The sequence below is a fragment of the Pseudonocardia humida genome (assembly GCF_023898865.1).
Classification (GTDB): domain Bacteria; phylum Actinomycetota; class Actinomycetes; order Mycobacteriales; family Pseudonocardiaceae; genus Pseudonocardia; species Pseudonocardia humida.
Map to the genome: position 1 here is coordinate 1 of NZ_JAGSOV010000069.1, position 106385 is coordinate 106385.

Here is a 106385-nt window from a genome sequence, read left to right on the forward strand (position 1 = left end):
GGCTCGCGGCGCTGCGCGCCGCCTCGCCGGGGGAGCGAGCGCGACTTTCGTTGCGCCCGGTGGGACGAGAGCCACTCCCGTTGCGCGCGGTGGTGCGAGCGCGGCTTTCGTCCCACCCGGGCGAGCGAGGGGCGCGGTGGGCCGGCCCTGTTGGGCGAGAGCGCCGTTGGAACCACGGGGGTGTCGAGAAGGCGCGGGCGGCTCCGACCGGAGGGCGAGGCGGGCAGCGGGCCCGCCACCGAGGAGGACACCATGGGCAAGGTCACCTGCGGGATCGCGGTCTCCGTCGACGGCTATGCGGCCGGTCCCAACCAGGGGCCCGAGCTGCCGTTCGGCGAAGGCGTCGGCGAGAGCCTGCACCGCTGGATGTTCGAGCGGGCCGAGGAGAACGCCGCCGAGGTCGCCGCGCTGAGCTCGGCGGGCGCGTTCGTCATGGGGCGCAACATGTTCGGGCCCGGGCGCGGCGAGTGGGACCTGGACTGGACCGGCTGGTGGGGTCCGGAGCCGCCGTACCACGCCCCGGTCTTCGTGCTGACCCACCACCCGCGGGAGTCGGTGGAGATGGCCGGCGGCACCACCTTCCACTTCGTCACCGGCGGCGTCGTCGAGGCGCTCGACCGCGCCCGTGCCGCGGCGGGGGATCAGGACGTCGCCATCGCCGGTGGGGCGGCGACCGTCAACCAGTACCTGGCCGCCGGGCTCCTCGACGAGCTGCGGCTGCACGTCGCGCCGGTGGTGCTCGGCCGGGGGGAGCGGCTGTTCGAGGGCGTCGGGCGCACGGAACTGGTACCGGTCGAGGTGCGGCCGACCGAGTTGGTCACCCACCTCCGCTACTCGGTCGCAAGGGGGTGACCCGGACGGAGGGGCAGCCGGAGGGCCGAAGGGGACATAACGTGCGCGGAGCGTGACCGCCGTTCACCGGGAAGTCGTGTTCTGATCCCCCACGGGTTGACAGCACGTGGCACGATCCCCGGATCGGTTGGTCCCGCCCAGCCACCGGCCCGCTCCCCCACCGGCCGTGTCCGTCGCCTCCCCCACGGCGGGCGCTGCGGCAGAAAGGCACACGTGTGACTTCACGCGCGCCCGGTACGACGACGTCCCGTCCCGCCGCGGAGGTGCGCCCCGGCGCCTCCGCGGCCGACCGCACCCTCTGGGCCGACGCGGCCAAGGGGTTGTGCATCCTGCTCGTCGTCAGCTGGCACGTCATCTGGAAGCACTACCTCTACGTCGACTGGGCGCTGCCGGTGCCGCTGCCCGAGGCGTGGAGCGTGTTCGGCCGGATGCTGCTGCCGATGCGGATGCCGCTGTTCTTCGCGATCTCGGGCATGTTCGCCGCCTCGGCGGTGGCCAGGCCGTGGAGCGTGGTGGCGCGCACGCGCGTCGCGCGGTTCCTCTACCTGTACGCCATCTGGCTGCTGATCCACACCGCGGTCATGGCGCCGATCCCGATGCCGTTCGACACCGAGATCGCGCGCAACGGCTCCCAGTTCCTCGAACAACTCACGGTGACGCCCACCGCGCTGTGGTACCTGATGGCGCTCGCCGTCTACTTCGTGATCGCGAAGCTCGTGCGCACGGTGCCCGCGGCGCCCGTGCTCGCGCTCGCTTTCGCCCTGTCGGCGGCGTCGGCGGCCAACTGGATCGACTCGCCGGGCAACCGCGGCGTGCTCTACCAGAACCTGCTGTTCTTCCTGGCGGGCCTGTACCTGCGCCGCCGGGTCGAGTCGCTGGCCACGGGCACGAGCTGGCTGCGGGTCGGGATCACCGGAGCCGGGTTCGCCGTGGTGCTGGCGGCCATGCTGGCGCTGGACGCCAAGGAGACGCCCGGCGTGTGGCCGGTCGCCGGCGCCGTGGCCGCCGTCTTCGGCATCACGGTGATGGCGAAGGTGGCCCGCTGGCGGTGGCTCGGCGGGCCGATGGCCGCGCTGGGCCGCCAGACGCTGCCCATCTACGTGATCCACATGCCGGCGCTGGTGCTGGCGCACTGGGCCCTGCTCGGGCCGCTGGGCGCCGGACCGCTCCCGGTGCGGTTCGGGCTGGCCCTGCTCGAGCCGGTGCTGCTGACCGCGGCCCTGGTGGGGGTCAGCCTCGGGCTGCACGCGCTGCTGCAGCGCGTGCGGGCCGGCTGGCTGTTCGAGCTGCCGGGCGCCAAGCCGGCCGCCGTGGCGGACCCGTCGCCCGCCGCCCTCCCGGTGGCCGATCCGACCGTCCCGATCCCGGTCGTCCCGATCGGGGTGGTGCGGGCCTCCTGGCCGGACGACGACGTCACCATGCCGGTGTACGCCTCGATCGGCGCGCCGACCGCCGACGCGCTGACGATGCCGATGCCGCGCGTGCGGGCCCGCCCGGCGTACGCGGCGCGCACGCGCTGACCCGCGCCGGGACGCGGTTCGGTGCCGGCGCGATGTGAACGCCCGGTGAGGAAATCGCGTCCCGGTCGCGGTGGGCGCGAGTTGTGCCGCGGCTCTCGGCGGTCGTCCCGGCGCGACCGCCGCGCTTTCCAGCGGTTTCGCGCCGGGTTCTCGATCCGTCCCGATTACGCGCATTGGCCGCCCGCGAGGGCGACGGTCGGCCGCACCCGGTGACGTGCGGGACCGTTCGCACGAGGCCCCGTCGCCGGGATAGCGGGTAACCGCAGCGGTTTGCGCACGCTGCGTGCGCGCGGAACCGCGGACGCGGTTCGACGCGGTCCGGCCGGTGGTCGAAGGCGCGGACCGGAACATCCTCCCGGATGACCGGAGGTGCTGCGGAATGGCGCGACAAAGGTGCTGCCCGCCCACTCGGGCACGGGTTCCACTATGGTGGAAGGAGCGCTGCCGAGTAGCGCATTGCCGCCGGCGGGAGTTGCTCCGCCGGGCGGCGGACGATGATGGATCAGCGAGCGAACGGAAGTGTCCAATGGCACAGCGAATCGAGACCCGACTCGTCGACGACCTGGACGGGTCGACCGCCGTCGAAACGGTCCGCTTCGCCGTCGAGGGCCGCGAGTACGAGATCGACCTGTCCGAGGAGAACGCGGCCCGCCTGCGTGACGGGCTCGCCGAGTTCATCGCCGCGGCGCGCCGCGCGGGCGGTACCCGCAAGGCGGGCGCGCAGCGCCCCGCCAAGCGCGGCTCCTACGACCGGGAGCACGCCGTCGCCGTGCGCGAGTGGGCCCGGGCGAACGGCTTCGAGGTCTCCGAGCGCGGCCGCATCCCGAGTGCGGTGGTGGAGGCGTACGACAAGCGCGAGGGCGCGGAGGAGTCCCCGTCGGGGAACGGGGCGGCCGGCGACGTCGAGGTGACCGCGGTGCCGGCCGAGGAGACGCCGAAGAAGAAGCGGCCGTCGGTCACCGATCCCTTCGCCGTGGGCCAGGCCGCCAGCTGAGGCGGCCCCACCGCCGGTCGGCGGCCGGTCCCGGTCGCCGACCCGACCACCACCGCGACCAGCAGCGTCGCGTTCACCGGCGCCCGGCGCACCGCTGACGGGTGCGCGGAGCGCAAGCAGGAGTCGTCGCGACCCGGCCGTACCGCGGCGGCGGTCAGTCGGGCTGGCAGCGCGGGCACCACCACGTCTCGCGGCCGTGCGGGGTGCGCTCGCCGGGGCGGAACGCCACCGGGGTGCCGCAGCGCAGGCAGGGGCGGCCCTTGCGGCCGTAGACCCAGTGCCGCGGGCGGGGCAGCCCGGTGGTGTTCTGGGTCGGGTCGGCCACGATCGCGCGGCGCATCCGGGTCCGGGCCGTCCCGAGCAGCCGGGGCAGGTCGACCTCCCCGACGGGCCGGCCGGCCGCTCCGGGTCGGCGCGCAGCCGCGCCGCCGCGAGATCGGCGTCGAAGTCGTCGGCGAGCAGGTCCGGGCCGAGGTGGCCGACCACCCGGTCCTCGTCCCGGGTGGGCAGCACGGTGAGCATCGGCCACCCGCCCCTACGCCCCGCCGGTGCCCGCCCCCTCGACCCGCTGCTTGATCGAGGCCAGGGTCTGCTCCAGCCCGGCCCGGATGCCGTCGCCGTCGGCGCGCTCGGTGTGCAGCCGCACCGTCACCTCCGAGCCCTCGCCTGCCGGGTCGACGTGCAGGTCGCCGCGGTAGCCGTTCGGGCCCTCCGACCCCCATGACAGCGTGCGCTTGTCGGCGTCGCGGGTCAGCCAGGCCTCACCCTCCCGGCGCGTGCCCTCCACCTCGGCGACCACGTGCACCTCCGCGCCGCCGTGGGAGCTCTCGCCGGTGGCCTCGGCCTCGCGCATGGCGGCGAAGTAGTCGGGCAGGTTGTGCACGTCGGACAGGTAGCGGTAGAGCTCGTCGGGGTCGGCGGTGACGGTCGTGCTGTGCTCGTAGTCGCCCATGGCGCAGCGGTACCCGCCGGCCGAGGCCCTACTCGGGCCCGGGGGCGCCGGTGATCGCCCCACCGCGGCCGCAGGCCCCCTCGCCGGACGTCCCCGCCATCGGGCAAGCTCGTCCCTCGTCCCGGCAGCGAGCGAAGGAGAACCGGTGGCGACGCACGACGCCGGTGGGCACCCCCGAGCGATGTCCGACGTGCTGTCCAACCTGCGCCTCGACGAGCTGCTGCGGGAGGTCCAGGAGCGGCTCGTCGAGATCATGCGCACGCGCGACCGGATGCAGCGCCTGCTCGACGCGGTGCTCGTCGTCGCCGAGGACCTCGACCTGGACACCACGCTGCACCGGATCGTGCAGGCCGCCGTCGACCTGGTCGACGCCCGGTACGGGGCGCTGGGCGTGCTGGCCCCCGGTGGCGGGCTGAGCCGGTTCCTGCACGTCGGCGTGGACGACGCCACCCGGTCGCGGATGGGGTCGCTGCCCGAGGGCAAGGGGCTGCTCGGCCAGCTCATCCTCGACCCCCGGCCGCTGCGGCTGGCCGACCTCAGCCGGCACGGGGCCTCGGTCGGCTTCCCGCCCAACCACCCGCCGATGCGCACGTTCCTCGGCGTGCCGGTCCGGGTCCGGGACGCCGTGTTCGGCAACCTCTACCTGACCGAGAAGGCCGGCGGCGGCGAGTTCACCGCGGCCGACGAGGCCGTGGTCGAGGCGCTGGCCGCGGCGGCGGGCATCGCGGTGCAGAACGCCGACCTGTTCGAGCAGGCCCGCGGGCGCCAGCGCTGGCTGGAGGCGTCCGCGGAGATCCAGGGCGAGCTGCTGGCCGGGGCCAGCGAGGCCGACGCGCTGGCCCTGATCGCCCGGCGCACGCTGGAGCTGATCGAGGCCGACACCACCGCGATCCTGCTCGTCCCCGACCCCGGCGACCACGCGTTCCACATCCGGGCGCTGGCCGGCCCGGACGGCACCGACCTGCACGGCCTGGCCGTGGACCGCGGCGACGCGCTGCTGCGGGAGGTCGTGGACGGGGGCGCCGCGGTGCTCGCCGGCCGCGAAGGCGACGTCCTGGAAGGGCTCACCGACGGCCCGCCGCACGGCTCGGTGGTGGCGGTGCCGCTGCGGTCCCAGGACTGCGTCACCGGTGTGCTGGTGGCGCTGCGCCGGGCGGGCGCGACGCCGTTCCAGCCGGGGGTCGTGCCGCTGCTGACCTCCTTCGCCGACCAGGCCACGCTGGCGCTGGCCCTCGGCGAGCGCAACCGGACCCAGCGCAAGCTCGACGTCTTCGCCGACCGCGACCGCATCGCCCGCGACCTGCACGACCACGTCATCCAGCGGCTGTTCGCCACCGGGCTGCAGCTGCAGAGCACGCTGCGCCGCATCGAGGACGCCACCGTGCGCCACCGCGTCCAGCAGGCCGTCGGCGAGCTCGACCGGACCGTGCGCGACATCCGCACCGCCATCTTCGACCTGCACACCCTCGACGACGGCCAGTCCACGGGCCTGCGCAGACGGCTGCTGGACACCGCGGCCGAGGCGACCGCCGGGTCGGGGATCTCGCCCGGTGTGCGGATCTCCGGTCCGGTCGACGCGCTGGTCCCCGAGCCGATCGGGCTGCACGCGGTGGCCGTGGTCCGGGAGGCGGTCAGCAACGCCGTGCGCCACGGCCGCCCGGAGGCGATCACCCTCACCGTCGAGGCGGGCGACGGCGTCCTCGTGCTCGACGTCGCCGACGACGGGGCGGGCATCGACCCGACCGCGGCCCGCAGCGGGCTGCGCAACCTGGAGCAACGCGCACAGGCGTGCGGGGGAACGCTGGCCGTCGGGCCGGTCGAGCCGCGCGGCACCCGTCTGACCTGGCGGGTCCCGCTCACCGCCGAGGGGTGAGCGCGGCGGCGCCGGTGGTGCCCGCAAGGGCTTGCGGGCCGGGCACCCGGCACGCAGGATCGGTCCTCGTGGACCTGCGGCTCGTCGCGCGCTTGCACGTGGACCTGTGCCGCCTGCAGTCCGCGGCGTGTCGCCACTGCCGCTGACGCTCCGGCTCGCCGCCCTTCCGCTCGACGCTCCACGCGAACGTCGCCGCGCACCCGCACGCTTCCGCCGCCATCCCCGGGAGAACCATGTCCACCCCGCGTCCGGTCCCGTCCACCCCCGGCGCCGCACTCGACGTGGAGCCGCTCGGGCCCGCGTTCGGCGCGATCGTCCGGCTCGACCTGGGTTCGGCCGACGACGCCCGGATCGCCGCGGTCCGCCAGGCGCTCACCGCGTACAAGGTGCTGTTCTTCCGCGACCAGGCCCTCGACCCCGACGCCCAGATCGCGCTGGGCAACCGGCTCGGCGAGCTCACCACCTCGCACCCGGTCGTGCCGGGCATCGACGAGGCCCACACCGAGATCTACGCCCTCGACAGCGCCGACAACGGCTTCGCCGACGTCTGGCACACCGACGTCACCTTCGTGAAGCGGCCGCCGCTGGGCTCGATCCTGCGCGCGGTCACCCTGCCGCCCACCGGCGGCGACACCCAGTGGGCCGACCTGGAGCCGGCCTACGCCTCGCTGTCCGAGCCGGTCCAGCGGCTGGCCGACGAGCTGACCGCGGTGCACGACGGCACCCGCGAGTTCGGCTACTACCTCGCCCAGCGCCGCGGCGGGCGCGGCTCGCAGTGGGAGGGGGAGACGTTCACCGCGCTGGAGCCGATCGCCCACCCGGTCGTGCGGGTGCACCCCGAGACCGGCCGCCGGTCGCTGTTCGTCAACCCGGGCTTCACCAGCCACGTCCTCGGCGTCTCCGACGCCGAGAGCCGCCACCTGCTCGACCTGTTCTACGCCCACATCACCAAGCCCGAGCACATCGTGCGGCACCGCTGGGCCCAGGGCGACGTGGCGATGTGGGACAACCGGGCCACCGCGCACTACGCCAACCGCGACTACGGCGACGCCCGTCGGGTGATGCACCGCATCACGCTGCGGGGGGAGGCGCCGGTGGGCGTCCAGGTCCTGCGGGGCCTCCCGGTCACCGCAGGGGCGAGCGGGTGACCGTGCTCCGAGTGGCGTCGCGGCGCGGCGCGCGGAAGCATCCGGGCACTCCCGACCCCGACGGAAGGGGCCGTCCGTGACCCTCCCCGTGAGTGCCAGGCGGGCCGGTGCGCTGCTGGCCTGCCTGGTCCTGGCGGTCGTGCTGGGTGGCTGCTCCGCCGGCCCCGGCGGCTCCACCGTGCGCGCCGCCCAGTTCCCCTGGAGCGCGGCCAAGCTGACCAACGCCATCCTGGCCGAGGTCGTGGCCACCCACCCCGAGCTGGGCGTCAGCCGCATCAAGACCATCCAGGTCGGCCCGGCGACCGCCTGGGCCGGCGCCCAGCGCGGCGACGTCGACATGCTCAGCGAGGTCGCCATGCCCAACCAGGAGGCGCTGGCCGGCAAGGCCGCCGAGCGCATCGAGCTGGTGCACGAGACCTACGGCGAGGCCGGGCAGGGCTGGTTCGTGCCGACCTACGCGCTGGAGCCGGGCCAGCCGCTGGACGGGCTGCGCAGCGTCACCCAGCTCAACGACTACGCCGACGCGCTCGGCGGGCGGCTGGTCGACTCCGACCCCAGCTTCATCACCACCGAGCAGAACACCAAGCGGCTCGCCGGCTACGGGCTCGACCTGGAGCAGGTGACCTCGAGCGAGGCCGCCCAGCTCGCCGAGCTGCGCCGCTCCTACGAGCGGCGCGAGCCGATCCTGGTCTACCTCTACCACCCGCACTGGGTGTTCGAGGAGTTCGACCTGACCCAGCTGGAGGAGCCCGACCCCTACCAGCCCGACTGCTTCACGACAGGGAACGGGGCCTGTGCCATGCCCGCATACGCCGCGTGGACGGCGAGCAGCAAGGAGCTGGCCACCACCAGCCCGCGGTTCCACGCGCTGCTCGGCCGCTTCGAGCTGCCGCTGCCCGACATCGAGGTCATGCTCAAGGCCGTCGACGTGGACAACGAGGACATCGAGGAGGTCGCCCGGACCTACGTCGCCGAGCACCCCGAGCTGGTCCGGACGTGGGTCGGATGAGCGCGGTGTCGAGCACGGGGTCCGAGGCGGCGATGATCCGCTGCCAGGGGTTGACCAAGGTCTTCGGCTCCGGGCCGGCGGCCACCGAGGCGCTGGAGCTGTCCGGGCGGGGCGTCGGGCGCACCGAGATCCAGGAGCGGACCGGGGTCACCCTGGCCGTGCACGACGTCTCGTTCGACGTGCGCCCCGGTGAGCTGTTCGTCGTGATGGGGCTGTCGGGGTCGGGGAAGTCGACGCTGGTCCGGCTGCTCAACCGGCTGATCGAGCCGAGCGGGGGCACGATCGAGATCGACGGCCGCGCGCTCGGCGGCCTGGACGACGCCGAGCTGCGCGAGCTGCGCAACCGGCGGATGAGCATGGTCTTCCAGCACTTCGCGCTGCTGCCGCACCGCACCGTCCGGCAGAACGCCGAGTACGGGCTGCAGATCCGCGGCGGCGCGGAGGCCGACCGCCGCGAGAAGGGGGAGTGGGCGCTGGAGCAGGTCGGCCTGGCCGACCGCGCCGAGGCGCTGCCCGGCGAGCTCTCCGGCGGCATGCAGCAGCGGGTCGGGCTGGCCAGGGCGCTGGCCAGCGACACCGACGTACTGCTGATGGACGAGCCCTACTCGGCGCTCGACCCGCTCATCCGCCGCGACATGCAGGCCCTGCTGCTGCGCCTGCAGCGCGAGCTGAACAAGACCGTCGTGTTCATCACCCACGACCTCAACGAGGCCATGCTGCTCGGCGACCGCATCCTGCTGCTCAAGGACGGCCGGCTGGTGCAGGTCGGCACCGGTCCGGAGATCCTGGCTGCGCCGGCCGACGACTACGTGGCCGACTTCGTCGCCGACGTCGACCGCACCCGGGTGCTGACCGCCGCGGACGTGATCCACCAGCCGCGGCTGACCGCCCACCTCGACGACAACCCGGCCGACCTGCTGCGCCGCCTCGGCGAGGCCGAGTCGACCGCCGCCTACGTGCTCGACGACGAGGGCCGCGTCCTCGGCGTGGTGCACGACGACTGGCTGGCGCTGGCCCAGGCCACCCGCACCCGGGAGATCACCCGGGAGAGCCTCACCGACGACTACCTCACCACCGGAGCCGACCGCCCGCTGATCGACATCCTGCAGCAGGTCGGTCGCCATCCCGTGCCGCTGGCCGTGGTCGACGACGAGCGCAAGCTGCTCGGTGTCGTCCCCCGGGCCGCGGTGCTCGCCGCGCTGGCCACCCCGAGCAGGAGCTGACATGCCCCGGATCGAACTCGGCAGCTACGTCGAGGACTTCATCACCTGGCTGCTGCGGGCGATCCCCGGCGTCCTGGACGCGATCAGCGCCGTGGTCACCGCGATCACCGACGCCCTCACCCTGGCGCTCACCGGGCCGCCGTTCTGGATCTGGATCCCGGTGCTGGCGCTGGCGGCGCTGCTGGTGCGCGGGGTCGGGCTGGCGGTCTACACGCTGCTGGCGTTCCTGCTGATCAGCTCGCTGGACCTGTGGGCGGAGACGATGGAGACGCTGGCCGTGGTGCTGGTCGCCGCGGTCATCGCCACCGCGGTCGGCGTCCCGCTGGGCATCTGGGCGGCCCGCAAGCGCGCGGCGAGCGCGGTGCTGCGCCCGATCCTGGACTTCATGCAGACCACCCCGGTGTTCGTCTACCTGATCCCCGCGGTGTTCTTCTTCGGCATCGGCGCGGTGCCCGGCGTCGTGGCCACCACGATCTTCGCGATCCCGCCCGCGGTCCGGCTGACCGAGCTGGGCATCCGCGGCGTCGACCCGGAGGTGGTGGAGGCGGCGCACGCCTTCGGCGCGCACCCGCGCCAGATCCTGCGCGAGGTGCAGCTGCCGATGGCGCTGCCCTCGATCATGGCCGGGATCAACCAGGTGATCATGCTGGCGCTGTCGATGGTGGTGGTCGCCGGACTGGCCGGCGCGGGCGGCCTGGGCACGGTGGTGGTCAGCGCGGTGACCCAGCTCGACATCGCCGCGGGCTTCGAGGGTGGGCTGGCCGTGGTGCTGCTGGCCATCTTCCTCGACCGCATCACCGCCGGGCTGGCGCAGCGGCCCCTCACCGGCTACTGGACGAAGCTGCGCAACCGGCAGTCGGCCCCCGCCACCGCGCGTCCCGCCACCGAACCCACCCCCGCCGCGGCCCCGGCCGCCGGCTGACCCGTCGAGAACGAAGTCGTCGTCGTTTTGGACCGGTCCAAACGACAAACAACGCCGTGTAGAAGGGAGGGGGGGGGGGGGGGGTGTTGGCAGGGCCACCATCGCGGCGCCGCGCGCGGGTAGGTTCGGGTCGTGGGTGAGAACGAGCTCGGCGCCTTCCTGCGCGCCCGGCGCGCGGCGCTCATCCCGGCCGCGGCCGGGCTGCCGGCCGGGCCGCGGCGGCGCACGCCGGGCCTGCGCCGGTCCGAGGTGGCGATGCTGGCCGGGGTCAGCGTCGAGTACCTGATCCGGCTGGAGCAGGGCCGCGACCGCCGCCCGTCCGCGCAGGTGCTCTCGGCCCTGGCCGACGCCCTGCAGCTCACCCCGAACGAGCGCGTGCACCTGCACAAGCTGGCCAGGGGTGCCGAGGGCGGCTTCCTGTGCACCGGCGGCGCGGCCCCGGTGCGCACCGTGCGCCCGACCGTGCGGGCCCTGCTCGACCACCTCGAACCGGCCCCCGCGGTGCTGCTCAACCGGCTGACCGAGGTCCTCGCGCACACCGCGGGCTACCGGCGCCTGCTCGGCCCGATCGGCCTGCTGGACGGCGCGGTGCCGAACCTGGCCCGGTTCGTGCTGACCGACGCCCGCGCCCGCGACGCCTTCCCCGACTGGTCGCGCGTCGCCGACGAGCAGGTCGCGACCCTCAAGCACGGTCCCTTCCTGGCCGACCCGCACATCGCCGCGCTGGTCGACGAGCTCGCCGTGACCGCGGGGGTCGAGTTCACCCGCCGCTCCGCCGCCGTGCACGCGCTCCCGCGCCCCACCGGCGTGCTGCGGCTGCGCCACCCCGAGGCCGGCGAGCTGCGGCTGGCCTACGAGACGCTCGAGCTGCCCGTCGACGACGACCAGCGCCTGCTCGTCCACCTGCCCGCCGACGCCGCCACCGCCGCCGCGCTCGACGCGCTGGCCCGCCGCCGGGCCGACCCCCTGCGCGTGGTCTCCGGCTGATCGCCCACCCCGAGCGCCACCCCGAGAGGAAGCCATGCCCCTGAACGTCCTCGGCGTCGTCGCCGGACCGGAGCCGGGCGGGCGCACCGCGGCCGCCGTCGCCGGTGTGCTCGCCGGCGCCGAGAAGGCGGGCGCCTCGGTGTCGCGGCTGGAGCTGTCCCAGGCGGGCGCGGACGGGGTGATCGCCGCCTTCGCCACCGCCGACGCCGTCGTCTTCGGCAGCCCGGTTTACCGGGCCACCTACAGCGCGCTGCTCAAGGACCTGCTGGAACGCACCGAGCGCGGCAAGTGGGGGGAGAAGTCGGCGCCGCTGCAGGGCACCGCGGCGGCCACCGTGCTCACCGGGGCCAGCGGCCACCACTTCCTGGCCGTCGCCGACCTGCGCTCGGTGCTCGCCGGCTTCTTCGCCGTCCAGGTGCTCTCACCCGGGCTGTACTTCGACCACGGCGCCTACGTCGACCGCTCCACCCTCACCGGGGACAGCGCCGCGCTGGCCGCCGGGCACGGCGCCGCGCTGGCCGACCTCGCCACGGCGATCAGGGCCTCGACGGCGCTCAGCGCGATCACGCCGCAGGTCTGAGCGCAAGGGGGTCGGGCGCGCGAGCGCCCGCCCGGACGTGAACTTCCACTCACGGCCGTCCCGGCGCCCCACGTGCGACGATGGCGGTGATGCACGCGGGAGAACGAGTTCCGGCCGGGTCCACGGGGTTGGGACCGCACCTCGCCGCGCTGACCGCCCCGGACGCGGAGTTCGCGCTGGTCGAGGCCGTCGTCGACGGCGTGCCCATGCGGCTCTACCGGCGGGGTCCGCACACGCTGCGCGAGATGCTGCTGGCCTCCGCCGACTTCGGCGACCGCCCGTTCACCGTCTACCGCGACGAGCGCCGCAGCTACGCCGAGCACCTGCGGCTGGTGCTCGGCCTGGCCGCCGCCTTCCGCGACGAGTACGGCCTGGTCCCCGGTGACCGGGTCGCCATCGCCATGCGCAACTACCCCGAGTGGAGCCCGGTGTTCTGGGCGACCCAGGTCGCCGGGCTGGTCGCGGTGCCGCTCAACGCCTGGTGGAGCGGCCCGGAGCTGCGCTGGGCGGTCGGCGACAGCGGCGCCCGGCTCGTCGTCGCCGACGGCGAGCGCGCCGCCGGGCTGACCGGGCACCTCGACGTCCCGCTGGTCCGCGTGCGCGGCGAGGGTGCCCCGCCCGGGCGGGAGTGGGACGACCTGGTGGCCGCGCTCGACCCGGCCGCGCCCGTCCCCGACGTCGATGTCGGGCCCGGCGACAGCTCGACGATCCTCTACACCTCCGGCACCACCGGCCGGCCCAAGGGCGCGGTGCACAGCCACCGCAACCACGTCACCAACGCGCTGAACGTGCTGCTGCTGAACCGGGCCGTGGCCCGGGCCGCGGGCACCACCCCCTCCACCGCCCAGCCGGGGACGCTGCTGAGCTACCCGCTGTTCCACATCGCCGGGCTCAACTCCCTCTACGGCGCCGTGCTCGTCGGCGGGAAGGTCGCCACCCAGTACCGCTGGGACGTCGAGGAGGCCCGCGCCCTGGTCCGCGACGAGCAGCTCACCGCAGCGGCCGGGGTGCCGACGACCATGCGCGAGCTGGCCGAGGCGGCCATCGCCGACCCCGCCGCGATGCCCTCGCTCACCCGCATCGGGATGGGCGGCGCGCCGATCCCGGCCGAGCTGGTCGGGCGCATCGGCGCCGCGCTGGGGCCGCGCACGTTCGCCGCCAACGGCTACGGCTCCACCGAGACCACCTCGGCGATCTGCGCCAACTCCGGGCGTGACTACGTGGCCCACCCCGACAGCGTCGGGCGGCCCGCTCCCGGCGCCGACCTGCGTATCGTCGACCCGGCCACGCTGGGGGACCTGCCCGACGGCGAGATCGGCGAGCTGTGGTTCCGCGGCCCGAACGTGGTGCGCGGCTACTGGCGCAACCCGGCGGCCACCGCGGAGGCCTTCGTCGACGGCTGGTACCGCACGGGCGACCTCGGCTTCGTCCGCGCCGGCTGGGTGCACGTCGTCGACCGGCTCAAGGACGTGGTGATCCGGGGCGGGGAGAACGTCTACTGCGCGCAGGTCGAGGACGCGCTGCACGGCGTGGAATGGGTGGTCGAGGCCGCGGTGTACGGGGTGGCGCACCCGACGCTGGGCGAGGAGGTGGCCGCGGCCGTCCGCACGGCCCCCGGCGCGCCCCGCGACGCCGACGCGCTGCGGGCCGCCGTCATCGAGCGGGTGGCCGGCTTCGCCGCCCCGACCCGCATCGCCTGGTTCGACGGACCGCTGCCGCGCACGGCGACGGGGAAGGTGCTCAAGCGGGAGCTGCGCGACCGGCAGACCTGAGCGGGGGCGGTCTCGCGTCCCCGGCCCGCTACGACACCGCGGCGATGTCCAGGATGCGGACGGTGCCGTCGTTGAGGTTGGTGACGTAGGCGCGCTTGCCGTTCGGCATGACCGCGATGCTCGTCGGACCGTCGCCGGTGTTGATCCGGGCGGTGATCTGGTTGGTCTCGGCGTTGATCACGTCCACCGTGTCGGCCTCGACGTTGGTCGTGTAGAAGAACCGGCCGTCCGGGGCGTAGGCGATGTCCTGCGGCTTCTTGTCGACCGGGATGGTGGCGACCACCTCGTGGGTCGCGGTGTCGATCACCGAGACCTCGCTGCTGTCGTAGTTGACCACGGACACGCGGCTGCCGTCGGGGGAGACCGTGGTGCTGTGCGGGCTCACGCCCACGTCGATCTCCTTGACGATCGCGTCGTTCGACGCGTCGAGCACCGTCACCACGCCGGACTCGTGGTTGGCCGTGTAGATGGAGCGGCCGTCCTTGCCGAAAGCGACCCAGTGCGGGTTGGGCGCCACCGGGATCTCCTTGACCAGGGTGGCGGTCTCCGTGTCGATCACGTCGAGCCGGCCGTCGTCGTGGCTGGGGACGTAGAGCAGCCGGCCGTCGGGCGTCGTCGCGGAGGCGAACGGCCGCTTGCCCACCGGGACGTCGCCGGTGACCGTGTTCGTGCCGGTGTCGACGAACACGACCAGGTTGAGCGTGTAGTCGGAGTTGAACACGCTGATGTAGGCCCGCTCGCCGCGCGGGGAGAACGCCACGAACTGCGGCGGGCCCTGCGGGATCGGGATGGTCGCGGTGACCTTGTTGATCGTGGTGTCGAGCACGGTGACGATGCCGGCGTCGCGGTTGGCGATGTAGGCGAAGCGGCCGTTGGGGGCCATGTGCATGTACCCGGGCGTCGGGCCGACGGGGATCGCGTCGCCGACGGTCGGCACGGCGATGCTCGCGGCGACCGGGACGGGTGGGGCCGACGTCTCGACGGGCGGCTCGGGTTGGGTGGACTGGCTCGCCGACGTGCGGTCGGGGGCGGTCGCGGTAGTGCCGCCGGTCGCGGGGTCGCCGAAGGGGCGGAACCAGATGACCGCCAGCGCCGCCAGCGCCAGCACCAGCACGGCCGCCGCGGCCAGCAGCGAGCTGCTGCGCCGCTTGGGCGCGGGGGAGGGGGCGGGCGGCAGCGGGGGCGGCGTGGCGCCGTTGCGGTGATCGTCGACGGGCGGCGGGGTGCCGCTGTCGGGGTGGCCGTAGCCTGCGACCAGCGCGCCAGGGCGGACGACCTCGGTGCGGTCGTCGTGGCCGTTGGAGCGGGCGACGACCGCGGTCGGGCCCTCGCCGTCGGGCGAGTGGGCGGCGGGAGTGCCCACGGGGGTCGCGGCGAGGGCGCCGGCGGACGAACCGGTCGCCGCGGCGCGGCTCGCGGTCGCGACGGCCGCGCTGCCGGTGTTCGAGCCCGCGCCCAGCACGGCCTCGCGGGCGGCCGCGGCGAGCTCGCCCGCGGTGGCGAAGCGGTCCTCCGGCTGCTTGGCCATGCCGCGGCTGATCACGTCGTCGAGCGCGGGGGGCAGGCCGGGGACCATCTCGCTGGGCCGGGGCGGCTCGTTGAACAGGTGCGCGTACATCAGCGCGGGCAGGTCGCTGCCCTTGAACGGGCGGGTGGCGGTGAGGCACTCGTGCAGCAGGCAGCTCAGCGAGTAGACGTCGGTGCGGCGGTCGATGCCGCTCATCGTGAACCGCTCGGGCGCCATGTAGTCGAGCGTCCCGACGGCCGCGCCGGTCATCGTGAGCGACGTGCCCGCGGTGCCGATCGAGCGGGCGATGCCGAAGTCGACGACGTAGACGAAGTCGTTGCGGGTGAGCAGGATGTTCGACGGCTTGACGTCGCGGTGGACGAGGCCGTCGTCGTGGGCGGCGTCGAGGGCGTCGGCGACCTGGCCGATCAGGGTGACCGCGCGGGCGGCGTCCATCGGCCCGTCCTGCAGGAGCTTGCCCAGGTCGGTGCCGTCGACCAGGCGCATGTCGATGTAGAGCCGGCCGTCGATCTCGCCGAAGTCGTGGATCGGGATGACGTGCGGCTCGCGCAGCCGGGCCGCGACGCGGGACTCGCGGCGGAACCGGTTGGTGTACTCCGGGTCGTTGGCCAGGATCTCCGGGAGCAGCTTGAGGGCGACGTCGCGCTCATGGCGGGAGTCGTGCGCGAGGTAGACCTCGCCCATGCCGCCGGTGCCCAGCAGCACGTCCAACCGGTAGTGCCCGAATTCACGGGGGAGCATCTACGCCCCCCTTCGCTGGGGCTCGGCTGCCGGTCGGCGGCGTGAGCGGTCGTTCACCAGGAGGAAAGCCCTTCACCACGGTACCCGAGCCCGCACGACCCGCGGGGTGCGATTCGCTGGCCCGGGCAGAATAATGCGCGGCGCCCGGTCGGTAAAGCGACGCCCCGATCCATGGTCCGACCGTTATCCGGCGGCCGTCGCGAACCGGTTCGAGCAGCCGGCGCGGCGGTCGGGGTGACGGTGGTGGCGGTGCTGGCCGCGCACCCGGACCCGGCCGGGTCGCGGGCTGGAACACCGCCGCGCTGGTCACGGCGGCGGTCAGCGCGCTCGGCGCGGTCGTCGTGCTGCTCGTGCGCCCGCGCCCGGCGACCCGCGACGCGAGGAGAGCCGCGTCGGCGCCCGTGGTGGGCGCCGCCGCGGCTCTCCTGGACCAGCGGGGTGGATCAGCCCGACTGGGTCGACTGGCGGACGGTGCCCGCGGAGTCGCGGGCCTGCTCCTGCACCTGCCCCGCGGCGTCCCGGCCCTCCTGGGCGACGGTCTGGCCGGCCTCGGTGGCGGTCGACTTCACCGACTCCACGGCCTGCTGCGCGGGTTCGGTCAGGTTGTCCTTGACCTCGTTGGCCACCTGGGCCAGCGGCTGGCCGAGCTCGGACGCCCGCTGCTTCGCCTGCTCGGCCAGCTCCTGCTCGCGCCGGCTCGCCGGCAGCAGCGAGGAGGCCAGCCAGCCGACGCCGAACGCGATCAGCCCCGCCGCCAGCGGGTTGCCCTGGGTCTGCTGGCGGACCGCCTGCGGGGCGGCCTGCACCGCGCTCGCGGCGTTCGAGGCCACGTCGGAGACGGTCCCCGCCGCCGAGGAGGCCGCGTCGGACACCGTGCCGGCCGCCGAGGACGCCGCCCCGGAGACCGAACCGGCCGCGCCGTGGGCGGTGTCGCGGAACCCGCCGCCGGAGCCGCCGAGGTGGGTGCCGCTGTAGGTGGTGGTCGAGTTGCTGCCCATGACCTTGTCCTTGAGCCGGCCGGCGCTGCTGCGGACGCGGTCCACGCGCCGGTTCACGATGGCGCCGGGGCTGACCTTCTCGCCGAGCACGTCGACGTCGCTGCTCAACCGGGCCTGGGTGCGTTCGATCTCGCGCCGGATCTCGTCCGGGTCGCTGGTGTTCGGGGTGGTCATGCCGAGCCTCCTCGGTTGCCCTTGAGGGCGTCGGGGACGTTGCTGAGGGTGTCGACCGTGCGCTCCGGCTTCGGGTGCACCTGCTGCATCTTCTGGCGGCCGACGACGAACAGTGCGCCGGCGATGACCGCCCAGAGCACGGCGACGATCAGCGCGGCCCAACCGGCGTCCATCACGTTGGACAGGCCGGCGTAGAGGGCCATCGACAGGAACATCAGCACGAAGAACCCGGCCACGCCGGCCCCGGCGAGGGCACCGGCCCCCTTCGCGGTCTTCGAGACCTCCTGCTTGACCTCGGCCTGGGCCAGCGCCAGCTCCTGGCGCATGAGGGTGGACAGGTCGCGGGTGACGTTGCCGATCAGGTCGCCGAGCGAGGTGTCGCCGACGTCGGGCCGGTCGTGGGTGACCAGCCGGTCGGTGGCGGCGGCGTCCGGCGCGTAGGCGCCGCCACCGGTGGGTGGGACGGGGGTGGTCATCGGGGACCGTCCGACTCGTGCCGCGGCGGCACGCCGCCGCGCTCCAGGTCGTCGACGTACTCGCCGACCGTGGTGCCCTCGGGCCGCAGCGCGTGCGCCGGACCGCCCGGGCGGGGCGCCGGGGCCGGGGCCACCGGGGGCGTGTAGGGCCGGGGCTCGGCCGACGGCGGGACCCCGCCGCCCGGCGCGTCCAGCGGTCCCTCCGGCGGCAGCGCGCCACCGGGGCGGTCGTAGGGCATGGGGGCGGGCGGCGGCACGCGGTACCCGGGCGCCGGGGCCTGCTGGGGGCCCGGCGGGTAGCCGGGGGGTGCGGGCGCGTAGTGCGGCCCCGGCGCGGTGGGGTGCGGCACCGGCCCGGTCCCGCCCGCCCGCTGCGGGAGCCCCGACGATCCGCTGGTGTCGCGGTTCGCGTCGACGGCGCCGCGGGTCAGCCGCCCGGCCAGGACGCCGGCCAGCGCCGCGCCGGCCAGGAACAGCCCGGGACGGCGGCGGGCGAACGAGCGCACCTCCTGGACGAGGTCGCCGGGCTCGCGGCCGTCCAGCCAGCCGGCCAGGTCGTCCACCCGGCCCGCGGCCTGCGCGGCCAGGTCGGAGGCCGGTCCGTGGTGCTCGCCGCCTGCCATCTCCTTGAGCTCGGCGGCCAGCGAGCGCAGCGCCTCGGTGGCCTTCTGCTGGCCGCCCTTCGCCTGCTCGGTCACCTGGCCGCGGGCCTGGTGGTAGAGGTCCTTCGCCTCGCGCCGGGCCTGCTCGGCGACCTGTCCGGCCTGCTCCTTGGCGGTGCCCGCCACCTGGCGGCCGGCGTCGGCGGCCGCGCCGCCCACCTGCCCCGCCTGGTCGCGGGCCACCTCGGTGGCCGGGGCCCCGCCGCCCGGGGACGCATGTGTCGTGCCCGCGGGCGGCGCAGCCGGCGCGGGTCCGCTCGTGTGCTGGGTCATGGAGCCCGGCTACCCGGCCGGATCGCGCTCAACCGCATTGGTGCCGCACGACCGGGTCACTCGGGACGGTACGGGGCCGCGGCCGCCACCCCGGTCCGTCCTCGCAGACTCTCCGTGCTCCTCGCACGCGCGGTGGCCGCTGCGAGGAGCGCGCTGCCCCTGCGAGGACGCCGGCAATGAACGGTCCGGGCGGTAGCGTGCGGCGCACGACGACCGAGGAGCGCCGCATGCCGACAGTCGAGCTGCTGCTCGACGACGAGCTGGACGGGCGGGTCCGGGCGGTGTGGGAGCTGCTGGCCGGGGCCGGGCTGCCGAGCCTGGCCGAGCACCGCCACCCGACCAACCGCCCGCACCTGACGCTCGCCGCCGCCGACGCGCTGCCCCCCGACGGCTGGCTCGCGACCGCGCTCAGCGGGATCCCGATGGCCCTGCGGTTGGACGGCGCGCTCAGCTTCGGCGGCGCGCGCGGGGCGCTGGTGTGGGCGGTGGTGCCCAGCCGCGCGCTGCTCGACCTGCAGGCGGCGGTGTCGGAGGTGGTCCGGCCGCGGTCGCCGTGGCTGCGCCCGGACCTGTGGACCCCGCACGTCACGCTGATGCTGCGGGCCACCCCGGCGCAGCGCGCCGAGGCGGTGCGGCTGCTGGGCGACCTGCCGGCCGCCGAGGGCGGGCTGGTGGCCGCCCGCAGCTACGACGAGGCCACCCGGACGGTCCGCGAGCTGGCGGTCCGGCGCTGATCCGTGCGGCCGACCGGGGTGTGATCGACCCGGCAACCTGGCGTTTCCCGGCCCGGCGTCGGATAAGGTGTCAGGAATTGCGGCAGGGATCGGCACACCGGAGCGGGGAGCTGGGATGCGGGACGCAGTCATCGTCGACGCGGTACGGACGCCCATCGGCAAGCGCAACGGCTCGCTGTCCGGGGTGCACGCCGCCGACCTCTCGGCCCACGTGCTGACCGCGCTGGTCGAGCGCACCGGCGTCGACCCGGGCATCGTCGACGACGTCGTCTGGGGCTGCGTGACCCAGCTGGGCGACCAGTCCAGCAACATCGGCCGGTTCGCGGTGCTGGCCGCGGGCTGGCCCGAGCACGTCCCCGGCCAGACGGTCAACCGGGCCTGCGGGTCCAGCCAGCAGGCCGTGGACTCCGCCGCGCACGCCGTCATGGCCGGGCAGTACGACGTGGTCGTGGCCGGCGGCGTGGAGACGATGAGCCGGGTGCCGCTGGGTGCCGCCCGCGAGAGCGGCATGCCCTACGGGCCCAAGGTGCTGGAGCGCTACGACGGCTTCGCCTTCAACCAGGGCGTCGGCGCGGAGCTCATCGCCGAGCGCTACGGCTTCTCCCGCCGCCGGCTCGACGAGTTCGCCTCCCGCTCGCACGCGCTGGCCGCGGCGGCGATCGACGAGGGCGCCTTCACCGACCACACGGTCGAGATCGACGTGGAGGGCACCAAGTTCAGCGCCGACGAGGGGCTGCGCCGCGGCACCTCACCGGAGACGCTGGCCAAGCTCAAGCCCTCCTTCAAGCCCGACGGGGTGGTCCACGCGGGCAACGCCTCGCAGATCTCCGACGGCGCCGCCGCGCTGCTCATCACCACCTCGGAGAAGGCCGCCGAGCTCGGCCTGACCCCGATCGCGCGCTACCACTCCGGCGCCGTCAGCGGCGCCGACCCGATCACCATGCTGCTGGGCCCGATCCCGGCCACCCGGAAGCTGCTGCGCCGGACCGGGTTGACGATCGACGACATCGGCGTGTTCGAGGTGAACGAGGCCTTCGCGCCGGTCCCGCTGGCCTGGCAGGCCGAGACCGGCGCCGACCTCGACCGGATCAACCCGCTCGGCGGCGCGATCGCCGTCGGGCACCCGCTGGGGGCCTCCGGCGCGATCCTGATGACCCGCATGATCGCCCGGATGCGCCGCGGCGAGCTGCGCTACGGGTTGCAGACGATGTGCGAGGGCGGCGGCACCGCCAACGCCACCATCCTCGAGCTGATCACGTAGCGGGGCCGCCCGTGCCCGGGACGTAACGGGTCCCGGTCGACCGGCGAGTGCTGGGGACATGCGGGCAACGTCGCAGCAGCCGTCCGCCACCGGTCCGCACCCGGTCCAGCGGGCGCAGTTCGCCGTCGGGGAGTTCGTCGAGCGCCAGTACCGGCGGGTGCTGGGGGCCGTGGCCCGGCTGCGCGGCGGCGGCCGGAGCGGTGGGCAGGCGCCGCTGCCGCTGGCGCCGGGCACCCTGCTCGTGCAGAAGGACGCCGGGCAGAGCTGGGTCGTGGTCTGGATCGGGGCCGTCGTCCAGAGCCTGGACGTCGAGGACGTGCCCGTGCAGATCGTCGTGCGCCGGCCCGGGGGCGAGCGCAGCGTGCGCGTCGTGCTGCGCCGGTACTGCATCGACGGTGAGCGCTCCGAGAGCGGGCTGCCCGCCGACCTGCGCTTCCTGCACGGCCAGGTGATGGTGCCCGACCTGGACCCGGCCACCGGGTACGAGGTGGCGCTGGTCGCCGGGCCGCTGCACCCGGCCGAGCCGATCCGGGCGCGCACGCTGCCGCGCGAGCTGGAGCCGGGCCGGCCGCTGCGGCTGTTCGCCGCGTCCTGCTACGACGCCGACACCGACGCCCGCGACGCCCTGGACGCCGCCTTCGGGTCCGTCTTCGCCGACGAGGCCCCCGACCTGACGCTGCTGCTGGGCGACCAGGTCTACGCCGACGCCCCCGCCTGGCGGTACGCGCTCATGTCGCGGCACACGCCGCGCACGGGCCTGCTGCTGAAGTACTGGCGCACCTGGGGCATGCAGCCCGACCCGGACGGCCACGCCCGCCGCGGGCTGCGCGGCGTGCTCGGCTCCGGACCGACCTACTTCCTGCCCGACGACCACGAGTTCTGGAACAACTGGCCCAACCGCACCGTCACCGCGAAGCACTCCTACGGCAACATCTGGTCGGCGCTGGTCAACGGCCACCGGCGCAGGCGCGCCGTCGTCCCGGACACCATCGGGCCCGCGGTGAAGGAGCCCTTCGACCCGCGGGTCCCCCCGTCGGACCCGCTGCAGCAGAGCTACCTGCCGGTGCACCCGGGCGAGTGGGACGCCTGGGGGCTGGCGTCGTTCGAGCTGTTCGGGTCGTTCCAGGCGTCCGGGATGCGGGCGCTGTCCCGCGGGGAGCGCGACGACCAGCTGCCGGCCGGGCCGCCCGAACCCGGCACCGAGAACCGGATCCACCGGCCCCGCCACCCGGTGCTGCAGCTGATCGACATCGACCCGCTGACCATCGCGCTGCTCGACACCCGGACCCGGCGCACCCGCCGGGTCCGCCACCCGTACCACTCGGCGTTCGTCGACCCGGAGTTCCTCGACCGGATGCTCGACGCCGCCGAGCGGGCCCCGGTGTTCGTGCTGGCCTTGTCCCAGCCGGTGCTGCAGCCGGCCGCCTGGCTGGGCAACCACGGGCGCCGGGAGCGGTTCAGCCTGCTCGGCGACACCGGCATGCAGGACTACTGGCACCAGTACCAGCGGTTCTGGACCGAGCTGGTGCGCCGCAGGGCCGGGCGGCCGACGGTGACCCTGGGCGGCGACATCCACCAGAGCTACGTGGCGGTCACCGAGTCGACGCGGCTCAACCTGGTGGAGGTGGTGGCCTCGCCGATGTCGCTGGTCAGCGGCGGGGGCTGGCTGCCGGTGCTGTCCAGGGCGGCGGCCGTGCCGACCGGGCGGGACGAGCCGTCCTACCGCCCGGGCACCGAGGTCGTGCGGCTGCGCGACCTCGTCGCCGGACCCCGCGACCCCGGCGTCGAGCTCGACGGCGCGGCGTGGTCGCTGGGCTGCCTGCCGAAGAACCGGCCGGGTTTCGCCGGGCTGGCCGTGGAGCGGATCGGCGCCGACGCCGTCCGGCTCGACGTGCGGATCTTCGACCGGGACGCCGTGGCCGCGACGGCCGAGTCCGGCACGGCCCCGACCGCGACCGTGCGGCAGAGCTTCCGGCTGGACTTCGGCGAGCGCCCCGGCGTGCACCCGCTGACCACGGCCGGACCGGCGCTGCCGGCGGCCGCTCCCGACCGGCTGCCCACGCCGTGACGCCGGGGTCACCGGATCAGCTGCACCCCGGCGGCGACCAGGTCGCGCACGACCGGTGAGCCCGCGGCGGCGTCGGTGACCACCGCGGTCACCTCGTCCAGCCCGAGCACCGCGAACCGCGAGGCCGCCCCGATCTTCTCGGCGCTGGCCAGCACGTAGGTGTCGGCGGCCCGCCGCGACAGCGCGCGCTTCATCGCGGCCTCGTCGGCGTCGCCGGTGGTCAGGCCGGTCTCGGGGTGCACGCCGGTGACGCCGAGCAGGAACACGTCGGCGGTGACGGCCTGCGCCGCCTCCACCGCGGCCGCCCCGCAGGTCACCAGCGAGTGCTTGAACAGCCGCCCGCCCAGCAGGAAGACCTCGACGTCGCGGTGGTCGACCAGGGCGGCGGCCACGGTCGGGCTGTGGGTGACCACGGTGGCGTCGAGGTCGAGCGGTAGCGCGCGCACCACGGCGAGCGCGGTCGTGCCGCCGTCGATGATGGCGGTGCCGCCCGGCTCCACCAGCCGCGCGGCCGCGGCGGCGACGCGCTCCTTGCTGGCCGGCTCCACCCGCCTGCGCCCGGCGTAGTCGGCGATGGCGGGGGAGACGGGCAGGGCGCCGCCGTAGACGCGTTGGCAGAGCCCGGCCGCGGCCAGCTCGCGCAGGTCGCGGCGGACGCTGTCCTCGGAGACCCCCAGTTCGGCGGCGAGGTCCTTGGCCACCACGCGCCCGTCCCGGCGGAGGCGGTCCAGCAGCAGGTCACGGCGCTGTGCGGCCAACATGCACGTTTCTCCTTGTTTTTTCCGACTCTTGCACGTTACCGTGCAGAACGTGCAGACGACATCCCTGATGATCCTCATCGCCGGCCCCTACCGCTCCGGCACCGGCGACGACCCCGCCAAGATGGCGGCCAACCTGGCCCGGCTGGAGGAGGCGGCCTGGCCGCTGTTCGCCGCCGGGCACGTGCCGATGATCGGCGAATGGGTGGCCCTGCCCGTGCTGAGCAGCGCGGGCGCCGCCGGTCCGCTCGACCCGCTCGCCGAACAGGTCATGTACCCGACGGCCCAGCGGCTGCTGCAGCGCTGCGACGGCGTCCTGCGGCTGCCGGGTGAGTCGACCGGAGCCGACCAGGACGTGGCCATCGCGCGCGAGCGCGGCATCCCGGTCTGGTTCCGCATCGGGGACGTCCCCGGCTGCGGAGCGTAGACGGACCATCATCGTCCGGTTACCCTGCGCCGCCATGAAGGTGAGCTGGCTGTGCCGGCTGGGATGGCACCGATGGGTCAAACGGGTCAACGACAGCGGGGAGCCGTACATCACGTGCGGGCGCTGCGGCAAGGACGGCGACATGCCGCAGCGGCCGCTGATGGCCCCCTGAGGACGTCGGCCGGGCGGCTCCGCCGCCGGGGCGGGCTCAGCCGGTCGGCAGCAGCGGGAACGAGGTCGGCGGCGGCGGGGTCAGCGGCAGCACGAAGCTGGGCAGGATGGCCGCCTGCGGGTCGTTGACCGCGAGCGTCACCGCCCCGGGGGTCTGTCGCACCTCCAGGTGCGTCGGCCGGATCGAGCGGTCGCGGATGAGGGCGTAGCGGGCGTCGGCGCTCATCAGCGACAGCACCGGACCCGCGGCGCGCAGCCCGGCGACGTCCGCGGGCGTGGTGCCGTCCACGCTGAGGACGTAGGTCGCCCGGACGGGCAGCGGGTGCGCGCGCTCCGGCCCGACCGGCATCGCCACCGCGACGCGGCCGCCGTCGGCGAGTTCGAGCAGCAGCAGGGCGTCGGGGTCCTGCGGGTCGTCGGCCTTCTCGACGTAGTCGCCGGTGACGCCGATGTCGAACAGGCCCTCGCCGGCCCGGGCGGCCGGGGTCGCGGCCTGCCAGCCGTCGGCCGAGCTGAGCACGGTCACCGCCGTGACCTCCGCGTCCCGGTCGGGTGGGACGTAGAGCCCCGACAGCGGCAGCACGGCGCCCGACCGGAACTCGGAGGCGAGCGGTGTGGAGTGCGAGACGACGGCCCGCTCGGCGGGGCCGCCGTCGGCGGCGGGCAGCCGCACCTCGACGATCCGCGACACCGACCGGAGCCCGGCGACCGTGGTGTCGACGAACACGACGGTCCGCCCGGCGGGCGCGGTGCCCGCCCACAGCACGCAGGAGCGCTCCAGGACCGGGGCGGAGCCGGCCAGGTCGCCGTCGGTGTCGATGTCCGGGTCGGTGACCGCGGCCCACGCCGCGCCGACCGCGTCGGCGTCGCCGAGCAGGTCGCCGCCGGGGTTGTGCAGCAGGAAGTCGCAGTCCGGCGGGCGCTGGTTCGACGCCCGCCAGGCGTCCGCGCCGAAGATCGCGGCGCCGCCGATGACGACGACGCCCAGCAGCCCGACGACGAGGTAGGCGATCCCGCGCAGCACGGCTGACACGGCCGCCATCCTGGACCCTGCCCCGTCCGGGCGAGCCAGTGGTCCTGGGGAGATCGACAGCGGGTTGTCCGATCCCGTCAGGCGGGCCCCGGGCGGGAGGCCGCCGCCGCGCTCACCGCGCCGAGCCGATCGCGCGCGTGCACAGCGCGGCGAACCAGCCGAGCCCGGCGGCCAGCGACAGCCGCTGGAACAGCCCTCCCCACCGGACGAGCCGGGGCCGCTGGGCGAACCCGCCGCCGGCCGCCACGAACGCCGCGAAGTGGGCCGCCGCGGCCGCGCCCGACGCCGCTGCCCACCCCCGCTCGCCGGGGCGCAGCGCCGAGACCGCCGTGGTGGCGGCGGCGGCCGGCAGGCACAGGAACACCGGGGTGGAGGCCACGTCGTGCAGCCTCCCCGCGGTGGTCGCGGGATCCGGGGCCGGCGGGCTGCCCGGTGGGTAGCCGCTGATCGGGTCGGTGCGGAAGGCCCCGGCGCCGGCCAGGCCCGCGCCCACCGCCGCGAGCAGGGCGGGCACCGTGCGCGGCAGCGTCCGGGTGCGGGCCAGCCCGCTCGCCCCCGCGAGCACCAGGGCCCCGGACGCGGCGAAGTTCGCGACCTGGCGCCACCCGCGCGGCCCGATGGCCAGCGAGCTGATCGGGTGGCGCAACGGGTCGTAGCCGGGGCGGGTGGCGCCCTCGACGGTGGCCACCCCGAGGAACAGCGGACCGGCCGCGGCGCCGCACCGCAGCAGCGCGCGGGTCGTGGCCGACGTGCGGGTGCTCATCCCGCCATCCTGGCCCTCCCGCTACGGGCCGCCCAGCCCCGCCACGCGGTCGGCCACCGCCAGCATCTGCCGACCGACCGGCTGCAACCCGATCCGGGTGGCCAGCAGCCCGGTCGACACGCGCTCGACGACGCCCCACTCCCAGAGCGCGGTCGCGTCGCGGCCGGTGCGCGCGGCCAGCACCCGGGCCCGGGCGAACGGATCGCCCTCGAGCATGTCCGCGGGGTCCTCGCGCATCAGCACGCCGAGGTCGTACTCCGGCTCGGCGAGCAGGCCCTCCGGGTCGGCGAGGGCCCAGCCGATCCCGCCGGGCCGGGGGTCGACCAGCACGTTCCACTCGTGCGGATCGCCGTGCACGAGCACCGCGCGCTCGTCGTCGTGCCCGGCGGCGCGGCGATCGGCGCAGGCCAGCGCGTGCTCGACGGCCCGTTCCGAGCAGGGCCGGTCGAGCTCGGCCCACCACCGGGCGACGGCGGCGGCGAGCTCGCGGGCCTTCTGAGCGCCGTCCGGGAAGCCGTGGTCCGCGTCGATGTCGGCCGCCGGCCGCCAGAACCGCAGCAGCAACGAGCACAGGATCTCGTGCCGCTGCGCCATCGGCAGGCCGACGTCGTGCAGGGACGGCCCGAGCCGGTCGAGCAGCAGGGCACCGCGGTCGACGTCGTGGCGCAGCAGCCGCACGCACCCGCGCCCCGCGACCAGCCGCAGCACGGCGATCTCGTGCCGGGCCGGGGCCAGGCCGTCGCCGCCCATCCGATCGGCCCGGGGGACCTGCAGCTTGAGCACCGCGGGCCGGCCGTCGGCGGTGTCGGCCGCGACGACGAGCGACTCGGTGGCGTCGGGGAAGGCGCGCCCGATCGTCAGGCCCCACTCCCGGGCGATCTCGGCGACCAACCGGGGGAGGTCGGCCAGCCAGCCGTCGGCCCCGGCCGCGCGCGCCTTCTCCCGCACCGGCCCGGGCACGTCGATCACCGGGGGATGACAGCAGACCCGGCGGGCGGCGGCGACCGACTTTCGGCCCGCCACCGGACGGCCGAACACCACGGCGTCGCGCACGGCCGGGGGCGCACCGGCGGCGAGCTCCGCGTCGGGGCGAGCCCCCGGTGGGCGCGAAGCGCCCACCCCTTCCCACCCCCTGCTGGAGCTGAGGCCCTCGCCGGAGGTGCCGCCGGAGGCGCCCTGAACAGGTGGCTGTCCTGGACGACGCGCCCAGCTCCGGACCGGGAAGGAGCGCCTGCGCGGCGAGCGACCTCTGACGGGCTGGACCCAGCGGGGGCCGGGGAACGAAACCCACCCTCGTCCGAGGTTCGGCGACTCCCGAGCGAGCGAACTGCTAGGCGGGCACCTTCGCGGCCCGTCGCTGCAGGACCAGCAGCGCCGCCAGTGCCACCGCGGCCAGCACCGCCACCGCGGCGACGAACACCAGGGCCGCGGGGACCAGCCCCCACGCCTGCGCCGCCGCTCCCACCCCGACGACCGGCAGGGAGATGGCGACGTAGAGCACCACGAAGAAGCTGGACGTCACGGCGGCCCGCATCGCGGGGTCGACGCGGGCGTGCACCGCGGCCATGCCCTTGCTGAAGCTCATGCCCTGGCCGATGCCGGCCACCACCGCGCCGGTCACCAGGACGGCGAGGGAACCGGCCAGCAGGGCCGTGCCGATGACGAGCACCCCGACGACCAGCAGTGCGCACCCGGCGTCCAGGGCGCGGTCGGTGGGGAGGCCGCGCAGCCCGAGCTGCGCGGCGGTGGAGGCGGCGAAGAGCGCGAACACGACGAGGCCGGCGACGGCGTGGTCGTCGACGCCGGTGATCTCGGCGACGATCCGCGGCGCGATGGCGGTGAACAGCCCGAGCACCGCGAAGCCGGCGAAGCCCGCGGTCACCGCGCCGGCGAACACGGCCCGCACCGGCGGTGGGACGGCCAGCGCGGCGGGGCGCAGCCGGGGGTGCTCGGCGACGTGGACCGTCTCCGGGGCCAGCAGCACCAGCACCGCGCAGCCGACGACGGCGACCGCGTGCACCGCGAACGACAGGTGCAGCGGGGCGGGCAGGTACTGCACGGCCAGGCCGGCCAGCAGCGGGCCGAGGCCGAGCCCGCCCATGTTGGCCGCGGTGGCCACGGCGGGCGCGCGCGAGCGCAGCCGCTCCGGCGCCGCCTCGATGACCGCGGCGGTGGCGGCCCCGGCGAAGATCCCGGCCGACACCCCGGACAGCAGCCTGCCCACCAGCAGCACCGGCACCGAGTCCGCGACGAGGAACACCAGGCTGCTCAGCAGGGCGGCGGCCAGCCCGCCCAGCAGCAGCGGGCGCCGCCCGAGCTGGTCGGACCAGCGGCCGAACAGCAGCAGCGCGGCCAGCACGCCCACCGCGTACACCGCGAAGACGACCGTCTGCACCACCGCCGAGAACCCGAGCTCCCGCTGGTAGAGCGAGTACATCGGGGTGGGGACGGTGGTGCCGGTCATCACGACGGCGAAGGCGAGGACCAGGCCGGCGAACGCGGTCGGGGGTCGGAGGCGGGCGAGTGGCACCCGCAGATCGTCCGTCCGCGGCGCGCGCGGCCGCCACCGCGCGGCACGACATCACAGCGGAGCCGGTCCGCGGGAGGATGGGGCGAGGAGGACCGACCATGAGCGATGCCACCACCCCCGCCCTCGACCACACCATCGTCTGGGCCACCGACCGCGCCCGTTCCGCGGAGTTCCTCGCCCACGTGCTGGGCGTGCGGGTCGGGGCGCCGACCGAGCCGTTCCTGCCGGTGCGGCTGGGCAACGGCGTCACCCTGGACTTCGCCGAGGGCCGCGACGCGCCGGACACGCAGCACTACGCGTTCCGGGTCAGCGAGGAGCAGTTCGACGCGGCCCTCGCCCGGGTCACCGCGGCCGGCCTCACCTACTGGGCCGACCCGTTCCGCCGCGAGCCCGGGCGGACCAACCGCATGAACGGCGGTCGCGGGTTCTACGTCGCCGACCCCGACGGCCACATGATGGAGCTGCTCACCGTCACGTGACGGTCGGGCCCGCGGTCAGCGCTTGAAGCTGACGTGGATGTGGTCGAAGTGGCCGCCGGTGGCCTCGTCGGGGTCGTAGACGCCGCCGCCGCTGTAGGGCTGGCCCCACCCCGTGTCGGTGTCGCCGCGCCCGGCCGACCAGATCCGGCCCTGCCAGATCACGTAGGACACCTGCAGCGCGTCGGCGTTCGCCCGGAACCACTCGGCGAGCTCCCAGCCGGCCTGCAGTTCGGTGCCCGCCGCGAACGCCCCGGCGGTGCCGGGGAAGAAGTCGCAGGCCCGGCCCTTGGGGTGGTCGCTGGAGGGGTTCCAGGCGTGCGCGTCCCAGCAGCCGGTGGCCTGGATCCGGGAGCCGGCGCTGTAGCCGCCGAACACGCGCAGCACCTCGTCGAGCGCGTGCCGGGTGGCCCCGGTGAGGCAGCCGCCGGAGGTGGGGTCGTCCTGGACGCAGCCGGTGTCGCCGCCGGCCCACGGCACCGCCGCCGGGCCGGTGGCCCCGCCGCGCGGGGCGCAGACGTCGGTGCCGGCCAGCGAGATCTCCACGCCGGTGTCCGCGCCGACGTCGGCGAGCATGGAGGCGGCGTAGTCCTCCCACTTGCTGTAGGCGGTGGGGAACGCGGAGCGCTGCACCGTCTGCGCGGCCTGCCACAGCGGCATCTGCGGCCAGTCCGGCACGGCCAGCAGCCGGTCGTAGAACTGGGTGGCCGAGTAGACCGGGTCCTGCACCTGCGCGGGGGAGCCCCAGCCCTGCGACGGGCGCTGCTGGAACAGCCCCAGCGAGTCGCGGTCGCCGTAGTCGATGTTGCGCAGCCCGGACTCCTGCATCGCCGTCGCCAGGGCGATCCACTGGCCGCGCTCGGGGACCTGCATCTGCCTGCCGACCTCGACGATGATCGCGGCGTTCTGCCGCTGCTCGTCGGACGGGTCGGCGGCGTCGGCCAGCACCGAGGTGCCGCCCGAGCCGTAGCCGCAGCCCGCCGGCCCGGTGCTGCCCATCCCGGACATCCAGATCACCGCGTTGACCCCGAGCAGGCCCACGACGCCGATGATGCCCAGCACCACGACGAGCACACCGATCCGGGCGCCGGCGCGGCGCAGCGCGTTCCCGGCGAACTCCAGAGAGTTCAACAGCGTTCCAGTGGGCACGGGCCGCGGGGGCGGCGGGTCGAGGGGGCGATCCCAGGCTAGACGACGGTCCCGGCCCGGTGGTCCCGTTCGGTCACTTCGCGCCCGCCCCGCCGTGACCCCGCGTCGCCGGATCGGTCGAGGGGGCCCGCGTCGGGAACGCCGAGCCGAACCCCCGCAGGCGCAGGCTGTTGGCCACCACGAACACCGAGCTGAGCGCCATGGCGGCGCCGGCGAGCATCGGGTTGAGCAGCCCGGCCGCGGCCAGCGGCAGCGCGGCCACGTTGTACCCGAAGGCCCAGAACAGGTTGCCCTTGATCGTGGCCAGGGTGCGCCGGGACAGCCGGATGGCGTCGGCGGCGGCCAGCAGGTCGCCGCGGACGAGGGTGAGGTCGGCGGCCTCGATCGCCACGTCGGTGCCGGTGCCCATGGCCAGGCCGAGGTCGGCCTGGGCCAGTGCGGCGGCGTCGTTCACCCCGTCGCCGATCATGGCGACGACGCGGCCATCGTCCTGCAGGCGCTTGACGGCGTCGAGCTTGTCGGCCGGGAGCACCTCCGCGTGGACGGCGTCGGCGTCGATCCCCACCGCGGCGGCCACGGCCGCGGCGGCGGCCCGGTTGTCGCCGGTCAGCAGCACGGGGCGCAGCCCGAGCCCGCGCAGCGCGGCGATCGCCTCGGCCGAGGTCGGCTTGACCTCGTCGGCGACGACCAGCACGGCGCGGGCGGCGCCGTCCCACGCCGCGACGACGGCGGTGCGCCCGGCCTCGACCGCGGTGCGGGCGGCGTCGGCGAGCTCGTCGGGCAGGGTGATCCCGGACGACTCCAGCAGCGCGGGCCTGCCCACCAGCACGTCGTGGCCCTCGACCGTGCCGCGCACGCCCATGCCCTGCAGGGCGGCGAACCCGCCGACGGCGGGCAGGCGCCCGGCGCGCCGGCCGGCCGCGCGGGCGACCGCCCGGCCCACGGGGTGCTCGGAGGCGTCCTCGACGGCCCCGGCCAGCCGGAGCACGTCGTCCTCGGCGACGCCGGCCGCCGGGTGCACCGCGAGCAGGCTCATCGTGCCGGTGGTGACGGTGCCGGTCTTGTCGAGCACGACCGTGTCGACCCGGCGGGTGGACTCCAGGACCTCCGGTCCCTTGATCAGGATGCCCAGCTGGGCGCCGCGCCCGGTGCCCACCAGCAGCGCCGTGGGCGTGGCCAGCCCCAGCGCGCAGGGGCAGGCGATGATCAGGACCGCGACGGCGGCGGTGAACGCCGCGTCGGCGCCCGCCCCGCTGCCCAGCCAGAAGCCCAGCGTGGCGACGGCGAGCGCGATGACGACCGGGACGAAGACCCCGGAGATGCGGTCGGCCAGCCGCTGCACCGCGGCCTTGCCGTTCTGGGCCCGCTCGACCAGCTGCGCCATGCGGGAGAGCTGGGTGTCGGCGCCCACCCGGGTCGCGGTGACCACCAGCCGGCCGCCCGCGTTGACCGTGGCCCCGACGACGGCGTCGCCCGGCCCGACCTCGACCGGCACCGACTCGCCGGTGAGCATCGAGGCGTCGACCGCAGAGGAGCCCTCGTCGACGACGCCGTCGGTGGCGATGCGCTCACCGGGCCGCACCACGAACCGGTCGCCGACGTGCAGGCGCTCGATCGGCACCCGGTTCTCGGTGCCGTCCGCGGACAGCACGCGGACCTCGGCGGCCCCGAGCTCGAGCAGCGCCCGCAGCGCGGCCCCGGCCCGGCGCTTGGACCGGGCCTCGAACCAGCGCCCGGCCAGGATGAACGCGGTGACCCCGGCGGCCACCTCGAGGTAGATGTTGGCGCTGCCGGTCGAGGGGGCGATCGTCAGCTCGAACGGGTGCGTCATGCCCGGCTCGCCCGCCGAGCCCAGCAGCAGCGCGTACAGCGACCAGCCGAACGCCGAGAGCACGCCCATGGAGATGAGCGTGTCCATGGTGGCCTCGCCGTGGCGCAGGTTCGACCAGGCCGCCCGGTGGAACGGCCACGCGGCCCACACCACCACCGGCGCGGCCAGCGCCAGCGAGATCCACTGCCAGTACCGGAACTGCAGCGGCTCGACCATCGCCAGCGCGATGACCGGCGCGCCCAGCGCGATCGCGACCAGCAGCCGGTCGCGCAGGGCGCGGGTCGGGTCGGGCGGCTCGGCAGGCGACGGCGTCGATTCCGGCACCCACGCGGTGTAGCCGGCCGCCTCGACCGTGGCCACCAGGTCGGCCGGGGCGGTGCCGGCGGGCGCCCGCACCCAGGCCTTCTCGGTGGCGTAGTTGACCGTGGCGGTGACCCCGTCCATCCGGTTGAGCTTGCGCTCGATCCGGTTGGCGCAGGACGCGCAGGTCATCCCGCCGATCACCAGTTCGACGCCGGTCGAGGCGGAGATCGACTCCGTGCTCATCGGCTGGCCTCCTCGGTGGCGCCGGCGGGTGGGACGGGGACCGGGCTCAGCCGGCCAGCTTGTAGCCGGCCTCCTCGACCGCCGAGCGGACGGCGGTCGGGTCGAGCGGCTCGGCGCTGGTCACGGTGACCGCGCCGGAGGACAGCTGCACGTCGACCGCGGAGACGCCGTCGATCTCGCTGATCTCCTCGGTGACCGAGGCGACGCAGTGCTCGCAGGTCATGCCGCTGACGGTGTAGGTGGCGGTGCTCATCGATTCCTCCGGAGTGGGGTCGGCCGGCCGGTGGGGAGTGCGGCCGGGGGTCGGTGCCGGGCGCGCGGCCCGGGTCAGGAGCGCACCAGCCGGGCGATCGCGGCGCTGGCCTCGGCGACCTTGCGGTCGGCCACGGCGCCGCCTTCCGCCACGGCCTCGGTGACGCAGTGCTTGAGGTGCTCGTCGAGCAGCCCGAGCGCGACGGCCTCCAGGGCCTTGGTCGCGGCCGAGACCTGGGTGAGCACGTCGATGCAGTACTTGTCGTCCTCGATCATGCGGGCGATGCCGCGGACCTGGCCCTCGATGCGGCGCAACCGCTTGAGGTAGGCGTCCTTGTCGTCGGTGTACCCGTGCACGGCAGGCTCCTCCCGGTTCCCCTCATACTATAGGGGGGTATCATTCCGGGCGCTGCCGGAGGTGTCCGGCGATACAGCCCGGGCGTCAGGGCCGGAGTCGGACGCGGGGCACCTCGTGGCTCTCGGCGAGCGGCGCATCGCAGTGCCGGCACCGCGTGAGCACCGGCCGCACGGCGTTGGTCTGGATGCTGAACGACCCGCCGTCGTGGTCCCGCGGGCACAGGTAGCCCAGGTGCAGGCGCACCCACGGCGCCCTGGTGGGCGCCAGTGCCCGGCCGTCGTCCGCGGCGTCCTCGAACGGCGCCCACCAGAAGTCGACGACCGCGTGCAGGGTGGTCCGGCCCGGCTCGGAGGTGTGGTCGTAGGCGGCGATCCTGGCGGGCGCGTGGTGGGGGCCGTGCGTACCGCCGCCGGAGCAGACCCCGCGCTCCGCGCCGCGCTCGAGCACCGCGGTGCGACCGGTGCGCTCGCACACGAAGCAGTCCAGGGTGAACTCCACGCGGCTCGCCCAGCGCAGGTTGTGGAAGGGTCCGTCCGGCACCACGAGCACCGCGCTGACCTCGGCCGATCTCAGCACGACCGGCTCACGTGGCCGAGATGCTCACGGTGGGGTAGCCGGTGGCGCCGTCGGGGACGACGTCGCGCACGTCGGCGGTCTGCGGCGTGCCGTTCGCGTCGAACGCCCTGGCCTGCAGGGTGTGCTCGCCCGGCGGCACGTCGATCTCGGCGCGCCACATCCGCCAGGTGTCGCCGCCGACCTCGGTGGCCATGTCGGCCGGCTGCCACGGGCCGCGGTCGAGGCGCACCTCGACGGCGGAGATCCCGATGGGTTGCGACCAGGCCGTGCCGGCCACGGTGACCCGCCCCGCGCCCACGGAGGTCCGGGGCACGTCGATCCGGGAGCCGGTCTTGATCGGGCCCTTCTCCGACCAGCCGCGCTGCAGCCAGTAGGCCTGCCGCTCGGCGAACGTGGTGACCTCGATGTCGGTCACCCACTTCGTCGCCGAGACGTAGCCGTACAGGCCGGGCACGACCATCCGCACCGGGAACCCGTGCTCGGGGGGCAGCGCCTCGCCGTTCATGCCGATGGCCAGCAGGGCGCCCCGGTCGGGCTCCAGCAGCACCCCGGTGGGGGTGCCCGCGGTCCAGCCGTCGCTGCTGGTGCTGAGCACCTGGTCGGCGGCGGGCGAGACACCCGCCTCCAGCAGCACCTCGCGCAGGTCGACGCCGATGAAGTTGGTGGTGGACACGTACGGCCCGCCGACCGGGTTGGACACGCACAGCAGCGTGATCGTCCGCTCGACCAGCGGGCGGGCCAGCAGGTCGGCGAAGGACAGGGTGAGCTCCCGGTCGACCATGCCGTGGATGCGCAGCGACCAGTCCGACGCGGTCAGCGACGGCACGCGCAGCGCGGCGTCGATGCGGTAGAAGTCGGCGTTCGAGGTCACGAACGGGGTGGCGCCGGGGACGCCGGACTCGGCGGTGGCCGGGATGGCGGGCGCGCGCTGGTAGCCCGCGCGGGCCAGCGCGGCGGTGACCTCGTCGCGGGAGCCCGTGACGTCGCGGCCGATCCAGGCGCCCAGCCCGGTCGCGGCGACCGCGCCCGCGCCGACGGCGGTGGAGGTGCCGATGAGCACGCGGCGCCGGGAGATCCGGGCGGCGTCGGTCGGGGCCTGGTCGACGCGCAGCCGCAGCTCGTGCAACCGGCGGAACGAGGTGATCCCGACGACGAGCGAGGCGGCCGGGGCGGTGAGGTCGAGCGGGCCGAAGGTGGGCGAGCTCAGCACGGCGCCCATGGCCAGCGTGCCCATCGCGGTGACGACGGCCAGCCCCGGGCCGGGGCGCCTGCGCGAGGCCAGCCCGCCCGCCGCGGCCAGCGCGGCGACGACCACCGCGATGCCGGCCAGCAGGACGGGCTTGTCGGCGGTGCCGAACGCGCCCTTGGCCAACTCGACCAGCCACTGCGGCGACACCCGCACCGCGGCGTCGCCGACCGCGAGGAACGGGCCGGACGCCGGCGAGAGCAGGCCGGCCACGAGCTGGCCCGCCCCGACCGCGGCGGCCACCGCGACCAGGCCCATCAGCGCGGCGAACGGGCGGCCGAGGACGGGGTCCGCCGTGGCGCCCGCCTCCGGCTCGGCAGTGGTGGTCACCCGTCCAGTGTCCTGCCGCGACGGCACCCGTGCGCGTCCGTTGTCTTACGGATCTCGTTCACCCGACATGAACCTGGTGGGGCTCAGCCCGGCCCGGCGGCCCCATGAGGTTCATGTCGCGGTGGGGCGTCAGCTGAACGGGGGGCGGGAGTCGCGGCGCAGGGACAGCCGCCCCGCGGCCCGCCAGGCGCGCGCGGTGACGTCGCGGTCCTCCTCGGTGACCAGGTTGCCCATCACCCGCAGGGCGACCGTCATCAGCGCCCGCGACCGCATGCCGATCGGGCCCAGCTTGGGCAGCAGGCCGGGCACGGTGATCAGCCCGGCCAGCCTGCGGGCGATGGAGAACGCCTCGCCGTAGTGCCCGCGCAGCTCGGCGGGCCAGGCCGCGGCCAGGTCGGTGCGCGCGACCAGCAGTTCGGCCACCAGCCTGCCGGTCTCCAGGCCGTAATCGATGCCCTCGCCGTTGAGCGGGTTGACGCAGCCCGCGGCGTCGCCGACCAGGGCCCAGTTCGGCCCGGCCACGCCGGAGACGGCGCCGCCCATCGGCAGCAGCGCGGAGGACGGGGCGCGCACCGGCCCGTCGAGCTGCCAGTCGTCGCGGCGGGCGGCGGCGTACTGCGTGATCAGCGACTGCAGCCGGACGCCGGCCGGCCGCTTCGCGGTGGCCAGCGTGCCGACCCCGATGTTGACCTCGCCGTCGGCCAGCGGGAACACCCAGCCGTAGCCGGCCAGCACCTCGTCCCGCTCGCCGCGCAGCTCCAGGTGCGAGGAGATCCACGGGTCGTCCGAGCGGCCGGAGCGGACGTAGCCGCGGGCGGCCACCCCGAACGCGGTGTCCTTGTGCCAGTCGCGGCCCAGCACCCGGCCGAGCGTGGATCGGGCCCCGTCGGCGACGACCAGCCGCGCGCAGGACACGACGTGCTCCTCGCCGCCGCGGTCGAACACCACGGCGCTCACCCGGCCGCCCTCGCGGCGCACGTCGACGGCCTTGGCGCCCTCCAGCGGCACCGCGCCCTCCTTGAGGGCCACGTCGCGGATGCGCGCGTCGAGCTCCGTGCGGGGGACCGCGCCGCCGTGGTCGGGCAGGGAGCCACCGGGCCAGGGCAGCTCCAGCAGCTGGCCGAAGCCGGCCGCGCGCAGCCCCCGGTTGGTGCCCCGCGCCCGCACCCAGTCGCCGAGCCCCAGGCGCTCCAGCTCGGCGATGGCGCGCGGCGTCAGCCCGTCGCCGCAGGCCTTGTCGCGGGGGAAGACGGCGGCGTCGGCCAGCACCACGTCGAGCCCGTGCCGGGCCGCCCACGCCGCGGCCGACGACCCGGCCGGTCCGGCGCCGACGACGAGGACGTCGGTCGCCGTGGGGAGGGCGGGGGAGTCGACGGGGAGAGCGGGACCGTCCGGCATGTCCCCGAGTATCCGGCACCCCCGGGTCGGGGGCTCGTGATGGAGACCAGCGCTACGCCCCGCGCTGCCCGCCGAACTCGCGTCCGGCCGTCCCCCGACGGCTCCGCGGAGCGTCCGAGCGGGTCATCAGGGGGCCCCGGCCAGCGAGCGGGCGATGACCAGGCGCTGGATCTGGTTGGTGCCCTCGAAGATCTGCATCACCTTGGCCTCGCGCATGAACCGCTCCACCGGGAACTCGCGGCTGTAGCCGTAGCCGCCGAGCACCTGCACGGCGTCGGTGGTGACCTTCATGGCGGAGTCGGTGGCGATCAGCTTGGCCACCGAGGCCTGCCGGCCGTAGTCGAGCCCGGCGTCGCGGCGGCGGGCGGCGTCGAGGTAGGTCGCGCGCGCCGAGTCGACGGCGGCGGCCATGTCGGCGAGCAGGAAGCCCAGCCCCTGGTGGTCGATGATCCGGCGGCCGAAGGCGGTGCGCTCGCGGGCGTAGGCGACCGCGACGTCCAGCGCCGACTGGGCCAGCCCGGTGGCCACGGCGGCGATGCCCAGCCGGCCCGAGTCCAGCGCGGAGAACGCGATCTGCAGGCCCTGGCCCTCCTCGCCGAGGAGCCGGTCGGCATCGAGCACGGCGCCGTCCCAGTTGGCGGTGGCCGTCGGGATCGCGTGCAGGCCCATCTTGTCCTCGGGGCGCCCGAAGCTCAGCCCGTCGACCCGCCCGGGGGCCAGGAAGCAGGACACGCCGCGGGCGCCGTCGCCGGTGCGGGCGAACAGCGCATAGAAGTCGGCGCGGCCGCCGTGGGTGATCCAGGCCTTGGTGCCGGTGATCCGGTAGCCGGTCGCGGTCTTCTCCGCCTTGCAGGTCAGGGCGGAGGCATCGGAGCCGGCGTGCGGCTCGGACAGGCTGTAGCCGCCGACCTGCTCACCGGCCAGCATCGCCGGCAGCCAGCGCTCGCGCTGGGCCGGCGTGCCGAAGCGCGACAGCGGCTGGCAGGCCAGGCCGTGCACGCTCACCGCGACGGCCACCGCCGCCCAGCGGGCCGCGAGCTCCTCGAGGACCTGCAGGTAGACCTCGTAGGGCTGGCCCCCGCCGCCGTCCTCCTCCGGGTAGGGCAGCCCCAGCAGCCCGGCCCGGCCGAGCACGGTGAACAGCCCCTCGGGGTAGGTCTCGGCGCGTTCGTGCTCGTCGACGCGGGGGGCGAGCTCCTTGTCGGCGAGTTCGCGGGTCAGCGCGAGCAGGTCCGCCGCCTCCTGGGTGGGCAGCAACCGGTCGACGGCCATGGCGCTCCTATGCGGTACTGACGTTTCGCCTTCAGTACCGGATAGGCTAGCCGACGTGCCGGCTCGTGCCACCCCCCGACGCGAGCAACTGTTCGACGCGCTCGTGGCCCTCCTGCTCGCCGACGGTTTCGCGCACCTGACGCTGGACGACATCGCCGCCCGGCTGCGCTGCTCCAAACGAACGCTGTACGCGCTGGCCGGCAGCAAGGAGCAGCTCGTGCGGGCGGCCGTGGTGCACTTCTTCCGGGGGGCCACCGAACGGGTGGAGCGGGCGGTGAGATCGGCCGAACGCGCTGCCGACCGGGTGGGGGCCTACCTGCGCGCGGTTGCCGTCGAACTGGCCCCCGCGTCCGCGACGTTCTTCGACGACGTGGCCGCGTTCCCCCCGGCCGCGGAGGTCTACCGGCGCAACACGCGCATCGCCGCGCGCCGGGTGCGGGAGCTGGTGGACGAGGGCGTCGAGACCGGTGAGTTCCGCGACGTGCACGCGGAGTTCGTCGCCGACGTGGTCACCGCGGTGATGGTCCGGATCCAGCAGCGCCGGCTCGCCGAGGCCACCGGTCTCACCGACGGTGAGGCCTACGCGAACCTGGCCGAACTGCTGCTGCACGGGCTCGCGGCTCCCGGTCCGGCGGCCGTTCACGGGGCAAGCCCGCACCGTGAGTGCTGATTAACCAAGCGTGATCCGGGGTTCCCCGGAGGCCAACCCGAAGGGCGGACGGATCGCTTAACCGGTTACGGTGTGTCGCGCGCCGGACAGGGTGCCCCCTGCCGTGTCGCGCGCCGGCGGCCGTCGCGCGGACACCCCTCCACCCCGGCGGCCGCCGGCCCACCACCTCCCGTTCGGCGCCGGTCGGTGCCCGGTTCGCGCCTCAGCGCGCTGCCACCCGATCGGACCAATTGCACTCCGTCGGCCCAAGGCAGCGGGATCTTCCGGGCAACCTACGCGAGCACCGCGCGGTGAGCCTTCAGACCAGGAACCGGTAGGCCGTGCTGCCGGGTGCGACCAACTGGATGCGCAGCGGACTCGCCTGCATCCGGCCCCACAGCGGCTCGTACGCCTCGCGGTTCGCGATCTCGATGCCGACCAGCGCGGCCCCGGTCTCGCGGTTGTCGCGCTTGACGTACTCGAACAGCACGATGTCGTCGTCCGGGCCGAGGACCTCGTCCAGGAACCGGCGCAGGGCCCCCGGCTCCTGCGGGAACTCCACCAGGAAGTAGTGCTTGAGCCCGCGGTGCACCAGCGAGCGCTCCACGACCTCGGCGTAGCGGCTGACGTCGTTGTTGCCGCCCGAGAGCAGGCACACGACGGTCTGGCCCGGCTCGACCCGCACCGCCTCGCCCAGCGCGGCCGCGGCCAGCGCCCCCGCGGGCTCGGCGATGATCCCGTCGACCTGGTAGAGGTCCAGCATCTCCGTGCAGACCCGGCCCTCGGGCACGCCGACCAGCTCCGCGCCGCTCGCCCGCACCAGCGGCAGGCCCGTCGCGCCCACCCGGCGCACCGCGGCGCCGTCGACGAAGGTGTCCAGCTCGGGCAGCTCGACCGGCTCCCCGGCGGCCAGCGCCGCCGCCATGCTCGCCGCGCCCGCCGGCTCCACGCCGACGATCCGCACGCCGGGGTGCTGCGCGGCCAGCCAGCCGCCCACCCCCGCGGCCAGCCCGCCGCCGCCCACCGGCAGCACCACCACGTCCGGCGGCCCGCCCAGCTGGGCCACCAGCTCGACCCCCACCGTGCCCTGCCCGGCGATCGTGCGGACGTCGTCGAAGGCGGGCACGACGGTGGCCCCGGTGCGCCGCGCGAACTCGGCCGCGGCGCTCGCCGCCTCGTCGTAGGTGTCGCCGCCCACCACCAGCTCGACGGCGTCGCCGCCGAGCGCCCGGATCCGCTCGCGCTTCTGGCGCGGCGTCGTGCTCGGCACGTGCACCCGCCCCCGGATGCCCAGCGTGCGGCACGCGTGCGCCACCCCCTGGCCGTGGTTGCCCGCGCTCGCGCACACCGCCCCGGCCGCGCGTTCGGCCTCGTCGAGCTGGGCGAGCAGGTTGTACGCGCCGCGCAGCTTGTAGGACCGCCCGACCTGCAGGTCCTCCCGCTTGAGCCAGACCTCCGCGCCGGTCGCCGCGGACAGCCGCTCGTTGCGCTGCAGCGGCGTGGTGAGGGCGACCCCGGCCAGGCGGGCGGCCGCCGCGCGCACGTCGGCGGCGATGTCGCCCAGGAGGTCGGGGACGAGGTCGGGGGGGAGGGACACTGCGGGGGTCACCGAGCGATTCTCCAGGACCGCCCACCACCACCGTCCCCCGGCATGACCGGCGGCGTCGGGCGACGCGATCGGCGTCAGGGGGCGGGACGGGAGGTGCGGGGGCGCAGGGGGAAGCCGGCGGCGCGGTAGGCGGCGTCGATCAGCTCGGCGCTGGCCACGGCGTCGTCGGCGCCGGTGGCGACCTCCCCACCGGCGCGGACGGCGGCGGCGAAGGCCTCCAGCTGGTAGGCGTAGGACGAGCGCCGCCCCAGCTCCTCGACGCGCTGCTGCCCGTCGACCGTGAGCAGCACGCGGTCGTCCAGGTGGGGGAGCACGAAGCTGGGCGCGACGACCTCGCCGCGGCTGCCGACGACCCGGCAGGAGAAGTCGCGCTCGGTGGCCGTCATGGAGGTGCGGACGAGCCCGGGCAGCCCGGACGGGAAGGCCAGCTCGATCTCCATCGACTCGTCGACGCCGGGGGCGCCCGCGCGCTCGCGGCCGCGGGCCGCGGTGACGGTGGGCTCGCCGCCGGCGAAGCGGCCCAGCACGCGGTGGAGGTGCAGGCCGTAGCAGCCGACGTCCATGACGGTGCCGCCGGCCAGCTCCAGCGACCACCGCGGATCGCCGTCGGCCGGGGAGGGCATCTCCATGTGCACCTCGACGCCGCGCAGCTCGCCGATCTCGCCGGAGGCGACGGCGTCGAGGAGCCGGCGGGTGACCGGGTGGTACAGGTAGTGGAAGCCCTCCATGAGCAGCACGCCCGCCTTGAGGGCGGCGTCGCGCACCTCGCGGGCCTCGGCGGCGTCGCTGGCCGAGGGCTTCTCGGTGAGCACGTGCTTGCCCGCTTCGACGGCGATCCGGTTCCACGGCCCGTGCAGGCTGTTGGCCAGCGGGTTGTAGACCGCCTCGACCTCCGGGTCGGCGATCACCTCGGCGTAGGAGCCGAGCACCCGCTCGACGCCGTGCTCGCCGGCGAAGGCCAGGGCGCGGTCGCGGTCGCGGGCCGCGACGGCGACGAGCCGGGCGCCGGTCAGCCGCGCGGGCGCGGCGATGGCGGCGCCGGCGATGCGCGCCGCGCCCAGGACCCCGATCCGAAGTGGCTCCACCCCGCCATCCTGCCCCGCCCCCTCGGGAGCGCTCAGTGCAGGTGGTTGCGCCAGTCGGCGGGGACGCGCTCGGCCGGGCCGGGGACGGTCTGCTCCAGCGGGCGGTGCTGCGGGCCGGCCAGGTCGGGGCCGGAGTAGGTCTCGCCGGTGCGGTAGTCCCAGAACCACACCTCGTCCGGCTCGAAGCTGGTGACCAGCGGGTGGCCGGTGGCGTGGAAGTGGGCGGTGGCGTGCTGCGCGGGGGAGGTGTCGCAGCAACCGACGTGGCCGCAGAGCGCGCAGCGGCGCAGGTGGACCCACCAGCCGCCGCTCTGCTCGCACTCCAGGCACCCGGTGCCGCTCGGAGGGGCGGTGGGGTCGATCTCGTTGGGTGCCGTCATCGCGTGTCCCCGTTCTGCGCGCAGGTGCCACCCCATTGTGGTCCGGGCGATCGCGGCGGGCCGAGCGGGTGGCGGTGGTCCGGTCGACGACCACGCGGAGCGAGCGGGCGCCCGCGGTGGGGTACTCGCCGAACGCCCGATCGGCGCCTAGGGTCGGGGCGAGCCGGACGTCGCACAACCGGACACGTCGTACAGCGAGGAGTGGCGATGGCAGCGAAGCCGTTCGCGTCGTCGGCCGATCTGGCCGCCAAGGAGCAGACCCTCGAGGTGCTCGCGGACGGGGTCTACGCGCTGACCGCCGAGGGCGACCCGAACATCGGCGCCGTCGAGGGCGAGGACTTCCTGGTCTGCTTCGAGGCGCTGGCCACGCCGGTGGTGGCGGCGCGCTGGCTGGAGAAGCTGCGCGAGCACACCGACAAGCCGATCCGTTACCTCGTGCTCAGCCACTACCACGCGGTCCGGGTGCTGGGCGCCTCCGCGTTCGACGCCGAGGTCATCGTCGCGCACGAGAACACCCGGGCGCTGGTGGCCGAGCGCGGCGAGCAGGACTGGGCCAGCGAGTTCGCCCGGATGCCGCGGCTGGCCGAGGGCGCCGACACGGTGCCCGGCCTGACCTGGCCCACCGCCACCTTCTCCGACCGGATGTCCATCGACCTCGGCGGCGACCGCGGCGACCTGGTCCTGCAGTACTGCGGGCGCGGCCACACCGAGGGCGACATCGTGGCCTGGCTGCCCCGCCACGGCATCCTGTTCGCCGGCGACCTGGTGGAGGCCGAGGCCGCGCTCTACACCGGCGACGCCTTCCACCGCGAGTGGGCCTCCTCGACGCTGGACAACGTGGCCGCGCTGGGCGCGCACACCCTGGTCGGCGGCCGCGGCGGGGTCAGTCGCGGCCCGGACGCGGTGGCCGCGGCGATCAGCCAGACCCGGCACTTCCTGCGGGTGATGATCGAGCACGTGGGCGCGGTGCAGCGGGCGGGCGGCACGCTCAAGGAGGCCTTCGAGCGCACGCACGCCGCCCTCGTCGACGACTACGGCCGCTGGCCGATCTTCGAGCACTGCCTGCCCTTCGACGTCTCCCGGCTGTGGGACGAGCTGTCCGGCGTGGATCGGCCGATCATCTGGACGGCCGAACGCGACCAGGAGGTCTGGGCGCAGCTGCAGTCGTGACGAGCATGGATCCCGTCGCGATCATCGGCAACGGCCCGGTCGGCCAGACCACCGCGCTGCTGCTGGCCCGCTGGGGCGTGCCGACCGTGCTGCTCGACCGGCGTCCCGAGCGCGACCCGGTCGGCTCCAAGGCGATCTGCCAGCAGCGCGACGTCCTCGACATCTGGTCGGCGGTCGGCGCGGGCGAGCGGATCGCGGCCGAGGGCGTCACCTGGACCACGGCGCGCACCTTCCACCGCGACCACGAGCTGTTCACCTACACGTTCGCCGAGTCCGGCCGGGCGGCGTTCCCGCCGTTCGTCAACATCTCCCAGTCGCGCACCGAGGAGATCCTCGACGAGCGGGTGGCCGCGGAGCCGCTGGTCGACGTGCGCTGGGGCCACCCCGTCGCCAAGATCGACCAGGACGTCGACCGGGTCACCCTGACCTGCGCCGACGGCAGCACGGTCGTGGCGCCGTTCGCGGTGCTGTGCGCGGGGGCGCGGGCCGAGGAGCTGCGCGCGATGCTGGGCGTCGGCTTCGACGGCCACTCCTTCGACGACCGGTTCCTGATCTGCGACATCCGCACCGACCTGCCCGGCTGGGCCACCGAGCGGCGCTTCTACTTCGACCCGGTGTGGAACCCCGGGCGCCAGGTGCTGGTGCACCCCTGCCCGGGCTCGACCTTCCGCATCGACTGGCAGGTCCCCAGCGACTACGACCTCGACGCCGAGGTCGCCGACGGCTCGCTGGACCGCCGCATCCGCCAGGTCATCGGCGAGCGCCCCTACGAGATCGTCTGGAAGTCGGTGTACCGGTTCCAGTCGCGCTGCGCCGACCGGCTGCGCGCGGGCCGGGTGCTGCTGGCCGGCGACGCGGCGCACCTGTACTCGCCGTTCGGGGCCCGCGGGCTCAACTCCGGGGTCGTCGACGCCGAGAACGCGGCCTGGAAGATCGCGTTCGTGGCCCGCGGCTGGGCGGGCGAGGGGCTGCTGGAGAGCTACCACGCCGAGCGGCACGCGGCCGCCCGGGAGAACCTGGAGATCACCACGGCGACGATGGACTTCCTGGTCCCGCAGTCGCCGGCGGCCGCCGCGCACCGCCAGGCGGTGCTCGACCGCGCCGCAGAGGACCCGGTCGCCCGCTCGATGGTCGACTCCGGCCGGCTCGCCGAGCCGTTCTGGTACGTCGACTCGCCGCTGACCACGCCGTCGCCGTCGCGCCCGTTCGCCGGTCGTCCCCCGCGCGGCGACGTGCCGGCGCCCGGCCCCGGCGTGCTGGTCCCGGACGCCCCGGTGGCCGGCGGGCGGCGGTTCCGCGAGCTGGCCCGCGAGGGGTTCACCCTGCTGCTGGCGCCGGGCGCGGACGGGGAGGCGGCCCGCGCGGTCGCGGAGGGCAGCGCCGTGCCCGTCGCGGTGGTGGAGCTCGACGAGGTCGACGTCACCGGGACCCTCGCCCCCGCGCTGGACGCGCGGCGGGGCGAGGTCTGGCTGCTGCGGCCGGACGCGCACGTCGCCGCCGTCCTCGACCGCCCCACCACCGCCGCGCTGACCGCCGCCCTCACCCGCGCCCTCGGCGGCTGACCCCCACCCCAACCCCGTCGAGAACGAAGCTGTCGCCGTTTTGGACCGGTCCAACCGACAACAAGTTCGTTCTCGACGGGTCAGACGAGGAGGGTGTGGGCGGCGATCTTCCAGACCTTCAGGTGGGGGTCGGTGCGGGGGTCGCGACGGCTGAGCGCGTAGCTCATCCCCACCCCGCGCATGCTGGTCAGCACCAGGTCGCGGACGGCGGGGTAGTGCGGGTGCGCGGCCAGCTCCGGGCCGTAGTACTTGGCCATGCCGTCCCGGATGAGGGCGCCGAGCTCCTGCTCCCCGGGCTGCAGCGCGGCGCGCAGCTCGTCGTTCGTGCGGGCCGCGGTCCACAGCTCCACGGCGGCCCAGAAGTGGGGCTCGGAGAAGGTCTCCCAGATCAGCTCGATGACCCGGTCGAGGCGCTCGGCGGCGGACAGGCCCTCCGGGATGTCGCGCAGCCGCTCGTCGGTGCGCCGCATCCGCCCGATGGCCAGGTGCCGCGAGGCCGCGACCAGCAGCTCGTCGCGGGACGGGAAGTGGTGCAGCAGCCGCCCCCGCGACACCCCGGCGCGGGCCTGGATGCGCAGCGTGGTCGCGCCCCGGTAGCCGGACTCGACCAGGCAGGCCACCGCGGCGTCCAGGATGCGGGCCCGGCTCGTCGCGGTGCGCTCCGCGCGACGGCCGAGGGGTGGGACCGTCAGCGGTGGCTCGGGCGGGGAGGCCATCCACGCAGCGTAGCGAGGTGCCGCCCGGGCAGGTGGCGCCGAACCGTCAGGACCGCGGCGGGCCGGTGGTCGTCCCGACGCGCAGGCGCACCGGCAGCAGCACGTCGGCCGGGGTCCGCCCGGCGACCAACTCCATCGCCGCCTTGGCCGCTTCCCGCCCCTTCTCGTCGCTGGGCTGCACGACGGTGGTCAGCACGGTCGGCGCGAGCCAGGGCAGGTCGGCGCCGTCGAAGCCGACGACGGAGACGTCGCCGGGGACGTCGAGCCCCAGCTCGGCCGCGGCCTGCAGCACGCCGGCGGCCAGCACGTCGCTCTGCGCGACGATCGCGGTGGGCCGCTCGTCGGCCGGGACGTCGAGCAGCAACCGCCCCGCGACGGCGCCCTCGGCGACGGCGTTGCTGGCGGTCTCCAGCGTCGGGACGGGCCCGAACACGTCCTCCACGGCGAGCATCCGCCTGCGCACGTCGCGGTAGTGCACGACGGCGCGCCGGGCCGGGCCGACCGGGCCGCGGGTGCCGTCCAGCCGCAGCGGCATGACGACCTGGGCCACCCGGCGGTGGCCGAGCTCGTGCAGGTGGCGGGCCAGCTCGCGGGTGCCGCCGCGGTCGTCGATGTCGACCAGCACGACGCCGTCGACCTCGGGTCCCTCGACGGCGACGACCGGCACCCCGCGGGCGCGCAGCGCGCCCATCGCCGGGTCGTCCTCCAGCCCGCAGGTGGCGAAGATGGCCGCGTCGAGCGGCATGCGCGTGATCTGCTCGGTGGCGGGGCGGCCCTCGTCGCCGGCCAGCAGCAGCAGGCCGACCCCGTGCCCGCCCAGCACCTCGGCGATGCCGTCGAGCAGTTGCACGGCCACCGGGTCGCGGAAGGCGTAGAGGAGCCGTTCGCCGACGAACGCGCCGATCACATCGCTGCGGCCGCGGCGCAGCGAGGCCGCGACGGGGTCGGGGCCGGCGTAGCCGATGGCGGAGGCCGCGACGAGCACGCGCTCGCGGGTCGCGGCGGCGACCCGGGGGCTGCCGGAGAACGCGAGGGACGCCGTCGACGGCGAGACCCCGGCCCGCGCCGCCACGTCCGCGAGCGTGGGACGGGTGGACACGGCCGCAGGCTACGCGGATCGGCGTGGCTCACAGCGGAACGGGGTTGAGCCGGGCGGGACCGCGGCGTACCGTCGATCGCGGATCGAATCGATTCGATCCGACCTCGGCAGAGCGTCGCACCCCAAGGAGCAGAGCCCGTGAACCCGAACACGACCACGACGGCGCAGCCCGCGGACGCAGCGGTCCGCCGCGCGCGCATCGCGGTCGTCATCGCCTTCCTGGCCAACGGCCTGGCCTTCGCGACGCTGATCGCCCGCACCCCGTCGATCCGCGACACCCTCGGGCTGAGCTCGGGCCAGCTCGGCCTGCTGCTGCTGTGCCTGTCCGGCGGTGCCGTGGCCGGGCTGCCGCTGTCGGGTCCGCTGGTCAGCCGCAGCGGCCCGGCCCGCGGCGTGCTGCTCGGCATGTTCAGCGTCGCCCTCGGCCTGGCGCTGGTCAGCACCGGCCTGATCACCGGGATCGTCCCGGTGGCCGCGGTCGGCCTGGCGTTCTGCGGGCTCGGCAGCGGCATCTGGGACGTCTCGATGAACGTCGAGGGCGCCGACGTCGAGCGCCGCCTGGGCCGGTCGCTGATGCCGCGGCTGCACGCCGCCTTCAGCATCGGCACGGTCGCCGGCGCGGCCATCGGCGCGGCCGCGGCCGGGCTGGGGCTCCCGCTGTCCGTGCAGCTGCTCGCCGTCGCCGTCGTGCTGCCGATCGCGGCGTTCCCGGTCACCCGGGCGTTCCTCGGGCGCAGCGGCTCCACCGCCCAGCGGGAGGAGGAGACCGGCGAGCGGCGCAGCGCGCTGGCCGCGTGGCGCGAGCCCCGCACCCTGCTGATCGGCCTGCTGGTGCTCGGGTTCGCCTTCACCGAGGGCTCGGCCAACGACTGGATCGCCATCGCCTTCGTCGACGGCTACGGCGGCGGCGAGACGCTGGGCGCGGTGGCCTTCGGGTTCTTCGTCAGCGCGATGACGGTGGGTCGGATGTTCGGCGGATCGATGCTGGAGAGGTACGGCCGGGTCGCGGTGCTGCGGGCGACGGCCCTGCTGGCCGTGGCCGGGCTGCTGCTGGTGCTGCTGGGCGGCAGCACGCCGGTGGCCCTGGTCGGCGCGCTCCTCTGGGGGGTGGGTGCGTCGCTGGGGTTCCCGGTCGGGATGAGCGCCGCCGCCGACGACCCGGCGCACGCCGCGGCGCGGGTCTCGGTGGTCAGCTCGGTCGGCTACACCGCGTTCCTGGCCGGACCGCCGCTGATCGGGCTGCTGGCCGAGCACAGCGGCATCCTGCGGGCGCTGTTCGTCGTGCTGGGCGCACTCGTGCTGGGCCTGCTGGCGGTGGGCGCCGCCCGCCCGCTGCCCGGAGCGGAGCAGGCCGAGCGGGCCCACTGACGGGTGGCGCGCGTCCGTACCGGCCCGTTCCCGGCCCTCCCGCCGGGAACGGGCCGGTTAACGCGTGTTTCGGGCCCGTTCAGACCCTTGACAGCGGTCGGGTCGACAGCGAACTCTGTTGCGTGTTGCGCACCTTGTTTCGTAGTGCGCACCGAAAGCGCACACCGTCCGCGCACTCGATGGGGCCCCAATGATCCACGTCTGCTCGCTGGCCGAACTCCCCCGCGGCAGCGCCCGCCGCCTCCCGCTCCGCCCCCCGGTGTCGGTCTTCCACACCGAGGACGGCGAGTACTTCGCCATCGACGACACCTGCACCCACCAGGACGCCTCGCTCGCCGACGGCTGGCTGGAGGGCTGCGAGGTGGAGTGCCCGCTGCACGCGGCGATCTTCGACCTGCGCACCGGTGAACCCGATGGGATGCTCGCCCGCGAGCCCGTGCGGACCCATCATGTCGTGGTGAGCGACGAAGCGGTCTACGTGGTCCTGTCCGACACCGAACAGCTCGACGCCGCGTCATGACCGGCCCGCGGGTCGTCGTCATCGGGGCCGGGGTGGTCGGAGCGGCGGTCGCCGACGAGCTGACCGCCCGCGGCTGGACCGGGGTCACCGTGCTCGACCGCGGCGAGCTGCCGCTGCCCGGCGGCTCCAGCTCGCACGCCCCCGGCCTGGTGTTCCAGACCAACCCGTCCAAGACCATGGCCGGCTTCGCCCGCTACACCGTGGAGAAGCTCTGCGGCCTGGAGCTCGACGGCCTGCCCTGCTTCAACCAGGTCGGCGGCCTGGAGGTGGCCACCACCCCGGAGCGGATGGGCGAGCTGGCCCGCCGGCACGGCCTGGCCACCAGCTGGGGCATCGACTCGCGCCTCGTCGAGCCCGACGAGTGCGCCGCCATGCACCCGCTGCTGCCCGCGAGCAGCGTGCTGGGCGGCTTCCACATCCCGACCGACGGGCTGGCCGCCGCGCCGCGCGCGGTCGCCGCGCAACTGGCCCGGGCCGTCGAGCGCGGGGCGACCGTCCGCGGCCGCTGCCGGGTCCTCGACATCACCAGCGCCGGCGGCCGGGTCACCGGCGTCGTCACCGACCAGGGCGAGATCGCCGCCGACCTGGTGGTCTCGGCGACCGGGTTCTGGGGCCCGCGCACGGGGGCGCTGGTCGGGCTGACCGTCCCGCTGCTGCCGATGGCCCACCAGTACGCCCGCACCGGCCCGCTGCCCGAGCTGGCCGGGCGCAACCCCGCCACCACGAACCCGTTCGACGCGTCCGCGCCGATCCTGCGCCACCAGGACCGCGACCTGTACTTCCGCGAGCACGGCGACCGCGTCGGCATCGGCTCCTACGCGCACGACCCGATCCCGGTCGACCTCGACGCGCTGGGCGCCGACCCGATGCCCAGCGTCCTGGAGTTCACCCCGGACGACTTCGCCCCGTCCTGGTCCGACGCCCGCGAGCTGCTGCCCGCGCTCGCCGGCACCGGCGTCGAGGGCGGCATCAACGGCATCTTCTCGTTCACCCCCGACGGCAACCCGCTCATCGGCGAGCACCCCGGACTGTCCGGGTTCTGGGTCGCCGAGGCCGTGTGGGTGACGCACTCGGCGGGCGTCGGGCGGGCACTGGCGCACTGGCTGGTGGCCGGCGAGCCGGACGTCGACCTGCACGAGTGCGACCTCAACCGGTTCGAGCCCGCCCAGCTCACCCCGACGAACGTCGCCGCGCGCAGCACCCGCAACTTCGTCGAGGTCTACGACATCCTGCACCCGCTCGACCCGCCCGCCGTGCAGCGCCCGCTGCGCACCAGCCCGTTCCACGCCCGCCAGGTCGAGCTGGGCGCGGTGTTCGACCAGTCGGCGACCGGCTGGGAGCGCCCGCGCTGGTTCGCCGCCAACGGCGAGCTGCCCGAGGTGGGCAAGATCCCGCCGCGGGGCGAGTGGGCCGCGCGCTGGTGGTCGCCGATCGCCGGGGCCGAGGCGCTGGTCACCCGCGACCGCGTCGCGATGTACGACATGACCCCGCTCAAGCGCCTGGAGGTCACCGGTCCCGGCGCACTCGACCTGCTCGACGGTCTGACCACCAACAACCTGCGCAAGAAGCCGGGCTCGGTCACCTACACGCTGCTGCTGGAGCCCTCCGGCGGCGTGCGCAGCGACCTGACCGTCGCCCGGCTGGGCGAGCAGCACTTCCAGGTCGGTGCCAACTCCAACCTCGACCTCGACCTGCTGCTGCGCGCGGCCGGACCGGACGTGCGCATCACCGACACCACCGGCGGCACCTGCTGCATCGGGCTGTGGGGGCCGAAGGCGCGCGAGGTGCTGTCCGCGGTCACCGCCGACGACGTCTCCGACGCCGGGTTCGGCTACTTCAAGGCCCGCGAGCTGGACGTGGCCGGGGTGCCGGTGCGCGCGCTGCGCGTGTCCTACGTCGGTGAGCTGGGCTGGGAGCTCTACGTGAGCGCCGAGCTGGGCCTGCGGCTGTGGGACGTGCTGTGGGACGCCGGGCGCCGGCACGGGATCATCGCCGCCGGGCGCAGCGCGTTCGACTCGTTGCGCCTGGAGAAGGGCTACCGCTCCGCGGGCGCCGACATGACCACCGAGCACGACCCGTACGAGGCCGGGCTCGGGTTCGCGGTCCGGCCGGGTACCTACCCGGGCGCCGAGGCGCTGGCCGGCAAGCAGGACCCGGCCCGCAGGCTCGTCCCACTGCTGCTGTCCGACCAGACCCAGGTCGTGATGGGCAAGGAGCCGGTCTTCCACGACGGCGCCCCCGTCGGCTACGTGACCAGCGCCGCCTACGGCTACTCGATCGACGCCAGCATCGCCTACGCCTGGCTGCCCGCCGCGGCCGCCGAACCGGGCACCGGCGTGCAGGTGGAGTACTTCGGCGAGCGGCTGGCCGCCGTCGTCGCCACCGAACCCCTCTACGACGCCGAGCGGAAGAAGCTGCGCGGATGACCGCACTGGAGTCCGGCCCGGAGCTGAGCACCGGGACCGGCCCCGGGTCGAGCCTGATCCCGACCCTGCCCGGCTCGGCGTACACCGACCCGGCCGTGTTCGTCGCCGAGCAGGAGCGGATCGTCGAACCGACCTGGGCGTGCGTCGCGTTGGCCGCCGACCTGGACAAGCCGGGCGCGTTCCAGAAGGTGCAGGTCGGCCGGGAGAGCGTGCTGCTCGTCCGCGGCCGCGACGGCGCGATCCGGGCGTTCCTCAACGTGTGCCGCCACCGGGGCGCGCAGCTGTGCACCGAGGAGTCCGGCGCGCTGCGGCGCAACCTGCAGTGCCCGTACCACGCCTGGACCTACGACCTCACCGGCAAGCTCGTCGCGGCGCCCAACCTGACGTCGATGCCCGACGTCGACCGCGTCGAGTACAGGCTGCACAAGGTGCACGTGACCGAGTGGCTCGGCTACGTGTGGGTGTGCCTGGCCGAGCAACCGCCGTCCTTCGACGACGAGGTGCGCGCCGAGGTCACCGAGCGGCTGGGCACGCTGGCCGCGATCGACGCCTACGACATGGGGGAGCTGGCGCTTGGCCGGCGCATCACCTACGACGTCGCGGCCAACTGGAAGCTCATCATCGAGAACTTCATGGAGTGCTACCACTGCGCGACGATCCACCCCGAGCTCACCGCGGTGCTGCCGGAGTTCGCCGACGGCTACGCCGCCCAGTACTACGTCGGCCACGGCGCCGAGTTCGCCCCCGAGGCCCGGGGCTTCACCGTCGACGGCCGCGAGGGCGCCGAGCGCCTGCCCGGCATCGCCGACGACCAGGACCGCCGCTACTACGCCATCACGATCAAGCCCGGCGTGTTCGTCAACCTGGTGCCCGACCACGTCATCGTGCACCGGATGACCCCCCTCGCGGCCGACCGCACCCTGGTCGTCTGCGACTGGCTGTTCGCCCCCGACGCGGTGACGTCGGGCCGCGACCTGGACGCCTCGGTGGAGCTGTTCCACCGGGTCAACGAGCAGGACTTCGCCGCCTGCGAGCGCACCCAGCCGGCGATGAGCAGCCGGGCCTACCGGGCCGGTGGCGTCCTGGTGCCCAGCGAGCACCACATCGGCGGGTTCCACGAGTGGGTGAGCGAACGCCTGGCCTGATCCCCCGGAAACGGTCATGAACCGTGACCGGCTCACCACGGCCGACTTCGACGACGCCCAGCGCCGGTGCGCCAACAAGATCAACGCGCTGTACGGCGGGACGATCTACCGCGCGGACGACGGCGACGGAGTGCTGGAGATCGACGAGTACGGCACCGCGGCCGCGGCGCTGGACGCCGCGGCGGCGAACGGTGCAGTGGCCTGGGGCGGGGTGGCGCAGGCCGCGGAGGACGACGCGGACCTGCTGTCGGACCTCGGGCACCTGGCGCTCGACGTGGTCGGGTCGGTCCCCGTGGTCGGCGAGGTGGCCGACCTGGCCAACGCCGCCTGGTACACGGCCGAAGGCGACTACCTCAACGCCGGACTGTCGGCCGCGGCCGCGGTGCCGCTCGTCGGGTGGGCGGCCACCGGGGGCAAGTTCGCCGTGAAGGGCGTGTACCTCGTCGCCGCGCGCCCGCCGTCCGGCGGACGTCCCGCCCGAGGAGCTGCCCAACCTCCCGGGGGCCGAGGCGGGCGATCCGGTCGGCCCGCGGGCCTGCATCGACGCCGTCCACGGCCTCACGAGCCCGACTGCCGAGCAGCGGCGCACGTGGGCGGGGACGGTGACGCAGTGGACCGACGCCGGCCGGTTCGACGACGACGAGGCCGCCACGATCGCCACGATCCTGGCCTGGGCCGTCCAGGTCGAGCACGGCGACGCGCGGCCCGCCCTGCTGGCCGCGCTGGACGGCCTGGCCCGCCGGGACCGGGTCCCGCCGTGGGCGCTGGAGCAGGTACTGGCCCGCCTGCCCGACAGCGGGCTCGACGAGTCCGAATGCGCTCTGCGGTCGAACCTGGTCACGGCCCTCGGAGCGCACCGCGAGCGCATCCGGACCGATCCGCCGTGACCTCCGTGCCGGGCAGGACCTGGGACGGTCCACACGCAGGCGACCCGATGGACGTGCCGCGCCCGGACTGCGACCGGTGCGACGTCGCCGTGTCGAACCCCGCACCGCTGCTCGGCCCCGAGCCCGGGTACCAGTCGGAGCAGGGGTCGTGACCTGGCGCGGAGCGAGGACCATCGGTCCGGCGAGGTGCCTGTCGACCCTGCACCGGATGACGTGCTCGGACCCGGCCCGCCGGTGCGCGCGTCGCGCTGCTGACCGCGCTCGCCGCCCTGGCCGCCCGCGACCGCGTCCCGCCGTGGGCGCTGGAGCAGGGTGCTCGCCGAGCTGCCGCCCGCCGAGCTCGACGAGGTCGAGCGGCCCCTGCGGGAGGACCTGGCCGTCGCGCTCGCCGGTCACCGCGAGCGGGCGCGCTGACCGGCCCGCACCCGCGTCCGCGCCGCCCACCGGGCCGCCCCCGGCACGGCGCAGCCCGCGACCAGGAAGATCCCGGCCGCCAGCACCCACCCGCCCGGGCCCCACCCGTCGAGCGCGAGGGTGAACAGGCCGGGCCCGACCATCTGCACCGTCGCAGTCGCCGCCTCGGTGGCCCCCTGGTAGGCGCCGCGGTCCTCCTCGCGCATGTACCCCAGCGACAGCGTCCACCCGGCCGCCACGTAGCCCAGCTCCCCGGCCAGGTGCAGCACGCCCGCCCCGACGACCACGGCGGCGGCGACGACGCCAGCGCCCGATCCCGTCGTGGCCAGCAGCAGGCACGCCGCCGCGAGCACCACCCCGGACCAGGCCGCGGTCCGCGCGGCCTGGTCCGGCGTGCGCGCCAGCCGCCCGGCGGGCACCTGGCCCAGCGCGATCCCCACCGAGCTGAGCACGACCATCGCCCCGGACAGCGCGAGCGGCAGGTCGGTGTGCCCGGCGATCCACAGCGGCAGGCCCGTCGACAGCATCGCCCAGCACAGCGACAGCACCGCGGTCACGCCGACCAGCGCGCAGTACGGCCGGTCCCGCAGCACCGACCGCAGGCCCCGGCGCGCCCGCGGCTCCGGGCGACCGGGCGCGGGCACGCCCAGCGTCATCACGGCCAGCACGAGGAACGCGACGACGGTGCCGACGATGGCGACCCGGTAGGCGCCCGGCTGGTCGAGGGCGAGCACGAGCGCGCCCGCCCCGGCGCCGACGGCGTTGCCGGCGTGCTGGGCCACGCGCTGGCCCGCGAGGGCGCGCACGCGGGCGGCCTGCTCGCTCACCAGTCCCGCCACCAGGGCCGTGCGCACCGCGGAGCCGCCGTTGGCCAGGGCCACGAACGCCACGGTGGCCAGCAGGAACACCGGCAGCGACGCGGCCGGCAGGTACCCGGCCATGGCGGCGGCGCGCACGGCGGTGAGCGCGACGAGCAGGCGGCGCGGGTCGAGCCGGTCGGCCAGCGCGCCGATCGGCGCCGCGGCGACCAGCCCGGCCGCCCCGGCGACCGCCATGCCCAGGCCGACGGTGGCGGGGGAGTGGCCGAGCACGCGGGTGAGGTAGAGCGCCCAGATCGTGAACCACAGCCCGTCGCCGATCGCGGAGACGCCGCGCCCCCACAGGAGCCGGCGCAGTCCGACGTCCGCCGCTGTCCGTGTCGCCGCCATCGCGTCACCCTTCACGAGATCGTGAAGGGTGACCGTAGGCTGCTGTGATGCTTCAGGCAACTCTGAATGGTGATAGTGTGACCGGGGTGGCGGGCTGGACGGACCCCGAGGAGCCGGTGCTGGCCTCGGCGACCGCGCTGGCCGCCGAGCTGGCCGACCCGATCCGGCTCACCGCCCTGCAGCTGCTGGCCGCGGAGGGCCCGCACACGATGAGCAGGCTGGTGGCCGCCCTCGAGGTCAGCGCGCCCCGCCTCGGCAACCACCTCGCCCGGCTGCGCGCCGCCGGCCTGGTCGAGGTCGAGCACGCCGGTCGGCACGCCATCTACCGCATCGCCCGCCCCGGCCTGGCCGACGTGCTCGCCGCGCTGTCGCGCTACGCGGGCGACGCGCTCCCCACCGCGCGACCGGGCCGCGAGGTCACCGCCGACGACATCGCGCACACCTGCTACGACCACGCCGCAGGCCGGCTCGGCGTCGCGCTGCTGGGCCACCTCGTCGAGCGCGGCGCCCTGACCGCTCCCGACGGCCGCGACGAGGAGCTGGCGCTGGGACCCGACCCGGCGGCCCTCGCCGCACTCGGCATCGACCCCGCCGCGCTCGACACGGGCCGGCGGAAGCCGGCCACCGCCTGCCTGGACCGCATCCACCGGCTGCCGCACCTCGGCGGTGCGCTCGGGGCGCGGGTGCTCGACCGGCTGGTCGAGCAGGGGTTGCTGGCCCGCGAGGAGGGCACCCGGGTCCTCGTCGTGACCGCCGCGGGCCGGCGCGACCTGCCGCGGATGGTGCCGACCTTCTCGGTGTAGGACCGCGGGAGCCACGGGCCCTCTCCGAGTTCCCCGGGACACCGCGGGCACCGTGTGGTCGCCGCGCACACGTTCTGACGTGCGCGCGGTGGATGCAGGGTGCGCGCGGTGCCGGACGGTGTGCGCGGTGGCGGCATCGCCCGGCCGCGGGCGAGGGTCAGTCGCCGAACCAGCCCATCCGGCGGCTGATCTCGCCGGCCCCGGCCACCAGCGCGTCGATCCGTTCCAGGAGCAGCTCCGGGCCGAGGCGGTAGGACGGCCCGCTGAGGCTCAGGGCCGCGACGACCCGGCCGGAGCCGTCCAGGACCGGTGCCGCGGCGGCGTTGAGGCCGAGCTCGTACTCCTCGCAGGCGATGGCGTAGCCGCGCAGGCGGACCTGCTCGAGGTCGCGCTCCAGGTCCTCGGCGGAGAGCGTGTGCGGCGTCACTGGCGCGGTGCCGCTCGCGGTCAGCACCTTGGCCCGGTGGGCGGGCGCCAGGTTGGCCAGCAGCACCTTGCCGCTGGACGTGCAGTGCAGCGGGGTCAGCCTGCCCACCCAGTTGCGGGTGGCCACGGTGGAGGGCCCGAGTGCCTGGTCGACGTTGACCGCGTAGTGCTCCTGCAGGATCGCCAGGTTGATCGTCTCGCCGAACTCGTCGGCGAGCCTGCGGCACACCTCGCGGCCCTGGCGGGTGATGTCGAGCCGGTCGGAGACCGCGCCGGCCAGCGGGATCAGCCCGAAGCCGAGGCGGTACTTGCCGCGCTCACCGGTCTGCTCGACCAGCCCGCGGCCCTCCAGCGCCCCGAGCAGCCGGAACGCCGTCGACTTGTGCACGTCGATCTCGGCGGCGACATCGCTGACGCCCACCTCGCCGCGCCGGGCGAGGATCTCCAGCACCGAGATCGCCCGGTCGACCGACTGGACACCCCCGTCCCGGCTTCCCGGTCCGCTTTTGTTGCCCATGGCGAAACTATATGCGGCAAATCGAACACCGATGCTTGACGTGGGCAGAACAGGGTGGACGATCTCCTCGTGCCCAGCCTCTACATCGACGGAGCGTGGACCGCGGGGTCCGGCGGCGTCGCGGACGTCGTCAACCCCTTCGACGGGAGCGTGGTCGAGACCGTCGACCAAGCCGGGCCCGACGACGTCGAGCGCGCGGTGGCGGCGGCGCGCGCCGCGTTCGACACGGGGCCCTGGCGGACCACGACGGTGGCCGAGCGCAGCGCGCTGCTGCACCGGGTGGCCGACCTGCTCCAGCGCGACAAGGAGCGGATCGCGCACACCGAGACCCTCGACACCGGCAAGACCCTGCGCGAGAGCCGGATCGACGTCGACGACGTCACGGCCGTCTTCCGCTACTACGCCGACCTCGTCGCCGCGCAGTCGGCCGGGCGGCTGGTCGACACCGGCCAGCCCGCGGTCGTCTCCCGGGTGGTGCACGAGCCGGTCGGCGTCTGCGTGCTGATCACGCCGTGGAACTACCCGCTGCTGCAGCTGTCCTGGAAGGTCGCGCCCGCGCTGGCCGCCGGCAACACCTGCGTGATCAAGCCGAGTGAGGTCACCCCGCTGACCAGCGTGCAGCTGGTCGAGCTGCTGGCCGAGGCCGGCACCCCGCCGGGGGTGGTCAACATCCTGCTCGGCACCGGACCCGCCGTCGGCGCGCCGCTCACCTCGCACGACGACGTCGACATGGTCAGCTTCACCGGCGGCCTGGCCACCGGTCAGGCGATCATCCGGGCGTCCGCGGCGACCGTGAAGCGGGTCGCGGTCGAGCTGGGCGGCAAGAACCCGAACCTGGTGTTCGCCGACGCCGACCTCGAGGCCGCCGTCGACGGCGCGCTGACCGCGGTGTTCCTGCACTCGGGCCAGGTCTGCTCGGCCGGTGCCCGGCTGATCGTCGAGAGCTCGCTGCACGACGAGTTCGTCGCCGAGCTGGCCCGGCGGGCCGAGCTGATCCGGCCGGGCAACGGCCTGACCGAGGACGTCGAGGTCGGGCCGCTGGTCTCGGCGGCGCACCTGGCCAAGATCGAGGGGTTCGTCGAGTCGGCGACGGCCGAGGGGGCCACGCTGGTCACCGGGGGCAGGCGCCCGGACGACCCGGAGCTGGCCGGCGGCTTCTTCTACCTGCCCACGATCTTCACCGACGTCCGCCGGGACATGCGGGTGGTCCGCGAGGAGACCTTCGGCCCGATCCTGACCGTCGAGCGCTTCGAGACCGAGGCCGAGGCCATCGAGCTGGGCAACGACACCGAGTACGGGCTGTCGGGCGGCGTGTGGACGAGCGACGCCGGCCGCGCCGAGCGGGTGTCCGCCGCCCTGCGGCACGGCACCGTGTGGGTCAACGACTTCGGCCCGTACCTCCCGGGGGCCGAGTGGGGTGGGTTCAAGCGCTCCGGCAACGGCCGCGAGCTCGGGCCGACCGGCCTGGCCGAGTACCAGGAGCACAAGCACATCTGGCACAACACCGCGCCGTCGCCGATGCGGTGGTTCCGAGAGGAGTGACGTGGGTTCTTCTCACGACGACGGGCTCGCCGATCTCGGCGACAGCCGGTCGCCGGGCCGCAGCATCGGCGAGTTCGACTACGTGGTGGTCGGCGGCGGGTCGTCGGGGTGCGCGCTGGCCGCGCGGCTGTCCGAGGACCCCGCCGTCACCGTCTGCCTGCTGGAGGCCGGGCCGACGGACGTGGACAACCCGGCGATCCTGCGGCTGACCGACTGGATGGCGCTGCTCGACTCCGGCTTCGACTGGGACTACCTGGTCGAGCCGCAGGAGAACGGCAACTCGTTCCTGCGCCACGCGCGGGCGAAGGTGCTGGGCGGCTGCTCGTCGCACAACTCGTGCATCGCCTTCTGGACCCCGCGCGAGGACCTCGACGAGTGGGCCGCGATGGGCAACACCGGGTGGAGCGCCGACGAGTGCTGGCCGCTCATCCGCCGCCTGGAGACCAACGACGGCCCGTGGGACGGGCACGGCCGCTCGGGCCCGGTCAACCTCATGCAGGTCCAGCCCGACGACCCGTGCGGGGTCGCCGTGCTGGAGGCCGCGGCCGCCGTCGGCCTGCCCACCGTGCGGTTCAACGAGGGCGAGACGGTCTGCGAGGGCGCCGGGTTCTTCCAGATCAACCGGCTGGCCGACGGCACCCGGGCGTCGTCGTCGGTGAGCTACCTGCACCCGGTCATGGCCACCAGGTCGAACCTGGAGGTGATCACCGGCGCCTGGGCCTCGCGCGTGCTGTTCGAGGGCACCCGGGCCAGCGGGGTGGAGTACCAGCAGGACATCGGGCCGGGCAGGCGCACGGTCACCGCGCGCCGCGAGGTGGTCCTGTCCGCGGGCGCGATCGACACCCCGAAGCTGCTCATGCTCTCCGGGATCGGCCCGGCCGAGCACCTGCGCGAGTTCGGGATCGACGTGCTGGTCGACGCCCCCGGCGTCGGCTCCGACCTCGACGACCACGTCGAGGGCCTGGTCATGTGGGACGCGGCCAAGCCGATGGTCGAGAAGTCCACGCAGTGGTGGGAGATCGGGCTGTTCTCCCGCACCGACCCCGGCCTGGACCGGCCCGACCTGATGATGCACTACGGCTCGGTGCCGTTCGACCTGAACACGGTGCGCTGGGGCTACCCGACCACCGACAACGGCTTCTGCCTCACCCCGAACGTCACCCGCGGCCGCTCCCGGGGCACCGTCCGGCTGCGCTCGCGCGACTTCCGCGACCGCGCGCGCGTCGACCCGCGGTACTTCACCGACCCCGAGGGCCACGACATGGCGGTCATGACGGCCGGCATCCGGCTGGCCCGCCGGATCGCCGAGCAGCCCGCGCTGGCGGAGTGGGTGGCCCGCGAACTGGCCCCGGGCCCGGACGCGACCACCGACGACGAGCTCGCCGACTACATCCGCAAGACCCACAACACCGTCTACCACCCGGCCTGCACGGCGCGGATGGGACCGGACGGCGACCCGGGTGCCGTGGTGGACCCCCGACTGCGGGTGCGCGGGGTCGACGGGCTGCGCGTGGCCGACGCCTCGGTCCTGCCGTTCCTGCCGGCGATCAACCCGAACATCACCTGCATGATGATCGGGGAGAAGGCGGCCGACCTGCTGCGCTGACGGTCTTGCCGGACATGTCCGACAACTGCTTCCGCGCTGGTAGCGATAGGCGTGAACCCGCCGCGGCGCCCGCCGCGGGCGGGCCCCTGGGGCCGGAGACCGCCGTCACGGTGCTGACATGGTGCGGTGCTGTTCGCGCGTCGTCGGGGAGCTCCGCGGCTCCATTACAAGATTGCGAAAGATGGAAAGTCACTCACCACCTGGACCCCGCTGACCAAGGGTAGCGGCGGCGGGTTCGTGCTCGACGGGGTCGAGTACCGGATCGACTCCGTCGAGGGTGGCTCGAGCGCCGTGCTCGAGGTCGTCGACGGCCCTTCGGTGGCCCTGGCCGAGGGGCTCGGGCGCACGCCGTGGACGGTGCGGACCCACGACCGCGCCTACACGTTCGACCGCACCCTCGACCGCTGGACCGAGCAGCGGCTGGTCGTGCGCGGGCGCTCGATGGGCGCGGTGCGCCAGGCCGGGCGGTCCGGCCGGCACGCCGAGGCGGAGCTGCCGGAGGTGCCCGACCCGGTCGCGGTGTTCGTCATGGCCCTCGTGCTCGACATGTGGCGGGCCCACACCCGCTGAGGCCGGCCCGGCGGCACCGACGCCGGGCCGGGTCCACCGTCCTCGCCGTCAGCCCAGCCGCACGAGCATCTTCCCGGTGTTGTCGCCGCGCAGCACGCCGATCAGCGCCGCGGGTGCCGAGGCCAGGCCCTCGCGCACGGTCTCGACGCCGCGCAGGCTGCCGTCCACGACCCACGGGGTGGCCAGCGCGCGCCACTCGTCCCACCGGTCGAAGTGGTCGACGACCATCATCCCGCGCAGCGTGATCCGGTTGCCGACGGCGCGGAACAGGTTCGCCGGGCCCGGGCGGGGAGTGGTGGCGTCGTAGCCGCCGATCGCCCCGACCAGGGCCACCCGGCCGCCCACCCGCATCGCCCCGACGGCGGCTTCGAGGTGGTCCCCGCCGACCGCGTCCAGGTAGACGTCGATGCCCTCCGGCGCCGCGGCCGCGAGCTGGGCGTCGATCGGGCCGGCCCGGCGGTCCAGGGCCCGGTCGTAGCCGAACTCCTCGACGAGCCTGCGGGCCTTCTCCGGCCCACCGGCCGAGCCGATCACCCGCGCGGCGCCGAACCGCCGGGCGAGCCGGCCGGCGACCGTGCCGACGGCGCCGGCCGCGGCGGAGACGAACACGACGTCGCCCGGGCGCACCGGCGCCGTCTCGGTCACCGTGATCCACGCCGTCAGCCCGGGCGTGCCGAGCACCCCCAGGTGGGCCTGCGGCGGGACGGTCCCGGCGTCGACGACGACCGCCGCCGCCCCGTCGAGCACGGCGTGCTCGCGCCAGCCGAGCTGGTGCAGCACGGCGGCCCCGACCGGTACGTCCGCCGCGCGGCTCGCGACGACCGTGCCGACCGCGGCGCCGTCGAGCGGCCCGCCCGGGGCGAACGGCGGGATCGCGCCCTCGACGTCGTCCATCCGGCCGCGCATGTAGGGGTCGACCGACATCCACTCGTTGCGGACGAGGACCTGGCCGGGTCCGGGTCCGCTGATCTCGGCGCGGACGAGCTCCAGGTCGTCGGGTCGGAGCTCGCCGACCGGGCGGCGGACGAGCCGTACCTGCGTGGTCACCACCCGCTGCGGGACGGTGCCGGTGTCGCTGTCGAGTGCGGTGTTCGTTTCGGGCATGTCCCCAGCCAACCGCGACCGGCTGAGACGGCCCATGCTTGGACGGCTCCATCCGATGTTCGAGCGTCTAAGGTGGTCGGGTGGACGCGCTGACCGCCCTGTTGAGCGAGGTGCGCGCCGAGGGTGCGCTGTTCGGCCGCAGCTACCTGACCCCGCCGTGGTCGGTGCGGTTCACCGAGGGCCCCGGCCTGACGATGGTCGTGATGCTGCGGCGGTCGGGCTGGGTGGTGCCCGACGACGGTCCACCCGTCGCGGTGGGGGAGGGCGAGGTCGCCGTGGTGACCGGCTCCGCGCCGTTCACCGTCACCGACGACCCCGGTGCCCGCACACCCCCGACCTACCTCGCGCACGGCGACGGCCGCTGCACCACCGGCGACGGCCGCGACATCGGCGACGACCTGCGCCTGGGCGCCCGCACCTGCGGCCCCGACCTCGACGCGCCCGCCGCCGTCCTGACCGGCGGCTTCCAGGTCCGCGGGCGGGTCTCGGCGCGGCTGCTGCACGCGCTGCCGCGCGTGCTCGTGGTGCCGCACGAGGGCGAGCTGTGCGCCGTCCTCGACCTCACCACCGCCGAGATCGAGCGCACCGAGCCGGGCCAGCAGGCCGTGCTCGACCGGCTGCTCGACCTGCTGCTGCTCACCACCCTGCGCACCTGGTTCGCCCAGCCCGGCGCCGACCCGCCCGCCTGGTACCGGGCGTTCGGCGACCCGGTCGTCGGCCCGGTCCTGCGGGCCCTGCACGCCGCCCCGGCGCGGCCGTGGACGGTGGCCGCGCTGGCCACCGAGGCGGGGGTGTCGCGGGCGACGCTGGCGCGGCGGTTCACCGAGCTGGTCGGCGAGCCGCCGATGGCCTACCTGACCGGCTGGCGGCTCTCGTTGGCCGCCGACCTGCTCGCCCGCACGGACGCCACCGTCGACGCCGTCGCCCACCAGGTCGGGTACGGCAGCGCGTTCGGCCTCAGCGTGGCCTTCCAGCGGGTGCACGGTACCCGGCCCAGCCGGTTGCGCGTCGCGGCCGAACTCGCCCCGGCCGATCGCTGACACTCGTCCGCGGCTGTGGTGAGCTGGCGCCATGCTCCACGCGCGGCGGCAGGGGGCGTTCCGCTACAGCTACCTCATCACCGAGGACGGCGGGGTCCCCGTCACGACGCTCACCCAGGGCTTCCGCGACCACGCCGAGTTCGAGCTGGCCGGCGTGGCCTACCGGATGCGGATGTCGGGCATCGTGCGCCGCCAGGCCCTGCTGGAGGACCCGGACGGGCGCCCCGTCGCCGGGGCCGACCGGCTCGGCAGGCGCAGCTGGACGGTGACCGCGCCGGGCTCGTCCCACGAGTTCGAGCGGGTGGGGCTGTTCGGCACCGAGTACGCCCACGTGGTCGAGGGCAGGCGCGTCGGCTCCATCCGGCGCACGGGCTTCTGGCGCACCGGCGCGCAGGCCGACCTGCCCGCGCTGCCGCGGCCGCTGGCGGTGTTCACGTTCGCGGTCGCGCTGGTGACTTGGCAGCAGAACGACGCGGCGAGCTCGGGCTGACGGGCGGGTCGAGCAGCTCGGCGGGGTCGGCCGCGGCGCCGCGCGCGTGCTCCGCGGCGAACGCCGCGGCGCCCAACGCCGCGCTCGCGCGGGCGGTGATGCGGTCGACGTCGCCGCGCTCGGCCGCCGGCAGCGGGAACCCCACCCCGCGGCGCGCGGCCGCCGCCGCGCCCAGCAGCCGGGCCGCGGCGGCCGCGTCGCCGGCCAGCACCAGCGCCCCGGCGAGGCCCTCCCAGGCCAGGGCGTGGGCGCGGGGGTCGGCGAGGCGGCGCGCCACGGCGAGCGCGTCGAGCTGGTGGCGCAGCGCGGCGGCGGCGTCGCCGCGCAGCTCCGCGACGAAGCCCAGCTCGGCCAGGATCAGGTAGTTGCCCGGCTCGTCGGCCAGCCCGCGCTGCCAGCGCAGCACCTCGGTCAGGTGGCGCTCGGCCGCGTCCAGCTCGCCCGCCCGGCGCGCGCCCAGCGCCAGCCCGATCAGGGCGAAGACGCGGCCCGCGGCGAACCCGTGCTCGACGGCCGTGCGCTCGGCCCGCTCGTGCAGCTCGCGGGCCCCGTCGAGGTCGCCGCGCAGCAGGGCCACCCGCCCCAGCCAGGACAGCTGGTAGCTCACCTCGGCCCACAGCCCGAGCCGCTCCGCGGTGCGCAGGCCCGCGCGGTGCTGGTCGACCGCGCCCGCGTAGTCGCCGCCGATCTCGGCCAGCGCCCCGAGCGCGAACGTCGTCTGCACCTGCCCCCAGCCCTCGCCGACCTCGGCGAACAGCGCCGCCGCGCGTTCGGCCGCCGCCCGGGCGCCATCGGCGTCGCCGCGGGCCAGCACCTGCGTGGAGCGGTCGGCGAGGGCGGCGCCCATGCCCCAGCGGTCGCCGACGGCCTCGAACGCGCGCAGGGCGTCGTCGGTGAGGCGGGTGGCCGCGCGCATGTCACCGACGGTGGTCAGGACGTAGCCGAGGAACCAGCGGGCGCGGGCGTCCGCGCCGACGTCGTCGCCGGTCAGGGGCGGGACGAGGGCGGGAGGGGGCGCGTCGCCGTCCAGGACGCGCAGCGCGGCCAGCCAGGCCGCGGCGCGGGCCCGCGCGCCGTCGTCCGGACCCGGCCGCGCCAGGGCCCGCCGCAGCTCGCGCTCGGCCTCGCCGAGGCGCCCGCGCAGGAACCGGTACCAGGTCAGCGCGCCGGCCAGGCGCAGCGCCGCGGCGGCGTCGCCGCCGGGTCGGCACAGGTGATCGGCGGCCGCGCGCAGGTTCGCCGCCTCCCGGTCGAGCAGCTCCAGCGCCGCGCCCTGCCCGCGGCCGTGCAAGGCGGGCGCCGCGCCCTCGGCGAGCGCCAGGAAGTGCGCGGCGTGCCGGTCGCGCGCGGCGTCGTGCTCCCCGGCCTCGCGCAGCCGGTCGAGCCCGTACGCGGCGACCGTCTCCAGCAGCCGGAACCGGGGCCGCGGCCCGTCCGGGCGGCTGACCACCAGCGACCGGTCGACCAGCCGGGCGAGCACGTCGAGCACGTCGGCGGGGGCGACGTCCGGGCCCGCGCAGACGGCCTCGGCCGCGGCCAGGTCGCAGCCCTCCGGGTGCACGGCCAGCCTGCGCAGCACGGCGCGCTCGTCGTCGGTGAGCAGCCGCCAGCTCCAGTCGATCACCGCGCGCAGGGTTCGCTGCCGCTCGGGGACACCCCGGCGCCCGGTGGAGAGCAGCCGGAACCGGTCGTCCAGGCGCCCCAGGACGCCCTGCGCGCCGAGCGCGCGCACCCGGCCCGCGGCCAGCTCCAGGGCCAGCGGGAGCCCGTCGAGCCGACGGCAGATCGCCGCCACGACGGGCGCGGTGGCGGCGTCGAGGACGAAGCCGGGCGCGGCCGCGGCGGCCCGGTCGGCGAACAGCGCGACCGCCGCGAACTCCTCCGGGCGGTCGTCGCCGGGCGGGGGAACGGCCAGCGGCCGCACTTCGCGCAGCACCTCGCCCCCGGTTCCGAGCGGCTCGCGGCTGGTGGCGAGCACGCGCAGGCCCGGGGCCGCGGCCAGCAGCCGGGGCACGAGCGCGGCCACCGGCTCGACGACCTGCTCGCAGTCGTCGAGCACCAGCACCAGCTCGCGGGTGCGCAGCGCGGAGCCCAACCGCTCGTCGAGGTCGGCCGGGCCGTCGTGCACACCGAGGGCCGCGGCCACGGCCTCGGCGACCCCGCCCGTCCCGGCGGGACCGGCCCGGTCGAGCCCGGCCAGCTCGACGACCACCACCTCCCCGGGCAGGGAGTCGGCCACCGCCAGGGCCAGCCGCGTCTTCCCGACGCCGCCGGGACCGGTCAGGGTGACCAGCCGGTGGGCGGCGAGCGCGGCCCGCACGTCGCGGACGTCGTCGGTCCGGCCGAAGAGCGCGGTCAGCGGGGCGGGCGGCGCGGCGGGGAGGCGGGCCGGGCGCGGCGGTGGGGGAGCGGGGGCGTCCAGCGCCGGGTCCTGGGCCAGGATCGCCGCCTGCAGCCGGGCCAGCTCCGCGCCGGGCTCCAGCCCGGACCGCTCGACCAGCCGGGCCCGCAGGGCGGCGTGCACGTCCAGCGCGGCGTCCTGGCGGCCGGCGCGGTGGAGCGCGCGCATGAGCAGCCCGTGCAGCCGCTCGTGGGTCGGGTGGGCGGCGGCGAGTTCGGTCAGCTCGCCGACCAGCGCCGCACCGCCGCCGGTGGCCAGCGCGGCGTCCGCGCGGTCCAGCGCGGCGGCCAGGCGCTCCCCGTCGAGCCGGGCCGCGGCGGCCACCGCGAACGGCCGGTCGGCCAGGTCGGCCAGCGCCGCGCCGCGCCACAGGCCGAGCGCCCGGTCCAGGAGCCCGACCCGATCGGCCGGTGCGGCCGCGCGGGCCCGCGCGACAAGGGCGCGGAACTCGTGCGCGTCCAGCTCGTCGGGGCCGAGCGGCAGCAGGTAGCCGCCCGGACGGCGCAGCACGCTCCCGGCGCCGCCGAGGGCCCGGCGCAGCTGCGAGACCTTCGTCTGCAGGGTGTTGGTCGGGTCGCCCGGAGGCAGGCCGCCCCAGAGCGCCTCGACGAGCCGGTCGGGCGCGACCGGACCGCCCTCGGCCAGCAGCAGCGCGGCCAGCAGCGCGCGCACCTTGGGCTCGCGCACCGGCACGGGAGTGCCGTCGGCGGCCCACACGGCCAGCGGGCCGAGCACCCCGAAGCGCACCGCCCCACGGTAGCCGTGCGCGGTTCGTGCGTGATCCGTGCGCGGCGCCGCGCAGCCTCGTGGGCATGGCAGGACAGACCGACGACAGCAAGCGGGACGTCACCGTCCTGGGCTTGGGGACCATGGGCCGGGCGCTCGCGGGCGCCCTGCTGGCCGGGGGAGCCCGGGTGACGGTGTGGAACAGGACGCCGGGTCGCGAGGGCGATCTGGTGGCCGGCGGTGCGGTGGCGGCGGCCTCGGCCGCGGAGGCGGTGGCGGCGAGCCGGACGGTGGTCGTCTGCCTGCTCGACCACGCCTCGGTGCACGAGGTGCTCGACCCGGTGGCCGACCGGCTCGCCGGCCGGGTGCTGGTCGAGCTGACCAACGGCAGCCCCGAGCAGGCCGGGGAGCTGGCCGGGTGGGCCGGTCGGCACGGCGTCGAGCTGCTCAGCGGCGGGATCATGGCCGTGCCGCCGATGATCGGGACGCCGGCCGCGTTCGTGCTCTACAGCGGGTCGCGGGCGGTGTTCGAGGAGCAGCGACCGCTGCTCGACCTGCTGGGCGAGAGCGTGTTCGCCGGCGAGGAGCCCGGCCGGGCGGCGCTGCAGGACCTGGCCCTGCTCAGCGCCATGTACGGCATGTTCGGCGGCGTCCTGCACGCCTACGCCCTCGCTGGTGCGGGCGGGGTGGCCGCGGGGGAGCTCGCGCCGCTGCTGCGCCGGTGGCTGGGCGCGATGAGCGACTTCGTCGACGGGGCCGCCGCGCAGATCGACAGCGGCGACCACGCCCGCGACGTCGTCTCCAACCTGGCCATGCAGGCCGCCGCCTACCCGGGCCTGGTCGCGGTCTCCCGGGCCCACGGCGTCGACCCGGCCCTGCTCACCCCGCTCGGCGAGCTGATGCGCCGCCGGGTCGACGACGGGCACGGGCACGAGGACATCACCGGAGTCGTCGAGCTGCTCCGCACGCGGGAGGGCTCCCGATGACCAACGACCGGACCGCCGTCGCGATGATCGGACTCGGCCCGATGGGCCAGGCGATGACCCGGGCGCTGCTGGCCGCCGGGCACCCGGTGACGGTGTGGAACCGCACCGCCGCGCGGGCCGATGGCGTGGTCGCGGCGGGTGCGGCGCGGGCCGCGACGCCGTCGGACGCGCTGGGCGCCGCCGAGCTGGTGGTCCTCAGCCTGACCGACTACGCCGCCATGTACGACATCCTGAGCGGCCACGAGGACGCCCTCGCCGGGCGCACGGTCGTCAACCTCAGCTCGGACACCCCGGACCGGACCCGGGAGGCCGCGCGCTGGTTCACCGAGCGCGGCGCCCGGCTGCTGGTGGGCGGGATCATGGTGCCGGCCGAGGTGGTCGGCACGCCGGACGCGTTCGTCTACTACAGCGGGCCGCGCGAGGTCCTCGACGCCCACGCGGCGGCGCTGGGCGTCATCGGGCGCCCCGAGTACCTGGGGGCCGACCCAGGGCTGGCGCAGCTCTACTACCAGGCCGTCATCCACTGCTTCCTGAGCGCCCTGGCCGCGTTCCTGCACGCCAGCGCGATGGTCGCGACGGCCGGGGTGAGCGCGAAGGAGTTCCTGCCCCATGCCGTCGCGATGGCCGACTCCATCTCGTCCTACCTGCCAGAAGCCGCCGGCGAGTTCGACGCCCGCGACTACCCCGGCGAGCAGGCGAGCGTGGCGATGATGGGCGCGGGGGCCGAGCACGTCCTGGAGACGTCCCGCGCCGCGGGCGTCGACACCACGCTGCCCGAGGCGGTGGCCTCCCTCTACCGCCGCGCCGTCGCCGCCGGGCACGGTGCCCGGGGCTGGACGGTGCTGTCCGAGGTGGTCCGGCACGACCTCACTGGTAGGTGACGACGACCGGGGACGTGGGGCCGATCTGCACGGTCTGCTCGGGGGTGAGCACGGGGGTGTCCTCGTCGAGGAAGTTCTTCCAGCCCCACTGGACGTCGGTCGGGGCGCCCTCCAGCAGCCGGTTCCAGGTCTTGAGCTTGTCCTCGGTCGGGCCGAAGCCGTCGGCGTGCAGGACGACGGCCAGCTCGGGGCGGGTGCTGTCCAGCCGCTCCCGGCCCTTGATCATCTCCAGTCGGAACTGGTGGACCATCAGCACCTTCTGCGGCAGGCCGCGGTCGCGGGTGAAGTCGGCGAGCCAGGTCGCCACCCGGTTGACCTCCTCGACGTCGACCGAGCCCACCTGCTTGCGGTGGCGCTGGTCGGGGCGCAGCCGCCACTCCGGGTCCAGCGCCAGCCCGACGTGCGGCTGCGCGAGCAGGTCGGCGTAGCGCTGGGCCTGGGTGAGGAAGTCGGCGCGCCCGGGCTGCAGGTCGAGCAGCACGTAGCCGCCGGCGGCGCCGACCGCCTCGACCCACGGGCGCAGGTCCTCGAGGTCGGCCTCGTTGGAGTAGTCGCCGTCGGCGCCCGCGCTCTCGGAGGCGACGGTGGCGATGATCTCGAAGGTGGGCAGCACCTTCTCCGGGACCAGCGCCTGGTACTGCGCGGCGACGTCCTGGGCGCGGCGCACGGCGGCGGGCAGGTCCTGCTCGCCGAGCGCGCCCAGCGCGACCGAGCCGGGGTGGCCGTAGAGCGCGACGAGCCTGCGCCCGGGGAAGAGCGGCTCGCCCGGGGCGGGCAGCGCGGCCGCCGCGCCCTCGGCGGTGGCGCTCGTGGTGGGCGTCGGGGGGCCCGTCGGGGTCGCGGCGGGCGCCTGCGGGGAGGTGGTCAGGGCCGGGTCGGGTGGCGCGGCCGGCTCGGGGCCGGGGGAGCACCCCGCCGAGACGATCGCCGAGATGATCAGGGTGCCGGCCAGGGCCGCCACCCCCGTGCGGAGCCGCCGTGCGCCGAGTCGTGCCATCGGGTGCGACGGTAGGGCACGGCGACCCGCTCCGCTGCGACCGCGCGCCGGTCGGCGGCGGAGCGGGCGGCGCGTTCCCCCTATCGGGGGGGCTTGAGCGGGTCGTGCCCGATCGACATCAGCTTGTGCCGCCAGGCGGCCTGGCCCGCGGTGGGCTCGAGGTCGTCGCGGCGCTGGGAGTGCACCTTGTCGACGACCTTGCGCATGGCCCGCTCGTCGGCGTCGGTGAGGTCCACGCGCCGCTTGCCGAGCACGGCCAGCACCTCGCGCCCGGTGGGCGTGCCGACCTGGTCGGGCAGGTCTTCGAAGTCCTCGTGCGCGGCCTGCGTGCGCAGCCACTCCTCGAGCTCGCGGCTGGTCATGTTCACCACGCGGTGGAACTCGTCCCACAGTTCGTCATCGACGTCGACCATGACCCCGGCCTACCCGGCGCGGCGGCGGGTGAATCCTCAGCGGCCGCCGGACTGGATCTCGTCGGCCATCGTGCACAGCTCGCCGGTGGTGGCGTCCGAGCCGGTGGCCAGCCGGAACAGCAGCTGGCGCAGGGTCTCGCGCTCGGCCGGGTCCAGCCGGTCGAGCAGGCGCTCCTCGGCCTGGCGCAGGCGCTCGGCGAGGTCGCACAGGCGGGCGCGGCCGCCCTCGGTGAGCTCGACGCGCCGGGCTCGCCGGTCGGCCGGGTCGGGGCGGCGCTCGACGAGGCCGTCCTTCTGGAGGTCGTCGAGGAGGTAGGTCATCACCGTGCGGTCGAGCCCGAGCTGGTGGGCCAGCGCGAGCTGGGTGCGCGGGCCCTCCCGCCCGCACGAGGCGAGCACCTGGTAGCCGCGCGGACCGCCGGGCACGCCGACCATGACCTGGTCGGCCTCGCGCATGTAGGCACGCATGACCGCGCCCAGCGCCCAACCGAGGTCGGTCTCCACGGACTCGGGTGCGGTCACGATCACAGCGTACCCGCAGCTGCGCCCGGAAGAGTTCTGTGTTTAAGATGGTCTGCGCAACAGAACATCGTGCCGACAGCACAACTGACTCCCGGGAGATGCCATGACCCTGTTCCGCCTGGATGCCAGCATCCGCACCGAGGGCTCGGTGAGCCGCGAGGTCGCCGACACGCTGCAGCAGGGGTGGCTGCGGGAGCACCCCGGCACCGAGGTGGTGCGCCGCGACCTGCGGGCCGACCCGGTGCCGGTCGACGCGTGGGCGCAGGCCGTGTTCGCCGGGCAGACGCCCGAGCGGGACCGCACCCCGGCCCAGCGCGACGCCGTCGCCCTCGCCACCCGCCTGGCCGACGAGGTCAGCGGCGCGACCGCACTGGTGATCGCCACCCCGCTGTACAACTTCGGCGTCGCGCAGAACCTCAAGACCTGGATCGACCTGCTGATCACCGACCCGCGCTTCGGCCCCGGGTCGCTCCCGCTCGCCGGCCGCCCGCTCGCCCTGGTGATCGCCCGCGGGGGCGGCTACGGCGAGGGCACGCCCCGGGCGGGCTGGGACCACGCCACCCCGTACCTGGTGCGGATCTTCGGCGACGTGTTCGGCGCCGACGTCACCGTCGTCGCCGCGGAGCTGACGCTGGCCGAGTCGGTGCCGGCGATGGCGGAGCTGCGGCCGCTGGCGGCGCAGTCGCGGGAGCAGGCGCACGCGGACGCGGAGAAGACCGGACGCGAGTTCGCGCGGTCCGTCCGGGTCGCCGTGGGGTGATGCACCGGCTCGACCCGGCCGGTCTCGTCCCCCGGCGGCGCGCGCTCAGACCCCGAGCGCCCGGGGCAGGGTCCGGGCCGCCTCGGTGAGGCTCGGCCCGTACCACGTCAGCAACCGCCCGCTCACCAGCGCGGCGGGCACGCCGGGGAAGGCCTCGGGGCCGTCGGAGCCGGTGAACTCGTAGGGCTCGTCGGGCAGCACGACCAGGTCGTGCTCGGGGAGGCGGGCGGGGTCGAAGCGCGGGTAGCGATCCGGGGCGTCGGCCAGGACGTTGTCCACGCCGAGACGCTGCAGGACCGAGCCGGTGAACGTGTCGCTGCCCACCGCCATCCACGGGCGCCGCCAGATCGGCACCACCGCGCGGCGCCGCGCCCGCGGCCGCGGGACGTCGGCCCAGGCGGCCTCGGCCTCGTCGAGCCAGCGGGGGCGGTCGAGGCCGCAGGCGGCCAGCATGCGGGCCAGGGACCCGAAGGCATCGTCGAGGGCGCGGATGTCGGTGACGTAGACGGCGAGGCCGCACGCGCGCAGCTCGTCGAGGTCGGCGGGGCGGTTCTCCTCCTGGTTGGCGACCACCAGGTCGGGCTCCAGGGCGGTGATGTCCGCGGCGCGCGGGTTCTTCGTGCCGCCGACGCGGGGGACGTCGAGGTCGGCGGGGTGGGTGCACCAGTCCGTGGCCCCGACGAGCAGGCCGGGGGCGGTGGCGGCGACGGCCTCGGTGAGCGAGGGGACGATCGAGACGACCCGGCGCACCGGCGTCGGGACGTGGACCTCGCGCCCCTCGTCGTCGACGTGCACGTGGGCGTCTCCCGGGGTCGTCCGGCGAATCGCCGCGGCGCGGCGGCGCTCTGTGTCACAGTACTGGCTCGGACCCCTACGACGGCCTTCTCGCCGGCCCGCGGCCCGGCCAGGATCGTGCCCACGACGAGTGCTGCGACGGCGCGGCGGTCCCCCGGGAGAGACGATGAAGAGATACGCGCCCCTGCTGACGCTGCTGGCGGTGGCGGTGCTCGGCCTCGGACTGCTCGCCGTCAACGTGGCGGGCGAGCCCGACGGGTCCGCGGCGCCCGCGGCCGCGGCGGCCGCCGCCCCCGCCGAGACCACCGCGCCCGCCCCGCCCGCTCCCGCCCCGACCACCGAGCCCGCCGCCCCGCCGGCGCCGGAGCCACCCGCCGTCGCGGAGAAGGCCTACGCCGGGCGCTCCTCCGGCGACGAGGTCACCGTGGCCGTCGCGGTGAAGGACGGCCGCGCCGTCGGCTACGTCTGCGACGGCGAGGAGATCGAGGCCTGGCTGGAGGGGACGGTGGAGGGCGACACGATCGCGCTGCGCAGCGGCGACGGCGAGGTCGGCGTGGCCGGGAACCTCGACGAGGACGCCGCGTTCGGCGACGTCACCGTCAACGGGCAGAGCTGGCCGTTCTCGGCCAAGGCCGTGCAGGAGCCCGGCGGGCTCTACGAGGGCCGCGGCGACGTCCGCGGGGTCGCCACCCGCATCGGCTGGATCGTCGAGGGCGACGGCCGGGTCACCGGGCTGGCCCGCAGCGCGGGCTCCGCCGCCCCGCAGCCGGCCCCGCCGCTGGACCCGAACGCCCCCGACCGGGTCGTCGTGGACGGTGCGCCGATCACCGTCACCACGATCGACGGCGGCGATGTGGTGGTGGGCCGATGAGCGAGCTCGCGAGCGGATCATCGATACAGCGTCCCCGCGAAGCGTCGACCGAGCGCAGCGAGGGAGAACGATGAGCTACAGCGATCCGGTCACCGAGCCGATCCGCGTCGTCCGCGGCTCGTCGGGCACCGCGATGCTGCTGGTGGCCACGGCCGTCGGCATCGCCGTGTCGGTCGGGCTGGGCGTCTACGGGCGGCTGCACGAGCCGACCGGCTCCGCGATCAACATCGCCGGTTTCTCCAGCGGGCTCGCGGCCAAGGCGTGGCTGGCCAGCCTGGCGTTCCTGCTGGCGATCGTGCAGCTGGTCTCGGCCATGGTCATGTACGGCCGGTTCCCCGGCGTTCGCCGCGCGCCGTCCTGGATCGGCGGCCTGCACCGCTGGTCGGGCCGGGTGGCGGTGCTGGTCACGGTGCCGGTCGCGGTGCACTGCCTGTACGCGCTCGGCTTCGCCGACTACGAGCCCCGGGTGCTGGCGCACTCGATCCTGGGCTGCTTCTTCTACGGCGCGTTCGCCACCAAGATGATCGTCGTCGGCGCCCGGCAGGCGCCGGGCTGGGCGCTGCCGGTGGTGGGCGGGCTGGTGTTCACCGGGCTGACGGGGCTGTGGCTGACCTCGTCGCTGTGGTTCTTCGGGACCTCGGGGTTCGTCTTCTAGCGGGGGACGTGGGCCGGGGAAGGTTCTCGCCACGGCGCCGGTTGGGCCGGAGGTGACCGGTCATCCACTGGACAGCCCGCTGTGGTCCGCCCTCACCGGCCCGCACCGCGAGCTCGCCGAGGTCCGCGGCGCCGCGGCGCGCTACCGGCCGGAGGTCGCGCCGTTCGCCGCGCAGGCGGGCGGGCCGGGGACGACCGATCCGGCGGCGTGGGCCGACCTGTCCGCGCTGGCCGGGCCCGGCGGCGTGGTCGTGCTGTCCGGCGCGGAGCCGGCCCCAGGGGCGGGCTGGCGCCTCGTCGAACGGATCCCGGGCCTGCAGTTCGAGGGCTCCGGCGTGGACGCCCAGCCCGACGACGAGGCCGTCGCGCTGGGCGCGGACGACGTCCCCGAGATGCTCGACCTCGTCGCCCGCACCCGTCCCGGCCCGTTCCGCAGCGGGACCCACCTCATGGGCGGCTACCTGGGCATCCGGCTGGGCGGGGCGCTGATCGCGATGGCCGGGCAGCGGATGCGCCCGCCGGGCTGGACCGAGATCAGCGCGGTCTGCACCGACCCCGACCACCGCGGCAAGGGCCTGGCCGGCCGGTTGGTCCGGGCGGTCGCGGCCGGTGTCCGGGCCCGCGGCGACGTCCCGTTCCTGCACGTGGCCGCGGTCAACACCGGCGCGGTCCGGCTCTACGAGCGGCTCGGGTTCACCCTGCGGCGCGAGGTCGTCTTCTCCGCCCTGCGCGCCCCCGAGTAGGTCGTGAGTGCCTTCACGGTCCTGACCGGGAAAGCGCCCACGACTACATGCTGCGCCGGTACTGCCCGCCGACCTCGAAGAACGCCTCGGTGAGTTGACCCAGGCTGCACACCCGAGCCGCGCTCATCAGCTCGGCGAAGACGTTGCCGCCGCGGGTGGCGACGTCCTGCAGCCTGCGGATCGCGGCCGGGGCGTCGTCGCGGTGGCGGGCGTGGAAGTCGGCGAGCCGGTCGAGCTGGCTCTGCTTCTCCGCCTCGGTGGCCCGGGCCAGCTCGATCTCGGTGGGCGGCTCGTCGGAGTGCGGGGCCAGGAACGTGTTCACGCCGATCAGGGGCAGCGTTCCGTCGTGCTTGCGGTGCTCGTAGAGCATCGACTCGTCCTGGATGCGGCCGCGCTGGTAGCCGGTCTCCATGGCGCCGAGCACGCCGCCGCGTTCGGAGAGGCGGTCGAACTCGGCGAGCACCGCCTGCTCGACCAGGTCGGTGAGCTCCTCGACGACGAACGAACCCTGCAGCGGGTTCTCGTTCATCGACAGGCCCCACTCGCGGTTGATGATCAGCTGGATGGCCATCGCCCGGCGCACCGACTCCTCGGTCGGGGTGGTGACGGCCTCGTCGTAGGCGTTGGTGTGCAGGGAGTTCGCGTTGTCGTAGAGCGCGCAGAGGGCCTGCAGGGTGGTGCGGATGTCGTTGAAGTTCATCTCCTGCGCGTGCAGCGACCGACCGGAGGTCTGCACGTGGTACTTGAGCTTCTGCGACCGCTCGTTGGCCCCGTAGCGATCGCGCATGGCGATCGCCCATATCCGCCGGGCCACCCGGCCGATCACGGTGTACTCGGCGTCCATCCCGTTGGAGAAGAAGAACGACAGGTGGGGCGCGAAGTCGTCGACGTCCATGCCGCGGGCCAGGTAGCTCTCCACGAAGGTGAAGCCGTTGGCCAGGGTGAAGGCGAGCTGGCTGATGGGGTTCGCGCCGGCCTCGGCGATGTGGTAGCCCGAGATCGAGACCGAGTAGAAGTTGCGCACCTTGCGCTGGATGAACCACTCCTGGATGTCGGCCATCATCCGCAGGCTGAACTCGGTGGAGAAGATGCAGGTGTTCTGGCCCTGGTCCTCCTTGAGGATGTCGGCCTGCACCGTGCCCCGGACGTTGGCCAGCGCGAACGCCTCCAGCTCGGCGTGCTCCTGTGCCGTGGGCTCGCGGTCGTGCTCGGTGCGGAACTTGTCGACCTGCTGGTCGATGGCGGTGTTGAGGAAGTAGGCCAGGATCGTCGGGGCCGGACCGTTGATCGTCATCGACACGGACGTGCTGGGCGAGGTCAGGTCGAAGCCGCTGTAGAGGACCTTCAGGTCCTCCAGCGTCGCGATCGAGACGCCGGACGTGCCGATCTTGCCGTAGACGTCCGGGCGGGTGCCGGGGTCGCGGCCGTAGAGGGTGACCGAGTCGAAGGCCGTCGACAGGCGCTTGGCGTCGGAGTCGGCGGAGAGCAGCTTGAAGCGGCGGTTGGTGCGGAACGCGTCGCCCTCGCCGGCGAACATGCGGGCCGGGTCCTCGCCCTCGCGCTTGAACGCGAACACCCCGGCGGTGAACGGGAACTTCCCGGGCATGTTCTCCGCGCGCAGGAAGCGCAGCAGGTCGGCGTCCTCGGTGAAGCGGGGCAGCGCCACCCGGCGCACCTGGTTGCCCGACAGGGTGGTGCGGGTGAGCTGCGTGCGCAGCTCCTTGTCGCGGACCTTGACGACCATCTCGTCGCCCGAGTAGTCCTCGACGACGGCGGGCCAGGTGTCGATCAGCTCGGCGGACTCCGCGGGCAGCGCCTTCTCCGCGTCCTCCAGCACGCCGGCCAGCCCGGTGGTCTCGGCGCCCGCCTCCTGCACGGCCGCCAGGGCCGTGCGCAGGTGCTGGCGGCGGCGCGCGGCGGCCACGTGCTCCTCGGTGGCGGCGTGGTAGCCGCGGACGGCCTCGGCGATCTCGGAGAGGTAGCGCGCCCGCTGGGCGGGCACCGGCGCCGCGTGCTCGGCGGAGGTCCTGCGGTCGGTGCGCGGCAGTCTGCCCTCGCCGAGGGCGAGCCCCTCCTCGGCCAGCAGCGTGCACAGGTACTGGTAGAGGGCGGTGACGCCCTCGTCGTTGAAGGTGGCCGCGCTGGTGCCGAAGACCGGCATCTCCTCCCAGGAGGAGCCGAAGGCGTCGCGGTTGCGGACCAGCTGGCGCCCCACGTCGCGGCGGGCGTCCTCGGCGCCGCGGCGCTCGAACTTGTTGATCGCCACGACGTCGGCGAAGTCGAGCATGTCGATCTTCTCGAGCTGCGAGGCGGCGCCGAACTCCGGTGTCATCACGTACAGCGAGCGGTCGACGAACCCGGTGATCCCGGCGTCGCCCTGGCCGATGCCCGGGGTCTCCACGATCACCAGGTCGAAGGCGGCGGCGCGCAGCACCCTGATCGCGTCGGCCAGGTTCTCGGGCAGCGAGCCCTCGCTGCCGCGGGTGGCCATCGAGCGGAAGAAGACCGGCCCGGCGGCGCCGCCGGCGGGATCGCCGATGGCGTTCATCCGGATGCGGTCGCCGAGCAGCGCGCCACCGCCGCGGCGGCGCGTCGGGTCGACGGCGAGCACCGCGATCCGCAGCTTGTCCTCCTGGTCGAGCCGGAACCGCCGGACGAGCTCGTCGGTCAGCGAGGACTTGCCGGAGCCGCCGGTGCCGGTGATGCCCAGTACCGGGACCCGGCGGCGCGGGGTCAGGTCGAGGTCGGCGGGCAGGCGGCCGGCCTCGGCGAGGGTCAGGGTGCGGGCGAGCACGGCGGGCTCGCCGGCGAACAGCCCGTCGAACGAGGCCGGGGGAGCGTCGGCCAGGTCGACGTCGCACTCCCGGACCATGATGTTGATCATCCCGGGCAGCCCGAGGCGCTGGCCGTCCTCCGGGGAGAAGATCCGCGCGACGCCGCGCGAGTGCAGCAGCTCGATCTCCCGCGGGACGATCACGCCGCCCCCGCCGCCGTAGACCCGGACGTGGCCGGCGCCGCGCTCGCGCAGCAGCTCGACCAGGTAGGTGAAGTACTCGATGTGCCCGCCCTGGTAGGAGCTGACCGCGACGCCCTGGGCGTCCTCCTGGATGGCGGCGTCGACGACCTCGTCGACGGAGCGGTTGTGCCCGAGGTGGATCACCTCGGCGCCCTGCCGCTGCAGGATGCGGCGCATGATGTTGATCGCGGCGTCGTGCCCGTCGAACAGGCTGGCCGCGGTCACGAACCGCACGGGGTGGGTGGGCACGTGCAGGGACATGTGCTCGACCATGTCGCAGTCCTCTCGCCGGGCGCGGGCGGCGCGCCGTCACCGGGCAGGCGGACGTTCGGGGCGACGGCCAGATTTAGTTTGACATCCTAGTATCGGACGTTCAACTGATCCGGCACGTGACGAAGCCGACGCCGGGCAGGCCCGGGCGTCGGCCGGTCCGGCAGACGCAGGCTCAGGCGGCCTTCTCGACCGGGGGGATCTCCATGGTCGGCATGTCGATCTCCATCGTGGGCGCCTCCTGGTTGATCCGGGTCGCCACGACGACGGCCACCGGGCGCAGCTTGCGCAGGGCGATCGGGACCAGGAAACCCAGCGCGACCAGCACCGCGCCGGCGGTGGCGATGCTCCAGGCGATGTTGTCCGGATCGACCAGGACCAGGACGAAGGCGACCCCCGGCCACCACAGCAGGGCCCGGAGAGGGCCGGACACGGACCATTCCTTCTTGTTCTGCGCGCCGCGAGCCATGGCGGATTCCTACCCGGTCCGGATGAACGTCATGCGTCCACCCCCACACTCGGCCCGTAAGGGGCCGTTAAGGTGCCCGAGTGGACTTCGCGGGTGCCCTGGTCGAGCAGGGTCGGTTGCTCGCCGATGTGATCCGCGTCTCAGATCCGGCGACCCCCGTGTCGACGTGTCCCGGCTGGACGCTGCGCCAACTCGTCGCGCACGTGGGGCGCGGCGACCGCTGGGCGGCGGCGATCGTGGCCGGTGGCGAGCCGGTCCAGTTCCGCGACGTCCCCGACGGCCGCGCCCCGCAGGACCCGGCCGACGCCGGGGCCTGGCTCCGCGACGGGGCCCGACTCCTGATCGACAACGTGGCCGCCGCCCCGGACAAGCAGGTCTGGACGTTCCTCGGCCCGCGTCCCGCGCAGTGGTGGGTGCGCAGGCGGCTGCACGAGTCCACCGTCCACCGCGCCGACGCCGCACTCGCCGTCGGCGCCCCCTACGAGATCGAGCCCGAGCTCGCCGCCGACGGTCTCTCCGAGATGCTCGACGTGCTGGCCCTGCGCCCCGACCACACCCCCGGCGCCCTGGCCGGCGTCACCCTGCACCTGCACGCCACCGACCCCGACCTGGGTGCGGTGGGGGAGTGGCTCCTGCGCGGCGGGGACGGGAACTTCAGCTGGGAGCACGGCCACGCCAAGGCCACCGCGGCCGTCCGCGGCCGCGCGGCCGACCTGCTGCTCGCCGCGGCCCACCGGATCGCCGCCGACGACGACCGCCTGGAGGTGCTCGGCGACCGGGCGGTCTGGACGGGCTTCCTGGAGCACACGGGCTTCTGACCGACCGTCTCGCCGCCCGGATCCCCGGCTGATGCGGCGGCCATGAACGTTCGGGTCCGTCCTCGCAGGCTCTCCGTGCTCCTCGCACGTGCTGTGGCCTCTGCGAGGAGCGCGCTGCCTCTGTGCGGACGCCGATCCGGCCATCCGGAAGCTAGAACTCCTCGCGCAGCAGCTCCATCAGCACGGCGTCGTTCCAGGTGCCGTCGGCGGAGCGCTCGTAGCGGCGCATGACGCCGACCCGCTGGAAGCCGGCCCGTCCGCAGCTGCGGATGGCCCGCTCGTTCGCGGCGCCCGGGTCGACCACCACGCGGTGGTGCCCGCGCCCCTCGAACAGGAAGCGGGCCATCGCGCGCATGGCGTCGCAGCCCAGGCCCTGGCTGTGGTGGTCGGGGTGCAGCGCCAGGTCCATCGCGGCGTGGCGGTGGTCGGGGTCGGGCTCCTCGCGGTAGATGATCAGGCCGACCGTCTCGCCGGCCAGCTCGATCGCGAAGCCGTGCGGCCCGAGCAGCTCCCGGCGCACGCGTTCGAGGTCGTAGCCGCCCCACCACTTGGCGATCTCCGGGTGGCCCAGGATCTCCAGGAAGACCGGGACGTGCGCGGCCTCGGTCGGGCGGAGCACGACGGTCTGCCCGGCGATCGCCGAGGGGGTGTCCCGCCTGCTGCCCACCGGGCCGTTCACCGGGCTGTTCACGAGGCCCCCTCGGCCTGGGCCTCGGCGCGGTCGCGCGCGTCCTGCGGGTCGAGATGCGCGGGCTCGGCCAGCCCCAGGCGGGCCCGCTCGGCCAGCGTGGACGCCGAGGTCGGCTGCTCGAAGACGACCTCGGCCTCGCGGCCGCAGATCTCCAGGGTGGCGATCGTGTTGCCGAAGAACGGGCCCACGACGCGCTGCCAGGCGACCGGATTGGGCGGGGCGCCGACGCGCAGCGCCCACTTCTCGGTCGCCCACCGCGCCCACCGCGACCAGGCGAACCGGAACCCCGGCCGGATGTACCAGTCCATCTTGTTGTGCACCGGTGAGCAGGTGAGCTGGTGGATGGGGGCGTGGTGGCCGCCGTCGCGCTCCGGGTGCAGGTGGGCGCGCGCGGCGTAGCTGTGGTGCACGTCGCCGGAGAGCACCGACACCGTGGCCACACCGCTGCCGGCGGCCCTGCCGATCATCGCGGTGAGCCGGTCGAAGGACTCCCGGAACGCCGACCAGTGCTCCAGGTCGGCGGCCTGGCGGATGGTCTCGCCCAGCCGCCCCCGCCAGCCCGGGCGGGCGGCGGCGATCTCGTTGACCGTCTCCAGCTCCCCGATCGCATGCGGCAGCAACCACGGCACCGACGTGCCCAGCACGAGGTGGTCGACCTCGCCCTCCGCGGCGACCTGCTCCTCGATCCAGTCGAACTCGGTGTCGCCGAGCATCAGGTGCTGGCCGTCCTCCAGGACGCGGCCGTTCCGCGAGTCGATCATGATGAACCGGCTGCGCCCGAGGTCCCAGCGGAAGCTGAACCGGTAGCCCTTGCCGCCGTCGGCCTCGGCGTCGGCGCGATCGGCCATGTCGACCAGCAGCGGCCACGCGTCGCCGTCGTGGGCGACGACCTTGCGGTAGTCCGGATCGGCGGCCATCTCCTGCGGCGAGAGGTTGCCGATGTGCTGGTAGACCCAGTAGGAGGCGAGGCCGGAGCGGATGCGCTCGCGCCACCACGGCTTCTCGCGCATCTCGGCGCGCCAGGCCGTCGAGGTGTTCCAGTCGTCGCGGACGTCGTGGTCGTCGAAGATCATCCCGGTGGGGACGGTGGACATGATCCACCGGATCTCCGGGTCGGACCAGGAGTCGCGGTAGAGGCCGGTGTACTCGCCGTAGCCGACGATCTCGTCGTCGGGCCAGTCGGAGTCGCGGTCGCGGCGCCCGGCGATCCGGCGCCGGTTCTGCGGGGTCAGCTCGTCGGCGTAGACCTGGTCGCCGAGCAGCAGCAGCGCGTCGGGCCACTGGTCGGGCGGCAGGTCGCGCATCCGCACGGCGTACGCGTCGAGCGCGTCGATGCCCAGCTCGGCGGCCAGCTTCGGGTCGGAGACCTTGGCGTAGCGGCAGGACCCGAAGATGATCCGGATGTTGGCGTCGGTGCGCGGGCCCCGGCTGCGGATCAGGCTCGGCGGGAAGGGCGTGGCCTCCGGCGGCCACATCTTCTCGCCGTCGACGTGCACCTCGTACGGGGTGTCGGTGCCCGGGGTCAGCCCGGTGACCGGCACCAGCGCGTAGTGGCTCTCCTGCACCTGGAACGTGCGCGCCTCGCAGCCGAGCACCCGGACCGTGGCCGGGGCGTCGGTCTGCACCCAGACGGTGGCCGTGGTCTCGCCGACGTGGCGCAGGACTGGTCCCAGGACGAGTGACACGCCACAGACAGTACTGAGCTACGGCTGCGCGTGCTCCAGCGCGAGCAGCGCGGCGCCGATCTTGCCGGCGTCGCCGCCGAACGTCGCGGGGACGACCGGGGTCACGCCGCGCGCGGTGGGCGCGAAGGCGTACTCGCGCGCGGCCACCCTGGCCGGCTCCAGCAGCAGCTCGCCGGTCTCCACCAGCCCACCGCCGACGACGACGGCCTGCACCTCGAAGATGTTGGCCAGCGACGCGATGCCGACGCCGAGCCAGCGCCCGAGCCGGGCGAAGAGGGCCCGGCCCGTCGGATCGCCCTGCTGCACCGCGGTGACGACGGTGTGCCCGGTGACCTCGCCCTGCTCGGCGCCGAGCCGGGCGATGAGCCCGTCCGGGTCGTCGGACGCGGCCTCGCGGCCCATCCGGGTGAGCGCCGTGCCCGAGGCGTAGGCCTCGAAGCAGCCGTGGTTGCCGCAGCCGCACTCGGGGCCGTCGGGGTTGAGGACCATGTGTCCGAGCTCGGCGGCCAGCCCGGTCGGGCCGCGGTAGATCCGCCCGTCCAGCACCAGGCCGCCGCCGATCCCGGTGCCCACCGTCACCAGCGCCATGTTCGCGTAGGGGGCCTCCCGGTCGTTGCCGGAGTCGCGGTGGCCCAGCCGGGCCTCGGCGTAGGCGGCGACGTTGGCGTCGTTGTCGGCGACGACGGGCAGGCCGGTGAGCTTCTCCAGTTGCTCGCGGATCGGCCAGTCGCGGTAGGAGTTGTTGGGCGCCCAGAGCATCCGACCGGCCGGCCACTCGACGATCCCGGCCGCGCCGACGCCGATCGAGTGGACCTCGTGCTCGGCGCGGAACCGCTCGATGAGGTCGAGCAGGACCGCGCAGACGGCGGCGGCGTCGGACTCCTCCGGGGTGGGCTCGACCAGCTCGGCGAGCACCCCGCCGTCGTCGTCGACCACGGCCCCCGCGATCTTCGTTCCGCCGATGTCGAGTCCGATGGCCAGCTTCGGGGTGGTCACCCGCGAATCATGGCACCGACGAGTTGATCGATACAGCGTTTGTGGTCAGGAGAGGCGGGGTAACGCTGGGCATGCTCCTTCGACGTGTCGCGAGACCGATGGTGTCCGCGTTGTTCATCTACGGCGGCGTCCAGGCGCTGCGCGCTCCGGAGGCCCACGCCGAGGCGGCGAAGCCGGTGCTGGACGCCGTCGCCCCGGTCGTCGACAAGGCCGTGGAGGCCGCTCCGATCGACGAGCGCCCCCCGGACGAGACCCTGATCAAGATCGACGCCGCGGTCAAGATCGCGGCAGGCTCCATGCTGGCCCTGGGCAGGTTCCCGCGGCTGGCCGCCACCGCGCTGGCCGCCTCCCTGGTCCCGACCACCGTCGCCGGCCACCGGTTCTGGGAGGAGACCGACGAGCAGGCCAAGCAGGAGCAGACGGTGCAGTTCCTGAAGAACCTCGGCCTGCTCGGCGGCCTGCTGATCGCCGCGGCCGACACCGAGGGCAAGCCGTCGCTGGGCTGGCGCGGCCGGCGGGCCGCGAAGCTGGCCGCCACCGCGGCCGCCGCCCAGGCCGAGGCGCTGTCCGGGACGATCTCCGGGGCCACCGACCGGGTCACCGGGGTCGCCCAGGACGTCGCCGGCACGCTCTCCGGCACCGCCAAGGACGTCGGCGGCAAGCTGTCCGGCTCCGGCCGCGACACCGGCGGCACCGTGGCCGGCCTGGCCGCGGGGCTGGCCGGGCTCGCCCCGAGCGCGGCCGTGTCCTCGCGCGCGTCGGACCTGACCAAGGAGTGGTCCAAGCGCGCCGCGAAGGCCCGCAAGAAGGCCGAGAAGCGCGGCACCAAGCTGCAGAAGCGGGCCATGAAGCGCAGCGCCGAGCTGCAGACGGCGGCCGGGCGCAAGCAGGCCGAGCTGCAGAAGGCGGCCGGGCGCAGGCGGGCCGAGCTGGAGAAGAAGGGGCCGTCGGTGGTCGAGCAGATCTCCACCCAGGCCAGCAAGCTGGGCCACGACGTCGCCTCCCGCGCGTCCGCGGTGAGCAGCGAGATCGCCCACCAGGCCGAGGGCGCGGCCAAGGACGCCCGCAAGCGGGTCGCCGCGCTCACCAGCTGAGGGCGTCCCCACCACGCGACGGCGCCCCTGCCCGACCCGGGCGGGGGCGCCGTCGTGCGTCAGGCGATGCGCAGCGGCAGCGCGCGCGGGCCGCGGACCTGCCCCGGCGCCCAGGCGACCGCCGACGGGTCGGCGAGGGTGAACTCCGGGATGCGCTGCAGCCACACCTCCAGCGCCACCCGCAGCTCCATCCGGGCCAGGTGCGAGCCGACGCAGCGGTGGATGCCCAGGCCGAAGGCCGCGTGCCGGTTGACCTCGCGGTCGATCACGACCTCGTCGGCGCGGTCGAACTGGGCCGGGTCGCGGTTGGCGGCCGGGAACGACAGCAGGATCCAGTCGTCGGCCTTCATGTCCACGCCCTGCCAGTGCATGTCCTCGCGGACCAGCCGGGCCATGGTGACCGGCGCGTAGGCGCGCAGGAACTCCTCCATCGCCGTCGGCAGCAGGCCGGGCTCGGCGACCAGCCGCTCGCGGTCGGCCGGGGTCTTCGCCAGGTGCCACAGCGAGGCCCCGATGGCGCTCCACGTCGTGTCGATGCCGGCGATGAGCAGCAGCGTCATCGTGCCGGCGACGTGGAACGGGTCGAGCTTGTGGCCGCCCATCTCCACGTTGAGCAGGTAGGTCGTCAGGTCGTCGCGCGGGTTCGCGAGGTGGTCCTGGATCTGCGCGAGCAGGTAGTCGTTGAGCTTCTTGCCGCGGGCCAGCCGCACCTCCGGCTCGTCGCCGATGCCCTCCAGCACGCCCTCGACGAACTCGCCGAAGCGGGCCCGGTCCTCCGGCGGGAAGCCGAGCATGTCGCCGATGACCCGCATCGGGATGTGCGAGGCGTAGTCGCGGGCGGCGTCGATCACCTCGCGCCCGGCGAAGGAGTCGATCAGCTCGTGGCAGAACGCCCTGGTCCCCGGCTCGAGCTTGCCCACCGCCGTCTTGGTGAACGCGGGCAGCAGCAGCTTGCGGGCGCTGTGGTGGAACGGCGGGTCCGACGAGATCGGAGGGGCGGCGCCGACCGGGGCGATGTCCAGCGGGGGCCGCATGTCGTTCATGATGATCGCCCGCGAGGAGAACTTGTCGGTGTCGTAGGCGACCGCGGCCACGTCCTCGTAGCGGGTGGGCAGCCACGCCCCGCCGAACCGCTCGGTGTGCGCGATGGGGCAGCGCTGCCGCAGGTCGTCCTGGATGGGGTACGGGTCCTGGTACCACTCGGGTTCGACGTGCGAGAAGTCCGTGGCCCAGTCCGTGACCGGGCCGTGGCGGCGTTCGCCGCGCGCCGTGCCCAGCCGCTGCCGGCGCTGCTCCTCGAAGTCCGTGCCGAACCGGTCGTCGACGGTCATGTCACTCCTCCTCGAGGACGTTGATCGCGCGCTCCGGGCAGTTGGCCGCGGCCAGGCGGGCGTGCTGCTCCGCGCCGGGCAGGACCTCACCGGTGCCCAGGACGGTCCCGTAGCCCTCCTCGTCCTCGCCGAAGAGGTCCGGGGCCAGGTCGTAGCAGCGGCCGTGCCCTTGGCAGGTCGCGGAGTCGAGCTGCACCTTCACTGCGGTTCTCCCGTCTGTGTGGTGGGGGCGGCGTCGTTCGGGGCCAGCGCGGCGACCACGCGGGCGAGCAGCGCCGCCCACTCGTCGTCGTCCACGCCGTGCAGGTCGGGGGTGACCAGTGCGCTGCCCATGCCGAGCAGCAGGCAGAAGTGGGCGAGCGCGGTGGGCGACAGGCCCGGGTCGAGCTCGCCGCCCGCCTGCCCGATGCGCACCAGCTCGGCCAGCCAGTCGGCCTTCTCGCCGGTGTAGTCGCGCATCGGGCGGGCCACGTCCTCGTCGCGGCGGGCCGAGACGAGCGCCTCCACGACGAGGTATCCGCGGGCGTCGCGGCGGCGGGGCAGCTTGCGCCCCACCTCCAGCAGCAGCCCGGTGATCGGCTGGCCGGGGTCGGCGTCGAACAGCTCGGCCATCAGCTGGCGCCCGTGGGTGCGCAGCGCCGCCACCATCAGCTCGGCCTTGGAGTCGAAGTGCGCGTAGAGGGCGCCGTTGCTGACGCCGGCCTCGGCGGCGATGTCGGCGACGCGGGTGCCGTCGTAGCCGCGTCGGGCGAACACGTCGGCGGCCGCGCGCAACAGGCGCTCCCGCGTCTCGGCTGCCGTGACCCCGGCGATGCGACCCACGTCGCATATCAAAGAACCGTTCATTTGATGAGCGCAAGGGTTCGGTCACACTCTGCGCCGAGCGGCACCCGGGAGGGAGGTTCAGGAAAGCCACGATGCCGCCCTCAGCGGGCAGCATCGTGGCTTCCTGATCGCGGTGGCGGTGACCAGCGTCGGGGCGGGCGGCCTGCGAAACTGGACCGATGGCGGACGAGAACGCTCTGGTCGCGATGGGCGAGCGGCTCATCGCCCGCGTCGTGCAGCTGGGGATCGGTGGCGGCGGCCCGCTGGAGCCCGCCGTCGAGGTCGCCGAGGAGCACCTCCTCGCCGCAGGCGGCGATCGCGAGCAGGCCATCCAACGGCTGATCGCCACGCACGTCCGGCTGGCCGCCGTCTCCGGGTTCGTCACCGGCCTGGGCGGCGTCGCCACCCTCCCGGTCACCGTGCCCGCCGCCATGGCCGGGCTCTACATCGTGGCCACGCGGATGTCGGCCGGCGTCGCCCACCTGCGCGGCTACGACATCGACACCGAGGAGGTCCGCAGCGCCGTCCTGGTGACGCTGCTGGGCAGCGCGGGTGCGAGCACGCTGAAGAAGGCCGGCGTCGAGATCGGCCGCCAGTCGGTCGCCGCCGCGCTCGACCGCCTCCCGGCCGCCCTGCTCACCGAGATCAACAAGCGGATCGGCCTCCGGCTGGTGGCCAGGGCGGGGGAGCAGGGCGTGGTCAACCTGGCCAAGCTGGTCCCGCTGGTGGGCGGGCCGATCGGCGCCGCGGTGGACGGCGTCAGCGCCAAGACCATCGCCGGCTACGCCACCCGCACCTTCCCGCCGCGGGTGCCGCGGTTGGCGGCGCGCACGGAGGTCGTCCAGGTGGAGCCGGCCGGGCCGACGGGCTGAGCCCGCTCAGCTCGGGAACGCCGTCCACCGCGCCGCCGCCCACACCCCCGCCCCCACCAGCAGGACCGCCAGCCCCACCAGCCCGACGCTGACCTCCACCTCGCGCTGCTGGATGGCGACCGTGCGCGGCAGGTCGCGCAGCACCTCCTGGAGCCGGTCGGCGTCGGCGGCGGCGAAGTACTCGCCGCCGGTCACCTCGGCGACCTCGCGCAGCGTCGGCTCGTCGGCCACCAGGAAGCTGCGCCCACCCGGGCCGCCCGCCGAGCCCCACCCGCTGGTGCCCTGCCCGGCGGCCTGGGCCGGGGTGCAGACCATCGACGCCGGGTCCCGGGTGCCGAAGCCGATCGGGTAGACCCGCACCCCGCGCTCGCCCGCCATCTGGGCCGCCTCCACCGGCTCGATGCCGCTGGTGTTGGCGCCGTCGGTGAGCAGCACGACGATCTCGGGCGCGAAGTCGCCCTCCGCGCGCACCGGCGGGCGGGCCGGGCCGGGGGCCTCGGCGTCGTCGTTGCCCAGCGCGGCGGTCGGGTCGGCGGGCTCGACCGCGGGGTTGATCTCGGCGATCGCGTCGACGGACTTGAGGATCGCGGCGCCGATGGTCGTGCCGCGCCCGGTGGTCAACGAGTCGATGGCCCGGGTCAGGGGCTCGCGCTCGGTCGTGGGGGCCACGGCGACCTGGGCGAACCCGGAGAACAGCACGAGCCCGATGCTGGTGGTGGCGTCCTGGGCCTGCACGAACTCGCGCACCGCGGCCTGCGCGGCCGAGAGCCGGTTGGGCTCGACGTCGGTCGAGCACATCGAGCCCGACACGTCCAGCGCCAGGATGATCGCCGACCGGGAGACCGGCACGTCCGCGCGGACCTGCGGGCGCGCCGCGGCGAGCCCGAGCAGGGCCAGCGCGCCCAGCAGCAGGGCGATCGGCGCGTGCCGCTTCCACGCCGCCCGGCGCGGGGCAGCCGCCCGGATCAGCGCGACGCTGGAGTAGCGCACGGCCCGGCGACGGCGCCTGCGCAGCTGCCAGACGTAGGCGCCGGCCAGCGCGGGCACGACGAGCAGCGCGAGCAGGGCGAGCGGCCACTGGAACCCCATCGTCACACCGCCCTGCCGTACCAGGTGAGCGACAGCCCGACGCCGATCAGCACCAGCAGCGCCGCCGCGGCGGCGACCAGGCCGGTCACCTCGACGCGGTCGGTGCGCACGGTCCACGCCACGACCGAGTCGGACACCGCCGCCAGCGACTGCTCGTCGGGGGCGGCGAAGTACTCGCCGTCGGTGTGCGCGGCGATCTCGCGCAGCGTCGGCTCGTCGAGCGCCGTCGCCACCTGGAAGCCGTCGATCTGCAGCACGGTCCCGGCCGGGCTGCCGAGCCCGACCGGGTAGACGCGCACGCCCGCGCCGGAGGCGATGTCGGCCATCGCGACGGGGTCCAGGTCGTCGGTGTTCTCCCCGTCGGAGATCAGCACGATCGCCGCCGACCCGTGGTAGCCCAGGTCGGCGCCGCGCGGCTCGGCGCCACCGGAGGAGGTGTCGACCTCGACGGGCCGGCCCACGATCGCGCTCAGCGCCGTCTGCAGGCCGCGGGCCAGGCCGGTGCCGCCCTGCGGGCTCAGCCGGTCGATCGCGGCGAGCACCCCCGCCCGGTCGGCGGTGACCTCCTGGGTGACCAGGCCGGTCCCGCCGAAGGCGACGACGCCCATCAGCACGGACTCGGGCTGGCGGAGCACGAACTCGCGCGCGGCGGCCTTGGCTCCCTCCATCCGCGTCGGTGCGACGTCGGTGGCGGCCATGCTGGCCGAGACGTCGAAGGCGAGGATCACGGTGCCCTCCCGGCGCGGTTGCGGCACGGTGGCCTCCGGCCGGGCCAGCGCCGTCACCAGCAGGACCATCGCGACCAGCAGCAGCGCGGGCGGCACGTGCCTGCGGCGGCCCGTCGCGAGCGCCGCGGGCGCCACCAGCCCGAGCGCGGCCAGCTCGGCGCGCCGGGCCGCGCGCGCCCGCACCAGGCGCCGGTACCAGAGCACCGCGGGCGGCACGGCCAGCAGGCCGAGCAGCATCCACGGCCAGGCCAGGCTCATCGTCCCCGCCCCCGCAGCCCGACGATGCGGACCAGCGCGCGCACCAGGTCCTCGTCGGTGGAGACGGTGAACAGCTCGAGCCCGGCCGAGCGCAGGTCGGCGACCAGCGCGGCCTGGCGGTCGTCGGCGGCGGCGCGCAGCCGCTCCCGGAACCCGGTGTCGTCGGTGTCGACGAAGATGACCTCGCCGGTCTCGGCGTCCTCGACGTAGATCATCCCGGCCGCCGGCAGCTCGAACTCGCGGCGGTCGACCACCTGCACGGCCACCACGTCGTGGCGGTGCGCCAGCCGGCCCAGCGGCCCCTGCCAGCCCGGCTCGCCGAGGAAGTCCGAGACGATCACGACCAGCGAGCGCCGCCGGATGATCCCCAGCGCCGAGCGCAGCGCCGCGGCGAGGTCGGTGCCCGCGCGGCCGCCCTCCGGCCGCGGCCGCAGCAGCCGCGACAGGATCCGCAGCACCTGGGTGCGGCCGTGCCCCGGCGGGATCGTCTCCCGCACGCCCGCGTCGAACAGCAGCGCGCCGACCCGGTTGCCGCCGTTGATCAGCAGCTGCGCGAGGGCCGCCGCGATCTCGGCGAGCACCACGTGCTTGCGGCGCTCGACGGGCCCGAAGTCCATCGACGCGGAGCCGTCCAGCACCAGCCAGACCGTGACGTCGCGGTCCTCCAGGTACTCGCGCACGTGCGTCACGTCGGTGCGGGCGGTGACGTTCCAGTCGATGTGGCGCAGGTCGTCGCCGAAGCGGTACTCGCGCAGGTCGGTCACGTCGACGCCGGTGCCGCGGAACGCCGTGCGGTAGTCGCCCTGCAGGCGGCCCTCCAGCCTGCGCAGCACCCGCCACTCGAGCCTGCGCAGCACCCGCTGCGGGGTCAGCGCCGCACCGGCGCCCGACGCGGCGCTCATCGCGCGCGGGTGGCGGGCGCGCGCACGGACGGGTCGACGTCGGGCAGCGGGACCGACGAGATCAGCGGGTCGAGCAGGTCGTCGGGGGAGACGTCGTCGGCGAGGGCCTCGTAGGACAGCACGACCCGGTGCCGCAGCACGTCGCGGGCGAGTTCGCGGACGTCGGAGGGCAGGGCGTAGTCGCGGCCGCGGATGAACGCCAGCGCCTTGGCCCCCAGCACCATGTTGATCGACGCCCGCGGGCTGGCCCCGAACGTCACGTACCGGGCCAGCTCGGCGTGACCGGCCGCGGCGAGGTCCCGCGTCCCGGTGCTCAGCCGCACCGCGTAGGAGATGATCTCCGGGTCGACGTAGACGGCGTCCGCGGCCCGCTGCAGACCGAGCAGGGTCGCGGTGTCCATGACCGGCGCGGGCGGCTGCGCCGCGGAGATCATCCGCTCGACCACCACGTACTCCTGCGTGGCGCTGGGGTAGCCGACCAGGACCTTGAACATGAACCGGTCGAGCTGCGCCTCCGGCAGCGGGTAGGTGCCCTCGGACTCGATCGGGTTCTGGGTGGCCATCACCAGGAACGGGTCGGGCGCCGGGAAGCTGTCCCGCCCGATCGTCACCTGCCGCTCCTGCATCACCTCCAGCAGCGCGCTCTGCACCTTGGCCGGCGCCCGGTTGATCTCGTCGGCGAGCAGCAGGTTCGTGAAGACGGGCCCGAGCGAGACCTGGAAGTCGCCCTCGCGCTGGTTGTAGATCCGGGTGCCCACGACGTCGGCCGGGACCAGGTCGGAGGTGAACTGGATGCGCTGGAAGCCGCCGCCGACCGCCCCGGCGAGCGCCTTGATGGCCATGGTCTTCGCCAGCCCCGGCACGCCCTCGACCAGCAGGTGCCCCCGCGCCAGCAGCGCCACGAGCATCCGCTCCAGCAGCTCGTCCTGCCCGACGATGGTCTTCTTGACCTGGTACAGCGTCGGTTCCAGGGGGAGCTGGGCGGGCTCGGTGCGGGCGGTGTCGTGCGCGGAGTCGTCCATGGGTCTCCCGGTTCGTCGCTGCTGGTGGCGGCTACTGCTGCGGTCCGCCTGCCGCGCCGCCTGCGGTGGCGATCGGCACGGCGAACCCGATCCCGACGAAGAAGTCCTGGTGGGCGGGGTTGGCCAGGGCGGTCACGATGCCGACGACCTGCCCGGCCGAGTTGAGCAGCGGGCCGCCGCTGTTGCCCGGGTTGACCGCCGCGTCGAACTGGATGAGCCCGTCGATCGTCGTCCCGCGGTCGGTGGAGATGCTGCGCTCCGCGCCCGACACCACCCCGGCGCTCAGGCTGGCGGTGAGCCCCAGCGGGTTGCCCACCGCGAACACCGCCTCCCCGACGGTGGGCGGCCCCGCCAGCACGGCGGGCACGACCATCTCGGGCAGCCGGTCGACGGCCAGCACGGCGATGTCCTCGGCGGGCTGCGCGGCGACGACCCGCGCGGCCGCGGTGGTGCCGTCGGCGAACGCCACCTGCACCTGCCCGGCCCCCTCCACGACGTGCAGGGCCGTGAGGACCGACCCGTCGCCGTTGATGACGACCCCGCTGCCGAGCCCGCCGTCGCTGAGCGCCGCCCCCGGCAGCTGCGCGGTCACCGTGACCAGGGAGGGCGCGATCGCCTGGAACGCGACCGTCGCATCCGGGGGTGCGTTCCGCTCGACCTCCTGGGCCTGCTCGACGCCGCGCTGCACGGCCTGGTCGACGTCGGCGCGGGTGAGCGGCGGCGTCCCGGCGGGCAGGAACAGCCACAGCGCGACGGCGACCAGCACGACGAGGGCCGCGGCGCCGACGAGCAGCGCCCGCCGGCGTCGAGGTCGGTCGGCGGGTGCCACCTCCGACCCACCGGGCGACGTCACCGTCTCGGTAGGTCGCATTTTCATAACGGTACGCGTGGGTGGGGGAAATGCCAGGTGGAACGGACGATTGTGGCGGGTTCGGCGGCGCCCGGACCGGCCGGGAGCTCCGCGCCGTGCCACTCTGTGATCCATGGGCGAGGAGGTCGCGGCGCGGTCGTTCACGCGCGCGGACCGCACGCGGTACCGGCAGAAGGTCCGGCGCTGCCTGGACGTCTTCGAGCGGATGCTGCGCGAGGCGCGCTTCGACGGCTCCCAGCAGCTGGTGGGCCTGGAGATCGAGCTGAACCTCGTCGACGGCACCGGCGACCCGGCCATGCGCAACCTCGAGGTGCTCGACGCCATCGCCAACCCCGACTTCCAGACCGAGCTGGGCCAGTTCAACGTCGAGATCAACGTGCCGCCGGTGCCGCTGGCCGGGTCGGCGCTGGTCGAGCTGGAGGAGCGGGTGCGCCGTGACCTGAACGCGGCGCACGACGCGGCCACCGGGGTCGGCGCTCGGATGATGACGATCGGCATCCTGCCCACGCTCACCACGAGCCACCTGCGCAGCGACGCGCTCACCGCCAACCCGCGCTACCGGCTGCTGAACGAGCAGGTCTTCGCCGCCCGCGGGGAGGACCTCCAGCTCGCCGTCGACGGCCCCGAGCGGCTGCGCACCAGCGCCGACTCGATCGCCCCCGAGGCGGCGTGCACCAGCGTGCAGTTCCACCTGCAGGTCGGCCCGGACGCGTTCCCGGCGCACTGGAACGCCGCCCAGGCCGTGGCGGGCGTCCAGCTGGCGGTCGGCGCGAACTCGCCCTACCTGTTCGGCAAGGAGCTGTGGCGCGAGACGCGCATCGCGCTGTTCGAGCAGGCCACCGACACCCGCTCCGACGAGCTCAAGGAGCAGGGCGTGCGGCCGCGGGTCTGGTTCGGCGAGCGCTGGATCACCTCGATCTTCGACCTGTTCGAGGAGAACGTCCGCTACTTCCCGGCCCTGCTGCCCATCGTCGACGACGAGGACCCCGTCGCCGTCCTGGACGCGGGCGACACCCCCTCGCTGGCCGAGCTCCGGCTGCACAACGGCACGGTCTACCGCTGGAACCGGCCGGTCTACGACGTCGTCGACGGCATCCCGCACCTGCGCGTCGAGAACCGCGTCCTCCCCGCCGGCCCCACCGTCGCCGACACCCTCGCCAACGCCGCGTTCTGGTACGGCCTGGTGCGGGTGCTCGCCGAAGGCGACCGCCCGGTGTGGAGCAGGCTGTCCTTCGCCGCCGCCGAGGAGAACTTCCACAACGGCGCCCGGCACGGCATCGACGCCCGCGTCTTCTGGCCGGGTGCCGGCGAGGTACCGGCCACCGAGCTGGTCCTGCGCCACCTCCTCCCGCTCGCCCACGAGGGCCTGGCCCGCTTCGGCGTCGACACCGCCGTCCGCGACCGCCTCCTCGGCATCATCGAAGCCCGCTGCATCACCGGCCGGAACGGCGCCCACTGGCAGGTCGAGACGGTCCGCGCGATGCAGCGCGCCGGCGGCAACCGCGTCGGCGCGCTGCGCCGGATGGCGCTGCGCTACGCCGACCACATGCACGCCAACGAACCCGTGCACACCTGGCCGATCGAAGCGTGAGCGACCGCCGGTCGGCAGCGGCACGTCAGCGGTGGGGTGAGCCGCCGAGACGGGTAGCCTGGCCGCGCTCGTCCCGGTGGTTGCTTGCGCCACGGGGGCGAGTGGCCCGCGAGACGGGTCGGGGGCGGTAGCTCAGCTGGTCAGAGCAGCGGACTCATAATCCGTCAGGTCGTGGGTTCGAACCCCACCCGCCCCACACAACTACTCTACCAGGGGAAACGCCCTCCGGCCAAGCCGGCTCGTGATCACCGCACCGGCACAGCCTGACGGATCGTCCGCACCGCCGCTCCCGCCTCCGGCCAGTCTCGGCTTGTCTGACCAGCTGAGCTACCGCCCTCGGCTTAGGTGGGTACGAAGAACCCGAGTGCATCGCTACCGCCGAGTCGAAAGCCTGGTTAGTGTCGCTGCCTGACGGGCTCCAAGAGATCGATCGGACGCTGTGACGACAATCACACTGCCCCCGTTAATGTTGCAGTTGAGTAACGTTGATCAACGCGACCAGGGCTTTCTCGATCCCCCGCTCTTGCGAAGCAACCTGAACGCCGGGTTCGGTGGACAAACGGGCGTGTGTTGTGGTGTCCTCGCCGTAGGCGCAACTCGGAGAGTTGTCGGCGCGTGGTATCATACCATTGCGTCGCCTCTGCCTGCGGCACACTAGACGGGTGTGCACGTGCGACCACCCTCACGCTGAGCCCACGGACCCGTGGGTGGGCCGCCTCGTCTTCTCCATCTTCAAGGGGCGACACGCGCCGTTCTGGATCACTCTGTGGCTGGTGTTGATCGTCGCCGGAGGAGTCATCGTGGCAATGACGGCGGGGCCGGTGGTCGCGACTGCACTAGGCGGGGCCGGATTGTCGGCAGTCGTCGCAGCCATGATCAAGGCGCGCAAGCCGACGGCCACTTCAGACCCGACACTCGAACCTCCTCCGATTTCGCCGGCTACCGGGGCTACTCCTGCCCCGTGACAGGCACATCTCCATCGCGAGCGGGCGGCTCAGGGCGCCGACGGTTGATCCACGCCGCCAGTACGACGCCGGCCGGGCCAGCTATTCCCACAACCAGGGTCACCCACAGCTCGGGCGTCATCCCTCTACCTCCCAGTTCGAGTGCCTTCTTGGCACTGCTCGGGGGAAAGCTAGACACCGGCCGCCGACAGAATCACGGGCCCCGCAGCCCCCTGACCTGGGATATCCACAACCCTGGCAGATCATCTTCGGCTGTACTTGCAGGTCGGGGGCTCGTGGGCGAAGTCCCAACCCTGGTTGTAGGGGTTCGGGGCGGGTGCAGGTCGGGCAGCGTCCGCCCTACACGCGCCTACAACGACGAAAAGCCCCCTCCGGAGAGGGGGCTCGGGTCTAGCTCGGTACTACTTCTCGGGGACCAGGTAGGCCGCCAGGGCGGTCGGGTCGGTCGTCAGCCGCTGTGCAGGAGCTCTCGCGCCTTCCCTGTCGCCTCACCGCCGCCACGGCCCATGCCGGTCGGCGTCAGAAAGCCTGCTTTCCGTGCCCGTTGAACGTGCCCCTTGACCGTCGCGGCGGGCCGGCCGATCGCGTCGGCGAGCGTGTCCGTGATAGCCCGACCGGGGAGCGCTGAGACCTCCTCGTAGGCCACGGCCAGTCGAGCCAGGTACCTGTCGCTGATCTCCCCGCCGGACTCCTCCCATGCGGTGCTGAGCGCGGCCAGGGCGCCGGTCTGTTCGCGGCGCTGCTGACGGCGCTGCTCGAACTCCTGACGTCGCAGAGGCTCAGCCACGGTCCGGAACGCGCTGTTCAGGGTCGAGAGCGTCAGCTCGGCGTCGCCGACGGCCCGGATCGTCACTTCGACCAGCCGGCCACTGTCGCGGCCGAGGACCACCTCGTACGGGCTGCTGATCGTCTCGTGCTCTACCGCCATCGCCGCAGGTTAGCACCATCGCAGCGTCGCACGACGGACCCGACCGAAGACCGTCGCACTGTCGTGCTACAGTTCTACTGTAGCTCGGTCCTGCCGGGCAGGGGGACCAGGAACGGACCGCTCGGCGGGCCGGTGGCCCCGACCGGGCGTAGCGGCCCGGCTAACCGAACAGGTGACGCGGCACCGAGACCAATCCGTGCGCTCTGTCTCAGAGTCGAACAACCAGCCCGCCGGGACGGCGCTCAGCGCCCAGCGGGATCTACCGGCCTCAGTCAGGGGATCGCATCTAAGTCGATCCCTGCCGGGAGTGGTGACGACCGAGGACAGCGCGCCGCCGCGAACAACGGAACTCCAGAGACAACACCGAGAGGAGATCACGATGAACACGAATACCCGAGAGGTCACTGGAGTGCCGCACTGGCTGTACGCCGTCGTGTCCGTTCTGGCTGATGGATTCCACGCGATGACGGTCTATTCGTCCCTGCTGCTCCGAGAGACGGACGAGATGTACCGGCCGGTGCGAGAGTTCCTGGCCGCGCATTGCAACACGCTCGGATCGGTCGAACGAGCCGAGGATCCGGACATGATGTTCGGCGGAGCCGACTTGCTGGTCTATTCGATCTGGGAGGACTGCCCTGGACCGTTGGTGGTCCACGCTTGCAAGTGCGAACTATTCGAGGTGGCAACATGACAACCGCAGTAGCGAGCCGATTCAACAGGCTCACACACAAGGAAGCGCTTATGGAGGCGGACGCTCGCGAGACGTGGCTGGTCGACGGTTTGATAAGTGCGACCAGCACTCTGGTCTACGGGGAAGCGAAGGTAGGCAAGTCGTTTCTGATGTCCGCGATGATCGCGGCGCTCGTATCGGGAGACGACTACCTCGGCCGGTCGGTTCCGCAGGACCGAGAACTATCGGTCGCGGTCTGTTGGACCGATGACGGTGGAGCAGGCGACTACGCGAGTCAGATTCGAGGCGTACTGCCGGAAGAGGTTCAACCGCCGGTCGACTACTACATGCTTCCAGCGATGCGTTGCCACGATGACTGGCAGGCGCTGTACGAGGAGGTAATATCGAACGGGAATACTCTGGTTGTGATCGACAATCTCACACAGGCACTGAACGGCTCGATCAACCATGACGAGCCGGTCCGAGACTTCTTCGACGGCGTCCGACTGTTCACGCGGTCAGGGATTCCGGTTGTGATCGTCGGACACTCGTCGGACAAGTCCGGAGACTCGGGGTGGAAGTCGGACAAGCCGATGGGCAACTCGGCCATCTCCCAGTCAGTGCGCTGGCGCTGTTTCGTCAAGCGGTCCCGCAAGGGCAACCTGACGTTGACTTTCAGCGGAAACTATGCCGAGTCGCACGAGATCACCGTCAAGCACGGTGCCGGAGCTAGGTTTGAGGTGATCGACGAGAAGTCAGCCGATACGCTGAAGTCGGCCGGCGAAGCCAAAAAGCGCGATCGCGATTCGTCCAAGCTGGCGGAGGTGGAAGAGATGGCGGACTGGATCGTCGAGAACGCTCCGGCTGGCTCGTCGCAGCGCGACGTTGCCGGTCTCCTGGCTGACAAGTTCGGCGGGTCGGCAGGCACTTACCAGTCGTCGCTCTCTAGGCGGGACCTGTCAGGTCTCGTCAGGAAGGACGCTCACGGCGTCTGGGTGAGGCGCTGATGCAGTGATGCAGTGATGCCCCCCTACGGAGGTTCGTGCCTCACCTCCTACCCCCGATGAACGTTCTCTCCGCTCCGCTGCGGAGAGGGCGAGATATGGGCCGCCTTGGAGCGGCCTTCCCGCCTGTCAGCGGCCTTCCGTGGGCCGCCCCTGACAACGGCCGGCTCTGATGGCCGGCTGCTGCCCTGGCCTTCTACGGCGCCCATCAGAGCGCCGGATCGATCGGCGGCACCAAGCCGCCAGGAAGCAGACCCATGAAGCTACCTCCCAAGCGCCGCGGGCTGGGTAACCCGTTCGGCGCTCGGTGCACGACGACCGCCCCGGTTCCGGCCTCCAAGCCGGACCTGCGCAAGTATCCGGTCCCTCGCCGCAAGCCAGCGCCGGAGGGCACCACGCCCGGCGAGCGCCTGGCGTTCCGTTCCCACCTACGCGTGACACGCCCGGACGTGACCCGGTGGCGTACCGAGCACGGTGTCTGCGACCGGGACGGCGACACCGTGACCTACACCGGCGAGTGCCAGCGAGCCGGGTGCGGCTCGTGGTTCTCGGTCCAGCGCTGCCCGGCCGACGTCAACGCTCGGTGGCCCGGGTTCTGCTCCGAGGACTGTCGGGAGATTCACCAGGCGACCGGCGCCCGACGCCGGGACCGCAAGTTCCGCGCTGGGGAGACCAGCGGTGCCAGGCGACCGAAGTACCGGGAGTTCGATCCATCGTCGATGACGATCCTGGAGGCGGTCGACCTGGCCGAGAGGATCGTCTGCGGGCCTCCCCGTGGCGTCGGCCTGGACCGCTGGGCGACCGACCGGGCGTACGGGCTGGCCGCCGACTATCTGGAGGCTTACGAACGCGAATCGGCGTCTTACCGGTCCTGACCTGCGGCGATGCAGCAGTAAAGACATAGTATGGGTAGAGAGGTAGAGAAAGGAGCACAACGAGCGCCTGACCAGCAGGTCTGGCGCTAGACCCAGGGTAGATGCAGGGCCGGTCTTTGGACCGGCCCTTTTTCATGCACAGGAGGGAGCCGCCGTGCGGTTCACCGGATGCGGACACCCGGTCCGCACATCCAACGTCGATCTCGAAGGCGAGCGCGTCCGCTGCAAGACGTGCCGTCGTCAGCGCCAGGCCCGCTACCAGCGCGGCCGATATAGACGGACCACCCGTCCAACGGAGGACTAGATGGAATCGCTAGGGCAGACGCTCGACCGGATCGCTCGCGAGACGGTGACGAGCAACGAAGCCAACGAACAGAATCGGGACGAGCAGGCCCGGGACGTACACGAGCAGGCGATGACCGACCTGCTCGACCGCTGAAGGAGAAAAAATGCCAGAAATCGATTTGAAGCGCGACGCAGCGATCATGTCGCTGCACGAGATTCCCCGCGAGCTGACAGGTATCGGGGTGGAGGTGCCCAAGGCTGTCCGGGACGCCATCGCTGCGACCGGCTGGGTCGACCTGTCGGACCAGACTGCTGAGGTCGAGAGCGCCAAGCAGGCGCTGCGAGTGGCCAGCAGCGAGGAGGACTGGCAGGCCGCGCAGAAGGACCTGCTGAAGGCCGCCGCGGATGGCTACGTGTGGTCTGAGATCAAGTCCTACGTTGCGAGCGTCAAGACCCAGCGGGTGACGACGGCGATCAACGAGACCTCGGACGAGATGGTCCGCAGCGTGTGCGACCGCTACAACGCGGTGGCGCTTAGCTTCACCGCCGCCGCAGAGCAGATTCCATCCGGGCTGGACGGGCTCAGCCTGTTCGATCTGACCCCGGAGGAGGCTGCTGCGCTCCAGACAGCGAAGCAGCAGGGCCAGGAACTGGATCGAGTCCTGAGGGTCTACAAGTCGATCTCGAAGCTGCGCGGGTGGACGGCGTTGAGCCCGCACCAGCGCACCGTCGCTCAGGCCGCGCAGATCGGTGACTACGAGTACGCCGATCAGCTCTCCAGGGCTGCCGGGATGATCCAGGTCTACGCGACCCGCGGGCACGGGATCTCGACAGCGCTCGCGCCGCTCGCGCCGCACATCGTGGTGATCCTGACTGGCGGGACTCTCAACCTGAAGCCGCCGGCCGAGGCCGACGAGTACGTGTACTCACTGCCGTACGAGTTCGAAGACGAGAAGACCATGCCCCCCGGCTACCGGATCGGCGCCTGATGGACCAGTCCGAGTACCGACGCCAGCTCGCCGAGACGGCTGGCTTCACGGGCCCAAAGGCCGAGCAGTTCGCCGACCTCTTGGTCGGTGAGACCGCCGACGAGCTGACCGAGTCGGCCGCACGCCTGGTCGACCTCGGCAAGAGCTTGGTGCCGCCTCCGGACCTGCCGATCGATCCGAGTCAAGGTATGGGCGATTGGCCCGCTCGGGCCGACCACGGCCAAGCCTGGATGGCCAAGCAGATGGACACCATCGCCGGCCGGGGCCGCGACCCATGGGCTCTGACCCTGGGCTGGTAACGAGCCAAACCTACTCGAATATCTCGCAAGCCTCGGGCATCAAGCCCGAGGCTTTCTTAGTGCCCAAGCCTTTATGCATACGAAACAGGCCCAGATCCTAACCGAAGGAGCTGTCGTAATACCGACCACGAGAAGATCGAGTGACGATACAGAGAGGTCGAGCCAGGCGACCTGCTCGGCCGACCCGCACGAACCTCGCCGAATCGAAGCAGGGTCGAACACGACGAGCCGAACGATCGGTTCGGCACGAAGGTTCGGTGTGCGATTCCGCCGCGACTACCGGTCGCCGGGCTGGGGCTGCCGCCGGCTACTGAGCTGCTGGGCGGGTAGGGCAGTGAGACCGCGAGCTACGGGCGGGTGTGCTGGGACTCGGGTGGGTACGTGCCGGGGTACCGGGCTGCGTGTCGGGACAGCGGGACTGCTGGGTGCGGGCGCTGCGCTGGGCTAGCGCTGCTGGGGCAGGGGTGGCCGGCTAGGGAGTGCGCTGCGTGCTGGGGGCAGGCAGCGGCGTGCAGGCGCGCTGCTAGGGGCAGCGCTGGGGCTGCTGGCACTGGCCGGCGGACGTGTCGTCGGCCGCGGGTGAGCGGGTGCGGGCCGGCGCGAGCGGGGGCAGGGGCGGGCACCCGCCCGCCCGCCCGCGTGATCGGCGTGTAATGCGGGTGCCTGGTTCTGTACGGGTTCCAAGGTCGATCAGCTCCCTGGACGCCGGCCCGGCCAGTCGATGCGGAACGCCCGCAGCACAAGGGGCAGGGACGCCATGATCGCGGCGCGTTGCGCCGGCTTCGAGCCGCGCAGAGCTACGAGCACCACGCAGAGCTTGACGAGCAGCAGCAGTGCGATCAGGCCAGCAGCGGCCAGCGCCAAGACACCAGTGATGGCGGACATCGAAGGCAGAGCCTTTCCATCTTCATCTCCATCTCCCTGGTGTCCCCAAGGACGGGCTGCGGAGGTCACCGTACCGGCGTGCGGTGCCGCGCCACGGCGCTGGCTCGTCGTATGCACCCCCGGCCTACAGCGCGAGGACTGCCTAGGGATGTGACCTCGCTCGCGCACGTGCGCCCTAGAGGGATCTCCCGCTAGCCTGCTGATCTCGCTACTAGCGCTGCCGGCGGTCCTTCCAGCTGTGCTCTCGATCCTGTTCGGGCTCGGGGTCTACGTCCTGCGCGCCCTGACGGGCCGCTAGGTAGAGCTGGGTGGGTCGGCGCTGCCAGCCGAGCTGCTGTCCTGAGTGGGCGTCTGCGGATCTGGACGCCCACGGATCGCTCGAATCAAGGCGGGGAGCTTCTGCTGGCCAGCGTGCTTGATCGCCCACCGGCCCACGGCTTCCTTGCTGTTGCAGAGGCGCAGGACGAAGCACATCAGCAGGATCCAGAGCGGCTGGTGGAAGAGGGCCAGCCCGAGCACCACGAGCGCTAGCCAGCTCGGAGTATCGCCGAGTAGCTGGCTGAGGGGCACATGCACATGAGACCATGTGCGACCCAGGACGCGCCAGATCAGACAGCCACCCCGAGAGTAGCGCAGCAATAACGCTACGGTCAATCACTACATCAAGATTTTTTTTGTTGCGGTAGGTGGCTACTCCGAGTCTGGCGCCTCGTCCAGCTCGCCGGCCAGGCGCCGGCGGTTCAGCTCCGCCATCTCGTCCCTGACCTTGGCCGCGTCCCATCGGGCGTGGCCGGTCGGGGTCACCACGGACGGAGTAATCCATCCCCGGGCTCTGTACCGGTGGATCGTCTGGACGTTCAAGCCCAGCTCACGCGCCAGTTCACCGCTCGTCATGAGGCGGGGTCGGGGGCTGGGCACAGCCCAACGTTAATCGAGCCGAGACCCCCGTACAGCCTATCGGTACACACTTTCGGGCGAACGCCTATGTCGCTCGTTGCTAGTACATGGGAGTAGCTACTACGCGTGTGTAGATAGTGACTACACTCCCCGGTAGCCAGATGTCCGGTTCGGGGAGGTAGCGTGGAGTTCAAGTACCCGTGCGACTACTGCCCGGACGAGGTCGAGTTCAACGAGAAGGCCGGGGTGTGGGTGCACAAGAAGAACGGGGTCCGGCAGTGCCGGGACGGGATGGCCTCCACGGTCGCCCGGCCGGCGGCGCCGGCTACCCGCACTCGGCTACCAGGGAGACGCGGATGACCGTCGGGATCAACGACCACATCCTGATGGCTGCCGAGCCTGGGTTGGCTCAGCGCACGCTCAACGAGCACGCCCGAGTCCCTGGCGGTTGCGCGGTCTGTGGACCACAGCCTGAGCAGGACGGAGCGAACCCCTGCGAGGCGCGAAGCACCGCGACCCGAGCCCTGTACCTGACGATGGCCGTGATCAACATGATCGCCGAAGGCAGGCCCCACGTCCTACACGAGAACCGCCCGCTCGGCGCGTACGTCGAGCGCCGGGCCCAGCCCGGCTGGATCTGACCAGCCTGCACACCCGTCTCCGGTCAGCGTCGAGCGCTGCCCGGCACCCGTCCACCAGCAAGGGGTACTGATGTACGCGATCCCGGTCCCGCCGATCGAGCCGATCTACAAGCGGTCGAGCCATGCCCTACACCTGATCTTGACGATCCTGTCGGTCGGAGTCTGGGGGCTGCTGGTCTGGTGGCCGATGGCTCTGATCACCAACTCCTCGAACAACCGGAAGCGCCGCGCCTACCAGCGCGAGCGCGCCAAGTACGAGCAGGACCGGTGGGCGTTCGAGCAGGCCCACCGGACGCCGCCGCCAGGCTCATGGTGATGAGCAGCGCGGGATGGGTCTACTCCCATCCGGTGGCGTCGTTGAGATCAACCTTCTCGGCTTTGTCGATCAGCTTGGCAAATCGCTTGCTCTTGTGATGCTCCTTGATCCACGTCATCAAGACGGAAGCAAGGCCACCAGCGCCAACGACGGCGACCGCTAGCGGGGCTAGAGAAGGGAGCAGAGTGAGCACAGGCAGTCTCCATGACGAGGGCATGAAGCACGACTGGGCTGCCACCGACGACCGCCGACCAGTGATTGGGCGCCTCCACCTTGGGAATAGAGGCCACTGCTCAGTGCCAGCCTCCCAGTCTCGCCGTACCGGGCATGCTCTTGGCTGGATCTTGGTGCCGGTGAAGCCGTGCTTCACATCAACGCTGGGGTACCTGGGCTTCCTCTCGTACGAAGCGGGCGGCGAGACCATGCTCCCTCTGGGTGGCAAGGGCTGTCGAGATTACGCCCGAGTCTGAGGTTGCAAGTCCACTCTACCCGCTGTCACCGACGGCTTGCTCCGTGCATCCAGGGAGCGATCCCTACGGCTCCTGCCAGAGCTGCACCAGGTGGTGCTCTACCGGCTCGTCGTCCGTGTCGAGCGTGTGTGCCGCTCGTCCTGCGTCGAACCCACGGACGGACAGCCGGACGTGGTAGCGGTCGCCCGGAGCGACCGCGAACTCTGGAACGTCCTCCAGCATGTCTGCCTCAACCACAGCCAGGAGGCGGTCACCCTTGCTAACCGCCACCAGGTCCTCAACACGCTCCCACTCGGCCCCGTCAGGGGCCGTAGCCGGCGGCTGATCGAACGTCTCGACCGTCACGCTGACCGGCCCGTCGATCGTGCCGGTCTGGACGACCACCCCGCCCTGGTCGGACGCGGACGGGAGCAACAGTCGATTGGCCGGAGCGCCGGGCTCTAAGAACGGGAGCACGGCGCCGGGATGCCCGAGGCAGTACTGGCCGTGCTCGACAAACGCGATTTCGGTTCCTCGCATTGCTGATCTCCCGGTGTCGAGGCTACGGCTGGACATAGTACGCGTCGCCGCTCATCACGTGGTATCGGGCGAAGAAGGTGAGGAGCCGGCGTCCGCCGGTCGTATTGTCACCGTTCGGAACGTGCTCGGTCACCGCGAACTGCGGAGTCCCTTGCAGCGACGAGCTGAACGGGTACTCGTCGCACGAGTCCAGCAACTCGGCCGGCGTACCGGCTGGGCTCTCGATCCGCGGGAAGTTCGCCGGGCAGACCATCCGTCGCTTCTTGTTCTGCGCGGACGTAGGCAGGAACTCGCGGATCAGCGGGTTGCCGAACCCCGGTCGGCCGAGGTTCTGCGTCTTCGGGTTCTGCTGTGCGCGAGCCACGAACGCCGCGTGCAGCGGAGCCGGCGGCTGCGGGAACTCCGGGCTGTTGATCACGAACGTCGGGTCGAAGTCCTCCAGGACGCACCCGGGCCGGCCTTCGATGCCGAACCGCTGCTTACCGTCGTCGCACCGGACCGGACCGAGCACGCTGAACGGGCTGCCCGCGGTGGTACCAGAGTTGACCGCGGCGGGGTGGAACAAATGCAGCGTGATCGACTGGGACGAGGTCGACACAGCCTGGACGCCCCCAGAGATCCGGACGTCGCCGGTGATCACCGAGTTCTCGACGACCGGGACGTTCGGCTGGCTTGCGCCGCCAGCGATCGTGCAGTCACCCCGGCACTCGGCAACGACAGCGGCGGTGGTGCCTGTCGCTGCCTCTCCGGTCAAGCCGAAGATCCGCGCCGTGTAGTGCGCGGTCCAATCGCGAGAGTCCCCGGACGTCTTCTCGGAGATGGTCACCGAGGCCATCGCCGTCCCGATGATCGGTCCGGTCACCGGATCGCCCCGGCGCAGGTTGAACGAGTAGACGCGGGACTTGCAGTCCCCGAACCTGGACCGGTCGGCCGGGTTACAAGCGTCCACCTGGGCCGGCTCCGGCGGCGGCTGGAGTGGCGTCATCGCTGTACTCACCGGCTCCGGTGCGGCGTAGCCGACTCCCGGTGTGATTAGGAGCGAAGCGGCGGCGACGATCGTCGCCACGGCAGCGTTTCGTATGCGGTGCATTAGTCCCCCGGTGATCGATCCGCACGAGCGCAGCACGAACTAGGGGTACGCGAAGGCGTCCCCTACGGTGCCTGCTCGGTTGCAGTGACTTGCCGGGAGGTTAGGGGGAGGAGAAAGATCAGCGTGGGCGAACCGTGCGACTGGCGGCTTTACGACAGCAGCGGACTACTGGGCAGGCCGGTAGCGCAGTGCCCGTAGCAGATTCTCGTACCCACCAGGCGCGAAGAGATCGACACGATGAATCCGCGTCAGCCGTTCAGGCACCTCACACTCTTCCAGTCTGACCGGGATGATGAAGATTGAGTCATGTGGCTGTTCGTCTGCGCGGTCGAGTGCGAATCGTAGCTCACGGTGGATGTAGCCCGCTTTGGTGATTGGGGCACGAGAAAGGCAGGCGACGACGAACGAGGCAGCTTTGATTGCCCTGCGTATCTCTAAGTCCCAGTCTTGGCCGGGAATCAAGTCACGTTCATCGAACCAGCACCTGATGCCGTCTGCAACGAGATGGTGGTACAACCTTCTGACGTGCTGCTTGTCGCCTGATGAATGACATAGGAAAGCGGGTCCCGTTGGGGTCCCTAGCCAGGGAGGATCCGGTGCCCACTGGTAAGCATTGAACGCATTTCCGACGATGCCTGTGTTGACTGGCCTAGTTTTGGCTTCAGGGTCGACCCAGCAGTAACTATCGACGGGTGCCCTGACGGGCGTGTCCCATCTGTCCGGCTGCACGGCGGTCAATCTACGGGGGGCTGGACATGGCGTCGAGCCGAGCAGAGCTGCATACTCGTCAAGTCCCTAGCCGGGTGATTTTGGGTTGTTCTTACCGGTACTCGACGAGTTTGGGCCACTATGATGATCATTGGAGACCGTTAGTCGCTCGCCACCGGTACGACTCCTCGTCCCGGACGACCCGGTGGGTGAACTCGGCGCACGCGTCGACCACGATGCGCCGGACGTCCGGGTCCAGAGTGCGCAGGTGCATCGCCAGGGTGTCGAGCACGACCGCGAACCCGAGCGCGACCTCCTTGCGCTGAAGGCCGGCGTAGTACTGCTGGACCGCTCGGTACCGCATACAGGCCGCCGCAGCCTCGATGACGGCCTTGTCGTCTCTGTACGCCTGGATCTCGGCTGCGCGCCGCTCAGCCTCTGTAGGCACAGCTCTCCCCTCGTCGTGCACGCGGGGGAAGGCGCGGCAGGGGCAGGCTAGTACCGGTCGCTGATCCTGGCCCGGCGGTGAGCCTCGTGTGCTCGCTGGTCCGCCGCGCTGGCGGCGTACCGGCCGACCATCTGGCGGGAGCGCCACCCGGCCAGCCGCATCAGGTCTGTCTCGTTGCCTCCGTCGGACAGCCAGTCGTGCGCGAACTGGTGGCGGAACCGGTGGGGGTGTACTCCCTCGACGCCGGCCATCGCGGACCGGCGGGTCAGCATGTCCCTGACTCCGTGGTGGGTCAGTGCTCCCTTCTCAGCGATCCACAGAGCGGTCTCGCTGGCCTTCGGGTGCTTCGCCCGGGCACGCATGTACCGCCGCACCGCATCGGCCGGCTTAGGCCCGAACACGACGGTGCGGGGCCGGCGACCCTTGCCGGTCACCACGGCGGAGTCGGTCGTGAAGTCGACATCGGTGAGCTGGATACCGGTCAGCTCCGAGACCCGCATTCCGGTGTCGAGCAGTATCCGAAGGATCGCCGTGTCACGGCGGTCCAGGAACCCTGTGCCCTTGCACGCAGCTAGGAGCCGGACTACCTCATCCTCGGTCATGATCGGGACCGGTTTCTCCGGCACGGCCGGGGGAGACATCCGAGCGAACGGGTCGGTCTCGATGATCTCCTCGGCTGTCAGGTACTTGAACAACTGCTGTAGCGTCCTGTAGTTCTTCGCCACGTACGCGGGGCTGATCGGCTTCCAGTCGTACCTGAGCTGCTTGCGGGCAGCCAGGTCGATGAAGTAGTCCTCCAGGTCCCGGCGGGTAATCCGGGTAACCGTGGTCGACCTGCGTTCCTGGACCAGCCAGACGTATAGCGCTTCCGCTACCGCGACGTAGTCATTGATCGTGCGAGGCGCACGATTCCGGGTCAGCAGATTCCTGCGCCAGTCGCGGATGACCTCACGAAGATCGTCCAGGTCGGTGCTCACGCTGCCTCCATGATCAACATGGAGCGGCCCGTGGCCTGACGGATTGCGCCGGTGTCTGGCGCCTCGAACCCGTGTTTTCCCAGGTCAGAAGCTGGACACCCGGTGCGGACTCATAATCCGTCAGGTCGTGGGTTCGAACCCCACCCGCCCCACATACCTGCAGCTCAGAGCAGTGTGTCGGGCTCGTCGGCTACGCTAGTGTCCTGCGCCGCAAGTTCAAGGCGTAGCCGTTACGTTGTTAGTCATGTCGCGTCGTGGTCCGACCGCCGTGCAGATCGTTCTGTCTGCTGATGAGCGTGCTGAGCTGGAGCAGCGTGCGGATGGTGCGGATCGGCAGGCTGCGCAGCGGGCCCGGATTAATACTCCAGCCGTAGGTCGATATGGCCATTCGAGGGCTGCCTCTTGGCGCTGGTAGTGGCTGGGGTGGGCGCGGTGTTGGTGGCGTCGGCGCCAGGTCGACCGGGCCTCGGGACAGGCCAGGACACGGCAGGGTGCGATGACCAGGACTGTGAACAGCCGGCAGATCTCGTTGCAGGTCAGCGCTATCAGGCCGGCTGGTGCAGGCCGGGTGGTGTGCTCGTTGGCGGCAATCACCGCGAGCAAGGCGTGCGCGAGCATCGCGAACAACGTCCAGCGTCGCCAGGAGGTCCAGCGGCGGACCTGGTGCTCGTCCAGGCCGATCAGGCCCTTGCCTGCCTGGAACGACTCCTCCACCGTCCAGCGGCGTCCAGCGACCCGGACCAGCTCACGCAGCGGTACCGGTTCCGGGCTGTAGCAGCGGTAGAACGCCAGCTCACCGGTGTGGCGGTGGCGTCGCACGAGCAGCCACCAACACTGGGTGTCGCAGCCGGCGTCGGTGGTGTCGCGCCGAGCGCCTGCAGGTGGGTTCAGGGTGATCAGAGCCCAGTCGTAGTAGCGCTGCCCCTTCGCGCCCGGCCCGGCCGAGAGCCTCTGCCAGGCCCGTTTCGGCAGGCCGTCGGTCAGCACGTCGGCGCGGACCAGGCCCAGCGCGGTCGGGACGCGGCGGTCGCAGCCGATGGCCAACACGTAGCCGACCCGGCGCAGTTCCAACTCGGTGCGCAGGGCGGGATCGGCGCCGTAGACCTCGTCCCCGGCGACCCACCGCGCCGGTGTCCCGGCGTCGAGGGCACGGCAGATCATGCCGGTGGCCAGCCCGGGCTTGGTGAGGAACTCGACGTCGTCGGGCACGCCGGCCTGCGTGCACCGCTCGGGGTCGGTGGTCCAGGACTTCGGCAGGTAGAGCTCGCGGTCGATCATCGCGTGCCCACGCTCGCAGGCGTAGGTGAGGTAGACCGCGACCTGGGCGTTCTCGACACGTCCGGCGGTGCCGGTGTACTGGCGCTGCACCCCGACGGTGCACACGCCCTTCTTCAGGTCACCGGTCTCGTCGACCACCAGCACCGCGTCGGTGTCCCCGAGCCCGGTGGTGACGTAGTCGCGCAGGTCGTCGCGGACCCCGTCGGTGTCCCACGAGGCTCGGCCAAGCAGGTACTGCATGCCGTGCGGGTCGGCGTCGCCGGCGTGTTCGGCGATGCTCCAGCAACTTTCCGCGGCAGGTCAGCCAGCAACCCGAACAGGAACCCGCGAGCACGCCGACGCGTCTGCACCCTGACGAACCGCCCGGCCATCCGGTCCAGGAGCCTGTCGGTCTCAGCCCTCCACCGATCGGGCTCTACCCTGTGGCCCACGGCCACCGCTTGATCTTCGGTTGTCGACAAACGGACGAGGATCACGCGGTGGCTGCCTCACGTCCGGGACCGCCACGCCGCCAAGATCACGACCTACGGCTGGAGTACTAGTGGCTCGACACGCTGAGCCCACCAGGTAATTGATCTCGCTGCATCAGCCCGGGAGGCTGCCCGCACGTCGAGTGCGGGAGGTGACGGTGGCGCGCAGACCGAGCGTGTTCGTGCGGGCGTTGT

Annotated in this window: 103 protein-coding genes, 2 tRNA genes and 2 pseudogenes; 52 read left to right on the forward strand and 55 right to left on the reverse strand. The window is 73.9% G+C overall.

The genetic code is table 11. The features are described from left to right. The first annotated feature begins 252 nt into the window (after positions 1-252). From KDL28_RS31675 to KDL28_RS31685, 3 genes and pseudogenes are all read left to right on the forward strand, one after another. On the forward strand, positions 253-852 hold the full coding sequence (locus tag KDL28_RS31675) for a dihydrofolate reductase family protein (RefSeq protein ID WP_252444432.1): 600 nt from the start codon (positions 253-255) through the stop codon (positions 850-852). 215 nt (positions 853-1067) lie between these two features. Then, positions 1068-2372: an acyltransferase family protein gene (locus KDL28_RS31680; RefSeq protein WP_252444434.1), complete on the forward strand. Its 1305-nt coding sequence runs from the start codon at positions 1068-1070 to the stop codon at positions 2370-2372. 526 nt (positions 2373-2898) lie between these two features. Further along, positions 2899-3228 (forward strand): annotated as a pseudogene (locus tag KDL28_RS31685) (histone-like nucleoid-structuring protein Lsr2); the annotation flags it as partial. A gap of 292 nt (positions 3229-3520) precedes the next feature. Here KDL28_RS31685 and KDL28_RS31690 read toward each other — a convergent pair. Both KDL28_RS31690 and KDL28_RS31695 read right to left on the reverse strand, forming a co-directional pair. Then, the gene (locus tag KDL28_RS31690; RefSeq protein WP_252444436.1) at positions 3521-3706 is read right to left on the reverse strand and encodes an Fpg/Nei family DNA glycosylase; all 186 of its coding nucleotides are present in this window, start codon (positions 3704-3706) and stop codon (positions 3521-3523) included. A gap of 195 nt (positions 3707-3901) precedes the next feature. Further along, positions 3902-4318: an SRPBCC family protein gene (locus KDL28_RS31695; RefSeq protein ID WP_252444438.1), complete on the reverse strand. Its 417-nt coding sequence runs from the start codon at positions 4316-4318 to the stop codon at positions 3902-3904. A gap of 181 nt (positions 4319-4499) precedes the next feature. Here KDL28_RS31695 and KDL28_RS31700 point away from each other — a divergent pair, with 181 nt between their 5' ends. The 8 genes from KDL28_RS31700 (at position 4500) to KDL28_RS31735 (ending at position 13832) form a co-directional block, all read left to right on the forward strand. Beyond that, a complete protein-coding gene (locus tag KDL28_RS31700) occupies positions 4500-6191 on the forward strand; it encodes a sensor histidine kinase (protein ID WP_252444602.1) in 1692 nt (563 codons plus the stop codon). Between the two features lie 233 nt (positions 6192-6424). After that, positions 6425-7339 carry a TauD/TfdA dioxygenase family protein gene (locus KDL28_RS31705; RefSeq protein WP_252444440.1) on the forward strand — a complete coding sequence of 305 codons (915 nt, stop codon included), beginning with the start codon at positions 6425-6427 and terminating at the stop codon, positions 7337-7339. Positions 7340-7415: 76 nt separating this feature from the next. Continuing rightward, a complete protein-coding gene (locus KDL28_RS31710; RefSeq protein ID WP_252444441.1) occupies positions 7416-8348 on the forward strand; it encodes a glycine betaine ABC transporter substrate-binding protein in 933 nt (310 codons plus the stop codon). Next, positions 8345-9571 (forward strand): quaternary amine ABC transporter ATP-binding protein, encoded by a 1227-nt coding sequence (locus KDL28_RS31715; protein ID WP_252444443.1) that lies wholly within the window; start codon positions 8345-8347, stop codon positions 9569-9571. Before KDL28_RS31710 ends, KDL28_RS31715 begins: the two co-directional genes overlap by 4 nt. 1 nt (position 9572) lies before the next feature. Beyond that, complete coding sequence (locus KDL28_RS31720) at positions 9573-10493, forward strand: ABC transporter permease (RefSeq protein WP_252444445.1); 921 nt, start codon at positions 9573-9575, stop codon at positions 10491-10493. 132 nt (positions 10494-10625) lie between these two features. Further along, on the forward strand, positions 10626-11480 hold the full coding sequence (locus tag KDL28_RS31725; RefSeq protein ID WP_252444447.1) for a helix-turn-helix domain-containing protein: 855 nt from the start codon (positions 10626-10628) through the stop codon (positions 11478-11480). A gap of 34 nt (positions 11481-11514) precedes the next feature. Further along, positions 11515-12060, forward strand: coding sequence for an NAD(P)H-dependent oxidoreductase (locus tag KDL28_RS31730; protein ID WP_252444449.1), 546 nt, complete (start codon positions 11515-11517; stop codon positions 12058-12060). Between the two features lie 128 nt (positions 12061-12188). Continuing rightward, on the forward strand, positions 12189-13832 hold the full coding sequence (locus KDL28_RS31735) for a class I adenylate-forming enzyme family protein (protein WP_252444451.1): 1644 nt from the start codon (positions 12189-12191) through the stop codon (positions 13830-13832). 28 nt (positions 13833-13860) lie between these two features. On the opposite strand, the gene KDL28_RS31740 is transcribed toward KDL28_RS31735, so the two are convergent. The 4 genes from KDL28_RS31740 to KDL28_RS31755 form a co-directional block, all read right to left on the reverse strand. Continuing rightward, complete coding sequence (locus tag KDL28_RS31740) at positions 13861-16101, reverse strand: protein kinase domain-containing protein (protein ID WP_252444452.1); 2241 nt, start codon at positions 16099-16101, stop codon at positions 13861-13863. Positions 16102-16544: 443 nt separating this feature from the next. Further along, complete coding sequence (locus KDL28_RS41185; RefSeq protein WP_305882271.1) at positions 16545-17273, reverse strand: DUF3618 domain-containing protein; 729 nt, start codon at positions 17271-17273, stop codon at positions 16545-16547. Beyond that, the gene (locus KDL28_RS31750) at positions 17270-17749 is read right to left on the reverse strand and encodes a phage holin family protein (protein WP_252444454.1); all 480 of its coding nucleotides are present in this window, start codon (positions 17747-17749) and stop codon (positions 17270-17272) included. The genes KDL28_RS41185 and KDL28_RS31750 overlap by 4 nt, the downstream gene beginning before the upstream one ends. After that, a complete protein-coding gene (locus KDL28_RS31755) occupies positions 17746-18684 on the reverse strand; it encodes a hypothetical protein (protein ID WP_252444456.1) in 939 nt (312 codons plus the stop codon). The genes KDL28_RS31750 and KDL28_RS31755 overlap by 4 nt, the downstream gene beginning before the upstream one ends. A 227-nt stretch (positions 18685-18911) precedes the next feature. Between KDL28_RS31755 and KDL28_RS31760 the strand changes: the two genes are divergently transcribed. The 3 genes from KDL28_RS31760 (at position 18912) to KDL28_RS31770 (ending at position 22747) form a co-directional block, all read left to right on the forward strand. Beyond that, the gene (locus KDL28_RS31760; protein WP_252444458.1) at positions 18912-19418 is read left to right on the forward strand and encodes a 2'-5' RNA ligase family protein; all 507 of its coding nucleotides are present in this window, start codon (positions 18912-18914) and stop codon (positions 19416-19418) included. 115 nt (positions 19419-19533) lie between these two features. Continuing rightward, the gene (locus tag KDL28_RS31765) at positions 19534-20679 is read left to right on the forward strand and encodes a thiolase family protein (protein WP_252444460.1); all 1146 of its coding nucleotides are present in this window, start codon (positions 19534-19536) and stop codon (positions 20677-20679) included. 58 nt (positions 20680-20737) lie between these two features. Next, entirely contained in the window at positions 20738-22747 is a 2010-nt protein-coding gene (locus KDL28_RS31770; protein WP_252444462.1) for a metallophosphoesterase family protein, read from the forward strand. An 8-nt stretch (positions 22748-22755) separates the two neighbouring features. On the opposite strand, the gene KDL28_RS31775 is transcribed toward KDL28_RS31770, so the two are convergent. After that, complete coding sequence (locus KDL28_RS31775) at positions 22756-23508, reverse strand: DeoR/GlpR family DNA-binding transcription regulator (RefSeq protein WP_252444464.1); 753 nt, start codon at positions 23506-23508, stop codon at positions 22756-22758. 49 nt (positions 23509-23557) lie between these two features. On the opposite strand from KDL28_RS31775, the gene KDL28_RS31780 reads away from it, so the two are divergent. Continuing rightward, positions 23558-23932 (forward strand): DUF4406 domain-containing protein, encoded by a 375-nt coding sequence (locus KDL28_RS31780; RefSeq protein ID WP_252444466.1) that lies wholly within the window; start codon positions 23558-23560, stop codon positions 23930-23932. Between the two features lie 34 nt (positions 23933-23966). Further along, entirely contained in the window at positions 23967-24104 is a 138-nt protein-coding gene (locus KDL28_RS31785) for a hypothetical protein (RefSeq protein ID WP_252444468.1), read from the forward strand. Positions 24105-24140: 36 nt separating this feature from the next. On the opposite strand, the gene KDL28_RS31790 is transcribed toward KDL28_RS31785, so the two are convergent. The 4 genes from KDL28_RS31790 to KDL28_RS31805 all read right to left on the reverse strand — a co-directional run bounded on the left by KDL28_RS31790 (position 24141) and on the right by KDL28_RS31805 (position 28429). Further along, entirely contained in the window at positions 24141-25145 is a 1005-nt protein-coding gene (locus KDL28_RS31790) for a hypothetical protein (protein WP_252444470.1), read from the reverse strand. A 103-nt stretch (positions 25146-25248) separates the two neighbouring features. Continuing rightward, positions 25249-25899 (reverse strand): DUF998 domain-containing protein, encoded by a 651-nt coding sequence (locus tag KDL28_RS31795; RefSeq protein WP_252444472.1) that lies wholly within the window; start codon positions 25897-25899, stop codon positions 25249-25251. Positions 25900-25920: 21 nt separating this feature from the next. Then, on the reverse strand, positions 25921-27018 hold the full coding sequence (locus KDL28_RS31800) for an aminoglycoside phosphotransferase family protein (protein ID WP_252444474.1): 1098 nt from the start codon (positions 27016-27018) through the stop codon (positions 25921-25923). Positions 27019-27229: 211 nt separating this feature from the next. Continuing rightward, positions 27230-28429, reverse strand: a complete 1200-nt coding sequence (locus tag KDL28_RS31805; protein WP_252444476.1) for an MFS transporter — start codon at positions 28427-28429, stop codon at positions 27230-27232. A gap of 98 nt (positions 28430-28527) precedes the next feature. Between KDL28_RS31805 and KDL28_RS31810 the strand changes: the two genes are divergently transcribed. Then, on the forward strand, positions 28528-28908 hold the full coding sequence (locus KDL28_RS31810; RefSeq protein ID WP_252444478.1) for a VOC family protein: 381 nt from the start codon (positions 28528-28530) through the stop codon (positions 28906-28908). Positions 28909-28923: 15 nt separating this feature from the next. Here KDL28_RS31810 and KDL28_RS31815 read toward each other — a convergent pair whose 3' ends face one another. The 8 genes from KDL28_RS31815 to KDL28_RS31850 form a co-directional block, all read right to left on the reverse strand. Continuing rightward, positions 28924-30036 carry a VldE C-terminal domain-containing protein gene (locus tag KDL28_RS31815; protein WP_252444480.1) on the reverse strand — a complete coding sequence of 371 codons (1113 nt, stop codon included), beginning with the start codon at positions 30034-30036 and terminating at the stop codon, positions 28924-28926. Between the two features lie 91 nt (positions 30037-30127). Then, complete coding sequence (locus KDL28_RS31820; RefSeq protein ID WP_252444482.1) at positions 30128-32431, reverse strand: heavy metal translocating P-type ATPase; 2304 nt, start codon at positions 32429-32431, stop codon at positions 30128-30130. A gap of 46 nt (positions 32432-32477) precedes the next feature. After that, positions 32478-32684, reverse strand: a complete 207-nt coding sequence (locus KDL28_RS31825; RefSeq protein WP_252444484.1) for a heavy-metal-associated domain-containing protein — start codon at positions 32682-32684, stop codon at positions 32478-32480. Between the two features lie 74 nt (positions 32685-32758). Further along, positions 32759-33040, reverse strand: coding sequence for a metal-sensitive transcriptional regulator (locus tag KDL28_RS31830; protein ID WP_214404418.1), 282 nt, complete (start codon positions 33038-33040; stop codon positions 32759-32761). An 85-nt stretch (positions 33041-33125) separates the two neighbouring features. After that, on the reverse strand, positions 33126-33617 hold the full coding sequence (locus tag KDL28_RS31835) for a hypothetical protein (protein WP_252444486.1): 492 nt from the start codon (positions 33615-33617) through the stop codon (positions 33126-33128). 7 nt (positions 33618-33624) lie between these two features. Then, entirely contained in the window at positions 33625-35193 is a 1569-nt protein-coding gene (locus KDL28_RS31840; RefSeq protein WP_308216088.1) for a molybdopterin-dependent oxidoreductase, read from the reverse strand. Positions 35194-35322: 129 nt separating this feature from the next. After that, positions 35323-36591 carry a geranylgeranyl reductase family protein gene (locus tag KDL28_RS31845; RefSeq protein WP_252444488.1) on the reverse strand — a complete coding sequence of 423 codons (1269 nt, stop codon included), beginning with the start codon at positions 36589-36591 and terminating at the stop codon, positions 35323-35325. 126 nt (positions 36592-36717) lie between these two features. Next, on the reverse strand, positions 36718-37863 hold the full coding sequence (locus KDL28_RS31850) for an acyl-CoA dehydrogenase family protein (protein ID WP_252444490.1): 1146 nt from the start codon (positions 37861-37863) through the stop codon (positions 36718-36720). A gap of 55 nt (positions 37864-37918) precedes the next feature. Here KDL28_RS31850 and KDL28_RS31855 point away from each other — a divergent pair, with 55 nt between their 5' ends. Further along, a complete protein-coding gene (locus tag KDL28_RS31855; RefSeq protein WP_252444492.1) occupies positions 37919-38533 on the forward strand; it encodes a TetR/AcrR family transcriptional regulator in 615 nt (204 codons plus the stop codon). A gap of 298 nt (positions 38534-38831) precedes the next feature. On the opposite strand, the gene ilvA is transcribed toward KDL28_RS31855, so the two are convergent. The 3 genes from ilvA to KDL28_RS31870 all read right to left on the reverse strand — a co-directional run bounded on the left by ilvA (position 38832) and on the right by KDL28_RS31870 (position 41586). Then, positions 38832-40121 carry a threonine ammonia-lyase IlvA gene (ilvA, locus tag KDL28_RS31860; protein WP_372497132.1) on the reverse strand — a complete coding sequence of 430 codons (1290 nt, stop codon included), beginning with the start codon at positions 40119-40121 and terminating at the stop codon, positions 38832-38834. A gap of 74 nt (positions 40122-40195) precedes the next feature. Continuing rightward, the gene (locus KDL28_RS31865; RefSeq protein WP_252444494.1) at positions 40196-41206 is read right to left on the reverse strand and encodes a Gfo/Idh/MocA family protein; all 1011 of its coding nucleotides are present in this window, start codon (positions 41204-41206) and stop codon (positions 40196-40198) included. A gap of 32 nt (positions 41207-41238) precedes the next feature. Further along, positions 41239-41586 carry a UBP-type zinc finger domain-containing protein gene (locus KDL28_RS31870; RefSeq protein WP_252444496.1) on the reverse strand — a complete coding sequence of 116 codons (348 nt, stop codon included), beginning with the start codon at positions 41584-41586 and terminating at the stop codon, positions 41239-41241. 207 nt (positions 41587-41793) lie between these two features. On the opposite strand from KDL28_RS31870, the gene KDL28_RS31875 reads away from it, so the two are divergent. Then, the gene (locus tag KDL28_RS31875) at positions 41794-42756 is read left to right on the forward strand and encodes an MBL fold metallo-hydrolase (protein ID WP_252444498.1); all 963 of its coding nucleotides are present in this window, start codon (positions 41794-41796) and stop codon (positions 42754-42756) included. Between the two features lie 5 nt (positions 42757-42761). Next, positions 42762-44318, forward strand: a complete 1557-nt coding sequence (locus tag KDL28_RS31880; protein WP_252444608.1) for an FAD-dependent monooxygenase — start codon at positions 42762-42764, stop codon at positions 44316-44318. 80 nt (positions 44319-44398) lie between these two features. Here the strand turns inward: KDL28_RS31880 and KDL28_RS31885 are convergent, their stop codons facing one another. Both KDL28_RS31885 and KDL28_RS31890 read right to left on the reverse strand, forming a co-directional pair. Next, entirely contained in the window at positions 44399-45034 is a 636-nt protein-coding gene (locus KDL28_RS31885; protein WP_252444500.1) for a TetR/AcrR family transcriptional regulator, read from the reverse strand. Positions 45035-45080: 46 nt separating this feature from the next. Then, the gene (locus KDL28_RS31890; RefSeq protein ID WP_252444501.1) at positions 45081-46133 is read right to left on the reverse strand and encodes a LacI family DNA-binding transcriptional regulator; all 1053 of its coding nucleotides are present in this window, start codon (positions 46131-46133) and stop codon (positions 45081-45083) included. Positions 46134-46271: 138 nt separating this feature from the next. On the opposite strand from KDL28_RS31890, the gene KDL28_RS31895 reads away from it, so the two are divergent. From KDL28_RS31895 to KDL28_RS31915, 5 genes are all read left to right on the forward strand, one after another. Beyond that, complete coding sequence (locus tag KDL28_RS31895) at positions 46272-47501, forward strand: MFS transporter (RefSeq protein ID WP_252444503.1); 1230 nt, start codon at positions 46272-46274, stop codon at positions 47499-47501. 190 nt (positions 47502-47691) lie between these two features. Beyond that, entirely contained in the window at positions 47692-48021 is a 330-nt protein-coding gene (locus KDL28_RS31900; RefSeq protein ID WP_252444505.1) for a bifunctional 3-phenylpropionate/cinnamic acid dioxygenase ferredoxin subunit, read from the forward strand. Further along, entirely contained in the window at positions 48018-50447 is a 2430-nt protein-coding gene (locus KDL28_RS31905; RefSeq protein ID WP_252444507.1) for a GcvT family protein, read from the forward strand. The genes KDL28_RS31900 and KDL28_RS31905 overlap by 4 nt, the downstream gene beginning before the upstream one ends. Further along, positions 50444-51592 carry an aromatic ring-hydroxylating oxygenase subunit alpha gene (locus tag KDL28_RS31910; RefSeq protein WP_252444509.1) on the forward strand — a complete coding sequence of 383 codons (1149 nt, stop codon included), beginning with the start codon at positions 50444-50446 and terminating at the stop codon, positions 51590-51592. Before KDL28_RS31905 ends, KDL28_RS31910 begins: the two co-directional genes overlap by 4 nt. 602 nt (positions 51593-52194) lie before the next feature. Continuing rightward, the gene (locus KDL28_RS31915) at positions 52195-52479 is read left to right on the forward strand and encodes a hypothetical protein (protein WP_252444511.1); all 285 of its coding nucleotides are present in this window, start codon (positions 52195-52197) and stop codon (positions 52477-52479) included. 392 nt (positions 52480-52871) lie between these two features. Here KDL28_RS31915 and KDL28_RS31920 read toward each other — a convergent pair whose 3' ends face one another. Next, the gene (locus KDL28_RS31920; protein WP_252444513.1) at positions 52872-54101 is read right to left on the reverse strand and encodes an MFS transporter; all 1230 of its coding nucleotides are present in this window, start codon (positions 54099-54101) and stop codon (positions 52872-52874) included. Between the two features lie 86 nt (positions 54102-54187). Between KDL28_RS31920 and KDL28_RS31925 the strand changes: the two genes are divergently transcribed. Then, positions 54188-54904, forward strand: a complete 717-nt coding sequence (locus KDL28_RS31925) for an ArsR/SmtB family transcription factor (RefSeq protein WP_252444514.1) — start codon at positions 54188-54190, stop codon at positions 54902-54904. 157 nt (positions 54905-55061) lie between these two features. On the opposite strand, the gene KDL28_RS31930 is transcribed toward KDL28_RS31925, so the two are convergent. Then, positions 55062-55847, reverse strand: a complete 786-nt coding sequence (locus KDL28_RS31930; protein ID WP_252444516.1) for an IclR family transcriptional regulator — start codon at positions 55845-55847, stop codon at positions 55062-55064. A gap of 69 nt (positions 55848-55916) precedes the next feature. Between KDL28_RS31930 and KDL28_RS31935 the strand changes: the two genes are divergently transcribed. The 3 genes from KDL28_RS31935 (at position 55917) to KDL28_RS31945 (ending at position 59565) form a co-directional block, all read left to right on the forward strand. Next, the gene (locus KDL28_RS31935) at positions 55917-57389 is read left to right on the forward strand and encodes an aldehyde dehydrogenase family protein (RefSeq protein ID WP_252444610.1); all 1473 of its coding nucleotides are present in this window, start codon (positions 55917-55919) and stop codon (positions 57387-57389) included. 64 nt (positions 57390-57453) lie between these two features. Then, the gene (locus KDL28_RS31940; RefSeq protein WP_252444611.1) at positions 57454-58995 is read left to right on the forward strand and encodes a GMC family oxidoreductase; all 1542 of its coding nucleotides are present in this window, start codon (positions 57454-57456) and stop codon (positions 58993-58995) included. 237 nt (positions 58996-59232) lie between these two features. After that, positions 59233-59565 carry a hypothetical protein gene (locus KDL28_RS31945; RefSeq protein ID WP_252444517.1) on the forward strand — a complete coding sequence of 111 codons (333 nt, stop codon included), beginning with the start codon at positions 59233-59235 and terminating at the stop codon, positions 59563-59565. Positions 59566-59613: 48 nt separating this feature from the next. Here the strand turns inward: KDL28_RS31945 and KDL28_RS31950 are convergent, their stop codons facing one another. After that, the gene (locus tag KDL28_RS31950) at positions 59614-60669 is read right to left on the reverse strand and encodes an NADP-dependent oxidoreductase (RefSeq protein WP_252444519.1); all 1056 of its coding nucleotides are present in this window, start codon (positions 60667-60669) and stop codon (positions 59614-59616) included. An 80-nt stretch (positions 60670-60749) separates the two neighbouring features. On the opposite strand from KDL28_RS31950, the gene KDL28_RS31955 reads away from it, so the two are divergent. Next, complete coding sequence (locus KDL28_RS31955; protein ID WP_252444521.1) at positions 60750-61709, forward strand: AraC family transcriptional regulator; 960 nt, start codon at positions 60750-60752, stop codon at positions 61707-61709. A 31-nt stretch (positions 61710-61740) separates the two neighbouring features. Next, on the forward strand, positions 61741-62199 hold the full coding sequence (locus KDL28_RS31960) for a hypothetical protein (RefSeq protein WP_252444523.1): 459 nt from the start codon (positions 61741-61743) through the stop codon (positions 62197-62199). Here the strand turns inward: KDL28_RS31960 and KDL28_RS31965 are convergent. Then, entirely contained in the window at positions 62141-65347 is a 3207-nt protein-coding gene (locus KDL28_RS31965) for an AfsR/SARP family transcriptional regulator (RefSeq protein ID WP_252444525.1), read from the reverse strand. The two genes, KDL28_RS31960 and KDL28_RS31965, sit on opposite strands and share 59 nt — an antisense overlap. A gap of 65 nt (positions 65348-65412) precedes the next feature. Between KDL28_RS31965 and KDL28_RS31970 the strand changes: the two genes are divergently transcribed. Next, complete coding sequence (locus KDL28_RS31970) at positions 65413-66312, forward strand: imine reductase family protein (RefSeq protein WP_252444527.1); 900 nt, start codon at positions 65413-65415, stop codon at positions 66310-66312. Continuing rightward, on the forward strand, positions 66309-67193 hold the full coding sequence (locus KDL28_RS31975) for an NAD(P)-dependent oxidoreductase (RefSeq protein ID WP_252444529.1): 885 nt from the start codon (positions 66309-66311) through the stop codon (positions 67191-67193). The genes KDL28_RS31970 and KDL28_RS31975 overlap by 4 nt, the downstream gene beginning before the upstream one ends. Here KDL28_RS31975 and KDL28_RS31980 read toward each other — a convergent pair. From KDL28_RS31980 to KDL28_RS31990, 3 genes are all read right to left on the reverse strand, one after another. Further along, positions 67180-68190, reverse strand: coding sequence for a hypothetical protein (locus tag KDL28_RS31980; RefSeq protein WP_252444531.1), 1011 nt, complete (start codon positions 68188-68190; stop codon positions 67180-67182). The two genes, KDL28_RS31975 and KDL28_RS31980, sit on opposite strands and share 14 nt — an antisense overlap. A gap of 80 nt (positions 68191-68270) precedes the next feature. Beyond that, entirely contained in the window at positions 68271-68603 is a 333-nt protein-coding gene (locus KDL28_RS31985) for a DUF3140 domain-containing protein (RefSeq protein ID WP_252444533.1), read from the reverse strand. Between the two features lie 36 nt (positions 68604-68639). After that, positions 68640-69125 (reverse strand): MarR family winged helix-turn-helix transcriptional regulator, encoded by a 486-nt coding sequence (locus KDL28_RS31990; RefSeq protein ID WP_252444534.1) that lies wholly within the window; start codon positions 69123-69125, stop codon positions 68640-68642. Between the two features lie 103 nt (positions 69126-69228). Between KDL28_RS31990 and KDL28_RS31995 the strand changes: the two genes are divergently transcribed. Continuing rightward, positions 69229-69885 carry an FMN-dependent NADH-azoreductase gene (locus KDL28_RS31995; RefSeq protein ID WP_252444536.1) on the forward strand — a complete coding sequence of 219 codons (657 nt, stop codon included), beginning with the start codon at positions 69229-69231 and terminating at the stop codon, positions 69883-69885. 45 nt (positions 69886-69930) lie between these two features. On the opposite strand, the gene KDL28_RS32000 is transcribed toward KDL28_RS31995, so the two are convergent. After that, complete coding sequence (locus KDL28_RS32000; RefSeq protein ID WP_252444538.1) at positions 69931-70680, reverse strand: helical backbone metal receptor; 750 nt, start codon at positions 70678-70680, stop codon at positions 69931-69933. A 166-nt stretch (positions 70681-70846) separates the two neighbouring features. Here KDL28_RS32000 and KDL28_RS32005 point away from each other — a divergent pair, with 166 nt between their 5' ends. The 3 genes from KDL28_RS32005 to KDL28_RS32015 all read left to right on the forward strand — a co-directional run bounded on the left by KDL28_RS32005 (position 70847) and on the right by KDL28_RS32015 (position 72948). Further along, positions 70847-71551 (forward strand): hypothetical protein, encoded by a 705-nt coding sequence (locus tag KDL28_RS32005; protein WP_252444540.1) that lies wholly within the window; start codon positions 70847-70849, stop codon positions 71549-71551. Between the two features lie 70 nt (positions 71552-71621). Further along, positions 71622-72206 (forward strand): DUF6529 family protein, encoded by a 585-nt coding sequence (locus KDL28_RS32010; RefSeq protein ID WP_252444542.1) that lies wholly within the window; start codon positions 71622-71624, stop codon positions 72204-72206. 52 nt (positions 72207-72258) lie between these two features. Then, positions 72259-72948, forward strand: coding sequence for a GNAT family N-acetyltransferase (locus tag KDL28_RS32015; RefSeq protein ID WP_252444544.1), 690 nt, complete (start codon positions 72259-72261; stop codon positions 72946-72948). Between the two features lie 43 nt (positions 72949-72991). Here the strand turns inward: KDL28_RS32015 and icmF are convergent, their stop codons facing one another. Together icmF and KDL28_RS32025 are read right to left on the reverse strand one after the other, a co-directional pair. Next, positions 72992-76225 carry a fused isobutyryl-CoA mutase/GTPase IcmF gene (gene icmF / locus KDL28_RS32020; protein WP_252444613.1) on the reverse strand — a complete coding sequence of 1078 codons (3234 nt, stop codon included), beginning with the start codon at positions 76223-76225 and terminating at the stop codon, positions 72992-72994. A 184-nt stretch (positions 76226-76409) separates the two neighbouring features. Continuing rightward, on the reverse strand, positions 76410-76667 hold the full coding sequence (locus KDL28_RS32025; protein WP_252444546.1) for a hypothetical protein: 258 nt from the start codon (positions 76665-76667) through the stop codon (positions 76410-76412). A 116-nt stretch (positions 76668-76783) separates the two neighbouring features. Here KDL28_RS32025 and KDL28_RS32030 point away from each other — a divergent pair, with 116 nt between their 5' ends. Continuing rightward, positions 76784-77521 (forward strand): maleylpyruvate isomerase family mycothiol-dependent enzyme, encoded by a 738-nt coding sequence (locus tag KDL28_RS32030; RefSeq protein WP_252444548.1) that lies wholly within the window; start codon positions 76784-76786, stop codon positions 77519-77521. A 151-nt stretch (positions 77522-77672) separates the two neighbouring features. Here KDL28_RS32030 and KDL28_RS32035 read toward each other — a convergent pair whose 3' ends face one another. Genes KDL28_RS32035 through KDL28_RS32045 form a run of 3 tightly spaced genes read right to left on the reverse strand, consistent with a single transcriptional unit; the run spans position 77673 to position 80893 of the window. After that, the gene (locus tag KDL28_RS32035) at positions 77673-78212 is read right to left on the reverse strand and encodes a GNAT family N-acetyltransferase (RefSeq protein ID WP_252444550.1); all 540 of its coding nucleotides are present in this window, start codon (positions 78210-78212) and stop codon (positions 77673-77675) included. Beyond that, positions 78209-79897 (reverse strand): alkaline phosphatase D family protein, encoded by a 1689-nt coding sequence (locus KDL28_RS32040; protein ID WP_252444552.1) that lies wholly within the window; start codon positions 79895-79897, stop codon positions 78209-78211. The genes KDL28_RS32035 and KDL28_RS32040 overlap by 4 nt, the downstream gene beginning before the upstream one ends. A gap of 18 nt (positions 79898-79915) precedes the next feature. Next, entirely contained in the window at positions 79916-80893 is a 978-nt protein-coding gene (locus tag KDL28_RS32045) for an ROK family protein (RefSeq protein ID WP_252444554.1), read from the reverse strand. Positions 80894-80991: 98 nt separating this feature from the next. On the opposite strand from KDL28_RS32045, the gene KDL28_RS32050 reads away from it, so the two are divergent. After that, a complete protein-coding gene (locus KDL28_RS32050; protein WP_252444556.1) occupies positions 80992-81987 on the forward strand; it encodes a DoxX family membrane protein in 996 nt (331 codons plus the stop codon). 59 nt (positions 81988-82046) lie between these two features. Here the strand turns inward: KDL28_RS32050 and KDL28_RS32055 are convergent, their stop codons facing one another. From KDL28_RS32055 to KDL28_RS41770, 3 genes are read right to left on the reverse strand one after another with little or no spacing between them, the layout of a single operon-like run. Next, the gene (locus tag KDL28_RS32055) at positions 82047-83318 is read right to left on the reverse strand and encodes a cytochrome P450 (protein ID WP_252444558.1); all 1272 of its coding nucleotides are present in this window, start codon (positions 83316-83318) and stop codon (positions 82047-82049) included. Position 83319: 1 nt separating this feature from the next. Then, positions 83320-83520 (reverse strand): ferredoxin, encoded by a 201-nt coding sequence (locus KDL28_RS41765; protein WP_252444560.1) that lies wholly within the window; start codon positions 83518-83520, stop codon positions 83320-83322. Continuing rightward, positions 83517-84140: a TetR family transcriptional regulator gene (locus KDL28_RS41770; RefSeq protein WP_252444562.1), complete on the reverse strand. Its 624-nt coding sequence runs from the start codon at positions 84138-84140 to the stop codon at positions 83517-83519. The genes KDL28_RS41765 and KDL28_RS41770 overlap by 4 nt, the downstream gene beginning before the upstream one ends. A 182-nt stretch (positions 84141-84322) precedes the next feature. On the opposite strand from KDL28_RS41770, the gene KDL28_RS32070 reads away from it, so the two are divergent. Further along, complete coding sequence (locus tag KDL28_RS32070) at positions 84323-85015, forward strand: EcsC family protein (RefSeq protein WP_252444564.1); 693 nt, start codon at positions 84323-84325, stop codon at positions 85013-85015. Between the two features lie 6 nt (positions 85016-85021). On the opposite strand, the gene KDL28_RS32075 is transcribed toward KDL28_RS32070, so the two are convergent. From KDL28_RS32075 to KDL28_RS32095, 5 genes are read right to left on the reverse strand one after another with little or no spacing between them, the layout of a single operon-like run. Next, a complete protein-coding gene (locus tag KDL28_RS32075; protein ID WP_252444566.1) occupies positions 85022-86104 on the reverse strand; it encodes a VWA domain-containing protein in 1083 nt (360 codons plus the stop codon). Positions 86105-86106: 2 nt separating this feature from the next. Further along, positions 86107-87090: a vWA domain-containing protein gene (locus KDL28_RS32080; RefSeq protein ID WP_252444567.1), complete on the reverse strand. Its 984-nt coding sequence runs from the start codon at positions 87088-87090 to the stop codon at positions 86107-86109. Continuing rightward, positions 87087-87992, reverse strand: a complete 906-nt coding sequence (locus KDL28_RS32085; RefSeq protein WP_252444569.1) for a DUF58 domain-containing protein — start codon at positions 87990-87992, stop codon at positions 87087-87089. The genes KDL28_RS32080 and KDL28_RS32085 overlap by 4 nt, the downstream gene beginning before the upstream one ends. Beyond that, positions 87989-89014, reverse strand: coding sequence for an AAA family ATPase (locus KDL28_RS32090; RefSeq protein ID WP_252444571.1), 1026 nt, complete (start codon positions 89012-89014; stop codon positions 87989-87991). The genes KDL28_RS32085 and KDL28_RS32090 overlap by 4 nt, the downstream gene beginning before the upstream one ends. 31 nt (positions 89015-89045) lie before the next feature. Then, a complete protein-coding gene (locus tag KDL28_RS32095; RefSeq protein WP_252444572.1) occupies positions 89046-89885 on the reverse strand; it encodes a S1C family serine protease in 840 nt (279 codons plus the stop codon). A 112-nt stretch (positions 89886-89997) separates the two neighbouring features. Between KDL28_RS32095 and KDL28_RS32100 the strand changes: the two genes are divergently transcribed. Both KDL28_RS32100 and KDL28_RS32105 read left to right on the forward strand, forming a co-directional pair. Then, positions 89998-91476, forward strand: a complete 1479-nt coding sequence (locus KDL28_RS32100; protein ID WP_252444575.1) for a glutamate-cysteine ligase family protein — start codon at positions 89998-90000, stop codon at positions 91474-91476. Positions 91477-91597: 121 nt separating this feature from the next. Continuing rightward, positions 91598-91672, forward strand: a tRNA-Ile gene (locus tag KDL28_RS32105). A 1217-nt stretch (positions 91673-92889) separates the two neighbouring features. Here KDL28_RS32105 and KDL28_RS32110 read toward each other — a convergent pair. After that, positions 92890-93369 carry a hypothetical protein gene (locus KDL28_RS32110; protein WP_252444577.1) on the reverse strand — a complete coding sequence of 160 codons (480 nt, stop codon included), beginning with the start codon at positions 93367-93369 and terminating at the stop codon, positions 92890-92892. 379 nt (positions 93370-93748) lie between these two features. Between KDL28_RS32110 and KDL28_RS32115 the strand changes: the two genes are divergently transcribed. From KDL28_RS32115 to KDL28_RS32135, 6 genes are all read left to right on the forward strand, one after another. Further along, positions 93749-94060 carry a hypothetical protein gene (locus KDL28_RS32115; protein ID WP_252444579.1) on the forward strand — a complete coding sequence of 104 codons (312 nt, stop codon included), beginning with the start codon at positions 93749-93751 and terminating at the stop codon, positions 94058-94060. Continuing rightward, positions 94057-95046: an AAA family ATPase gene (locus KDL28_RS32120; RefSeq protein ID WP_252444581.1), complete on the forward strand. Its 990-nt coding sequence runs from the start codon at positions 94057-94059 to the stop codon at positions 95044-95046. The genes KDL28_RS32115 and KDL28_RS32120 overlap by 4 nt, the downstream gene beginning before the upstream one ends. Positions 95047-95300: 254 nt before the next feature. After that, positions 95301-95918: a hypothetical protein gene (locus KDL28_RS32125; RefSeq protein ID WP_252444583.1), complete on the forward strand. Its 618-nt coding sequence runs from the start codon at positions 95301-95303 to the stop codon at positions 95916-95918. 304 nt (positions 95919-96222) lie between these two features. Next, entirely contained in the window at positions 96223-96357 is a 135-nt protein-coding gene (locus tag KDL28_RS40760; RefSeq protein ID WP_256503130.1) for a hypothetical protein, read from the forward strand. 10 nt (positions 96358-96367) lie between these two features. Next, positions 96368-97192: a hypothetical protein gene (locus KDL28_RS32130; RefSeq protein ID WP_252444585.1), complete on the forward strand. Its 825-nt coding sequence runs from the start codon at positions 96368-96370 to the stop codon at positions 97190-97192. Continuing rightward, positions 97192-97491 carry a hypothetical protein gene (locus KDL28_RS32135; protein WP_252444587.1) on the forward strand — a complete coding sequence of 100 codons (300 nt, stop codon included), beginning with the start codon at positions 97192-97194 and terminating at the stop codon, positions 97489-97491. Before KDL28_RS32130 ends, KDL28_RS32135 begins: the two co-directional genes overlap by 1 nt. Positions 97492-98181: 690 nt before the next feature. Here the strand turns inward: KDL28_RS32135 and KDL28_RS32140 are convergent. Both KDL28_RS32140 and KDL28_RS32145 read right to left on the reverse strand, forming a co-directional pair. Next, positions 98182-98376, reverse strand: coding sequence for a hypothetical protein (locus tag KDL28_RS32140; RefSeq protein ID WP_252444588.1), 195 nt, complete (start codon positions 98374-98376; stop codon positions 98182-98184). A 690-nt stretch (positions 98377-99066) separates the two neighbouring features. Beyond that, complete coding sequence (locus KDL28_RS32145; protein ID WP_252444615.1) at positions 99067-99270, reverse strand: MerR family DNA-binding transcriptional regulator; 204 nt, start codon at positions 99268-99270, stop codon at positions 99067-99069. 186 nt (positions 99271-99456) lie between these two features. Between KDL28_RS32145 and KDL28_RS32150 the strand changes: the two genes are divergently transcribed. From KDL28_RS32150 to KDL28_RS32160, 3 genes are all read left to right on the forward strand, one after another. Continuing rightward, a complete protein-coding gene (locus KDL28_RS32150; protein ID WP_252444590.1) occupies positions 99457-99633 on the forward strand; it encodes a hypothetical protein in 177 nt (58 codons plus the stop codon). Then, a complete protein-coding gene (locus KDL28_RS32155; RefSeq protein WP_252444592.1) occupies positions 99630-99914 on the forward strand; it encodes a hypothetical protein in 285 nt (94 codons plus the stop codon). Before KDL28_RS32150 ends, KDL28_RS32155 begins: the two co-directional genes overlap by 4 nt. 70 nt (positions 99915-99984) lie before the next feature. Further along, positions 99985-100230 (forward strand): hypothetical protein, encoded by a 246-nt coding sequence (locus tag KDL28_RS32160; protein WP_252444593.1) that lies wholly within the window; start codon positions 99985-99987, stop codon positions 100228-100230. Positions 100231-100249: 19 nt separating this feature from the next. Here KDL28_RS32160 and KDL28_RS32165 read toward each other — a convergent pair whose 3' ends face one another. From KDL28_RS32165 to KDL28_RS32185, 6 genes are all read right to left on the reverse strand, one after another. Further along, positions 100250-100423, reverse strand: coding sequence for a hypothetical protein (locus KDL28_RS32165; protein WP_252444595.1), 174 nt, complete (start codon positions 100421-100423; stop codon positions 100250-100252). Between the two features lie 340 nt (positions 100424-100763). Further along, entirely contained in the window at positions 100764-101219 is a 456-nt protein-coding gene (locus KDL28_RS32170; protein WP_252444596.1) for a hypothetical protein, read from the reverse strand. 22 nt (positions 101220-101241) lie between these two features. Then, positions 101242-102285 carry a NucA/NucB deoxyribonuclease domain-containing protein gene (locus tag KDL28_RS32175; RefSeq protein ID WP_252444598.1) on the reverse strand — a complete coding sequence of 348 codons (1044 nt, stop codon included), beginning with the start codon at positions 102283-102285 and terminating at the stop codon, positions 101242-101244. Between the two features lie 189 nt (positions 102286-102474). Further along, positions 102475-103038 carry a toll/interleukin-1 receptor domain-containing protein gene (locus KDL28_RS42265; RefSeq protein ID WP_372497134.1) on the reverse strand — a complete coding sequence of 188 codons (564 nt, stop codon included), beginning with the start codon at positions 103036-103038 and terminating at the stop codon, positions 102475-102477. Between the two features lie 127 nt (positions 103039-103165). Further along, positions 103166-103486, reverse strand: coding sequence for a hypothetical protein (locus tag KDL28_RS32180; RefSeq protein ID WP_252444599.1), 321 nt, complete (start codon positions 103484-103486; stop codon positions 103166-103168). A gap of 26 nt (positions 103487-103512) precedes the next feature. Beyond that, on the reverse strand, positions 103513-104442 hold the full coding sequence (locus KDL28_RS32185; RefSeq protein WP_252444601.1) for a tyrosine-type recombinase/integrase: 930 nt from the start codon (positions 104440-104442) through the stop codon (positions 103513-103515). Between the two features lie 81 nt (positions 104443-104523). Here KDL28_RS32185 and KDL28_RS32190 point away from each other — a divergent pair. Continuing rightward, positions 104524-104594 (forward strand) — tRNA-Ile (locus KDL28_RS32190). 204 nt (positions 104595-104798) lie between these two features. Here KDL28_RS32190 and KDL28_RS32195 read toward each other — a convergent pair. Further along, a pseudogene (locus tag KDL28_RS32195) lies at positions 104799-106100 on the reverse strand (IS701 family transposase). Positions 106101-106385 lie beyond the last annotated feature (285 nt).

Bases quoted from the DNA above. Each gene is read 5' to 3' on its own strand.
- KDL28_RS40760 (WP_256503130.1), top strand. From the start codon at position 96,223: ATGGAATCGCTAGGGCAGACGCTCGACCGGATCGCTCGCGAGACGGTG.
- KDL28_RS32170 (WP_252444596.1), bottom strand. From the start codon at position 101,219: ATGCGAGGAACCGAAATCGCGTTTGTCGAGCACGGCCAGTACTGCCTC.
- KDL28_RS31760 (WP_252444458.1), top strand. From the start codon at position 18,912: ATGCCGACAGTCGAGCTGCTGCTCGACGACGAGCTGGACGGGCGGGTC.
- KDL28_RS31870 (WP_252444496.1), bottom strand. From the start codon at position 41,586: ATGACGGCACCCAACGAGATCGACCCCACCGCCCCTCCGAGCGGCACC.
- KDL28_RS32125 (WP_252444583.1), top strand. From the start codon at position 95,301: ATGAAGCTACCTCCCAAGCGCCGCGGGCTGGGTAACCCGTTCGGCGCT.
- KDL28_RS32075 (WP_252444566.1), bottom strand. From the start codon at position 86,104: ATGGGGTTCCAGTGGCCGCTCGCCCTGCTCGCGCTGCTCGTCGTGCCC.
- KDL28_RS31715 (WP_252444443.1), top strand. From the start codon at position 8,345: ATGAGCGCGGTGTCGAGCACGGGGTCCGAGGCGGCGATGATCCGCTGC.
- KDL28_RS31845 (WP_252444488.1), bottom strand. From the start codon at position 36,591: ATGCCGGACGGTCCCGCTCTCCCCGTCGACTCCCCCGCCCTCCCCACG.
- KDL28_RS31755 (WP_252444456.1), bottom strand. From the start codon at position 18,684: ATGACCCAGCACACGAGCGGACCCGCGCCGGCTGCGCCGCCCGCGGGC.
- KDL28_RS31820 (WP_252444482.1), bottom strand. From the start codon at position 32,431: ATGAGCACGGAGTCGATCTCCGCCTCGACCGGCGTCGAACTGGTGATC.
- KDL28_RS32010 (WP_252444542.1), top strand. From the start codon at position 71,622: ATGAGCTACAGCGATCCGGTCACCGAGCCGATCCGCGTCGTCCGCGGC.
- KDL28_RS32160 (WP_252444593.1), top strand. From the start codon at position 99,985: ATGTACGCGATCCCGGTCCCGCCGATCGAGCCGATCTACAAGCGGTCG.
- KDL28_RS31995 (WP_252444536.1), top strand. From the start codon at position 69,229: ATGACCCTGTTCCGCCTGGATGCCAGCATCCGCACCGAGGGCTCGGTG.
- KDL28_RS31920 (WP_252444513.1), bottom strand. From the start codon at position 54,101: ATGGCGGCGACACGGACAGCGGCGGACGTCGGACTGCGCCGGCTCCTG.
- KDL28_RS31825 (WP_252444484.1), bottom strand. From the start codon at position 32,684: ATGAGCACCGCCACCTACACCGTCAGCGGCATGACCTGCGAGCACTGC.
- KDL28_RS31750 (WP_252444454.1), bottom strand. From the start codon at position 17,749: ATGACCACCCCCGTCCCACCCACCGGTGGCGGCGCCTACGCGCCGGAC.
- KDL28_RS31770 (WP_252444462.1), top strand. From the start codon at position 20,738: ATGCGGGCAACGTCGCAGCAGCCGTCCGCCACCGGTCCGCACCCGGTC.
- KDL28_RS32155 (WP_252444592.1), top strand. From the start codon at position 99,630: ATGACCGTCGGGATCAACGACCACATCCTGATGGCTGCCGAGCCTGGG.
- KDL28_RS32050 (WP_252444556.1), top strand. From the start codon at position 80,992: ATGGTGTCCGCGTTGTTCATCTACGGCGGCGTCCAGGCGCTGCGCGCT.
- KDL28_RS31970 (WP_252444527.1), top strand. From the start codon at position 65,413: ATGGCAGGACAGACCGACGACAGCAAGCGGGACGTCACCGTCCTGGGC.
- KDL28_RS32145 (WP_252444615.1), bottom strand. From the start codon at position 99,270: ATGACGAGCGGTGAACTGGCGCGTGAGCTGGGCTTGAACGTCCAGACG.
- KDL28_RS31850 (WP_252444490.1), bottom strand. From the start codon at position 37,863: ATGGCCGTCGACCGGTTGCTGCCCACCCAGGAGGCGGCGGACCTGCTC.
- KDL28_RS31700 (WP_252444602.1), top strand. From the start codon at position 4,500: ATGTCCGACGTGCTGTCCAACCTGCGCCTCGACGAGCTGCTGCGGGAG.
- KDL28_RS31950 (WP_252444519.1), bottom strand. From the start codon at position 60,669: ATGCCCGAAACGAACACCGCACTCGACAGCGACACCGGCACCGTCCCG.
- KDL28_RS32095 (WP_252444572.1), bottom strand. From the start codon at position 89,885: ATGCGACCTACCGAGACGGTGACGTCGCCCGGTGGGTCGGAGGTGGCA.
- KDL28_RS32110 (WP_252444577.1), bottom strand. From the start codon at position 93,369: ATGGCGGTAGAGCACGAGACGATCAGCAGCCCGTACGAGGTGGTCCTC.
- KDL28_RS31690 (WP_252444436.1), bottom strand. From the start codon at position 3,706: ATGCGCCGCGCGATCGTGGCCGACCCGACCCAGAACACCACCGGGCTG.
- KDL28_RS32135 (WP_252444587.1), top strand. From the start codon at position 97,192: ATGGACCAGTCCGAGTACCGACGCCAGCTCGCCGAGACGGCTGGCTTC.
- KDL28_RS31765 (WP_252444460.1), top strand. From the start codon at position 19,534: ATGCGGGACGCAGTCATCGTCGACGCGGTACGGACGCCCATCGGCAAG.
- KDL28_RS31695 (WP_252444438.1), bottom strand. From the start codon at position 4,318: ATGGGCGACTACGAGCACAGCACGACCGTCACCGCCGACCCCGACGAG.
- KDL28_RS32085 (WP_252444569.1), bottom strand. From the start codon at position 87,992: ATGAGCGCCGCGTCGGGCGCCGGTGCGGCGCTGACCCCGCAGCGGGTG.
- KDL28_RS31785 (WP_252444468.1), top strand. From the start codon at position 23,967: ATGAAGGTGAGCTGGCTGTGCCGGCTGGGATGGCACCGATGGGTCAAA.
- KDL28_RS32100 (WP_252444575.1), top strand. From the start codon at position 89,998: ATGGGCGAGGAGGTCGCGGCGCGGTCGTTCACGCGCGCGGACCGCACG.
- icmF (WP_252444613.1), bottom strand. From the start codon at position 76,225: ATGTCCCTGCACGTGCCCACCCACCCCGTGCGGTTCGTGACCGCGGCC.
- KDL28_RS32140 (WP_252444588.1), bottom strand. From the start codon at position 98,376: ATGTCCGCCATCACTGGTGTCTTGGCGCTGGCCGCTGCTGGCCTGATC.
- KDL28_RS32115 (WP_252444579.1), top strand. From the start codon at position 93,749: ATGAACACGAATACCCGAGAGGTCACTGGAGTGCCGCACTGGCTGTAC.
- KDL28_RS31930 (WP_252444516.1), bottom strand. From the start codon at position 55,847: ATGGGCAACAAAAGCGGACCGGGAAGCCGGGACGGGGGTGTCCAGTCG.
- KDL28_RS41185 (WP_305882271.1), bottom strand. From the start codon at position 17,273: ATGACCACCCCGAACACCAGCGACCCGGACGAGATCCGGCGCGAGATC.
- KDL28_RS31985 (WP_252444533.1), bottom strand. From the start codon at position 68,603: ATGGTCGACGTCGATGACGAACTGTGGGACGAGTTCCACCGCGTGGTG.
- KDL28_RS32090 (WP_252444571.1), bottom strand. From the start codon at position 89,014: ATGGACGACTCCGCGCACGACACCGCCCGCACCGAGCCCGCCCAGCTC.
- KDL28_RS31905 (WP_252444507.1), top strand. From the start codon at position 48,018: ATGACCGGCCCGCGGGTCGTCGTCATCGGGGCCGGGGTGGTCGGAGCG.
- KDL28_RS32070 (WP_252444564.1), top strand. From the start codon at position 84,323: ATGGCGGACGAGAACGCTCTGGTCGCGATGGGCGAGCGGCTCATCGCC.
- KDL28_RS31705 (WP_252444440.1), top strand. From the start codon at position 6,425: ATGTCCACCCCGCGTCCGGTCCCGTCCACCCCCGGCGCCGCACTCGAC.
- KDL28_RS32080 (WP_252444567.1), bottom strand. From the start codon at position 87,090: ATGAGCCTGGCCTGGCCGTGGATGCTGCTCGGCCTGCTGGCCGTGCCG.
- KDL28_RS31810 (WP_252444478.1), top strand. From the start codon at position 28,528: ATGAGCGATGCCACCACCCCCGCCCTCGACCACACCATCGTCTGGGCC.
- KDL28_RS31885 (WP_252444500.1), bottom strand. From the start codon at position 45,034: ATGGCCTCCCCGCCCGAGCCACCGCTGACGGTCCCACCCCTCGGCCGT.
- KDL28_RS31795 (WP_252444472.1), bottom strand. From the start codon at position 25,899: ATGAGCACCCGCACGTCGGCCACGACCCGCGCGCTGCTGCGGTGCGGC.
- KDL28_RS31910 (WP_252444509.1), top strand. From the start codon at position 50,444: ATGACCGCACTGGAGTCCGGCCCGGAGCTGAGCACCGGGACCGGCCCC.
- KDL28_RS31775 (WP_252444464.1), bottom strand. From the start codon at position 23,508: ATGTTGGCCGCACAGCGCCGTGACCTGCTGCTGGACCGCCTCCGCCGG.
- KDL28_RS31880 (WP_252444608.1), top strand. From the start codon at position 42,762: ATGGATCCCGTCGCGATCATCGGCAACGGCCCGGTCGGCCAGACCACC.
- KDL28_RS32005 (WP_252444540.1), top strand. From the start codon at position 70,847: ATGAAGAGATACGCGCCCCTGCTGACGCTGCTGGCGGTGGCGGTGCTC.
- KDL28_RS31875 (WP_252444498.1), top strand. From the start codon at position 41,794: ATGGCAGCGAAGCCGTTCGCGTCGTCGGCCGATCTGGCCGCCAAGGAG.
- KDL28_RS31960 (WP_252444523.1), top strand. From the start codon at position 61,741: ATGCTCCACGCGCGGCGGCAGGGGGCGTTCCGCTACAGCTACCTCATC.
- KDL28_RS32120 (WP_252444581.1), top strand. From the start codon at position 94,057: ATGACAACCGCAGTAGCGAGCCGATTCAACAGGCTCACACACAAGGAA.
- KDL28_RS31975 (WP_252444529.1), top strand. From the start codon at position 66,309: ATGACCAACGACCGGACCGCCGTCGCGATGATCGGACTCGGCCCGATG.
- KDL28_RS31740 (WP_252444452.1), bottom strand. From the start codon at position 16,101: ATGCTCCCCCGTGAATTCGGGCACTACCGGTTGGACGTGCTGCTGGGC.
- KDL28_RS31720 (WP_252444445.1), top strand. From the start codon at position 9,573: ATGCCCCGGATCGAACTCGGCAGCTACGTCGAGGACTTCATCACCTGG.
- KDL28_RS31730 (WP_252444449.1), top strand. From the start codon at position 11,515: ATGCCCCTGAACGTCCTCGGCGTCGTCGCCGGACCGGAGCCGGGCGGG.
- KDL28_RS31900 (WP_252444505.1), top strand. From the start codon at position 47,692: ATGATCCACGTCTGCTCGCTGGCCGAACTCCCCCGCGGCAGCGCCCGC.
- KDL28_RS31675 (WP_252444432.1), top strand. From the start codon at position 253: ATGGGCAAGGTCACCTGCGGGATCGCGGTCTCCGTCGACGGCTATGCG.
- KDL28_RS32130 (WP_252444585.1), top strand. From the start codon at position 96,368: ATGCCAGAAATCGATTTGAAGCGCGACGCAGCGATCATGTCGCTGCAC.
- KDL28_RS31790 (WP_252444470.1), bottom strand. From the start codon at position 25,145: ATGGCGGCCGTGTCAGCCGTGCTGCGCGGGATCGCCTACCTCGTCGTC.
- KDL28_RS31980 (WP_252444531.1), bottom strand. From the start codon at position 68,190: ATGGCACGACTCGGCGCACGGCGGCTCCGCACGGGGGTGGCGGCCCTG.
- KDL28_RS32055 (WP_252444558.1), bottom strand. From the start codon at position 83,318: ATGACCGTCGACGACCGGTTCGGCACGGACTTCGAGGAGCAGCGCCGG.